The sequence below is a fragment of the Achromobacter sp. SD115 genome, assembly GCF_017355315.1.
Lineage (GTDB): Bacteria > Pseudomonadota > Gammaproteobacteria > Burkholderiales > Burkholderiaceae_B > Achromobacter > Achromobacter xylosoxidans_B.
Genome location: NZ_JADIJM010000003.1, coordinates 1 through 112,408 on the forward strand (window position 1 = coordinate 1; position 112,408 = coordinate 112,408).

The 112,408-nt window shown below is 66.0% G+C and carries 100 protein-coding genes, 2 tRNA genes and 1 other RNA gene (1 of these 103 cut by a window edge); 37 read left to right on the forward strand and 66 right to left on the reverse strand.

The window, feature by feature from the left end:
• Positions 1-46: 46 nt before the first annotated feature.
• Positions 47-1,291: a CaiB/BaiF CoA-transferase family protein gene (locus IPU70_RS04640; protein ID WP_207465361.1), complete on the reverse strand. Its 1,245-nt coding sequence runs from the start codon at positions 1,289-1,291 to the stop codon at positions 47-49.
• Positions 1,288-2,454: an acyl-CoA dehydrogenase family protein gene (locus IPU70_RS04645; protein WP_013395570.1), complete on the reverse strand. Its 1,167-nt coding sequence runs from the start codon at positions 2,452-2,454 to the stop codon at positions 1,288-1,290. The genes IPU70_RS04640 and IPU70_RS04645 overlap by 4 nt, the downstream gene beginning before the upstream one ends.
• Positions 2,455-2,674: 220 nt before the next feature.
• On the opposite strand from IPU70_RS04645, the gene IPU70_RS04650 reads away from it, so the two are divergent.
• The 3 genes from IPU70_RS04650 to IPU70_RS04660 all read left to right on the forward strand — a co-directional run bounded on the left by IPU70_RS04650 (position 2,675) and on the right by IPU70_RS04660 (position 5,655).
• Positions 2,675-3,742: a MaoC family dehydratase gene (locus tag IPU70_RS04650; protein ID WP_207465363.1), complete on the forward strand. Its 1,068-nt coding sequence runs from the start codon at positions 2,675-2,677 to the stop codon at positions 3,740-3,742.
• A gap of 48 nt (positions 3,743-3,790) precedes the next feature.
• A complete protein-coding gene (locus IPU70_RS04655) occupies positions 3,791-4,786 on the forward strand; it encodes a CoA ester lyase (RefSeq protein ID WP_207465366.1) in 996 nt (331 codons plus the stop codon).
• 83 nt (positions 4,787-4,869) lie between these two features.
• Complete coding sequence (locus IPU70_RS04660; protein ID WP_207465368.1) at positions 4,870-5,655, forward strand: GntR family transcriptional regulator; 786 nt, start codon at positions 4,870-4,872, stop codon at positions 5,653-5,655.
• Between the two features lie 11 nt (positions 5,656-5,666).
• On the opposite strand, the gene IPU70_RS04665 is transcribed toward IPU70_RS04660, so the two are convergent.
• Positions 5,667-6,827: an MFS transporter gene (locus tag IPU70_RS04665; protein ID WP_207465370.1), complete on the reverse strand. Its 1,161-nt coding sequence runs from the start codon at positions 6,825-6,827 to the stop codon at positions 5,667-5,669.
• A 31-nt stretch (positions 6,828-6,858) separates the two neighbouring features.
• Positions 6,859-7,830: a tripartite tricarboxylate transporter substrate binding protein gene (locus IPU70_RS04670; protein WP_207465372.1), complete on the reverse strand. Its 972-nt coding sequence runs from the start codon at positions 7,828-7,830 to the stop codon at positions 6,859-6,861.
• A gap of 299 nt (positions 7,831-8,129) precedes the next feature.
• On the opposite strand from IPU70_RS04670, the gene IPU70_RS04675 reads away from it, so the two are divergent.
• Entirely contained in the window at positions 8,130-8,366 is a 237-nt protein-coding gene (locus tag IPU70_RS04675) for a hypothetical protein (RefSeq protein WP_207465374.1), read from the forward strand.
• A gap of 82 nt (positions 8,367-8,448) precedes the next feature.
• Here IPU70_RS04675 and IPU70_RS04680 read toward each other — a convergent pair.
• A tRNA-Pro gene (locus IPU70_RS04680) sits at positions 8,449-8,525 on the reverse strand.
• A 256-nt stretch (positions 8,526-8,781) separates the two neighbouring features.
• Between IPU70_RS04680 and IPU70_RS04685 the strand changes: the two genes are divergently transcribed.
• Complete coding sequence (locus tag IPU70_RS04685) at positions 8,782-10,134, forward strand: aromatic acid/H+ symport family MFS transporter (RefSeq protein WP_207465376.1); 1,353 nt, start codon at positions 8,782-8,784, stop codon at positions 10,132-10,134.
• A 54-nt stretch (positions 10,135-10,188) separates the two neighbouring features.
• Here IPU70_RS04685 and pstB read toward each other — a convergent pair whose 3' ends face one another.
• The 5 genes from pstB to ppk1 form a co-directional block, all read right to left on the reverse strand.
• Positions 10,189-10,965: a phosphate ABC transporter ATP-binding protein PstB gene (gene pstB / locus IPU70_RS04690; RefSeq protein ID WP_013395581.1), complete on the reverse strand. Its 777-nt coding sequence runs from the start codon at positions 10,963-10,965 to the stop codon at positions 10,189-10,191.
• A 48-nt stretch (positions 10,966-11,013) separates the two neighbouring features.
• Positions 11,014-11,868 (reverse strand): phosphate ABC transporter permease PstA, encoded by an 855-nt coding sequence (gene pstA, locus IPU70_RS04695; RefSeq protein ID WP_013395582.1) that lies wholly within the window; start codon positions 11,866-11,868, stop codon positions 11,014-11,016.
• A 26-nt stretch (positions 11,869-11,894) separates the two neighbouring features.
• On the reverse strand, positions 11,895-12,911 hold the full coding sequence (gene pstC, locus IPU70_RS04700; protein ID WP_013395583.1) for a phosphate ABC transporter permease subunit PstC: 1,017 nt from the start codon (positions 12,909-12,911) through the stop codon (positions 11,895-11,897).
• Positions 12,912-13,069: 158 nt separating this feature from the next.
• Complete coding sequence (gene pstS, locus IPU70_RS04705) at positions 13,070-14,110, reverse strand: phosphate ABC transporter substrate-binding protein PstS (RefSeq protein WP_207465378.1); 1,041 nt, start codon at positions 14,108-14,110, stop codon at positions 13,070-13,072.
• Between the two features lie 362 nt (positions 14,111-14,472).
• Positions 14,473-16,548, reverse strand: a complete 2,076-nt coding sequence (ppk1, locus tag IPU70_RS04710; protein ID WP_207465379.1) for a polyphosphate kinase 1 — start codon at positions 16,546-16,548, stop codon at positions 14,473-14,475.
• A gap of 219 nt (positions 16,549-16,767) precedes the next feature.
• Here ppk1 and ppx point away from each other — a divergent pair, with 219 nt between their 5' ends.
• On the forward strand, positions 16,768-18,255 hold the full coding sequence (ppx, locus tag IPU70_RS04715) for an exopolyphosphatase (RefSeq protein ID WP_207465381.1): 1,488 nt from the start codon (positions 16,768-16,770) through the stop codon (positions 18,253-18,255).
• A 176-nt stretch (positions 18,256-18,431) separates the two neighbouring features.
• Here ppx and IPU70_RS04720 read toward each other — a convergent pair whose 3' ends face one another.
• The 5 genes from IPU70_RS04720 to IPU70_RS04740 all read right to left on the reverse strand — a co-directional run bounded on the left by IPU70_RS04720 (position 18,432) and on the right by IPU70_RS04740 (position 24,382).
• Positions 18,432-19,232: a GNAT family N-acetyltransferase gene (locus tag IPU70_RS04720; RefSeq protein ID WP_207465383.1), complete on the reverse strand. Its 801-nt coding sequence runs from the start codon at positions 19,230-19,232 to the stop codon at positions 18,432-18,434.
• A gap of 212 nt (positions 19,233-19,444) precedes the next feature.
• Positions 19,445-20,788 (reverse strand): phosphoglucosamine mutase, encoded by a 1,344-nt coding sequence (glmM, locus tag IPU70_RS04725; protein ID WP_207465385.1) that lies wholly within the window; start codon positions 20,786-20,788, stop codon positions 19,445-19,447.
• A complete protein-coding gene (gene folP / locus IPU70_RS04730; RefSeq protein ID WP_207465387.1) occupies positions 20,785-21,630 on the reverse strand; it encodes a dihydropteroate synthase in 846 nt (281 codons plus the stop codon). Before folP ends, glmM begins: the two co-directional genes overlap by 4 nt.
• Before the next feature lie 18 nt (positions 21,631-21,648).
• Complete coding sequence (ftsH, locus tag IPU70_RS04735) at positions 21,649-23,535, reverse strand: ATP-dependent zinc metalloprotease FtsH (protein WP_207465389.1); 1,887 nt, start codon at positions 23,533-23,535, stop codon at positions 21,649-21,651.
• A 214-nt stretch (positions 23,536-23,749) separates the two neighbouring features.
• Positions 23,750-24,382 carry an RlmE family RNA methyltransferase gene (locus IPU70_RS04740; RefSeq protein WP_175206205.1) on the reverse strand — a complete coding sequence of 211 codons (633 nt, stop codon included), beginning with the start codon at positions 24,380-24,382 and terminating at the stop codon, positions 23,750-23,752.
• 18 nt (positions 24,383-24,400) lie between these two features.
• Here IPU70_RS04740 and IPU70_RS04745 point away from each other — a divergent pair, with 18 nt between their 5' ends.
• Positions 24,401-25,000 carry a YhbY family RNA-binding protein gene (locus IPU70_RS04745; RefSeq protein ID WP_207465391.1) on the forward strand — a complete coding sequence of 200 codons (600 nt, stop codon included), beginning with the start codon at positions 24,401-24,403 and terminating at the stop codon, positions 24,998-25,000.
• A gap of 130 nt (positions 25,001-25,130) precedes the next feature.
• Here the strand turns inward: IPU70_RS04745 and greA are convergent, their stop codons facing one another.
• Positions 25,131-25,607 carry a transcription elongation factor GreA gene (gene greA, locus IPU70_RS04750; protein ID WP_041654241.1) on the reverse strand — a complete coding sequence of 159 codons (477 nt, stop codon included), beginning with the start codon at positions 25,605-25,607 and terminating at the stop codon, positions 25,131-25,133.
• A 652-nt stretch (positions 25,608-26,259) separates the two neighbouring features.
• On the opposite strand from greA, the gene IPU70_RS04755 reads away from it, so the two are divergent.
• Positions 26,260-27,876, forward strand: coding sequence for a methyl-accepting chemotaxis protein (locus tag IPU70_RS04755; protein ID WP_207465393.1), 1,617 nt, complete (start codon positions 26,260-26,262; stop codon positions 27,874-27,876).
• Positions 27,877-27,928: 52 nt separating this feature from the next.
• On the opposite strand, the gene IPU70_RS04760 is transcribed toward IPU70_RS04755, so the two are convergent.
• Complete coding sequence (locus tag IPU70_RS04760; RefSeq protein ID WP_207465395.1) at positions 27,929-29,239, reverse strand: solute carrier family 23 protein; 1,311 nt, start codon at positions 29,237-29,239, stop codon at positions 27,929-27,931.
• Positions 29,240-29,377: 138 nt separating this feature from the next.
• Here IPU70_RS04760 and IPU70_RS04765 point away from each other — a divergent pair, with 138 nt between their 5' ends.
• From IPU70_RS04765 to IPU70_RS04790, 6 genes are all read left to right on the forward strand, one after another.
• Entirely contained in the window at positions 29,378-29,806 is a 429-nt protein-coding gene (locus IPU70_RS04765) for a FlxA-like family protein (RefSeq protein ID WP_207465397.1), read from the forward strand.
• A 129-nt stretch (positions 29,807-29,935) separates the two neighbouring features.
• Positions 29,936-31,261 carry an ABC transporter substrate-binding protein gene (locus tag IPU70_RS04770; RefSeq protein ID WP_207465399.1) on the forward strand — a complete coding sequence of 442 codons (1,326 nt, stop codon included), beginning with the start codon at positions 29,936-29,938 and terminating at the stop codon, positions 31,259-31,261.
• A gap of 89 nt (positions 31,262-31,350) precedes the next feature.
• Positions 31,351-33,063 (forward strand): iron ABC transporter permease, encoded by a 1,713-nt coding sequence (locus IPU70_RS04775; RefSeq protein WP_013395598.1) that lies wholly within the window; start codon positions 31,351-31,353, stop codon positions 33,061-33,063.
• Positions 33,060-34,145 carry an ABC transporter ATP-binding protein gene (locus tag IPU70_RS04780; protein WP_207465401.1) on the forward strand — a complete coding sequence of 362 codons (1,086 nt, stop codon included), beginning with the start codon at positions 33,060-33,062 and terminating at the stop codon, positions 34,143-34,145. Before IPU70_RS04775 ends, IPU70_RS04780 begins: the two co-directional genes overlap by 4 nt.
• A gap of 10 nt (positions 34,146-34,155) precedes the next feature.
• The gene (locus IPU70_RS04785) at positions 34,156-35,064 is read left to right on the forward strand and encodes a LysR family transcriptional regulator (RefSeq protein WP_207465403.1); all 909 of its coding nucleotides are present in this window, start codon (positions 34,156-34,158) and stop codon (positions 35,062-35,064) included.
• A gap of 19 nt (positions 35,065-35,083) precedes the next feature.
• A complete protein-coding gene (locus IPU70_RS04790) occupies positions 35,084-35,728 on the forward strand; it encodes a histidine phosphatase family protein (RefSeq protein ID WP_207465405.1) in 645 nt (214 codons plus the stop codon).
• Between the two features lie 4 nt (positions 35,729-35,732).
• On the opposite strand, the gene IPU70_RS04795 is transcribed toward IPU70_RS04790, so the two are convergent.
• From IPU70_RS04795 to carA, 3 genes are all read right to left on the reverse strand, one after another.
• Positions 35,733-36,497 carry an SDR family oxidoreductase gene (locus IPU70_RS04795; protein ID WP_207465407.1) on the reverse strand — a complete coding sequence of 255 codons (765 nt, stop codon included), beginning with the start codon at positions 36,495-36,497 and terminating at the stop codon, positions 35,733-35,735.
• An 89-nt stretch (positions 36,498-36,586) separates the two neighbouring features.
• Positions 36,587-39,826: a carbamoyl-phosphate synthase large subunit gene (gene carB, locus IPU70_RS04800; protein ID WP_173146129.1), complete on the reverse strand. Its 3,240-nt coding sequence runs from the start codon at positions 39,824-39,826 to the stop codon at positions 36,587-36,589.
• Between the two features lie 10 nt (positions 39,827-39,836).
• Positions 39,837-40,991 carry a glutamine-hydrolyzing carbamoyl-phosphate synthase small subunit gene (gene carA, locus IPU70_RS04805; RefSeq protein WP_207465409.1) on the reverse strand — a complete coding sequence of 385 codons (1,155 nt, stop codon included), beginning with the start codon at positions 40,989-40,991 and terminating at the stop codon, positions 39,837-39,839.
• Between the two features lie 219 nt (positions 40,992-41,210).
• Here carA and tal point away from each other — a divergent pair, with 219 nt between their 5' ends.
• The gene (gene tal, locus IPU70_RS04810) at positions 41,211-42,164 is read left to right on the forward strand and encodes a transaldolase (protein ID WP_207465411.1); all 954 of its coding nucleotides are present in this window, start codon (positions 41,211-41,213) and stop codon (positions 42,162-42,164) included.
• Between the two features lie 71 nt (positions 42,165-42,235).
• Here the strand turns inward: tal and IPU70_RS04815 are convergent, their stop codons facing one another.
• The 17 genes from IPU70_RS04815 to IPU70_RS04895 form a co-directional block, all read right to left on the reverse strand.
• Entirely contained in the window at positions 42,236-42,763 is a 528-nt protein-coding gene (locus tag IPU70_RS04815) for a carboxymuconolactone decarboxylase family protein (RefSeq protein ID WP_207465413.1), read from the reverse strand.
• A gap of 10 nt (positions 42,764-42,773) precedes the next feature.
• Positions 42,774-43,568, reverse strand: coding sequence for an ABC transporter permease (locus tag IPU70_RS04820; protein ID WP_088142186.1), 795 nt, complete (start codon positions 43,566-43,568; stop codon positions 42,774-42,776).
• 3 nt (positions 43,569-43,571) lie between these two features.
• Positions 43,572-44,381 carry an ABC transporter ATP-binding protein gene (locus IPU70_RS04825; protein ID WP_013395608.1) on the reverse strand — a complete coding sequence of 270 codons (810 nt, stop codon included), beginning with the start codon at positions 44,379-44,381 and terminating at the stop codon, positions 43,572-43,574.
• Positions 44,374-45,414, reverse strand: a complete 1,041-nt coding sequence (locus tag IPU70_RS04830) for an ABC transporter substrate-binding protein (protein WP_207465415.1) — start codon at positions 45,412-45,414, stop codon at positions 44,374-44,376. The genes IPU70_RS04825 and IPU70_RS04830 overlap by 8 nt, the downstream gene beginning before the upstream one ends.
• An 11-nt stretch (positions 45,415-45,425) precedes the next feature.
• On the reverse strand, positions 45,426-46,685 hold the full coding sequence (locus tag IPU70_RS04835) for a CaiB/BaiF CoA-transferase family protein (protein ID WP_207465418.1): 1,260 nt from the start codon (positions 46,683-46,685) through the stop codon (positions 45,426-45,428).
• A gap of 67 nt (positions 46,686-46,752) precedes the next feature.
• A complete protein-coding gene (recR, locus tag IPU70_RS04840) occupies positions 46,753-47,361 on the reverse strand; it encodes a recombination mediator RecR (RefSeq protein WP_207465420.1) in 609 nt (202 codons plus the stop codon).
• A 19-nt stretch (positions 47,362-47,380) separates the two neighbouring features.
• Positions 47,381-47,707 (reverse strand): YbaB/EbfC family nucleoid-associated protein, encoded by a 327-nt coding sequence (locus tag IPU70_RS04845; protein WP_013395612.1) that lies wholly within the window; start codon positions 47,705-47,707, stop codon positions 47,381-47,383.
• A gap of 45 nt (positions 47,708-47,752) precedes the next feature.
• A complete protein-coding gene (locus tag IPU70_RS04850; protein WP_207465422.1) occupies positions 47,753-49,939 on the reverse strand; it encodes a DNA polymerase III subunit gamma/tau in 2,187 nt (728 codons plus the stop codon).
• A 151-nt stretch (positions 49,940-50,090) separates the two neighbouring features.
• Positions 50,091-50,188: signal recognition particle sRNA small type (ffs, locus tag IPU70_RS04855), an RNA gene on the reverse strand.
• Positions 50,189-50,397: 209 nt separating this feature from the next.
• Positions 50,398-50,766, reverse strand: coding sequence for a cupin domain-containing protein (locus tag IPU70_RS04860; protein WP_207465424.1), 369 nt, complete (start codon positions 50,764-50,766; stop codon positions 50,398-50,400).
• A gap of 29 nt (positions 50,767-50,795) precedes the next feature.
• Positions 50,796-52,082 (reverse strand): FAD-binding oxidoreductase, encoded by a 1,287-nt coding sequence (locus IPU70_RS04865; protein WP_207465426.1) that lies wholly within the window; start codon positions 52,080-52,082, stop codon positions 50,796-50,798.
• A gap of 8 nt (positions 52,083-52,090) precedes the next feature.
• Positions 52,091-54,331: a N,N-dimethylformamidase beta subunit family domain-containing protein gene (locus IPU70_RS04870; protein WP_207465428.1), complete on the reverse strand. Its 2,241-nt coding sequence runs from the start codon at positions 54,329-54,331 to the stop codon at positions 52,091-52,093.
• Between the two features lie 48 nt (positions 54,332-54,379).
• Positions 54,380-54,688, reverse strand: a complete 309-nt coding sequence (locus tag IPU70_RS04875) for a small subunit of N,N-dimethylformamidase (RefSeq protein WP_207465430.1) — start codon at positions 54,686-54,688, stop codon at positions 54,380-54,382.
• A 27-nt stretch (positions 54,689-54,715) separates the two neighbouring features.
• Complete coding sequence (locus IPU70_RS04880; protein WP_207465432.1) at positions 54,716-55,507, reverse strand: ABC transporter permease; 792 nt, start codon at positions 55,505-55,507, stop codon at positions 54,716-54,718.
• Position 55,508: 1 nt separating this feature from the next.
• Positions 55,509-56,345, reverse strand: a complete 837-nt coding sequence (locus tag IPU70_RS04885; protein ID WP_207465434.1) for an ABC transporter permease — start codon at positions 56,343-56,345, stop codon at positions 55,509-55,511.
• Positions 56,346-56,361: 16 nt separating this feature from the next.
• Positions 56,362-57,408, reverse strand: a complete 1,047-nt coding sequence (locus IPU70_RS04890) for an extracellular solute-binding protein (protein ID WP_207465435.1) — start codon at positions 57,406-57,408, stop codon at positions 56,362-56,364.
• Positions 57,409-57,436: 28 nt separating this feature from the next.
• The gene (locus IPU70_RS04895; RefSeq protein ID WP_207465437.1) at positions 57,437-58,516 is read right to left on the reverse strand and encodes an ABC transporter ATP-binding protein; all 1,080 of its coding nucleotides are present in this window, start codon (positions 58,514-58,516) and stop codon (positions 57,437-57,439) included.
• A gap of 147 nt (positions 58,517-58,663) precedes the next feature.
• Here IPU70_RS04895 and IPU70_RS04900 point away from each other — a divergent pair, with 147 nt between their 5' ends.
• Entirely contained in the window at positions 58,664-59,458 is a 795-nt protein-coding gene (locus IPU70_RS04900) for an IclR family transcriptional regulator (protein WP_013395622.1), read from the forward strand.
• 16 nt (positions 59,459-59,474) lie between these two features.
• Here the strand turns inward: IPU70_RS04900 and IPU70_RS04905 are convergent, their stop codons facing one another.
• The 4 genes from IPU70_RS04905 to IPU70_RS04920 all read right to left on the reverse strand — a co-directional run bounded on the left by IPU70_RS04905 (position 59,475) and on the right by IPU70_RS04920 (position 67,060).
• Positions 59,475-62,918 carry an exodeoxyribonuclease V subunit beta gene (locus tag IPU70_RS04905; protein WP_207465439.1) on the reverse strand — a complete coding sequence of 1,148 codons (3,444 nt, stop codon included), beginning with the start codon at positions 62,916-62,918 and terminating at the stop codon, positions 59,475-59,477.
• A gap of 3 nt (positions 62,919-62,921) precedes the next feature.
• The gene (locus IPU70_RS04910) at positions 62,922-65,585 is read right to left on the reverse strand and encodes a PD-(D/E)XK nuclease family protein (protein ID WP_207465441.1); all 2,664 of its coding nucleotides are present in this window, start codon (positions 65,583-65,585) and stop codon (positions 62,922-62,924) included.
• A gap of 87 nt (positions 65,586-65,672) precedes the next feature.
• A complete protein-coding gene (locus IPU70_RS04915) occupies positions 65,673-65,837 on the reverse strand; it encodes a hypothetical protein (RefSeq protein WP_207465443.1) in 165 nt (54 codons plus the stop codon).
• Positions 65,838-65,860: 23 nt separating this feature from the next.
• Positions 65,861-67,060 (reverse strand): MFS transporter, encoded by a 1,200-nt coding sequence (locus tag IPU70_RS04920; protein WP_207465445.1) that lies wholly within the window; start codon positions 67,058-67,060, stop codon positions 65,861-65,863.
• A gap of 310 nt (positions 67,061-67,370) precedes the next feature.
• Here IPU70_RS04920 and IPU70_RS04925 point away from each other — a divergent pair.
• Both IPU70_RS04925 and pbpG read left to right on the forward strand, forming a co-directional pair.
• Positions 67,371-67,445: transfer RNA gene (locus IPU70_RS04925), tRNA-Arg, on the forward strand.
• Positions 67,446-67,823: 378 nt separating this feature from the next.
• Positions 67,824-69,023 (forward strand): D-alanyl-D-alanine endopeptidase, encoded by a 1,200-nt coding sequence (gene pbpG / locus IPU70_RS04930; protein WP_242702328.1) that lies wholly within the window; start codon positions 67,824-67,826, stop codon positions 69,021-69,023.
• A gap of 91 nt (positions 69,024-69,114) precedes the next feature.
• On the opposite strand, the gene IPU70_RS04935 is transcribed toward pbpG, so the two are convergent.
• A complete protein-coding gene (locus tag IPU70_RS04935) occupies positions 69,115-69,501 on the reverse strand; it encodes a ribbon-helix-helix domain-containing protein (protein ID WP_013395628.1) in 387 nt (128 codons plus the stop codon).
• A gap of 246 nt (positions 69,502-69,747) precedes the next feature.
• On the opposite strand from IPU70_RS04935, the gene adhP reads away from it, so the two are divergent.
• Positions 69,748-70,773 (forward strand): alcohol dehydrogenase AdhP, encoded by a 1,026-nt coding sequence (gene adhP / locus IPU70_RS04940; protein ID WP_207465447.1) that lies wholly within the window; start codon positions 69,748-69,750, stop codon positions 70,771-70,773.
• A 72-nt stretch (positions 70,774-70,845) separates the two neighbouring features.
• On the opposite strand, the gene IPU70_RS04945 is transcribed toward adhP, so the two are convergent.
• The 4 genes from IPU70_RS04945 to IPU70_RS04960 all read right to left on the reverse strand — a co-directional run bounded on the left by IPU70_RS04945 (position 70,846) and on the right by IPU70_RS04960 (position 73,993).
• Complete coding sequence (locus IPU70_RS04945; protein ID WP_207465449.1) at positions 70,846-71,424, reverse strand: DJ-1/PfpI family protein; 579 nt, start codon at positions 71,422-71,424, stop codon at positions 70,846-70,848.
• Positions 71,425-71,558: 134 nt separating this feature from the next.
• Positions 71,559-72,047, reverse strand: coding sequence for a Cys-tRNA(Pro) deacylase (ybaK, locus tag IPU70_RS04950; protein WP_013395631.1), 489 nt, complete (start codon positions 72,045-72,047; stop codon positions 71,559-71,561).
• A 39-nt stretch (positions 72,048-72,086) separates the two neighbouring features.
• Positions 72,087-73,070 carry a site-specific tyrosine recombinase XerD gene (xerD, locus tag IPU70_RS04955; RefSeq protein WP_207465451.1) on the reverse strand — a complete coding sequence of 328 codons (984 nt, stop codon included), beginning with the start codon at positions 73,068-73,070 and terminating at the stop codon, positions 72,087-72,089.
• A gap of 17 nt (positions 73,071-73,087) precedes the next feature.
• Positions 73,088-73,993 carry a LysR substrate-binding domain-containing protein gene (locus tag IPU70_RS04960; protein WP_207465453.1) on the reverse strand — a complete coding sequence of 302 codons (906 nt, stop codon included), beginning with the start codon at positions 73,991-73,993 and terminating at the stop codon, positions 73,088-73,090.
• 184 nt (positions 73,994-74,177) lie between these two features.
• On the opposite strand from IPU70_RS04960, the gene IPU70_RS04965 reads away from it, so the two are divergent.
• The 4 genes from IPU70_RS04965 to IPU70_RS04980 all read left to right on the forward strand — a co-directional run bounded on the left by IPU70_RS04965 (position 74,178) and on the right by IPU70_RS04980 (position 78,844).
• Complete coding sequence (locus tag IPU70_RS04965; RefSeq protein ID WP_207465982.1) at positions 74,178-75,860, forward strand: thiamine pyrophosphate-binding protein; 1,683 nt, start codon at positions 74,178-74,180, stop codon at positions 75,858-75,860.
• A 113-nt stretch (positions 75,861-75,973) separates the two neighbouring features.
• Positions 75,974-77,167 (forward strand): acyl-CoA dehydrogenase, encoded by a 1,194-nt coding sequence (locus tag IPU70_RS04970; protein ID WP_013395635.1) that lies wholly within the window; start codon positions 75,974-75,976, stop codon positions 77,165-77,167.
• A gap of 168 nt (positions 77,168-77,335) precedes the next feature.
• The gene (locus IPU70_RS04975; RefSeq protein ID WP_207465455.1) at positions 77,336-77,689 is read left to right on the forward strand and encodes a nuclear transport factor 2 family protein; all 354 of its coding nucleotides are present in this window, start codon (positions 77,336-77,338) and stop codon (positions 77,687-77,689) included.
• Between the two features lie 168 nt (positions 77,690-77,857).
• A complete protein-coding gene (locus IPU70_RS04980; protein ID WP_207465457.1) occupies positions 77,858-78,844 on the forward strand; it encodes a TRAP transporter substrate-binding protein in 987 nt (328 codons plus the stop codon).
• A gap of 85 nt (positions 78,845-78,929) precedes the next feature.
• Here IPU70_RS04980 and IPU70_RS04985 read toward each other — a convergent pair whose 3' ends face one another.
• The 5 genes from IPU70_RS04985 to IPU70_RS05005 form a co-directional block, all read right to left on the reverse strand.
• Positions 78,930-79,373: a MaoC family dehydratase gene (locus IPU70_RS04985; protein ID WP_207465459.1), complete on the reverse strand. Its 444-nt coding sequence runs from the start codon at positions 79,371-79,373 to the stop codon at positions 78,930-78,932.
• 69 nt (positions 79,374-79,442) lie between these two features.
• Positions 79,443-80,684: a benzoyl-CoA 2,3-epoxidase subunit BoxA gene (gene boxA / locus IPU70_RS04990; protein ID WP_207465461.1), complete on the reverse strand. Its 1,242-nt coding sequence runs from the start codon at positions 80,682-80,684 to the stop codon at positions 79,443-79,445.
• 54 nt (positions 80,685-80,738) lie between these two features.
• Positions 80,739-82,166 (reverse strand): benzoyl-CoA 2,3-epoxidase subunit BoxB, encoded by a 1,428-nt coding sequence (boxB, locus tag IPU70_RS04995; protein ID WP_207465463.1) that lies wholly within the window; start codon positions 82,164-82,166, stop codon positions 80,739-80,741.
• Between the two features lie 57 nt (positions 82,167-82,223).
• Complete coding sequence (boxC, locus tag IPU70_RS05000) at positions 82,224-83,882, reverse strand: 2,3-epoxybenzoyl-CoA dihydrolase (protein ID WP_207465465.1); 1,659 nt, start codon at positions 83,880-83,882, stop codon at positions 82,224-82,226.
• A gap of 143 nt (positions 83,883-84,025) precedes the next feature.
• Positions 84,026-84,934, reverse strand: a complete 909-nt coding sequence (locus IPU70_RS05005) for a helix-turn-helix transcriptional regulator (RefSeq protein WP_006221123.1) — start codon at positions 84,932-84,934, stop codon at positions 84,026-84,028.
• A 180-nt stretch (positions 84,935-85,114) separates the two neighbouring features.
• On the opposite strand from IPU70_RS05005, the gene IPU70_RS05010 reads away from it, so the two are divergent.
• The 8 genes from IPU70_RS05010 (at position 85,115) to IPU70_RS05045 (ending at position 92,694) form a co-directional block, all read left to right on the forward strand.
• A complete protein-coding gene (locus IPU70_RS05010; RefSeq protein ID WP_207465467.1) occupies positions 85,115-85,585 on the forward strand; it encodes a DUF4863 family protein in 471 nt (156 codons plus the stop codon).
• Between the two features lie 66 nt (positions 85,586-85,651).
• Entirely contained in the window at positions 85,652-87,211 is a 1,560-nt protein-coding gene (locus IPU70_RS05015; RefSeq protein ID WP_207465469.1) for a benzoate-CoA ligase family protein, read from the forward strand.
• 56 nt (positions 87,212-87,267) lie between these two features.
• Positions 87,268-88,032, forward strand: a complete 765-nt coding sequence (locus tag IPU70_RS05020; RefSeq protein WP_242702343.1) for an alpha/beta fold hydrolase — start codon at positions 87,268-87,270, stop codon at positions 88,030-88,032.
• A 36-nt stretch (positions 88,033-88,068) separates the two neighbouring features.
• The gene (locus IPU70_RS05025) at positions 88,069-89,229 is read left to right on the forward strand and encodes an ABC transporter substrate-binding protein (protein ID WP_013395647.1); all 1,161 of its coding nucleotides are present in this window, start codon (positions 88,069-88,071) and stop codon (positions 89,227-89,229) included.
• A gap of 31 nt (positions 89,230-89,260) precedes the next feature.
• The gene (locus IPU70_RS05030; RefSeq protein WP_207465473.1) at positions 89,261-90,142 is read left to right on the forward strand and encodes a branched-chain amino acid ABC transporter permease; all 882 of its coding nucleotides are present in this window, start codon (positions 89,261-89,263) and stop codon (positions 90,140-90,142) included.
• A gap of 2 nt (positions 90,143-90,144) precedes the next feature.
• Entirely contained in the window at positions 90,145-91,230 is a 1,086-nt protein-coding gene (locus IPU70_RS05035; protein WP_207465475.1) for a branched-chain amino acid ABC transporter permease, read from the forward strand.
• Positions 91,223-91,987 (forward strand): ABC transporter ATP-binding protein, encoded by a 765-nt coding sequence (locus tag IPU70_RS05040; protein ID WP_207465477.1) that lies wholly within the window; start codon positions 91,223-91,225, stop codon positions 91,985-91,987. Before IPU70_RS05035 ends, IPU70_RS05040 begins: the two co-directional genes overlap by 8 nt.
• The gene (locus tag IPU70_RS05045) at positions 91,984-92,694 is read left to right on the forward strand and encodes an ABC transporter ATP-binding protein (protein ID WP_207465479.1); all 711 of its coding nucleotides are present in this window, start codon (positions 91,984-91,986) and stop codon (positions 92,692-92,694) included. Before IPU70_RS05040 ends, IPU70_RS05045 begins: the two co-directional genes overlap by 4 nt.
• Here IPU70_RS05045 and IPU70_RS05050 read toward each other — a convergent pair.
• The 7 genes from IPU70_RS05050 to IPU70_RS05080 all read right to left on the reverse strand — a co-directional run bounded on the left by IPU70_RS05050 (position 92,691) and on the right by IPU70_RS05080 (position 99,914).
• On the reverse strand, positions 92,691-94,247 hold the full coding sequence (locus IPU70_RS05050; protein ID WP_207465481.1) for an acetolactate synthase large subunit: 1,557 nt from the start codon (positions 94,245-94,247) through the stop codon (positions 92,691-92,693). The genes IPU70_RS05045 and IPU70_RS05050 overlap by 4 nt on opposite strands.
• Positions 94,248-94,407: 160 nt before the next feature.
• Positions 94,408-95,160, reverse strand: coding sequence for an amino acid ABC transporter ATP-binding protein (locus IPU70_RS05055; RefSeq protein WP_207465483.1), 753 nt, complete (start codon positions 95,158-95,160; stop codon positions 94,408-94,410).
• A gap of 4 nt (positions 95,161-95,164) precedes the next feature.
• Positions 95,165-95,857: an amino acid ABC transporter permease gene (locus tag IPU70_RS05060; protein ID WP_013395660.1), complete on the reverse strand. Its 693-nt coding sequence runs from the start codon at positions 95,855-95,857 to the stop codon at positions 95,165-95,167.
• 30 nt (positions 95,858-95,887) lie between these two features.
• Positions 95,888-96,676 carry an ABC transporter substrate-binding protein gene (locus IPU70_RS05065; protein WP_207465484.1) on the reverse strand — a complete coding sequence of 263 codons (789 nt, stop codon included), beginning with the start codon at positions 96,674-96,676 and terminating at the stop codon, positions 95,888-95,890.
• Positions 96,677-96,718: 42 nt separating this feature from the next.
• The gene (locus tag IPU70_RS05070) at positions 96,719-97,627 is read right to left on the reverse strand and encodes an arginase family protein (protein ID WP_207465984.1); all 909 of its coding nucleotides are present in this window, start codon (positions 97,625-97,627) and stop codon (positions 96,719-96,721) included.
• Positions 97,628-97,906: 279 nt separating this feature from the next.
• Positions 97,907-98,773, reverse strand: coding sequence for an IclR family transcriptional regulator (locus IPU70_RS05075; RefSeq protein WP_207465486.1), 867 nt, complete (start codon positions 98,771-98,773; stop codon positions 97,907-97,909).
• Between the two features lie 118 nt (positions 98,774-98,891).
• Positions 98,892-99,914 (reverse strand): amino acid ABC transporter substrate-binding protein, encoded by a 1,023-nt coding sequence (locus IPU70_RS05080; protein ID WP_207465492.1) that lies wholly within the window; start codon positions 99,912-99,914, stop codon positions 98,892-98,894.
• A 334-nt stretch (positions 99,915-100,248) separates the two neighbouring features.
• Here IPU70_RS05080 and IPU70_RS05085 point away from each other — a divergent pair, with 334 nt between their 5' ends.
• Genes IPU70_RS05085 through IPU70_RS05100 form a run of 4 tightly spaced genes read left to right on the forward strand, consistent with a single transcriptional unit; the run spans position 100,249 to position 103,439 of the window.
• The gene (locus IPU70_RS05085) at positions 100,249-101,247 is read left to right on the forward strand and encodes a tripartite tricarboxylate transporter substrate binding protein (protein WP_207465493.1); all 999 of its coding nucleotides are present in this window, start codon (positions 100,249-100,251) and stop codon (positions 101,245-101,247) included.
• A gap of 15 nt (positions 101,248-101,262) precedes the next feature.
• On the forward strand, positions 101,263-101,943 hold the full coding sequence (locus IPU70_RS05090) for a 3-oxoacid CoA-transferase subunit A (protein WP_207465495.1): 681 nt from the start codon (positions 101,263-101,265) through the stop codon (positions 101,941-101,943).
• Positions 101,944-101,970: 27 nt separating this feature from the next.
• Positions 101,971-102,612 carry a 3-oxoacid CoA-transferase subunit B gene (locus IPU70_RS05095; RefSeq protein ID WP_207465497.1) on the forward strand — a complete coding sequence of 214 codons (642 nt, stop codon included), beginning with the start codon at positions 101,971-101,973 and terminating at the stop codon, positions 102,610-102,612.
• Positions 102,612-103,439, forward strand: a complete 828-nt coding sequence (locus IPU70_RS05100; RefSeq protein WP_207465498.1) for an IclR family transcriptional regulator C-terminal domain-containing protein — start codon at positions 102,612-102,614, stop codon at positions 103,437-103,439. The genes IPU70_RS05095 and IPU70_RS05100 overlap by 1 nt, the downstream gene beginning before the upstream one ends.
• A gap of 10 nt (positions 103,440-103,449) precedes the next feature.
• On the opposite strand, the gene IPU70_RS05105 is transcribed toward IPU70_RS05100, so the two are convergent.
• The 6 genes from IPU70_RS05105 to IPU70_RS05130 form a co-directional block, all read right to left on the reverse strand.
• Positions 103,450-104,502, reverse strand: a complete 1,053-nt coding sequence (locus IPU70_RS05105; RefSeq protein ID WP_207465501.1) for an L-threonylcarbamoyladenylate synthase — start codon at positions 104,500-104,502, stop codon at positions 103,450-103,452.
• A 12-nt stretch (positions 104,503-104,514) separates the two neighbouring features.
• Positions 104,515-105,705 carry a 5-(carboxyamino)imidazole ribonucleotide synthase gene (locus tag IPU70_RS05110; RefSeq protein WP_207465502.1) on the reverse strand — a complete coding sequence of 397 codons (1,191 nt, stop codon included), beginning with the start codon at positions 105,703-105,705 and terminating at the stop codon, positions 104,515-104,517.
• 5 nt (positions 105,706-105,710) lie between these two features.
• Positions 105,711-106,232, reverse strand: coding sequence for a 5-(carboxyamino)imidazole ribonucleotide mutase (gene purE / locus IPU70_RS05115; protein ID WP_013395671.1), 522 nt, complete (start codon positions 106,230-106,232; stop codon positions 105,711-105,713).
• Between the two features lie 100 nt (positions 106,233-106,332).
• On the reverse strand, positions 106,333-106,905 hold the full coding sequence (locus tag IPU70_RS05120; protein ID WP_207465504.1) for a disulfide bond formation protein B: 573 nt from the start codon (positions 106,903-106,905) through the stop codon (positions 106,333-106,335).
• 10 nt (positions 106,906-106,915) lie between these two features.
• Complete coding sequence (locus IPU70_RS05125) at positions 106,916-107,074, reverse strand: DUF5993 family protein (protein ID WP_013395673.1); 159 nt, start codon at positions 107,072-107,074, stop codon at positions 106,916-106,918.
• A 1,097-nt stretch (positions 107,075-108,171) separates the two neighbouring features.
• Positions 108,172-109,053 carry a phosphoribosylaminoimidazolesuccinocarboxamide synthase gene (locus IPU70_RS05130; protein WP_207465505.1) on the reverse strand — a complete coding sequence of 294 codons (882 nt, stop codon included), beginning with the start codon at positions 109,051-109,053 and terminating at the stop codon, positions 108,172-108,174.
• Positions 109,054-109,315: 262 nt separating this feature from the next.
• Between IPU70_RS05130 and IPU70_RS05135 the strand changes: the two genes are divergently transcribed.
• A complete protein-coding gene (locus tag IPU70_RS05135; RefSeq protein ID WP_013395675.1) occupies positions 109,316-109,771 on the forward strand; it encodes a GFA family protein in 456 nt (151 codons plus the stop codon).
• A gap of 100 nt (positions 109,772-109,871) precedes the next feature.
• On the opposite strand, the gene fba is transcribed toward IPU70_RS05135, so the two are convergent.
• On the reverse strand, positions 109,872-110,936 hold the full coding sequence (gene fba, locus IPU70_RS05140; protein WP_013395676.1) for a class II fructose-bisphosphate aldolase: 1,065 nt from the start codon (positions 110,934-110,936) through the stop codon (positions 109,872-109,874).
• A gap of 210 nt (positions 110,937-111,146) precedes the next feature.
• A complete protein-coding gene (locus tag IPU70_RS05145) occupies positions 111,147-112,046 on the reverse strand; it encodes an SMP-30/gluconolactonase/LRE family protein (protein ID WP_207465507.1) in 900 nt (299 codons plus the stop codon).
• Between the two features lie 358 nt (positions 112,047-112,404).
• Between IPU70_RS05145 and IPU70_RS05150 the strand changes: the two genes are divergently transcribed.
• Positions 112,405-112,408, forward strand: partial view of a dicarboxylate/amino acid:cation symporter gene (locus IPU70_RS05150; RefSeq protein ID WP_207465508.1) — the start only. It continues 1,295 nt past the right edge of the window; 4 of the gene's 1,299 nt are visible here — the first part of the coding sequence; the start codon lies at positions 112,405-112,407; the stop codon falls past the right edge of the window.

Below are 112,408 nucleotides of genomic sequence, written 5' to 3' on the forward strand. Positions count from 1 at the left end.
CGGGCAATCTCCCATGGCTTGAATCCTTCATCTCGATGCAGGCGCATCAACGAACCGCCTGCGCCGCGCGCAACCGCGCCACGGCGTCCTCGTCGTAGCCGGCTGCCTGCAGGATTTCGTCCGTATGCTCGCCCAGCAGCGGCGCGCGGCGGCGCACCGCGCCCGGCGACTCGCTCAGCTTGACCGGAACCCCTACGATGCTTACCAGACGGTTAGCGCCAGGCTGCTCCACCTCCACCAGCATCTCCCGACGCGCATAGTGCTCATCCTGGAAAATCTCCGCAGCGGTGTAGACCGGCCCGAATGGCACTTTCCCGCCCAGCGCCGCGCCGATCTCGTCCTTGGTGTGCACGGCGGTGTACGCCTCCACCGCATCGATGACCTGCTGCTGATTCCGCACGCGCGCCGCGTTGGTGGCGAACGCCGGATCCTTGGCCATGTCCGGGCGGCCGATGAGGCCGGCCAGCGTCTCCCAGAACGCATCCGTCGCGCAGGCAATCGACACATGGCCGTCCAGCGACCGGAACAACCCGAACGGACACAGCAAGGGATGCCGGTTCCCCTCCGCCTTGGGCGCCTGGCCGGTATAGGAGTATTGATAGACGATGCGTTCGCACATGGCCAGCACGGCGTCGGTCATGGCCACATCGACGAATTGCCCCCGGCCGGTCCGTTGCACATGGCGGACCGCCGCCAGCACGCCCACGCACAGCATCAGCGCCGGCACTGTGTCGCCCACGCCCGGCCCCACTTTGGTCGGGGTATCCGCATTCGGCCCGGTGATGCCCATCATTCCCCCCATCGCTTGCGAAACCACGTCATAGGCGGGCCAATGCGCATAGGGACTCGCTCCGCTGCGCGGATCGCCAAAGCCGCGCACCGTGCCGTAAATAAGCCTGGGATTGGTCTGCCGCAGCGTTTCATACGCGAGCCCCAGCCGCTCCATCACGCCTGCCCGGAAGTTCTCGACGACGATATCCGCGCCATCGATCAGCTGGCGCAGGATGTCCCTGCCTGCCTCGCTCTTCAGATCGATGGCGATGGAACGCTTGTTCCGATTGATGCTCTGGAAGTACCCGCCGTAGTCCCGGGCCTCATCCTCGGCCAGGAATGGCCCCGTCACCCGGGTGCCGTCGCCGCCCATCCCTTCCACCTTGATGACGTCGGCGCCATGGTCCGCCAATATCTGGGTGCAGAAAGGTCCCGCCAGCATCTGTGTGAGATCGATCACCCGCAATCCGGCGAGCGCGCCCGCCGCTCCCGTGGAGTCCTGGGGGAACGTCCGGCTCATGCCTGCACCTTGCCTAGCAGCGCATCGGAGATGATGCGCATCTGGATTTCGGAAGTGCCTTCGAAGATCTTGGTCAGGCGCGCATCGCGCCAATAGCGCTCCGCGGCGCAATGCGTGGTGTAGCCGGCGCCGCCGTGGACCTGCAGGCCTTCGCTGGTCACCCGTTCGCTCATTTCGCTGGCCAGCAGTTTGACCATGGACGCTTCGGTGTCCGTGCGCACGCCGCGATCGATCTTCTCGCACACGGCGTAGAGCAAGGCGCGGGAGGCCTCGATCTGCGTCGCCATATCGGCGATCTTGAAGCGGATGGCCTGGAAGTCCGCTATCGGCCTGCCGAACTGGGCCCGTTGCTTGGCGTACTGGATCGAATCCTCCAGGCTGCCCTGCGCCAAGCCGATGGAACGCGCCGCGGTGTGCGCACGCGCGGTTTCCAGGCCGGCGCAGGCCAGATAGAACGCCTTGCCCTCGTCCCCTACCATGGCCGAGTGCGGCACGCGGCAGTTGTCGAATGCGAGCTCCCACGTCGTCCAGCCGTGATACCCGATCTTGGGGATGACGCTGCCCTGCACGCCCTCCGGCAGTTCGCCGCGCGGCTTTTCGATCATGAACGCGGACAGCCCTTTGTGGCGCGCCTGCGGATCGACCACGGGGTCGCTGCGGCAGATCACCAGAATAAAGTCCGCATCGTCGGCGAACGTGCACCAGTACTTGCTGCCCGTGATCAGCCAGTCGTCGCCGTCGCGCACGGCGCGGCAGGAGATGTTGGCCACATCCGAACCGGCGTTGGGCTCGGACAGGGAGAAAGCGCCGAGGAATTCGCCGCGCGCCATGCGTGGCAGGTACTCCGCCTTCTTCTGCGGCGTCAGGCCCTTGAGCGCGCCGATCAGCCCGTTGCCGCGCGCGATCAGGCTGCCCACGCTCATCCATCCGCGCGAAAGCTGTTCCGCCACCAGACAGTACTCGTAGGCGCCCAACCCCAACCCGCCGTACTCCTCGGGAATCAGGATGCCGAAAAAGCCTAGCTCGGCCATTTCATCGATCAGTTCGCGAGGGATCTTCCCTTTCTCCGGGTCCAGTCGATTGGCCACGGGAAGCACGCGTTCCATCGTGAATTGGCGCGCGGCCTCCTGGATCATGCGCCGCTCTTCGCTTTGTGCCTGCATTCTCTTCCTCGCCCAAAAATTGACACCCAAAATGTACGTACATATTATTTGTGAGAAAGCTGCCGTGCAACCCTTTTTGAAAAATAAAATTCGCCATATAAGCTTGTTTTTCTTGCTTTCCAGGATTTGACATGACGGTTTTTGATATGCAATATGTACGAACATTAAACAGCAACGCGGCCAGACCGGCGCCGCGCACCCCGGACGGGAGAATGGGCAGATGGGACTGAGCAATGACCGCAGGGGCAATTTCTTCGAGGACTTCCGGCTGGGCATGAAGATCCGCCACGCCACGCCGCGCACCCTCACCGACGGCGACCGCAGCCTCTATATCGGACTCACCGGCAGCCGCAGCGCGCTGCACACCGCCCACAGCAATGCCGAGCTGTTGGGTTGCGGCAACTGGCCTCTCGAGGATCTGCTGGTGTTCAACACCGCCTTCGGCAAGACCGTGCCGGACATTTCATTGAACGCGGCGGCAAACCTGGGCTACGCGGAAGTGCAGTTCACCGCGCCCATGTACCCGGGCGATACCCTCGCCGTCGAGTCCGAGATCATCGGCTTGAAGGAAAACTCCAGCCGCAAGACAGGCGTCGTCTATGTGCGTTCGATCGCGCGCAACCAGCGCCACCAGCAGATCCTGCAATGGGTGCGCTGGGTCATGGTGCACAAGAGGGACCCGCAGGCCGCATGCCCCGAAACCCTGGTGCCCTCAATGCAAGCGGCCATCGGCGCCGCGCAGCTAAGGCAGCACGGATACACGCCGCAAGCCCTGCGCATTACCGAAGTGACGGGCGCCGAGGAGCTCTGGGAAGACTACGACGAGGGCCAACGCATCGACCACCCTGGCGCAATGACCATCAATGACAGCGATCACAGCATCGCCACGCGCCTCTACCAGAACACCGCGCGGGCCCACTTCGACGGTCACGCCATGGCCGCGCAAGGCGGCCAACGGCTGGTCTACGGCGGGCATGTCATGTCGCTATGCCGCGCCCTGTCCTACGACGGACTGGAAAACGGCCTCTCCATCCTGGCCATCAATGGCGGCAGCCACGTGAACCCCAGCTACGCAGGCGACACCATCGCCTGCGCCACCACAGTGCTGCAACGCATCGACCTGGGACAGGCTCACATGGGCGCCCTGCGCCTGCGCACCATCGGCATCAAGAACGCCGGTGCCGCATCCATCGCCTTTCTCGATCCCGGCGCCGGCCGGCCCAGCCATCCGGCCCAAGTCGTGCTGGACATCGACTACACCATCGCCATGCCCAGGCGCCGAGTCTGACCGGCCAGAGCGAACCCGCCTTCAACCACATCCCTTGCGAGCACCGACATGACTACTGCCATCCATCCCCGCGATGCGCTCTTCGCTGGCGAAAGCCCCTTCCCTGTGCTGCCTGTCTGCGAACATTTCGCAGGCAGCGAAAAGCTGATCGGCAAGGCCATGGACCTGCAGGCCGAGTACGGTCCCGTCTTCGACATCACCTGCGATTGCGAGGACGGCGCCGCGGCCGGCCAGGAACGCGTTCATGCCGAGATGGTGGCAGGCATGATCAACTCGGCACGCAACAAGTTTGACCGGGCCGGCGCGCGCATCCATGATCCGTCCCATCCCGCCTGGCGCCAGGACGTGGACATCATCGTGAGCCAGGCAGGCGAACGTGTCGCCTACATCACCATCCCCAAGGCCACCAGCTGGCAGCAGGCCGCCGAGGTCATCGGCTATATCGGCGAGACCGCGCGCAAGGCCGGCCTGGAAAGACAGATCCCCGCCCATGTCCTGGTGGAGACCCACGGCGCCCTGCGCGATGCCTCCCCGATCGCCGCCCTGCCTACCGTCGAGGTGCTGGATTTCGGCCTGATGGATTTCGTCAGCGGCCACCATGGCGCCATCGCGGCCAGCGCCATGCGCAGCCCGGGCCAGTTCGAACACGCGCTGCTGGTGCGCGCCAAGGCCGAGGTGGTGGCCGCGGCGCTGGCCCATGGCGTCGTCCCAGCCCACAACGTATGCCTGAATCTCAAGGATCCCGGCATCATCGCCGACGACGCCGGGCGCGCGCGCCGGCAGTTCGGCTTTCTGCGCATGTGGAGCATCTACCCCGCGCAGATCCAACCCATTGTGCAGGCAATGCAGCCCGAATTCTCGGAAGTCGAGGATGCGGCCAATATTCTGCTGGCCGCCCAGGACAGCGATTGGGGCCCGATCCAGTACGAAGGCGAACTCCACGACCGCGCCACTTACCGCTACTTCTGGGAGATCTTGCGCAAGGCCAGGATTACCGGCATGGCGCTGCCGCCCGAGGCGCAACGCCGCTTCTTCGCCGATTGAACCGCGCGGGCGGTCCGAGGTCCGGAGGAAGGCAGGGGCCTTACAATGCTCCCGAAGCCCACGCCCCCTCTTCCAGGCACCTCATGACCGCCACCCGAAAGAACAACCCGACCGGATCCGCTGGCGGCCAGCCACGCTATGTGGAACTGGCCAATACGCTGTTGCGGGACATCCAGGAAGGCCGGCACGTGGTCGGCAGCCTGCTGCCCACGGAACACGAGCTGGCGGATCAGTATGGCGTCAGCCGGCATACGGTGCGCGCATCGCTGAAGAAGCTGGAAGACCTGGGCTATATCTCGCGCAAGAAGGCAGTGGGTACCCTGGTCGAAAGCGCGAATCCGGACACCGCTTTCGTGCAATCGTTCGGCACGCCCGAAGACCTGATACGCGTCGCGGCCACGGAAGTGCGTGCCATCGAGGACGTGCGCCACGTCACCCTGGACCGCAATAAGGCGCGGCGCCTGGAGGCGCCTGTGGGCAGTTCCTGGGTCCTGCTCAGCGGGACGCGCGAAGACGCGCGCAGGGCCGGCGCGCCCGTGGCGCAGGCGGACATCTATATCGACGCCACGCTGGCCGGCCTGGTCGACACGATCCGGCTCCAGCCCCAGACCCTGGTCAGTTCGCTGATCGAGCGCGAGTACGCGGTCGTCATCGACGAAATCCGGCAGATGGTCACCGCCACCCTGATCGAAGCCCCGCTGGCCGAGCGCCTGCGGGTCCAGGCCGGCAGCGCCGGCCTGCGCCTCATCCGGCACTACAAGGACGCGACTGGACGAATCCTCGAAATTACCGACACCACCTACCCGGCCGACCGGGTAACCGTGGCGTTCCAGCTTAAGCGCAGCCTCAAGCCCAGCCTCAATCCGTAGGCTGCGGCCGCTCAAGCCGCGCGCCAGCCGGACCTCGAACCAAGCAGAAACAGCGCCATCAGCGGCAGGACGGCCAGCGCCCCATATGCCACGCCCAGGCTGGAGCGCTCCGCCATGAAGCCGAACGCCGGCGGACCTATCACGACACCGATGTACGTGAAGAACATCGTCCCGCCGGTCACCGACGCCACCTTGCCGGCGGGAGCGAGACGCGCCAGTTCGCCAAGGAATACGCCATTCCAACCGATCGCCGTCGCGCCCAGCATCGCTGCCAGCAGACACAGCACGAGCAGGCTGGATTGCACAGGCGTGAACGCCAGCCCCAGGGCGCTGCCCGCCATCAACACTCCGATCAGCATCAGCACGCCACGCGGCGAACGCGTCCGATCGGCGATCCGCCCCCATGCCACGCGGCCCACGATGCCCGCGCCCTGGGCCACCGCGTAGACCAGCACGGCGCGCGCGACACCTAGTTGCAGATCCCGCTGCAGGAACACCATCAGGTAGCCGCTGACCGAAAGCTGGCACGCGGAGAACAACAGCGAAATGCCCGCCATGGTGCGCAGCTGCGCGCGTTGCAATACGTCCATGACGGGCCTGTGCCACTGCCCCGCCCCGGTTGCGCGCGGCGCAGCCGGCTCGTCCAATTGCGCGCGCAGCCAGTCTGAAGCCAGCGCCACCACGCAGGCCGCCCCCGCCAGGAAAAGCAAGGCCATGCGCCACGACGACCATGCCGCCAGCGCCGGCAGAATGGCCCCGGCCAGCAAGCCTCCCAGCGGCACGCCGGTCTGTTTCAGCGAAAAAACCGTGTACATCCGCTCTTGCGCCGTCGTGCGCGCAAGAATGTGCGAACTGGCGGGCGTGATGATGCCGTAACCCAGGCCGCACAGCAGCGCCGCAGCGTGCTGCGCCAACGGCGCCTCGATCGCCAGCACCGCCAGGCCCGCGGCCTGGAGAGTCAGGGCGGCCTGCGATACGCGCACCGCCCCCAGCCTTCCGACCAGCACGCTGCTCAATGCGCTGCTCATCATCGCCCCGCCATAGACCACGGCGAGAAACAGGCCCACCTCCGCGGTGCGCGCACCGGGAATCAACGGAACCAGTACGGCGAACGCCAGCGCGCCGGCGGTGCTGACGGCCTGGATCGCCAGCGTGCAAGCCAGTATCGCCACCTGCCGCCGCCCGTCCCGCTGGACGCCAGCGTCATTCCGCCTTGGCATTGGCCGCCTTCACCGCCTCGCCCCAGCGCTCGACTTCGGCGCCGATGAAAGTGCTGAATTGCGCCGGCCCCATCACCTGCGGAATGGCGCCCAGTTCGGCCATGCGCTTGGTCCATTGCGGCGCCTGCGCAATGCGGGTGATTTCGCCGGCCAGCCTGTCGACGACGGACTGCGGCATGTCCTTCGGTCCCACCACGCCTATCCAGGGATCGCCGCGGAACCCGGCATATCCCGATTCGGCGATGGTCGGCACCGATGCCAGCGTGGCGACACGCTGCTCGCTCGCCACGGCCAGCGCCTTCAACTTCCCGCTGCGCACCAGCGGTTCGGCAATCGACGCGACCTCGAACATGACATCCACCTGCCCGCCCACCACATCGGTCATGGCCGCCACGCCACCCTTGTAGGGAATGTGGTTCAGCTTCACCCCGGCGCGCTGCTGGAACATTTCCATCACCAGGTGATTGGTCACGCCATTGCCGCCCGATGCGTAGTTGATCGCGCCGGGATGCTTCCTGGCGTATTCGACCAGATCGGCAAGGCTCTTGAAACGGGATTCGGGATGGACGACCAGCACCAGCGGGAAGATGCCTATCATCGCCAGGGGCTGGAAATCCGTCTTGCTGTCATAGCGCAGGTTCTTGTAGATCCAGCCATTGACCGCCAGCGGGCCGCTGGACGTGGCAAGCAACGTGTAGCCGTCGGGCCGCGATCGCGCCACTTCCTCGGCGGCCAGCCCCGCCCCTACCCCTGGCTTGTTCTCGACAAAGAACGTCTGCCCCAAGTCACCCGTCAACTGCTGCGCCAGCATGCGCGCAATCACGTCGGTGGTCTGCCCGGCGGGAAACCCCACCAGCATCCGCACCGCTTTCTCGGGATACTCCGCGCACGCGGCGCCCGCCCATAGCGCGCACGCCGATAGCAAAGCGCGCGATGCAAATCTTGACCAGCCCATGTTGTCACCTCCGTGCCGACGCTGTAGCGCGTCTGGTCTTTTCGTACATGCCCTGACGGATACGCATCCGTCTGCACCCAGGCCCTTTCGTAGAACTAGGTACGTACATATTACGTTAAAACAAGAATTCAGCCGCTAGGGATTACGATAGTGACTAAATTACGGGCAAATTTGACTGGAGAGTTTTATTTCTGAGAATTTTCCAGCACCTATTTGTACGAACATATAAGAAAGCCAAATCTGCCCAACACGGGTCTACGGCTGGCGTTCCCCCACATCCGCCATCCCGTGCCGGCGGGATGACGGATGCCCGTGGCTATAACCACATCCATACCGTGTTCGTGCCAGCCCTGGCGCGCAAGATTCAGGCCAAGCCTGGCGAGGACGTCGAGTCGGAAATCCGCGACGCCATGCAGATGCTGATAGGGACGGTCTCGCTGATGATGCTGGCGGACCCGGGTCCGCTGCGCCTCGAAGAGGAGGCAGTCAAACCGAAGCTGACTGAGATGATGCGGCGGCTGCTGCGGCTGGCCTGAGGCTGGCGGCTTTCGACAGCCGAAAACCGCGCGCGCAAGCAAAAAGGCCGTCAGCGATATGTCGCTGACGGCCTTTCTTCATTGGTCGGGGCGGTGGGATTCGAACTCACGACCCTCTGCTCCCAAAGCAGATGCGCTACCAGGCTGCGCTACGCCCCGAAGGGTGGCAACTATACCAGATACCGGACGGACGGCCTATTCCCGCCCCCACCGAGCATCGCACGGGGTTCGCGCCAGGCCTCTCTGCTTGACACCTATATATTTCAAGCCTAAATTAAATGCGGCTTCCGACGCTGCGGTGGATGCCGCCAGAGGACGGGCCGCCAGGCCTGCCGCCCTGTGTTTTCGCGCCGGAATGCCTGCTGGAATCAGCAGGCACACTGGCACAACCCCATAAACATGCATCGGGAAACACATGGCAAACGCCTCAGCTCCAACCGCCTGGGCCACGCCCGCGCGGACCACCCATACCGTGCTTTTCGTCTGCTGGCTGGCCATTCTGTTCGAGGGCTACGACGTCGGCGTGATGGGCGCCGTGCTGCCGGCGCTGGCCGAGGACAAGAGTTGGGGACTGACCTCGCTGCAACTGGGCGTACTGGGCAGCTACGCGCTGGCGGGCATGTTCGTGGGTTCGTTCGCCGTGGGTACCCTGAGCGACCTGCTGGGCCGACGGCGCATGCTGCTGGGCTGCGTCACCCTGTTCTCGCTGACCATGATAGGCGCGGCCTGGGCGCCCACGCCGACCTGGTTCGCGGTGTTCCGCTTCATCGGCGGCCTGGGGCTGGGCGGGGTGATACCGGTGGCGGCGGCGCTGACCATCGAGTATTCACCGCCGGCCAAGCGCGGCTTCAACTATGGCGTGATGTACTCGGGTTATTCGTTGGGCATCCTGTGCTCGGCCGCCGTGGCCATGGCGCTGCTCAGCCACTGGGGCTGGCGGTCGGTAATCGTGGTGGGCGCCCTGCCCTTGCTGCTGGTGCCGGTGTTGGCGCGCCTGCTGCCCGAATCGCTGGAATACCTGTTGGCCAAGGGGGACGAAGCCGGCGCCCGCGCCCAGGCCCAGCGCCTGGGCATCACCTCGCTGGAATCCTTCCGGCCGCGCGAGGTGACGGGCGAAAAATCCACCTGGCGCGACGTCATGGCGGCGGTGTTCGCACCGCGCCATCTGCGCGCCACGCTGTGCTTCTGGGGCGCGCTGTTCCTGGGCATGATGCTGGTGTATGGCCTGAACACCTGGCTGCCGCAGATCATGCGCAAGAACGGCTATGACCTGGGCTCCAGCATTTCCTTCCTGCTGGTGTTCAGCCTGGCTTCGGCCATCGGCGGCCTGGTGCTGGGCCGCTTCGCCGACAAGACCGAACCGCGCAAGATCGTGGCGCTGTTCTACCTGGCGGGCGCGGTGGGCATCTACTGCCTGACCTACAACAACCCGTTGGCCGTGAATTACGTCTGGGTCGCCTTGGCCGGCGTGGGCAGCATTTCCTCGTCGTTGATCCTGACGGGCTATCTGGCGGGCTACTATCCGGCGCACGCCCGCGGCGCGGCCACGGGCTGGGCGCTGTCCTTCGCCCGCATCGGCGCCATGAGCGGCCCCATCGTGGGCGGCTACCTGGCCAGCCTGCAGTTGCCACTGGCCTGGAACTTCATTGCCTTCTCTTGCGCGGCGGTGCTGGCAGCGGTGTTCGTGGTGCTGATTCCCGGCCGCCATGCGGGCAACGTCCAGGAACAGCCCGCAGCAGGGACCAAGCAGGCCCTGCTGCAGCAGTAAAAAAGGCGCGCTTCGAAAAGCGCGCCTTTTTTTCGTAAGACCGAAACCCGGCGCTCAGCCGAAGCGGCCCGTGATGTAGTCTTCCGTTTCCTTGCGAGTAGGCTTCACGAAGATCTGGTCGGTCTGGCCGAATTCCATCAGCTCGCCCAGGTACATGTAGGCGGTGTAGTCCGAGCAGCGCGCGGCCTGCTGCATGTTGTGCGTCACGATGACGACGGTGTAGTCGTTCTTCAGTTCGGCGATCAATTCTTCGATCTTGGCGGTCGAAATCGGATCCAGCGCCGAACACGGCTCGTCCAGCAGCAGCACTTCGGGCTTGATGGCCACGCCGCGAGCGATGCACAGGCGCTGTTGCTGGCCGCCCGACAGGCTGTTGCCGCTCTGGTGCAGCTTGTCCTTCACTTCGTTCCACAGCGCGGCCTTGCTCAGCGCCCATTCCACGCGCTCGTCCATTTCACCCTTGGACAGGCGCTCGAACAGGCGCACGCCGAAGGCGATGTTGTCGTAGATGCTCATGGGGAACGGCGTGGGCTTCTGGAACACCATGCCGACCTTGGCGCGGATCAGCGAGATATCGGTCTTGGCCGTCAGCAGGTTTTCGCCGTCCAGGATGATCTCGCCCTCGGCGCGCTGGCCGGGATAGAGTTCAAACATGCGGTTGAAGGTGCGCAGCAGCGTGGACTTGCCGCAGCCCGACGGGCCGATGAAGGCGGTGACCTTCTTCTCCTGGATCGACATGTTCACATTGCGGATCGCATGGAACTTGCCGTAGTAGAAGTTCAGGTTCTTGACCTCGATCTTGTTCTTGACGGCGGTAGCGGTATTTTCCATTTGGTTTCCCTTGGCTCCGGCGCGCCCAGCGCGCCGGCAAAGCGATCTTTACTTGCGGAACATGTTGCGGGCAATGATGTTGATGCCCAGCACCAGCAGCGTAATCAGCGTGGCGCCGGCCCATGCCAGGTTGTTCCAGTCCTTGAAGGGGCTGGCGGCGTATTGATAGATCACGACCGGCAGGTTGGCCATCGGGCCATTCATGTTCAGGGACATGAACTGGTTCGACAGCGCAGTGAACAGCAGCGGCGCGGTTTCGCCGGAGATCCGGGCGATGGCCAGCAGCACGCCGGTGATGATGCCGGTCTTGGCGGCGCGATAGCACACCAGGGTAATCATGCGCCACTTGGGGCAGCCCAGCGCGGCCGCGGCTTCGCGCAGGCTGTTGGGCACCAGCAGCAGCATGTTGTCGGTGGTGCGCACCACGACCGGGATCACCAGGATGGACAGCGCGATGGCGCCGGCCCAGCCCGAGTAGTGCCCGACCTGGGCCACATACACGGCGTAGATGAACAGGCCGATGATGATGGACGGGGCCGACAGCAGCACGTCGTTGAGGAAGCGCGTGGCGGGCGCCAGCCAGCCGCGCTGGCCGTATTCGGCCAGGTAGGTGCCGGCCAGAATGCCCACGGGCGTGCCGATGAGCGTGCCCACGCCAGCCATCATCACGCTGCCGAAGATGGCGTTGATCAGGCCGCCAGTCTGCCCCGGCGGCGGCGTGATCTCGGTGAAGAGCGTGTACGAGAGCGCAGGAGCGCCTTTCATCAACAGCGTCAGAATGATCCAGAACAGCCAGAACAGCCCGAACATCAGCGTCCCCAGCGACACGGTCAGCATGATGCGGTTGATCACGCGGCGCCGGCGATAGGTGCCGTTCTGCATATTGAGTACGGATACAGCCATGATCTTTTCCTTGTGCTCGCGCCGCGTCAGGTTTTCTTGCCTTCGCCGGCGGACAGGCGAACCAGCAGCATCTTGGCCAGGGCCAGCACGATGGTCGTGATCAGGAACAGGATCAGGCCCAGTTCCAGCAGCGCCGACTTCTGTATGCCGCCCGCTTCATTGAATTCGTTGGCCAGCGCCGAGGCGATCGAGTTGCCCGGCGAGAACAGCGATCCGGACCACTTGAAGGCATTGCCGATGACGAAGGTCACGGCCATGGTCTCGCCGAGGGCGCGACCCAGGCCCAGCATGATGCCGCCGATGACGCCCGACTTGGTATAGGGCAGCACCACGCGCCACATCACTTCCCAGGTTGTGCTGCCCAGGCCGTAGGCGGATTCCTTCAACATCGCCGGCACCAGTTCGAACACGTCGCGCATGACGGCGGCGATGAACGGGATGATCATGATCGAGAGGATCAGGCCGGCGGTGAAGATGCCGATGCCGAAGGGCGGGCCTGCGAAGATGCCGCCGATCACGGGCAGGCTGCCCAGCGTGGCGATCATGAAGGGCTGCACATACTGCTGGAATACGGGGACGAAGACGAACAGGCCCCACATGCCGTAGATGATGGACGGAATGGCGGCCAGCATTTCGACCGCGGTGCCCAGCGGGCGGCGCAGCCAGGTGGGCGACAGTTCGGTCAGGAAGATGGCGATGCCGAAAGACACGGGCACGGCGATGATCAGGGCGATGGCCGAGGTCAGCAAGGTGCCGATGATAGGCACCACGGCGCCGTAGTTCGAATTGACCGGATCCCAATCGTTGAGCCAGAGGAACGACAGGCCGTACTTGGCCAGCGATTCGCGGCTGCCGTAGATCAGGGAAACAAGAATCGCCGCCAGCAGGATGAACACCAGGAAGGCGAACAGGCGGGTCAGATTCTTGAATAGCGCATCCATCAGCGCGTTTTTATTTTGCTTCATAGGCGAAGGCGTGCCGGTAGTCACGGAGTCCGCCACGCTGGGCGGAAGCGGCACACTATTATCCATTACCGCGCTCATGGATGGACTTTCCTTAGGAAACCTTGGGGGGAGAACTTCGAAGGTCTTGCTGCGGACCGTCCCTGTCGTTGCGCCATTGCGCAGCTCTGGGGACGGTCGCCGATGGAGTGCGCGGTGGAGGCTGGCATTGTTGCCGGGTCTCCCCCGCGCTCCATCACTTACTTCCAGACGGCCTTGCCGTCGGCGGCCTTGACTTCGCCCCAGGCGGCGCGGATTTCCTTGGTCACGGCTTCCGGCAGCGGCACGTAGTCCATGGCTTCAGCCGACTTGGCGCCGTTCTTGAAGGCCCAGTCGAAGAATTCCAGCACGGCCTTGCCCTGCGCCGGCTTGTCTTGCGACTTGTGGATCAGGATGAAGGTGGCGGCGGTGACGGGCCAGGAATCGGCGCCCGGCTCGTCGGTCAGGACCACGCCCATGCCCGGCGCGCTCTTCCAGTCGGCGTTGGCAGCCGCGGCGGCGAACGCCTTCTGCTCCGGCTGGACGAACTTGCCGTCCTTGTTCTGCAACTGCGTCCAGGCCAGCTTGTTCTGCTTGGCGTAGGCGTATTCGACGTAGCCGATCGAGTTCTTCAGCTGGCCGACGTAGGCGGCGACGCCTTCGTTGCCCTTGCCACCCTGACCCACGGGCCACTTCACGGCCTTGCCTTCGCCCACGGTCGACTTCCAGTCCGGCGACACCTTGGACAGGTAGTTGGTCCAGCCGAAGGTGGTGCCGGAGCCGTCCGAACGGTGCACGACGATGATGTCGGCCGACGGCAGCTTGAGGTCGGGGTTCAGCGCCTTGATGGCGGCGTCATCCCACTTCTTGACCTTGCCCAGGAAGATGTCGGCCAGGACCGGGCCCGACAGCTTCAGCTTGCCGGGTTCGATACCGTCGACGTTCACCACGGCAACCGTGCCGCCGATGACGGCCGGGAACTGCAGCAGGCCGTTCTTTTCCAGGTCGGCTGCCTTCATGGGATCGTCCGAGGCGCCGAAATCGACGGTCTTGGCGATGATCTGCTGCTGGCCGCCGCCCGAACCGATGGACTGGTAGTTGACGGCGCTGTTGGTGGCAGCCTTGTAGTCGGACGCCCACTTGGCGTAGATCGGGTACGGGAACGATGCGCCGGCGCCGGTCACGTCGGCGGCCTGGACGGCAAACACGGCGGCGCTCAGTGCGACGCCCAGGGAAACTTGTTTGAAGACACGTTTGAACATCAGGGTTCCTTCTGTGCTCGTTGGAGGAGTCTGGCAGGCTTTGGAAACTGCCTGTCTTTCAGCGACCCTCGAATATTAAAAGCCTCACATGACAGGATAGTGACAGTCATGTTGTCCCCCCGAGGCGCTGCGCGCCTCCCCCCAGGGGGCGCCGGTGGCGGACCGGCGGAGCCGGATCCGCACGGCCTGGATTGGGGGACGCACTGCCTCGAACGGCGCCGAGGGCGCGCGGGCAAGCCCGAGAGACGAGGGAGAGCGCGGGAATGAGAGAGCGGACGGGGGAACGGCGGTCTGCTTTGGAACACCGCCCCGCGGCCCTGCCCCCCCCCGGGACGGCGGCGGGGCTGTGGGACGGCGGGACGTTACACGCCCAGCTTCTGCATCAGGTACTGGTGCAGGTTGAAGGGTTCGCGGCGGCTCTTGACGCGGGCGTAGTCGCCGTCGGCCTGCTGCTGCCAGGCCAGCTGGTTGTCGCGTAGCGCATAGGTGAAGGCTTCGTCGATGACGCGCTTCTTCAGGGTCTTGTCGTAGATCGGGAAGGCGATCTCGACCCGGCGGAAGAAATTGCGGTCCATCCAGTCGGCCGACGACAGGTACACGGTCTCTTCGCCGTCGGCGTAGAAATAGAAGACCCGCGAATGCTCCAGGAAGCGGCCGACGATGGAACGCACCCGGATGTTCTCGGACAGCCCCGGCACGCCGGCGCGCAGCGCGCACACGCCGCGCACGATCAGGTCGATCTTCACGCCGGCCTGACCGGCCTTGTAGAGTTCCTCGATGATCTGCTCTTCCAGCAGCGAGTTCATCTTGGCCATGATGCGCGAACGCTTGCCGGCCTTGGCCGCGCGGGCCTCGGCGCGGATCAACGCCACCATGCCGTCGTGCATGGTGAAGGGCGACTGCATCAGCGCCTTGAGCGAGCGGCGCGCGCCCAGCCCGGTCAGTTGCGCGAACACCTTGTCCATGTCCTCGCACAGCTTCGGATCGGCGGTGAGCAGACCGAAGTCGGTGTACAGCCGCGCCGTGCGCGGATGGTAGTTGCCCGTGCCCAAGTGGGCATAGCGGCGCAAGCGCCCTTTTTCGCGGCGCAACACCACGGCCATCTTGGCATGCGTCTTGTGCGCCACCACGCCGTACACCACGTGCGCCCCCACCTCTTCCAGCTTGGAGGCCCAGTTGATGTTGGTCTGCTCGTCGAAGCGGGCCATCAGCTCCACCACCACCGTCACTTCCTTGCCGGCGCGCGCGGCGGCCAGCAGGATCTTCATCAGCTCGGAATCCTCGCCGGTGCGGTAGATGGTCTGCTTGATCGCCATGACGTCCGGATCCAGCGCGGCGGCGGTCAGGAAGTCGATGACTGGCTGGAAGGACTGGTAGGGATGGTGCAGCAGGCGGTCCTGCTCGGCCACGGCCTCGAACAGCTCGGCCGGCTTGTCGCCCACGCGGTCGAATGGCGCCGGCACGGGCGCCCGGTAATCCGGGAACAGCAGGTCCGGGCGCGAGTCCGAATTGCACAGCTGCATCAGGCGCGACAGGTTCACCGGTCCGGGCACGCGGTAGGTGTCCTCGGCCTTAAGCGAGAACTCGCGCTGCAGGAAGTGCTCCAGTTCGACCGGCGTCAGCTTGTCGATTTCCAGGCGCACCGCGGCGCCGAAGTTGCGCTGCGACAATTCGCCCTGCAAGGCGTGGCGCAGGTTGGTGACTTCTTCCTCGTCCACGAACAGGTCGCTGTTGCGCGTGACCCGCCACTGGTAGCAGCCCAGCATCTCGAGCCCCGGGAACAGCTCGCCCACGAAGGCGCGCAGCAGCGAGGTCAGCAGGATGTAGCCCTCGGGCTGGCCGGAGAGCTCCTGCGGCATCTTGATCAGGCGCGGCAAGGCGCGCGGCGCCTGCACCACGGCGATCGAGGCCTGGCGGCCGAAGGCGTCGGCGCCGGACAGCGACACGATGAAATTCAGGCTCTTGTTGTAGACGCGCGGAAACGGATGCGCCGGATCCAGCCCGATAGGCGTCAGGAGCGGCATCACGTCGCGGTTGAATACGTCCCGCGCCCATTCCTGCTGTTGCTGATTCCACTCGGACGCGTGGTGCAGCGAGATGCCCTCGGCATGCATGGCCGGCAGGATCTCGTCATTGAGCAGGTTGTACTGGCGGTTGACCAGTTCGTGCACCGCCTGCTGCACGTTCTCGAACGCCTGGTCCGGCGTCATACCATCCGGCCCCACCAGGTTCGGCGACTGGCGCTGTTGCTCCTTCAGGCTGGAAATCCGGATCTCGAAGAACTCGTCCAGGTTGGAACTGACGATGCACACGTAGCGCAGGCGTTCCAGCAAGGGAGTCTTGGGGCTCTCCGCCATCGCCAGCACGCGTTCGTTGAATTTCAGCAGCGACAGCTCGCGGTTCAGAAGCAAGGGCTCGGCAGGAGGGCGTGAGGGCATACCGGATTCCATACGTAGGGAGAGCGTGGAGTTTTACTGCAAAAAAGTGACGGTTCCATGACACTACGCCAAAAACGTAGCGTACGCTAAAAGCGGGACATATAGCGGGCCGGCTATGCGCCGCAAGCCCCTGTTCCGTAAGAAAAAAAGCGTAATCGGGAACGCTGTCACATGGGGTCTCTATAATCGGCCCACCTCTCAGCCAATATTACGAGCCGCATGGATCAACTTCTGGCCGCGGTGGACCTTGGGTCCAACAGCTTCCGCCTCTCCATCGGACGCATCGTTCAACAGGACGGTACGCCCCAGATCTATCAGATCGACCGCCTCAAGGAAACCGTCCGGCTCGCGGCCGGCCTGGACTCCGAAAAACGGCTGGGCGATGACGCCATCGACAGGGCCATCGCGGTGCTGGAACGCTTTGGCGACCGCCTGCGCAGCTTCCACCCCAACCGGGTCCGCGCCGTCGCCACCAACACCTTCCGCGTCGCCCGCAACACCCGCGACTTCCTGCCGCGCGCCGAAGCCGCGCTGGGCTTTCCCATCGAAGTCATCGCCGGCCGCGAAGAGGCCCGCCTGATCTTCTCGGGCGTGGTCCACACCCTGCCCCCCTCGCCCAACAAACGCCTGGTCATCGACATCGGCGGCGGCTCCACCGAAGTCATCATCGGCAAAGGCCATGAGCCCGGGCTGATGTCCTCGCTCTACATGGGCTGCGTCAGCTACAGCCGCCAGTTCTTCTCGGATGGCGTGGTCGACGCGCATCAGATGAAGCAGGCCGAACTGGCCGCGCGCCGCGAGATCGAAGTCATCGCCAAGCAATACCGCAAGATGGGCTGGAAGGAGGCCTACGGCTCCTCCGGCACGGCCAAGGCGCTGTTCGCCATCCTGACCGAATGCCGCTTCTCGGACCGCGGCATCACGCGCGCCGGTCTGAACAAGCTGAAGGAACGCATCATCCGCTCGGGCCGCGTGGTTCCATCCGAACTGCCCGGCATCAAGATCGAACGCTCGGACGTGCTGCCGGGCGGCCTGGCCATCATGAGCGCCCTGTTCGACGAACTGGGCATCGACGTCATGCATACCGGCGACGGCGCCCTGCGCCTGGGCGTGCTGTATGACCTGCTGGGCCGCGACGATGAGCACGACAAGCGCGACGAATCGGTGCGCCAGTTCATGAAGCGCTACCACGTCGACGTCAACCAGGCGCGCCGCGTGCACCACGCCGCGCTCACGCTGTTCGACGCGCTGTTCCCGGACGGCCCGGAACGCGCCGAGCTGCGCCCCGCGTTGGGCTGGGCGGCCGACCTGCATGAAGTGGGCCTGTCCATCGCGCACAACGCGTACCACAAGCACACCGCCTACGTGCTGGAAAACGCCGACATGCCGGGCTTCTCGCGCGCTGATCAGCAACTGCTGGCGCTGCTGGCACTCGGCCACCAGGGCAAGCTGACCAAGCTGGAACCGCTGGTGCGGTCGCGCGCGCAATGGAAGGCTATCCTCAGCCTGCGCCTGGCGGTGCTGCTATTCCGCCGCCGCAACGAAATCGAGCCGCTGCCGCTGACGGCCTCGGTGCGCGACAACTCCATCGTGGTGCGGGTCAACCGCGAATGGCTGGCGCAGCACCCCCTGAGCGACTTCACGCTGCGCGCCGAAGAGGCCGAGTGGAACAAGGTCGGGTTTTCGTTCGAACTGCTGGAGTTCTGAGGAACAGGCCGCACGCCGGCATCGTTTGCATCCGGCCCCGCACTGCGGGGCCGGCGTCATCTAGAACGGCGAAAGATCCGTTTCGCGATCGAGCCGCTTGAGCTCCATGCGCAAGGGCCGGGTGGCTCGCCGTATCAGCCTGATCTTCATGCGGCGGAGCAGGCGGCGCATGATGGTCAGCGCTGGGCAGTGGCGGGCTGGTCCAGCCCGAAGTGGCGGCGATAGCGCTCGTCCATGCGATCCATCTTGAGCAGCACCGGGAAATCCGCGGCATTGAAGTCCGGGTCCCAGGCGGGCTCGCCACAGACCTTGGCGCCCAGCTTCAAATAGCCCTTGATCAGCGGCGGCACGCGCGCCGGCAGGGTGCTGTTGAGCTTTTCCACCGGATAGCGGTGCAGCGGCGTCACGCGCGGTTCGTCGCCCTGCGGCAACTGCTTGGAAATGGTGCGCCACACTTCGGCGGCGGTCACGCCATCGTCGCGCAGGCTGACGCTGGCGCAGCCCAGCACGTATTGGTAGCCGCCGCGGCGCAGGTATTCGGCCAGCCCCGACCACAGCAGCATGATGACGCCGCCGCCACGGTAGTCGGCGTGGGTGCAGGAGCGGCCGACTTCGACCAGCTCGTCCTGAATGGCGCCCAGCCCGGACAGGTCGAACTCGGACTGCGAGTAGTATCCACCAGCCTCCCGCGCCTTTTCCGGCGTCAGGATGCGGTAGGTGCCGACCACGCGGCCCGTATCCAGCTCGCGGACCATCAGGTGTTCGCAGAACGGGTCGAAGCGGTCTTGCTCAATGCCGTCCTGGGCATCGGGGAACACCACGCCCATGTCCTCGGTGAAGACCTCGTAGCGCAGGCGTTGAATCTGCTCGATTTCTTCAGCGGTGCGCGCCAAGCCCACCACCAGCACCTTGGCGGCGGCGCCGGTCCAAGGTTCTGCGGCATTACGGCTCGGATTGATGCGTGCTAATTCCAGCATTGCGCGAAGCTCCTAGAGAGTCCAGCCAGTGTGGACGCCCTGTATGTCAAAGACTTGACCAATATGTTACGTGACTATGAAGTTTAGTTCGGGGCTGATAAATCAATCTTCCGCCGAAATCGACAAAACTTTACAAATCTATACAGCCCCTGAACAAACAAAGGCCACCCGTCACGCTTCGGGTGGCCTTGCTTGGAATCGGAAACCGGTGCTTATCCCAGGCTGGCCGCAAGCTTCTCGGCGCTGGAAACGGCCAGGGCTTCGTCTTCGGCCTCGACCATCAGGCGCAGCTTCGGCTCGGTGCCCGAGGCGCGGATCAGGATGCGGCCGCGGCCGTCCAGTTCCGCTTCGACCGCCTTGCGCGCAGCGCTCAGGCCGGCGTGCGTCTTCCAGTCCTGGCCCGGGGTCAACGGCACGTTGATCATCTTCTGCGGATACATGCGCAGATCGCTCACCCACTCCGACAGTCCGACCGAATTGCGGCCCAGCGCGGTCAGGACCTGCAGCGCGGCGACAATGCCGTCGCCGGTCGAATGGCAATCCAGGCACAGCAGGTGGCCAGAGCTTTCGCCGCCATACAGCCAGCCACGCGCCTGCATCTGCTCCAGCACGTAGCGGTCGCCCACGTTGGCGCGTTCGAAGCCCACGCCCAGGCGCTGCATTTCGCGCTCGAAGCCGAAGTTGGTCATCAGCGTGCCGACCACGCCCTCCACCTTGCCGCGCTGCATGCGTTCGCGGACGATGGCATACATGAGTTCGTCGCCGTTATAGATGCGGCCTTCGCCGTCCACCATCTGCAGGCGGTCGGCGTCGCCGTCCAGCGCGATGCCCAGTTGGGCGCCGCGAGCCTGCACTTCCTTGGCCAGCAACTCAGGGTGCATCGCGCCTACGCCCTTATTGATGTTGAAGCCGTCCGGATTGACGCCGATGGCATGCACCTCGGCGCCCAGTTCGCGGAACACATGGGGCGCGATGTTGTAGGCGGCGCCGTGGGCGGCGTCCACCACGATCGTCATGCCGTTCAGGTCCAGATCGTTGGGGAAAGTGCTTTTGCAGAACTCGATATAGCGGCCCTGCGCGTCGCCCATGCGGCGGGCGCGCCCCAGGGCTTCCGAAGCGACGCAGCCCAACGGTTCATCCAGGGCGGCTTCGATGTCGGCCTCGATCTCGTCGGGCAGCTTCATGCCTTGCGCCGAAAAGAACTTAATGCCGTTGTCCTGGTACGGATTGTGCGAAGCGCTGATGACAATGCCCGCCACCAGGCGCAGCGCCCGGGTCAGGTAGGCCACCGCGGGCGTGGGTACCGGGCCGGCCAGCAGCACGTCGATGCCCGCGGCCGACAGGCCAGCTTCCAGCGCCGACTCCAGCATGTAGCCGGAAATCCGCGTGTCCTTGCCGATCACGACCTGCGGGCGGCTGCCGCCGCGCACGGCGTGCTCGCGCGCCAGCACGCGGCCGGCCGCGTAGCCCAGGCGCAGGGCGAATTCGGCGTTGATCACCGGACCGCCGACTTCACCGCGGACACCGTCGGTACCGAAATATTTGCGTCGAATCATGAACTGATTGCTCCTTGTTCTGCCGCGTGCCATACCTTGAGCGCGTCAACCGTGGCCGCCACATCGTGCACACGCACGATGGAAGCGCCACGCGCCACGCAAGCAAGCGCCGCGGCGATGCTGCCGGGCAACCTGTCGCCCACGGACCGGCCGGTAGCCTGGCCGATCATGGATTTGCGCGACAGGCCGATCAGCAATGGATAGCCGGCGCTGCGCAAGCTGGACAGCCGGCGCAGCAGTTGGAAATTCTGGTCGCCCGTCTTGCCGAAGCCGAAGCCCGGGTCCAGCACGATGCGGCGAGGATCGATCCAGGCCGCGCGCAGCTTGTGCGCGCGAGCCCCCAGGAAGAGCCCGATTTCACCGATCAGGTCGGAGTATTCGGGTGGGGCGGCCTGCATGGTGCGGGGCTCGCCCTTCATATGCATCACGCATAGCCCGCAGCGCGAATGCGCCACCGCCTCGACGGCGCCGGGCTGCCTGAAGCCGTAGATGTCGTTGATCATGTCCGCGCCGGCGTCCAGCACCGCGCGCATGACTTCCGGCTTGAAGGTGTCGATGGACAGGGGTACGCCGCAATCGCGCAGCGCCTCCATCACCGGCAGCAGCCGGGCCAGTTCGTCGGCCACCGAGACCGGATCGGCCCCGGGGCGCGTCGACTCGCCGCCCAGATCCAGGATCTGGGCGCCTTCGGCGATCAATTGGCGCGCATGCGCCACCGCGGAATCCGTATCGTCGTGCTGGCCGCCGTCGGAAAAGGAATCCGGTGTGACGTTGACGATACCCATGACAAGCGGGCGCTCGAGATCAAACTCGAAGCGCCCGCAAAGGAAGTTATTTGCCATAACTCAGGATGAGCAGCCTCAGACAGCGGCAGCCGTATTGCCACCCGCCGCCAGGCCCGTGGGCGGCGTGTCGGACGTATCCGACGGACCCTGAGGCGTTTTCGGGGGACGCGGGGGGCGGCCCTCGACGATGTCATTGATCTGGTCCGCGTCGATGGTTTCCCATTCCAGCAGCGCGGCGGTCATCACTTCGACCTTGTCGCGATTGTCTTCCAGGATCTTGCGCGCGACGCTGTACTGCTCGTCGATGATGCGGCGGATCTCGGTGTCCACCTTCTGCATGGTGGCTTCCGACATGTGCGTGGTCTTGGTGACGCTGCGGCCCAGGAACACTTCGCCTTCGTTCTCGGCATAGACCATGGGACCCAGTTCGTCGGTCATGCCGTAGCGCGTGACGATGTCGCGGGCGATGGCGGTGGCGCGTTCGAAGTCGTTCGAAGCGCCCGTCGTCATCTGATCCATGAAGATTTCTTCGGCGATGCGGCCGCCGAACAGCACAGCGATGGTGGACAGCAGGCGGCCCTTGTCCATGCTGTAGCGGTCGGTCTCAGGCAGCTGCATGGTCACGCCCAGCGCACGGCCGCGCGGGATGATGGTGACCTTGTGGACCGGGTCGGTCTTGGGCAGCAGGCGGGCGACGATCGCGTGGCCGGACTCGTGGTACGCGGTGTTCTTGCGTTCTTCTTCGGGCATCACGATGGAGCGGCGTTCCGCGCCCATGATGATCTTGTCCTTGGCCTTTTCGAAGTCGGACATGTCGACCGTGCGGCCATTGCGGCGGGCGGCGAACAGCGCGGCTTCGTTGACCAGGTTGGCCAGATCGGCGCCGGAGAAGCCCGGGGTGCCGCGCGCCAAGACGGTCGCGTCGACGTTGGGCGACAGCGGGACCTTGCGCATGTGGACCTTCAGGATCTGCTCGCGGCCGCGGATATCGGGCAGCGGCACCACGACCTGGCGGTCGAAGCGGCCCGGACGCAGCAGCGCGGGATCCAGCACGTCGGGACGGTTGGTCGCGGCGATGACGATGACGCCCTGGCCGGACTCGAAGCCGTCCATTTCCACCAGCATCTGGTTCAGCGTCTGTTCGCGTTCGTCGTTGCCGCCGCCCAGGCCGGCGCCACGCTGACGGCCAACCGCATCGATTTCGTCGATGAAGATGATGCAGGGAGCATGCTTCTTGGCGTTTTCGAACATGTCGCGCACGCGGGCAGCGCCCACGCCGACGAACATTTCAACGAAGTCGGAACCCGAGATGCTGAAGAACGGCACCTTGGCTTCGCCCGCGATGGCCTTGGCCAGCAGCGTCTTGCCGGTACCCGGCGAGCCGACCATCAGCACGCCGCGCGGAATGCGTCCGCCCAGCTTCTGGAACTTGCTGGGGTCGCGCAGGAAATCGACCAGTTCCTGGACGTCTTCCTTGGCTTCATCGCAGCCGGCGACGTCGGCGAAGGTGATCTGGTTGGTGTTTTCGTCGAGCATGCGGGCGCGCGATTTACCGAAGCTGAATGCTCCGCCCTTGCCGCCGCCCTGCATCTGGCGCATGAAGAATACCCAGACGCCGATCAGCAACAGCATGGGGAACCACGACACGAAGATGCTCATCAGCAGCGACTGCTCTTCGCGCGGCTTGCCCGAAACCTGGACGCCGTACTTCAGCAGATCGGAGACCATCCAGAGGTCGCCCGGCGAAGTCAGCGTGTAGGCACGGCCCGCGTCAGGGGTGACGTACAGCACGTCGCCCTGGACGTCGACCTTGCGGATACGTCCCGCCTTGGCGTCGTCCATGAACTGCGTGTAAGTCACGCCGTCCTGGGTCTGAGCGCGTCCGTCGAACTGTTTGAAGACGGTGAACAGCACGAGGGCTATCACCATCCAGACAGCGACTTTCGAAAATGAATTATTCAAGGTCGATCTCCTGCTTTCGATTCCGACCGGCGACCGCGCACCCGCATATGGCACAGTCACAAGTATGTCAATAGCTCATTCTACCCTGTCAGACCAGATTGCGTCCCGGGATGGCTGAGCCCCTCTAAGTTTTGTCTGATTCGCGAATTTTCTGGTCGTTGTCCCGGCAGGCTGTGAGTTTTTCGGATTCAGGGCGAGGCGCCCCGGACCCGGGCTACTTCAGATCGCGCGCAACCAGAAAGGTTTCGGAGGATTTGTCCCGCGATGCCTTCGGCTTGCGTTCGACCACCCGCTTGAAGCGCTGCTTGAAGGACTCCACGATCTGCGAAAAGCCGCTGCCGTGGAAAGCCTTGACGATCAGCGCCCCGTTGGGCTTCAGGTGGGCGCAGGAGAATTCCATTGCCAATTCGCACACATGCTGGATGCGCGCCGAATCGGCAATACCCACCCCTGACAAGTTGGGGGCCATGTCGGAAATAACAAGGTCCACCGCGCGCGATCCGACCATGTCTTCCAATTGTTTCAAGACTTCATCATCGCGGAAGTCGCCCTGGATGAATTCGACGCCCGCCACGGGCTCCATGGGCAGCAGGTCGAGCGCGATGATGCGTCCGTCCACGATCCCGCCCGGCCCCGCCAGACGTTCGCGCGCCACTTGGGACCAACTGCCGGGCGCCGAGCCCAGGTCGACCACCAGGTCGCCCCGGCGCATCAGCTTCTCGGTATCCAGGATCTCGATCAGCTTGAAGGCGGCGCGGGCCCTGTAGCCCTTCTGTTGCGCCAGCTTCACATAGGGATCGTTGATGTGCTGGTGAATCCAGTCTTTGGAGAATTTATTCTTGGCCATTACCGTACAATTCCACGCATGCCTATATTAGAACTTACCTCTCGTGAGCGCAGCGACCTTCGGTCCGCCGCTCACCCTCTGCGCCCCGTCGTCCTGATTGGCGACAATGGCCTGACCGAAGCCGTGCTCAAGGAAATCGACCTGGCACTGGCTTCGCATGGCCTCATCAAGGTGCGCGCCGGCGGTGATGACCGCGAGGCCCGCGACGCAATGCTGTCGACCATCTGCGACACGCTTTCCTGCGCGCCCGTGCACCATCTGGGCAAGACGCTGATCCTGTTCCGCCCGCTGGCCGGCAATATCAAGCCCGCCGCGCTGGCCGCCATGGAGCCCGAACGCCCCGCCAAGCGCCGCGCCTCCGAGCCGCATACGCCCAAGAAGCTGGCCGCCGAAGGCAAGACCCTGGCCAAGCGTCCGCGCCGCAGCGAGTCCGAAGAGCCCAAGCCGAAGACGCGCTTCGTGCCCCAGGACCAGCTCAACAAGAACGGCAAGCCCATGCGTCCCGGCACCAAGAAGACCACCGCCAGCGGTCACGGCATTCCCCGCCGCGGCGGCAGCGCGCTCAGCCTGCGGGCCGGAGCACGCAGCGGCACCAGCCGCAAGTCGTCGAAAAGGTAAGCGCCGGGCACAAAAACGGGCGCTTTACGCGCCCGGTCCACCATAGCGATCCGCATTAAACCGCGGAATTCAGTCGAACGCACGGTTCGGACTATGGTGTTTTGACAACATCCAGCTTACTACGTTGGCGTCAGATGTAACGGACGCCCAGGACTTCATACTCGCGAACGCCAGCCGGGGCCACGACCTCGACCACGTCGCCTTCGCTCTTGCCGATCAACGCGCGCGCCACCGGGCTCGACACGGAAATCAGGTTCGACTTGATGTCGGCTTCAACGTCGCCGACGATCTGGTACGTCACGCGATCGCCCGAATCCAGGTCCTCGATGTCGACGGTAGCGCCAAACACGGCGCGGCCTTCGGCCTCAAGGGCGGTAGGGTCGATCAGATGGGCATTGGAAAGCGTGCCTTCAAGCTCGGCAATCCGGCCCTCGATAAAGCCTTGGCGCTCGCGAGCAGCGTCATATTCGGCATTTTCCGACAGATCACCCTGCGCACGCGCTTCAGCGATCGCGTTGATAACGGCAGGACGTTCCACGGTTTTCAGCCGCTGGAGCTCTTCTTGCAAGCGCTCGGCCCCGCGCACGGTCAAAGGAATGGCAGACATGTCGTTTCCCAAACAAAAGTAGAAAACGCCCCGGACGGAGCGTTCTCGGTGAAGGTCGCAACCCTGGCGCGCGCTGTCGATCGGGGTATCGAGTGACGAGCGGCGCGGACGACCAAAACAAAACCCCGGCTCGGGTCGGAACCGGGGCAATCAAGGTCATATTGTGGTCAAAGTCCACGGGAATTGCAAGCCGCCGGAGAAACCGCCGTTTTCGCCGCATTTCGCCGCTGTAACCCGCTAAAACCCGTCATTTCTTCCAAGTTTTCCCGATTCAACCGGCAACCGGACGGCTCAGGCCCACCGCTGCGCGTCCGCCACGCATATGTTGCATAAAAACTACTTTTCGATAGTTTTTTGCGAAACAGCCAAAGCGCAACTCTCAAAAACGCCAGAAAAACTTGGCTGACGCAGTATAAAACAACAAATTGTGTCATTAATAACAATTAAATACATATTGCATTAAGAGAACTATCGTCTGGCCAGGTCTGGCAGACCGCAAGCACGAGCCAGGCGCAAGAGTCTTATTTGCGGGTGTTTGCAGTGGTGGCGGACGCATCGCAGCCATCCGGCGCGACGTTCGCCGTTCCGTCACGCGGCGGGCGGCCTGGGCCGTACGCACGCGGCGGATCGCGTTCAAGAACGAGGAGCTCTCATGCTGGAAAAACTGAAAGTCCGTACGGGAATGCTGCTGGTCCTGGGCTGCTTTGTGGTCGCCCTGACGCTGGCTTGCGGCTTGAGCTGGATGAACGCCGAGAAAAGCGTGACCGAGATCAAGGACCTGAACAATGTCGCGGTCCATCAGGTCGACCCGCTCTACGAAGCCAACGCCGCCCTGCTGCGCGCGCGGCTGGCGCTCGGTACAGGCATGGCTGCCATGCAGGCGGGCGGCATGGACCAGGCCGGACTGGCTGGCGAGGAAGCCGCCAGCCATCTGAAGCAGGCGCGCGAGCGTTTCGCCCGCTACATGGCCGTACCCAAGAGCGCGCGGGGTGAGCAGTTGGCCCAGACGTTGCAGGGGCGCTTCACCGAATACGCCGCCATCCTGGACACACTGGAATCCAACATCAAGGCACGCTCGCCAGCCAAGTATCGCCAGGACGAGGGGCGGCTGCCGCAGGCCGACGCCTACTTCATGAAAGACATGCAAGCCTTCCTGGGCCGGGTCCAGGAGCGCAGCGACGGCGTGCTGGCAAGCTCCGAGCAGACCTACGCCACCGCCCGGATCTCGGCGGTCGCGCTGATATCGGTCGCCCTGCTCCTGACCGCGCTGTGCTGGGCCTTCATCCGGCGCGCCGTGCTCCGTCCGCTGCAGGAGGCCGGCCGGCACTTCGATCGCATCGCGGCCGGCGACCTGACCAACCGCGTGGAGACCCGCTCCAACAATGAGATCGGCGTGCTGTTCGCCTCGCTCAAGCGCATGCAGGAAGGCCTCACCCGCACGGTCACGTCCGTGCGCCAGGGGGTGGACGAGATCAACGTGGGCGCGGCTGAAATCGCGGCCGGCAACGCCAACCTGTCGGTGCGCACCGAAGAGCAGGCCGCGGCGCTGGAAGAGACCGCGTCCACCATGGAAGAACTGGCCGTCACCGTCAAGCAGAACGCCGAAAACGCCGCCCAGGCCAATCAGTTGGCCGCGGTCAGCATGGACGTGGCGCAGCGCGGCGGCCAGAACGTGGAACAGGTGGTGGCCACCATGCACGGCATCTCGGACAGCTCGCGGCGCATCTCGGACATCGTGTCGGTAATCGACGGCATCGCTTTCCAGACCAATATCCTCGCGCTGAACGCCGCAGTCGAGGCCGCGCGCGCCGGCGAACAGGGCAAGGGCTTTGCCGTGGTAGCGGGCGAAGTCCGTACGCTGGCCCAACGCGCCGCACAGGCCGCCAAGGAGATCAAGACGCTGATCGAGGCCTCGGTGGACACGGTCGCCGCCGGATCGGCCCAGGTCGCTGCCACCGGGCAGACCATGCAGGAAATCGTGGATTCGGTGCAACGGGTCGCCGCGATCATGGCTGAAATTTCAGCAGCATCGGCCCAGCAAGCCGGCGGCATCGACCAGGTCAGCCTGGCGATCACGCAGATGGACGAAGTAACGCAACAGAATGCCGCGCTGGTCGAGGAAGCCTCCGCCGCCGCGGCCGCGATGGAGGAACAGGCGCGGCGCCTGGCAGAGGCCACCTCCGTGTTCAAGACGCAGTCGGGACAGGTGATCGAGGCAGCGCCGGTGGCGCTGACGGGCGCCGCGGCCTCGAGATTGTCGCGCACCTAAGCGCTCTGGCCGGCCATGCGCGGGACCTCTGGCCCGTGCATGGCCGCGCCGCTTACTTCCTGCGGCGCAGCAGGGCGTACAGGATGATGGCACCGAAGGTGGCGGTGCCGATGCCACCCAGCGTGAAATTGCCCAGCTTGACCGTGAAGTCGCCCGCGCCCAGCACCAGCGTGACCGCGGCCACGATCAGGTTGCGGTTGTCGCTGAAGTCCACCTGGTTCACCACCCAGATGCGGGCGCCGGCGATGGCGATCAAGCCGAACACCACCACCGACATGCCGCCCAGCACGGGCGCGGGGATCATCTGGATCAGCGCGCCGAACTTGGGCGAGAAGCCCAGCACGATGGCGATCAGGGCCGCCACCACGAACACCAGGGTGGAATAGATGCGCGTGACCGCCATCACCCCGATGTTCTCGGCATAGGTGGTGACGCCCGTGCCGCCCACCGCACCGGACACCATGGTGGCGACCCCGTCGCCGACGAAGGCGCGGCCCAGGTAGCGGTCCAGGTCCTGGCCAGTCATGGCGCTGACCGCCTTCACGTGGCCCAGGTTCTCGGCCACCAGGATGATGGCGACGGGCACGATCAGGCCCATGGCCTCGGCCTTGAACACCGGCGCGGCGAAGTGCGGCAGGCCGAACCAGGCCGCGGCGGCCACGCCGGAGAAATCGATGGGCTTGCCCAGCCCCATGCCGTTGGCGAGGATGCCGTACAGCACGCAGGCCAGGATCATGCCGACCAGGATCAGCAGGCGCTGCACCATGCCCTTGGTGAACACGGCGATGCCGCCCACGCAAAGGATGGTGACCATGGACATGACACTGTCGAAGCCCGACGCGCCCATCGCGCCCTTGGCGGCGATGGGGGCCAGGTTCAGGCCGATGACCGCGACCACCGCGCCGGTGACCACGGGCGGCATCAGGGTGTCGATCCAGTTCGCGCCGCCGCCCGCGCGCGCGTTGACGAACCAGACGATCAGGCCGATCAAGGTATAGGCCAGGCCGCAGGCGATGATGGCGCCCAGTGCCACGCCGATATTGGCGTTGCCGCCGCCGCCGGCATAGCCGGTCACCGCGATCACGCCGCCGATGAAGGCGAAGCTGGAGCCCAGGTAGCTGGGAACGCGGCCGCCGACGAACAGGAAGAAGATCAGGGTGCCGATCCCTGACATCAGGATGGCGACGTTCGGGTCAAAACCCATCAGCAGCGGCGCCAGCACGGTGGAGCCGAACATGGCGACCACGTGCTGCGCGCCCATGGCCACGTTCTTGGGCCAGGACAGTCTTTCATCGGGCGCGATGATGACGCCAGGCTCGGTGTCGTCGGCCAGGCGCCAGCGCGGAAAGTAGGAATTGGACATGGATATCCCAAAGTAGGTGTTGGGTGTGAGCGGGCGCCAGTGTAAAGGGGGCCGCAAACGGGCGGCAATGCTTAAGTTCACCGTCAGAATGCCGTACTAGTGAAAACCCCGAAACCCCCATAGGCGGCAGGAGCAATCATGGCGATCGATCCCATCAGCGGCAGTTCCCGAATCAACAGCCTGGCCGACCTCTGGGCCCAGAAGATCCAGGCCAACAAGGAAGCCAAGAGCGCCTCGGACGCGGAAGCGAGCACGGTGTCCGCGGACGGCAAGATCCGTGTCGACAACCCCGGCGGCCTGAAAATGGGCAACGTGCAAGAAACCAAGGAAACCGAGGACTCCAGCAACGACGACGCATACACGCGCCAGATCAAGGAACTGCAGAAGCAGCTCAAGCGCGTGATGGACCAGATCGCCAAGGTCAAGGCCAGCGGCATGCCGGCCGAAATGAAGGCCCAGCAACTGATGGCGCTCAATGCCCAGGCGATGCAGATCCAGCAGCAGATCACAGCAGTGATGGACAAGCAGGCCCGGGCCATGCAAGGCGGCGTATCCGCCACCGCCTAGCGGGCAAGGCACGGCGCCCCGCGCGGCCGGGGCGCCCGCATTGATGGCGCGCATCAAAATTTCTGATTGGACGCTGCCCAGGCCTGCCAGTACTGTCTCCGGACAAATCTAAAACCACGGAGACAAACCATGCATGCAATGCGCACAGCCCTTGCAGGTGCGGTGCTGGCCGTTTGCGCGGCCCCTGCCCTCGCAGGCACCGTCACGGTGATCACGTCGTTCCCCAAAGACCTGACCCAGGCCTACAAGACGGCCTTCGAAAAGGCCAATCCCGGCATCACGCTGGAAATCCTGAACAAGAACACGGTGTCGGGCATCGCCTATGTGCGCGAAACGCCCGCCGGCCAGCGTCCCGAGGTGTTCTGGGCCAGCGCGCCCGACGCCTTCGAGGTGCTGGGCCGCGACAAGCTGCTGGCGAGCTCCGCCGACGTGGCCAACAAGCAGGTGCCGGACAAGATCGGCAACTACCCCATCAACGATCCGGGCGGCATGTACCTGGGCCAGGCCCTGGCCGGCTACGGCATCATCTACAACACCCGCTACATCGCGGCGCACAAGATCCCCGCGCCGGTGGAATGGAAGGACCTGCTGTCGCCGCAATGGTTCGGCCACGTCGGCATCACTTCGCCGTCGCGCTCGGGCACCATGCACCTGACCGTGGAAACCATCCTCCAGGGCGAGGGCTGGGACGAAGGTTGGAGCACGCTGCTGCGCATGTCAGGCAACAGCAGCGCGGTCACCGAGCGCTCGTTCGGCGTGCCGGACGGCGTCAACAACGGCCAGTTCGGCGCCGGACCGGTGATCGACTTCTTCGGCCTGTCCAGCAAGTATTCCAAGTTCCCGGTGGAATTCGTCTACCCCTCCGAAACCGCCATCGTGCCGGCCAACATCGCGCTGATCCAGGGCGCGAAGAACACCGAGGAAGGCAAGAAGTTCATCGCCTTCACGCTCAGCCAGGCCGGGCAGGAGTTGCTGCTGGAGCCCAAGATCTCGCGCCTGCCGGTGCTGCCCTACACGGCGCTGGCCGGCAAGATTCCCCAGGGCTACCCCGACCCCGCCGAGATCGCCAAGCGCAGCAAGGTGCAGTTCAACGCCGACCTGTCGCAGTCGCGCTACTACGTGGTGCAGTCGCTGTATGACCAGACGGTCACGTTCCGCCTGAAGGAACTGCAGGCCGCCACCAAGGCCATCTACGAAGCCGAAGCCAAGCTGGGCGACAAGGCCAAGAGCGGCAAGGCCGCCGAGTTGCTGGCGCAGGCCCGCAAGCTGACCTGGGCGCCCCTCGTGGACGGCAAGAAGGCCGCGGATCCGGCCTTCCTGGCGATCTTCGCCGGCAACAAGAAGGACGCCGCCGTGAACCAGCAGATCACCCAGCTGGAAGGCGAGTGGAACGGCCGTTCCAAGGCGAACTACGAAGAAGCCGTGAAGCTCGCCAAGCAGGCTGCCGCGCTCTAGGCCGCAACACCCGCAGGACGCGCGAGCCGGACGGGACCCATCCCGTCCGCCGCCGCGGTTTTCCCCTGGCAACGATTTCGGGAATCTCGATGAATTCTTCGGGCCACTCGCGCCTGCCCGTCGGCCCCTTGCTGACGGCGCTCTTGGTGTTCGGTTTTCTGCTGCTGTTTTTGGCCGTGCCGGTGGGCACGGTGTTCTACAGCGCCTTCGTGAACGCCGACGGCAGCTTCACCATGGGCCACTTCGGCGCCTTCTTCAACCAACCGCTGATGAAGGAAGCCTTCTTCAACAGCCTCTACGTGGCGGGCTGGTCGGCATTGCTGGCGTCCCTGATCGCCGTGCCGCTGGCGTACTTCACCGTGCGCTTCGATTTCCGCGGCGCGCTGCTGATCCAGACCTTGGGCGTGCTGCCGCTGATCATGCCGCCCTTCGTGGGCGCGGTCGCGATGCAGCTGATCTTCGGCCGCTCGGGCAGCGTGAACCTGCTGCTCAACGACTGGTTCGGCTTCACCATCCCGTTCATGGAAGGCTTGAACGGCGTCATCTTCGTGGAGTCGCTGCACTACTTCCCGTTCATCCTGATGAACCTGGTGGTGGCGCTGCGCAATATCGATGGCGCCATGGAGGAAGCGGCCTTCAACCTGGGCTCGCGGGGTTTCCGCCTGTTCCGCCGCGTGATCTTTCCGCTGGCCCTGCCCGGCTACGTGGCCGGCGCATCGCTGGTGTTCGTCAAGGTGTTCGACGACCTGGGCACGCCGCTCGTGCTGGGTACCACCAACATGCTGGCGCCGCAAGCCTATCTGCGCATCACGCAGGTCGGCCTGGAGGATCCGCTGGGCTATGTAATCAGCGTCATCATGGTCGGGTTCTCGATCCTGGCCCTGTGGCTGTCGGCGCGCGTGCTCAAGGGCCGCGATTACTCGACCCTGCAAAAGGGCGGCAGCTCCATCCAGAAGCGCAAGCTGCGGCCGATGGAAAGCGTGCTGGCCTATGGCTGGATCATCCTGGTACTGCTGCTGGTGCTGTCGCCGCACATGGGCGTGCTGCTGCTGTCGCTGGCCAGCGTCTGGAGCTTCGCACCGCTGCCGGACGGCTACACGCTGGCGCATTACTCCGCGGTGTTCTCCGAATCGCAGGGCATGATCGCCAACACCCTGCTCTATTGCGGCCTGGCGGCGGGCGTCGACGTAATCCTCGGCACCGCCATTGCGTACCTGATGCTGCGCACCCGGCTGCCCGCGCGCCAGTGGCTGGATTTCCTGGCATCCGCCGCGCTGGCGATCCCGGGCATCGTGCTGGCTATCGGTTTTCTGCGCACCTTCCGCGGCATCGAACTGCCGGGCACCGGCACCCTGCTGACCTCGTCGTGGATCATCATCATGATCGCGTACTCGGTAAGGCGGCTGCCTTACGCGCTACGTTCCTGCGTGGCGTCGCTGCAGCAGATCAATATCTCGCTGGAAGAGGCCGCGCAATCGCTGGGCGCCACGCGCATGAGCACGATACGCCGCGTGGTGGTGCCGCTGATGGCGGGCGGCATGCTGGCGGGCTTCGTCACCAGCTTCGTGACGGCGGCGGTGGAGCTGTCGGCCACCATCATGCTGGTGACCAAGGACAGCCAGGCGCCCATGAGTTACGGCATCTATCTGTACATGCAGAGCGCGGCGGGCCGGGGCCCGGGCGCCGCGCTCGGCGTCCTGGCGGTGGCCGCGGTGGCCATCGGCACGTATGTATCGCACCTGCTGGTGGAGCGCGCCCAGTCGCGCCAGCGGCCGGCTCGCAATGAAGGGGAATCCGCATGAAGAAAGTCAGCGTCGAATGCCGCAACATCCGGCTGTCCTACGGCAAGACGGAGGTGCTCAAGGACGTCAACATCAGCATCGAACCCGGCGAGTTCTTCGCGCTGCTGGGACCCTCGGGCTCGGGCAAATCCACGCTGCTGCGCCTGATCGCCGGCTTCAACCGGCACAGCGCCGGGCAACTGCTGGTGGACGGCAAGGACATCAGCGGCACGCCGCCCTGGAACCGGAATATCGGCATGGTGTTCCAGAACTACGCGCTGTGGCCGCACATGACCGTATGGGACAACGTGGCCTTCGGCCTGGTCGAACGCAAGCTGCCGCGCGCCGAGATCCGCGCCAAGGTGGAAGCCGCGCTGGAACTGGTTGGCCTGTCCCAGTATGGCAAGCGCCGTCCCAACCAGCTGTCCGGCGGGCAGCAGCAGCGCGTGGCCCTGGCCCGCACCATCGTCATCGAACCCCAGGTGCTGCTGCTGGACGAGCCGCTGTCCAACCTTGACAAGAAGTTGCGCGTGCAGATGCGCCAGGACTTGCTCAGCCTGCAGCGCCGGCTTGGCATCACCACCATCTTCGTCACCCACGACCAGGAAGAGGCCATGACCACCGCCGACCGCATGGCGGTGCTGGACCATGGCGTGGTCCAGCAGATCGGCGCGCCCAGCACCTTGTTCGACTATCCGGTGAACCGCTTCGTGGCCAACTTCGTGGGCACGATGAACGTGCTGGAGGGCGATGTGCGCGAACGCACCAGCGGCAGCGTGGTGCTGGCGGTGGAAGGCGTGGGCGACCTGCACCTGCCGCTCGCTGGCGAAGCGCCCGCCGCGTCTCGGCTGGCGGCCAGCTTCCGTCCGCATACCGTGCAGATCGAAATGGCGGACGGGCTGGGCGACGCGCGCTATGTCTGGCTGCCGGGCATCGTGGAAAGCAGCGAGTTCCTGGGCGAATTCACGCGCTATCAGGTGCAAATCGGCGAACAGCGGCTGACGGCAGACCAGTCGCATCTGGCGGGGCTGTCGCCCTTCCCGGTCGGCGCCCCGGTCTCCATCGGGCTGGAACCCACCCAAGTGCGGCTGCTGGCGGCCTAAACTCGGGCCCATGGAAATCTATCAGATCCGCGCCTTCGTCACGGTCGCCCGGCTGGGCAACCTGACGAAGGCGGCCGAGGCGCTGTCGCTGACCCAGCCAGCCGTCACCGCGCAGATCAAGGCGCTGGAGCAAAGCCTGGGCGTGGCGCTGTTCGACCGCAGCGGCGGCCGACTGGCCCTGGCCAAGGCCGGCGAGGTGTTGCTGCCCACCGCCGAATCGCTGCTGGTGCTGGGCGCGCAGTTCAAGTCCGAGGCCCAGCAGCTGCAGGGCAGCCTGCATGGCGCGGTCGAACTGGGCGTGCCCAGCGAAAAGCCGGACTTCCTGCGCCTGGGCGAACTGGCCTCGGCCGTCACCCAACGCCTGCCGCTGGTCGAACTCAAGACCCAGACCCTGCCCGCCGCTGCGCTGGCCGAGCAGGTCAGCACCGGCCGCCTGCCGGCGGCGCTGATCATCGCCGCCAATCCGCCGCGTGGCGTGCTCTGGCAGCCGCTGCGCAGCGTGCGCTACCGCATCGCCATGCCCAAGGAGCACGCCGCGGTGCTCAAGCGCGGCGGCTGGCGCGAAGTGGCGCAATTGCCCTGGCTGGACGGCCCTTCCGGCAGCCACACGCATCTGCTGCTGCGCGATATGTTCGAACGCCATGGCCTGTCGCCGCGCGTCGTGATGCAAAATGACGACCAGGCCAATCTGGACGCGCTGGTGCGCGCCGGCGCAGGCTGCGCACTGTTGCGCGAGGAAACCGCCCTGGCGGGCGCGGCCTCCAATGACTTCATCGTCTGGGGCCTGGCGCGCGTCGACGCCATGCTGGGCTTCATCCTGCCCTACGAGCGCGCTAGCGAGCCCGCGCTGGTCGCGTTAAGCTCGATCATTCAAACCATCTGGAAACCGCGCGCGCCCATTGCGCCCGGCCAGCTCTAATCCCCGCATCAAGACCGTAATGACTGAAATCTGGTTCATCCGCCACGGCGAAACCGACTGGAACCGCCAGCGGCGCCTGCAAGGCTGGCAAGACATCCCCCTGAACGAATTCGGCGTCAACCAGGCCAGCCTGCTGGCCGCGCGCATGCGCGAGGAAGCCCGCCGCACGCCCATTCACGCCATCTACAGCAGCGATCTGCAGCGCGCCCATGCCACCGCCGTGCCCGTATCCGAGCAGCTCGGCCTGCGCGTGCGGGTGGAGCCGGGCATCCGCGAGCGCGGCTTCGGCGTGCTGGAAGGCCTGGATCACGAACGCATCGACGTGCTGGCCCCCGAGGCCGCAGCGGCCTGGAAAAGCCGCGATCCGCTGCGCCCGCTGGACGGCGGCGAAACGCTGGGCCAGTTCCAATCCCGCGTCATCTCCACCGTGGACGACATCGCCAGCCGCCATGACGACGAGCGCATCCTGATGTTCACGCACGGCGGCGTGCTGGACATCATCTGGCGCCATGCCTCGGGCGTGCCGCTGAACGGGCCGCGCGACGCCTCGCTGCTGAACGTCAGCATCAACCGCGTCGGCGTGCAAGGCCGCAAGTGGCAGGTGCTGGACTGGGGCGACGTGGGTCACGTGACCGACGAAGTCGGCAACGACGTGGTGCCTTGAGGGTTCAGCGCGCGCGGCGCGGCTTGCGCGGCGCGTTGCGCGCCAGCCTGTCGTAGACGGCGTTGGGCAACAGGCGCATCAGCTTGGCCACGATGCCCATCTGCCACGGAATCACCACATAGGACGCGCCCCGCCCGATCGCGCTGCGCGCGCGGCGGGCGAAGGCATCCGCCTCCATCAGGAACGGCATGGAATACGGATTGTGCGCCGTCATTGCCGTCTTGATGTAACCGGGCGCTATGGTCACCACGTCCACGCCTTCGGCGGCCAGTTCCAGCCGCAGGCTTTCGCAGTAGGTCGCCACCGCCGATTTGGACGCGCTGTAGGCGCCCGCTCCCGGCAGCCCCCTCACCCCCGCCACGCTGGCGATGCCCACCAGCCGGCCCGATCCTGCCGCCCGCATGGACGCGATGAAGGGTTCGAAGGTCGCCACGGTGGCCAGCAGATTGGTGTCGACGATGGCCTTGAAGACGTCGTAGTCCTCGCCATGCTCGGTCAAGGTGCCTGCGCTGATGCCGGCGCTGGCGATGACCACGTCCACCCGCCCCTGGCAGAACGCAATGAAATCCTGGGCCGCGGCATGCAGGGCCTGGCGGTCGCGCACGTCCAACGCATAGCAGCGGTGCTCGCCCGGCAGGCTGTCGGCCAATTCCCGCAAGGCGTCCTCGCGCCGGCCCAAGAGGCCCAGGGTGGCGCCGGTAGAGGCGTACTGCTGCGCCAGGGCGCGTCCCAGGCCGCTGCTGGCGCCGGTGATGAAAACTCTTTCCATGTGTGCCTGATGCCTGTAGTGGCGTTGCGGAATCGCGTTGCAAAAAAATAGGGCACGCTTACGCGTGCCCTATTGTGTCGTTTGCCAGCTTAGCCTTGCAAGGAAGCGTGCAGCTCCTGCAGCGGATACACCTGCAGGCCCAGGCCTTGGCGCAGGTATTGCATGCCTTCGACCGCGGCGCGGGCGCCGGCGATGGTCGTGAAGAAGGTCACGCGGGCGGCCAGCGCCTGGGTGCGGATGGTGCGCGAGTCAGCGATGGCGTTGCGGCGCTCTTCGACGGTGTTGATGACCAGCGCGATCTCGCCGTTCTTCACCATGTCGACGATGTGCGGACGGCCTTCGTTGACCTTGTTCACCAGTTGCACGGGGATGCCGGCAGCTTCGATCTCGGCAGCGGTGCCGCGCGTGGCGACCAGCTTGAAGCCGAGCGCGTGCAGGCCGCGCGCCACTTCCACCGCCAGGGGCTTGTCCTGGTTCTTGACGCTGATGAACACCGTGCCGGATTCCGGCAGGCGCACGCCCGCGGCCAATTGCGACTTGACGAAGGCTTCGCCGAAGCTCGTGCCCACGCCCATCACTTCGCCGGTCGACTTCATTTCCGGGCCCAGGATGGTGTCCACGCCCGGGAACTTCACGAACGGGAACACGGCTTCCTTGACCGAGAAGTAAGGCGGCACGACTTCCTTGGTGATGCCCTGGGCGGCCAGGGTCTGGCCTGCCATGGCGCGCGCGGCGATCTTGGCCAACTGCAGGCCGGTGGCCTTGGAAACGTAAGGCACCGTGCGCGAAGCGCGCGGGTTCACTTCCAGCACGTAAACGTCCCCGCCCTGGATCGCGAACTGCACGTTCATCAGGCCGCTGACGTTCAGAGCCTTGGCCATCATCGTGGTCTGGCGCTTGATCTCGGCGATGACTTCCGCCGACAGCGAGTACGGCGGCAGGCTGCAAGCCGAGTCGCCCGAGTGCACGCCAGCCTGCTCGATGTGTTCCATGACGCCGCCGATAAAGACGGTTTCGCCGTCGGCCAGGCAATCCACGTCGACTTCGGTGGCGTTATTCAGGAAGCGGTCCAGCAGCACGGGCGAGTCATTGCTGACCTTCACGGCCTCGCGCATGTAGCGCTCGAGGTCTTGCTGCTCGTGCACGATTTCCATGGCACGGCCGCCCAGCACATAGCTGGGGCGCACGACCAAGGGATAGCCGATTTCGGCGGCGTGGGCCAGGGCCTCGCCTTCGGTGCGCGCGGTGCGGTTGGGCGGCTGGCGCAGGCCGAGCTTGTTGAGCAGCTTCTGGAAGCGCTCGCGGTCTTCGGCCACGTCGATGGATTCCGGGCTGGTGCCGATGATGGGCACGCCGTTCGCTTCCAGGGCGCGCGCCAGCTTCAACGGAGTCTGGCCGCCGTACTGGACGATCATGCCGACCGGGTTTTCCTTGTGGACGATTTCCAGCACGTCTTCGAGCGTCAGCGGCTCGAAGTACAGGCGGTCCGAGGTGTCGTAGTCGGTGGACACGGTTTCCGGGTTGCAGTTGACCATGATGGTCTCGTACCCGTCGTCGCGCAGCGCCAGCGCGGCGTGCACGCAGCAGTAATCGAATTCAATGCCCTGGCCGATGCGGTTCGGACCGCCGCCCAGCACCACGATCTTCTTGCGGTCGGTGGGCGCGGCTTCGCACTCTTCCTCGTAGGTCGAGTACATGTAGGCCGTGCGGGTGGCGAATTCAGCGGCGCAGGTGTCGACGCGCTTGTAGACCGGACGCACGTTCAGTTGATGACGCAGCTTGCGCACTTCGGATTCCGAGGAATCCAGCAGGAAAGCCAGGCGGCGGTCGGAGAAACCGCGGCGCTTGAGTTCCCACAGCGTGGCGTAGTCCAGGTCGGCCAGCGTCTTCTGTTCCAGCGCCAGTTCGATGTCGACGATTTCCTTGATCTGCGACAGGAACCACGGGTCGATGTGCGTGATGTTGTGCACTTCGTCCAGCGTGAAGCCCTGCGCGAAGGCGTCGCCCACGTACCAGATGCGTTCCGGACCGGGTTCGCCCAGTTCGACCTGCAGTTTTTCGCGGTCGGTGGTCTTCTGGTTCAGGCCGTCGACGCCCACTTCCAGGCCGCGCAGCGCCTTCTGGAACGATTCCTGGAAGGTGCGGCCAATGGCCATGACTTCACCCACGGACTTCATCTGGGTGGTCAGGCGTGCGTCGGCGGTCGGGAATTTCTCGAAGGCGAAACGCGGCACCTTGGTGACGACGTAGTCGATCGAGGGTTCGAACGAGGCGGGCGTGGCGCCGCCGGTGATTTCGTTCTTGAGTTCGTCCAGCGTGTAGCCCACGGCCAGGCGCGCGGCGACCTTGGCGATGGGGAAGCCGGTGGCCTTGGAAGCCAGCGCCGACGAACGCGACACGCGCGGGTTCATCTCGATGACGATCATGCGGCCGTCGCGGGGGTTGACCGCGAACTGCACGTTCGAGCCGCCCGTATCCACGCCGATCTCGCGCAATACCGCGATCGATGCGTTACGCATGATCTGGTATTCCTTGTCGGTCAGCGTCTGGGCCGGCGCCACGGTGATGGAGTCGCCTGTGTGCACGCCCATCGGGTCGAGGTTTTCGATGGAGCAGACGATGATGCAGTTGTCCGCCTTGTCGCGGACCACTTCCATCTCGAATTCCTTCCAGCCCAGCAGCGACTCTTCGATCAGCAGTTCGCTGGTGGGCGAAGCTTCCAGGCCACGGCGGCAGATGGTTTCGAATTCTTCGGCGTTGTAGGCGATGCCGCCGCCCGAACCGCCCATGGTGAAGCTGGGGCGGATAACGGCCGGGAAACCAGAGGTGCCGACTTCGGCCGCGATGCGGCGCTGCACTTCCCAGGCTTCGTCCATGCTGTGAGCCACGCCCGACTTGGCCGATTCCAGGCCGATGTCAGTCATGGCCTGCTTGAACTTCTGGCGGTCCTCGGCCTTTTCGATGGCGTGCTCGTTGGCGCCGATCAGTTCCACGCTGTGCTTCTTCAGCACGCCGTGGTGGGCCAGGTCCAGCGCGCAGTTCAGCGCGGTCTGGCCGCCCATCGTGGGCAGCAGCGCATCGGGCTTTTCACGCTCGATGATCTTTTCGACGGCTTGCCAGGTGATGGGCTCGATGTAGGTGACGTCGGCCGTTTCCGGGTCCGTCATGATCGTGGCCGGGTTGCTGTTCACCAGGATGGTGCGGTAGCCCTCGGCCTTGAGCGCCTTGCACGCCTGTGCGCCGGAATAGTCGAATTCGCAGGCCTGCCCGATGATGATGGGGCCGGCGCCGATGATGAGTATGCTTTTTAGGTCTGTACGCTTGGGCATGATGCAATCTTTACTTTTGGCCGGACATCAGGGCGATGAACTTGTCGAACAGTTCAAGGATGTCGTGCGGACCCGGGCTGGCTTCGGGGTGACCCTGGAAGCAGAAGGCCGGGCGGTCGGTGAGCTCGAAGCCCTGCAGCGTGCCGTCGAACAGCGAGACGTGCGTCACGCGCGCGGTGGCCGGCAGGCTGGCCGCGTCGACCGCGAAGCCATGGTTCTGGCTGGTGATGAACACGCGCTTGGACTGGAGGTCCTGCACGGGGTGGTTGGCGCCGTGGTGGCCGGTCTTCATCTTGAGCGTCTTGCCGCCCACCGCCAGGCCCATGATCTGGTGGCCCAGGCAGATGCCGAACACCGGCAGCTTCTTGTCCAGGAAGGCGCGCGTGGCCTCGATGGCGTAGTCGCAGGGCTCGGGGTCGCCGGGGCCGTTGGACAGGAACACGCCGTCGGGGTTGAGCTTGAAGACTTCCTCGGCGCTGGTCTGGGCCGGCACCACCGTCAGGCGGCAGCCGCGATCAGCCAGCAGGCGCAGGATGTTGGTCTTGATGCCGAAGTCGTAGGCCACGACGTGGAACTTGGACTGGTCGGGCTTGGAGAAGCCCTTGCCCAATTGCCAGGTGCCTTCGGTCCATTCGGCGCTGTCCTTGATCGACACCACCTTGGCCAGGTCCTGGCCGGCCATGCCGGCAAAGCCGCGGGCCAGTTCGACGGCGCGCTCGGCGTCGGCGCCGACGAAGATGCAGGCGCCCTGGGCGCCCTTTTCGCGGAGGATGCGGGTGAGCTTGCGGGTGTCGATGCCGGAAATGGCGACGACGCCTTGCTCGGCGAGGTACTCAGGCAACGATTGCGTGGAACGGAAGTTCGACACGCGGGCGGGACAGTCACGGACCACCAGGCCGGCGGCGAAGACGCGCTTGGCTTCCACGTCTTCGGCGTTGACGCCGGTATTGCCGATATGCGGATAGGTCAGCGTAACGATCTGGCCGCTATAGCTGGGATCGGTGAGAATTTCCTGGTACCCGGTCATCGCGGTGTTGAACACCACTTCGGCAACGGTATGCCCAGGCGCACCGATCGACACGCCTCGAAAAATGGTACCGTCCGCCAGAGCCAGAATTGCAGGAGGGAAGCGGTTGATCCCCTCGGGAAAGAGTTGCGGCAGCACAGTAAACCCCGGTTTTAGAATCGATAATCAAACCTTCGGATTATACCCTGAGCGGGCGTTTTCCCTGGCGAACCGCGCCAAATAAGGCCGGAAACGGCGTTTTGGCCTGTCTTTCCGCGTCCCGCCGTCCCCCTCCCTCATCCAGCCGACAGCGGCCTGGCGGCCTCGGTGATACGCTAGGACACCTTCAACCCTAGCCTGCCGCGAGCCGTACCGTCCATGTCCAGCCAACTTGACGCCCTGCGCAACCACACCACCGTCGTCGCCGACACGGGGGATTTCGAAGCCATGAAGGCGCTGCGTCCCACCGACGCCACGACCAACCCGTCCCTTATTCTCAAGGCCGTCCAACAGGACGCCTACCGCCCCCTGCTGGAAAAGACCGCGCGCGAACACCGCGGCGCGCCCACCGCCGAGCTCATGGATCGCCTGCTGGTCGCCTTCGGCCGCGCCATCCTGGACATCGTGCCCGGCCGCGTCTCGACCGAGGTCGATGCCCGCCTGTCGTTCGACACCCGCGCCACCATCGAGCGCGCCCGCAGCCTGATCGCCCTGTACGAAGCCGCCGGCGTGCCGCGCGAGCGCGTGCTGATCAAGATCGCCTCGACCTGGGAAGGCATCCAGGCCGCCCGCGCCCTGCAATCGGAAGGCGTGCGCTGCAACCTGACCCTGCTGTTCTCGCTGCCGCAGGCCGTGGCCTGCGCCGACGCCCACGTGCAGCTGATCTCGCCCTTCGTCGGCCGCATCTACGACTGGCACAAGAAATCCGCCGGCGCCAATTGGGTCGAAGCGGACAACGCCGGCGCGCGCGATCCTGGCGTGCTGTCCGTGACCCGGATCTACCAGTACTACAAACACTTCGACATCCCGACCGAAATCATGGGCGCGAGCTTCCGCAACGTGGGCCAGATCCTGGCGCTGTCGGGCTGCGACCTGCTGACCATCAGCCCGGAGCTGCTGACCAAGCTGGCCGGTACCGAGGGCGACGTGCCGGCGCAATTGCGCGCGGACGACGTCCCGGCCGACATCGCCCGCATCGGGGCGGACGAAGTCACGTTCCGCACACTGCTCAATGAAGACGCGATGGGCAGCGAGAAGTTGTCGGAAGGCATCCGCCTGTTCGTGGCGGACGCGGTCAAGCTGGATGCGCTGATCGAGGCGCAGCGGACCTGAACCGGGCGGGCGCCGCAGCGCCCGTCGCTACGCAGGCGAAAGGATGCGCGGCCGGCGGCCGCGCGCCTGCGTCAGCGGTGATCGTGCGAATGCACCTGCAACGCCTCCAGGAAGCGCGACACCATGTTGTACGCGGCCACTGTCGCAGTCAGTTCCACGATGAGTTTCTCCGAACCCATCGCCGCCCGGGCGGCCTGGAATACGGTCTCCGGCACCTGCACCTGCCGCGTCATCGCGTCGGTGTAAGCCAGCACTGCCTTTTCGCGTGAATCGAACAGGTCCGAGCCTTCCCAGTTGTCCAGCGCGTCCAGCTGCGCCTGCGACACCCCTTCCTTCAGCGCGATCGGCGCATGCTGGTCGGCCTCGTAAGGCGCGCCGTTGATGGCAGCCACGCGCATGATCACCAGTTCCCGCAGGTCGCCGGGCAAGGTGCTGAGCTGACGGATCGAGGTCAGATAATTGAGCCAGCCGCCCGCCACTGCGGGGCTGTGCAGCAGCATCTGGTACAGGTGCAGCACGCTGCCGCGCTCGGCGACGATGCGGTCGACCAGCGGCTTGGCTTCGGGATGGGTCAGGTCGGCGTAGGGTAGACGGGCCATGGGAACTCCTTCAGATCTTTTCGGTTTCGCCGGACCGGGGCTGCCATTTCATCAGGCGCTTTTCGCCCATGCCGACGACAGCGTCCAGCACCAGCGCGAACGCCGTCAGCACGATGATGCCCGCGAACACGGTGTTCACATCGAAGGTGCCTTCGGCCTGCAGGATCAGGTAGCCCACGCCGCTGGCGGAGCCCAGGTACTCGCCCACCACCGCGCCCACGAAGGCCAGGCCCACCGACGTATGCAGGCTGGAGAACACCCAGCTGGTGGCCGACGGCAGGTACACGTGCCGCAACAGCTGGCGCCGGCGCGCGCCCAGCATGCGGGCATTGTCGAGCAGAGTCGGGCTGACTTCGCGCACGCCCTGGTAGACGTTGAAGAACACGATGAAGAACACCAGCGTCACGGCCAGCGCCACCTTGGACCAGATGCCCAGGCCGAACCACATGCCGAAGATGGGCGCCAGGATGACGCGCGGCATCGAGTTGGCGGCCTTGATGTAGGGATCGAGGATCGCGCTGGCGCCCGGCGACAGCCCCAGCCATAGACCGAAGGCCAGGCCGGCGATGGTGCCGATAAAAAAGGCCAGCACGGTCTCGGTCAGCGTCACGCCCAGATGGGTGTAGATATCCGCGTTGGTGACAAACCAAGCCCAGATGCGGCCCCACACCTTCAGCGGTTCGCCGAAGAAGAAGGCCACCTTGGGATCGCGCGAGGCGAAATGCCAGACCAGCAAAATGATGACGAGCAACAACAACTGCCAGAAGCGCAGGCTGGCCGAACCGGGTTTGATCAGCTTGGGCATGGCCTAGGCTCGCTTCTGTTGGGCGTAGCCCTTTAGTACTTCCTCGCGCAGCACGCCCCAAATGGCGGCGTGCAGTTCCACGAAGCGTGGATGCGTGCGCACTTCGGCCACGTCGCGCGGACGCGGCAAGTCGATGACGAATTCGCCGATGGGGTGCGTGCCCGGCCCCGCCGACAGCACCACCACGCGGTCGCTCATGGCGATGGCCTCGTCCAGGTCGTGCGTGATGAAGAGCACGGCCTTGCGCTTGGCCATCCAGAGATCCAGGACCTCGTTCTCCATGAGCTGGCGGGTCTGGATGTCCAGCGCCGAGAACGGCTCGTCCATCAGGATGATGTCGGGATCGCGGATCAGCGTCTGCGCCAGCATCGCGCGTTTGCGCATGCCGCCCGACATCTGGTGCGGATAGCGGCTTTCAAAACCGCCCAGGCCGACGCGGCGCATCCATTCGCGGCCGCGTTCCAGCGCCTGCGAACGCGGCACGCCGGCGAAGTCCAGCCCGGCCACCACGTTATCCAGCGCGCTGCGCCAGGGCAGCAAGGCCTCGCCCTGGAACATGTAGCCGGCGCGCTCATTGATGCCGGACAGAGGCTGCCCGAACACCTTCACGCTGCCCGACGACGGCGCCAGCAGGCCGGCGCCGACGTTGAGCAAGGTGGACTTGCCGCAGCCGGTCGGGCCCACCACCGACACGAACTCGCCCGGCTCGATGGCCAGGGTGGTGTCGCTGACAGCGGTGTAGCGCTGCGACCGGTCGTCGCGGGAGACAAAGGTGCAGCTGATGTTTTCCAGCGACAGCGCGGCTTCAGCCATTGGGGTACTTCTCGTTGGCGCGGCGGGCGTAGTCGTTGGTCCAGACCTTGGACGGGTCGATCTTGGCGCCATCGAAGTCCGCCTGGTAGGCAGCCAGCGCCTTGAGCGCGGTGGCGGCGCCATCCTCGGGGATCATGCCGTCCGGCGACAGGCCTTCCAGGCTCTTGGCGATGGCGGCCTTGTAGACGGCCGGATCGCCCAGCAGATAGGTTTCCGGCACGACCTTGGCGATCTCGTCGGCGCCGGCCTTCTGGATCCACTTGTCGGCGCGCACCAGGGCGTTGGCCAGGGCCTGGGTGGTATTAGGGTTGGCGTCGATGAAGGCTTGCGGCGCATACAGGCAGCCCGCCGGCATATTGCCGCCGAAGATTTCCTTGGTGTCCTTGAGCGTGCGAGTGTCGACGATGATCTGGATGTCGCCCGGCATTTCCAGCATCGACACCACGGGGTCGGTATTGGAGATGGCGTCGATCTGGCCGCTGCGCAGCGCGGTCACCGCGCCGGCGCCGGCGCCCACGCCGATGATGGACACGTCCGAGGCCTTCAGGCCGTGCTTGGCCAGGAAGAAGCTGACTACCATGTTGGTGGACGAACCCGGCGCGGTCACGCCGATCTTCTTGCCCTTCAGGTCGGCGGGGCCCTTGTAGTTGGGCAGGTTCTTCTTGGACACGCCCACGCCTATCATGGGCGCGCGGCCCTGCAGCACGAAGGCGCGATAGGCCTGGCCCTTGGACTGCATGGACAAGGTGTGCTCGAACGCGCCCGACACGATGTCGGCGCTGCCGCCCACCACGGCCTGCAAGGCCTTGGAGCCACCCGCGAAGTCCGCGATGCTGACGTCCAGCCCTTCGTCCTTGAAGTAGCCGCGGGCTTCCGCGATGGACAGGGGGAGATAGTAGATCAGCGGCTTGCCGCCGACTGCGATCTGGACCTTGGTCTTCTCCAGCTTCTGCGCGCGCACGATGGCGGGCGCCATGCCCATGACGCCGGCGGCGCCGGCCATCTTGAGCAGATCACGGCGAGTGACTGACATGTGCTTGTCTCCTAGTTGTCGGGCAGACCGATAGCGCCGGTCTTTGCCAGCTCTTCTATAGCCGCTGAATCATACCCCAGCGATTTCAGGACTTCCTCGGTATGTTCCCCTAATACCGGGCCCACCCAACGCGTCTCGCCAGGCGTCTCCGACAGCTTGGGCACCACGGCGGGCAGCTTGACCGGCGTGCCGTCGGGGAAGCGATGCTGCTCTATCATGCGGCGCGCCAGGAACTGCGGATCGCTGAACATGTCGGCCACGCTGTAGATCTTGCCCACCGGCACGTCGGCGCCCTTCAGGACGCCCAGCGCCTCTTCGATGCCGCGCGCGCCGCACCACTGCTGGATAGCGCCGTCGATCTCTTCCACGCGTTTGGCGCGGCCGTCGTTGCGCACCAGGCCAGGGTCCGTGGCCAGGTCGTCGCGGCCGATGGCGCGCATCAGCCGGTGGAAGATCGCGTCGCCGTTGCCGGCGATGACGATGTTCTGGCCGTCGCGGGTGGTATAGGTATTCGATGGCACGATGCCGGGCAGCGCACCGCCCGTGCGCTCGCGCACCACGCCGGCCACGTCATATTCCGGCACCAGGCTTTCCATCATGTTGAACACGGCCTCGTACAGCGCCACGTCCACCATCTGCCCCTGCCCCGCCTGGCAATCCACGCCCTGCTTGCCGTTCCAGCGTCCGCCGGTGGCATCGCGGTGGCGCAGCGCCATCATCGCGCCGATCACGCCGTGCAGCGCGGCGATCGAATCGCCGATGGAGATGCCGACGCGCAAGGGCGGCCGGTCTGGGTGGCCCGACACATAGCGCAGCCCGCCCATGGATTCGCCGATGGCGCCGAAGCCCGGCTGGTCCTTCATGGGACCGGTCTGCCCATAGCCGGACAGGCGCACCATGATGAGCGCCGGATTGATCGCGCGCAGTTGCTCGTAGCCCAGGCCCCACTTCTCCAGCACGCCTGGCCGGTAGTTCTCGACCACCACGTCGGCGTCCAGCGCCAGCTTGCGGGCGATCTCCCGCGCGCGCGGATCTTTCAGGTTGAGTGCGATGGATTGCTTGTTGCGGGCCTGCACCGTCCACCAGAGGGAGTTGCCCTCGTGCAGATGGCGCCAGCTGCGGATGGGATCGCCGCCGCCCGTGCCGTCAGGCCCGTGGGGCGTTTCCACCTTGATGACGTCGGCGCCGAATTCGCCGAAGATGCGCGCGGCGAACGGGCCGGCAATGAGCGTGCCGAGTTCCAGGACCTTCAGTCCGGTCAGCGCTGACATGGTTTGTCTACCTCACTGTTTTGCCGTTGCCGATACATTGCCGGCAAGGCGTTCTGGTACTGCGGAATCAGGTGGTCTTGCGCTCCATCAGCGCCCACGCGATGGTGCCGGCGTCTACGTATTCCAGCTCGCTGCCGGCAGGCACGCCGCGCGCCAGCCGCGTGACGCGCAGCCCGCGTTCGCCCAACGCTTCGCCCAGGAAATGGGCGGTGGTTTCGCCTTCGGCGGTGAAGTTGGTGGCCAGGATGACTTCCTGCACCACGCCGTCGGTCGCGCGCTTGATCACCCGCTCGAAATCCAGTTCGCGCGGACCGATTCCTTCGAGCGGCGCGACGCGACCCATCAGCACGTAGTACAGGCCACGGTAGCCGTGGCTGGACTCGATCATGTTCTGGTCGGCCGGCGTCTCGACGATGCACAGCAACGAGGGATCGCGTTTGGGGTTGGTACAGGTGCCGCAGACTTCTTCTTCCGAAAAGCTGTTGCAGCGGGCGCAATGTTTCAGATCCCGCACCGCGCCCGCCAGCGCCCGCCCCAGCATGTCCGCGCCTTGCGGGTCATGCTGCAGCAGGTGATAGGCCATGCGCCGGGCAGAACGCACGCCCACGCCGGGCAGGCGCCGCAGCGCCTCGATCAGCGAGACGAGCGGCTCGGGTTCGGGCAGTAGGGGATCCATTGCGGCCTTGGGACTGCGCTCAGAACGGCAGCTTCATGCCCGGGGGCAGCGGCATGCCGGCGGTCACCGACGCCATCTTTTCCTGCGAGGTGGCTTCGGCCTTGCGCAGCGCGTCGTTGAACGCGGCGGCAACCAGGTCTTCCAGCATGTCCTTGTCGTCGCCCAGCAGCGACGGATCGATGGCCACGCGCTTGACGTCGTGGCGGCAGGTCATGGTGACCTTGACCAGGCCGCCGCCGGAGGCGCCTTCGACCTGGATGTCGGCCAGCGCGTCCTGCGCCTTCTTCATGTTTTCCTGCATTTGCTGCGCCTGGCGCATCAGGCCGGCCAGTTGTCCTTTCATCATGATCGATGCTTCCTTGAATGAGGGGAATGAGAGATGGCCGCCGCTTCAGGCAGCGGCGGCGGGGGAATCGACGTGGCGGATCGAGCCGGGCACGACCTGGCCGCCGAAATCGGCGACGAGCGCCTGTACAAAAGGATCGACGGCGACCGCGTCTTCAGCGGCCTGCTGACGGGCGGCGCGTTCGGCCTGGGCCACGGCATGCGCCGTCGCCTCGCCCGTTACGCCGACCTCGACGTCCAGCCGTATGCCCTGGCCGAAATGTTCGCACAACACGGTCTGCAGACGGACGCGGCTTTCGCTTTCGGCCAGTGTCTTGACGGCCACGCGCAGGATGATCGCATCGCCCTGCACGCCGGCCCATGCGCTCTGGCGCGCCAACTCCGCCGCCAGGCCGGTGACCGGCAGGCGCGCGGCCAGTTCGGGCCAGGTTTCGGAAGTCATGTCTGCCATGCGGGCGCGCGACGATTGCCGCTTGCGCGCGGGCGCAGGGCCTTCGCGCCGGACCGGCGCGGCGGCGGGCGGCGCAGCCGAAGGCGCGCTGGCCAGGGTTTCGAAATCATCGTCGTCCGGGTCCGACGTAAAGCCATTGTCGGGCGCGAAGCCGCCTTCGGCCTCGAACGGAATTTCTTCGTCGACCCAGGAAGGCGGGCCATCGCCATGGTCGGCTTGGGGCCCGGGCACGGGCGCAACGGCCGCGGCGGTAGCCGGCGTGACCGCCAGCGCCGCCGAGCCAGCGGCTTTGCCGGCCTCGGTCTCGGGCGCCGCCAGCGCTCCGGCAGGCAGGTCTTCCCAAGGAGGCACACTGCCAGCCTGGGTAGATTGCGTCACTTGCGCTGCGACGACGGGTTCGGCTGCGGGTTCTACAGCGACGGGTTCGGGTTCTGCGGCAACCGGTGCCGGCTCGGGAGCCTGTTCGGCGCGAGCGGAGGACTCGGCGGGTACGGACGCCTGCGGAGCCGCAACCGGCAACTGGACCGCGGGTTCCGGGGCTATTGCAGCAGCCACCGGCGCGGCAACGGCCGCGACCGGAGCAGGAGCGGGCTGGGCTTGCGGTTGCACAGGCGCGGCAACCGGCGCGGGCGCCCCGGCCGCATCGGCCGTCTGGCGGGCCGGCGCGGCAGGCGCTTCGAGCGCGGTCTGGGGGCCAGCGTCGCCATTGAGTGCCAGCATGCGCAGGCAGGCCATGATGAAGCCCGCGTACTCATCGGGCGCCAGCGTCAGTTCGCTGCGGCTATGCACCGCCACCGAATAGAACAGCTGCACCGCATCGGGGTGCAACACCTGCGCCAGCCGGGCGATATCGCCGGCCAGGGGATCTTCGGCCGGCGTCACGCCGCGCACGCGCTGCTCGATGGCCACGCGCGACAAGAGCACGGCCAAATCGGCCAGGGCGCCGGCATAGGACAGCCCGCGGATCGCCAATTCATCCGCCACCGCCAGCACGCTCTTGGCGTCACCAGCGGACAAGGCGTCCAGCAGGCGCACCAGGTGCCGCTGGTCGATGGTCCCGAGCATGCCGCGCACGGCATCCTCGGTCAGGTTGCCGGCGCTATAGGCAATGGCCTGGTCGGTCAGCGACAGGGCGTCGCGCATGGAGCCCGAAGCCGCCTGCCCGATCAGCCGCAGGGCAGGCACCTCGAAGCCCACGTCTTCCTGGCCGAGCACGGCCTGCAGATGGCCGACGATGGAGTCGGCCGGCATCTGCTTCAAGTTGAACTGCAGACAGCGCGACAGCACCGTCACCGGAATCTTCTGCGGGTCGGTGGTGGCGAGTATGAATTTGACGTGGGGCGGCGGCTCTTCCAGCGTCTTGAGCATGGCGTTGAACGCGTGCCCGGTCAGCATGTGGACTTCGTCGATCATGTAGACCTTGAAGCGCCCCGCGCCCGGCGCGTACACCGCCTGCTCCAGCAGTTGCGTCATTTCCTCGACGCCGCGGTTCGAGGCCGCGTCCAGTTCGAGGTAGTCGACGAAACGCCCGGAATCGATTTCCGTACACGCGCGGCACACGCCGCAAGGCTTGGAAGTGATGCCCGTTTCGCAGTTGAGCGACTTGGCCAGGATGCGCGAAAGCGTGGTCTTGCCCACGCCCCGGGTTCCTGTGAACAGCCAGGCGTGGTGCAGGCGTTGGGTGTCGAGCGCATGCGTCAGCGCGCGCACCACGTGATCCTGTCCCACGAGGGTATCGAACGATCGCGGCCGCCACTTGCGGGCCAGTACCAGATAAGTCATGGGTGGATTGTAGAGCCTGTTTCGGAAGCTGGCCTGAAACGCAAAGGGGACGGGTTTATTCCCGTGGAAGATATCCTTGGAAAATAACCCCGTCCCCCTTGAAAACAAACGCGTCATGGGTTTGGCATGACGCGTTGCTTTGAAGAATCCGGTTGGCGAGCCTTACTCCGGCACTGACCCTAAACGACTATGGCTGCTTCGTTCCCGACCTGACCAGGTTCACCGCCGAACCATGCGGAGGGGCCCGCCAGCCGAGATTCTAGCAGAGCTGCGCTTCGCTTGCTTGCTAGAACCTCGGCCGGCGGGCCCCAGGGGGCAGTATGTGGGCCCCCTCCCCAGCCCTCCCCCCGAGGGGGAGGGAGTTTGGGACTTCGCTTCGCTGGTCCTTTCGGCTCGCTTCGCTTTGCCTTGCGGGGTCTTCAGAACTTTGCTTGCTCGGGGCGTCGTTGGCTAGACGCTTAGTTTTCCGCCTGACTGGGGGGAGCCAGGACGTAGAGTTTTCGGACGGTGCTGCGGATATCCCAGACGCCTTGGGTATGGGGGGGCATGGCCAGGGTGTCGCCTGCGCGGAATTGCAGCGGGGGCTGGCCGTCGGGGGTGAAGGAGCCTTCGCCGGCCAGGATGTGCATGATTTCGCCGTCCTGGACCTGGCGGCGGAATTGGCCGGGGGAGCATTCCCAGATGCCGGCGCTGGTGGCTTCGGCGCCGGGGATCACTATTTTCCTGGCGCGCAATGCGCAGGCGGGTTCGCTGAGCGGGATGCCGACCGGGCCGAGGTCGTCCAGCTGGGCAGTGTCGCGGGTCTGGGGGATGTGTTGGATGGTCATGGTGTACTCAGGAGGATGGAGGCGCGCTTCTACGAGAGCTTGTCGCACAGGCCGTAGTAGGCGACGCCGAGCGCGATGTAGAAACGCTTAAGGCCGTGGAACGGCAGCGGCCTGATGGGGGTGACGGGGTATGGCATGGGCTCGCCCGCGGCGATGGTCCGGGCGAGGTAGCGGCCCATCTGCGTGGCGAGGGCGACTCCGCGGCCGTTGTAGCCCAGCAGGATATGCAGGTTGGGCGATGGCTGATGGACATGCGGCACGAAATCGCGTGTCAAAGCGATCCGGCCGGCCCAGCGATAGGTGAAGGGGATCCGGGCCAGTTCCGGAAACAGCATGCGCGCGCCGCGCACCAGGTGGTCCCAATCCTGTTCCGATGCGGGGTCGGCAAAATGGCCCCGGCCTCCCAGCACGAAACGGCCCTCGTGGTCGCGGCGGAAGTACAGCAGAAGGCGGCGGGAGTCCGAGGCCACCACGCCGCCGGGCATGATGTGGCCGCAGGCTTTTGCGTCCAGCGGTCCGGTGGCGACGATGAAGCTGTTGGCGGCGATGACGCTGCGCTGCAGACCGGGCCATAGCCCGTTGGTGTAGCCATTGGTCGCGATCAGCGCGTGCTCGGCGCGGACAGTGGCGCCCTGCTCCGTGCGCGCCAGCCATTGCTGGCCCGATCGTTCCAGCGCCGTGACGCGGGTATGGCCATGCACCGACGCGCCAGCCGCTTGCGCCGCCGCCACCAGCCCGCAAGTGTAGGACAGGGGCTGGATGCTGCCGGCGCGCCGGTCGATCCAGCCGCCCAGGAACCGGTCCGTGCCCAGCCTCGCGCTGACGGCGTCCTGGTTCAGCATTTCCACGGCTGCGCCACGATCCAGCCACTGCTGCGCGCGGTCCGACACGGCTTCCAATGCGCGAGCAGAGTGGGCCGGCTGTATCCAGCCAGCCCGCATGGCATGGCAGGCGATGGCATGCTTTTCGATAAGCTCGAATACCGCCTCGGAGGCAGACCCCACCATCTGCAACAGCGGCTCTCCCAGCGCTTTGCCGTAGCGCGCCAGGATCGCCTTCGGATCGTGCTTGATGCCCGGAATGACCTGCCCACCGTTGCGGCCGGAGGCGCCCCAGCCCGGTTCCTGGGCATCCAGCACGCAAACGCGCAGTCCGAGTTCGCTCAGATGCAAGGCGGTCGACAAGCCGGTAATGCCGGCGCCGACGATGACGACGTCGCATTGGTGGGAAGCCGCCAAGGCGGGCGCGGCGGGCGCCTGCCCCGCGGTCTGCTGCCACAAGGAGTGCCGGGCATCGGCCGAGTCTGGTGCGCGCATGGTGTATCTCAGCGTCCGCAGGCCTGGGGGAACACGAAGGGGGTGGCCTCGGCGAACCGGGTCAGCACGTTCGCCGTGATGCGCGACACGTTGTTGTCGTAGCCGTTCCAGGCCAGCGACGCGCCCCACGTGATCGAGCCCGTGGAAAAAACCGCGCCGCCATTCAGGCACTCGTAGAACACCAAATCGGCGTAGCAGTGCTTGGCTTCCTCACCGTTGATGGTGGGATGGTGGTAGGTCGTCTCCTCGGGCACCACGTTGTAGTAGCGCGTGTGCTTTTCCGAGCGGGCGACGATCAACGTATGCGGCGGCGTGCCCAGCCGGTAGTCGACGCGATCGATCTCGTCGCCTGCCGCGCCGCCTCCGCTGCTGCCGAAATCGCCAATGATTTCATCCGCCACGCCTTCGAACATGAACGCCACGCGCGGGTCGCGGCTTTCGGGCCGCCGGCGATAGTAGGACGAGGCATCGAACCCGGTCGCGGTCGTCCCGATGCCGGTCAGCGTCTGCGGCGCCTGCCCGATGCGGCGCCAGGTGCCGCCATATTCGCCGGTATAGCTGTGGTAGCTTTCCCCGGCCGGCGTCTCGCTGTAGCGGGCGCCGGTCTCGGTGCGACGCAGCTCCATCAACCAGGGCTTTTCGGGATGGTAGGCGCAGCGCCAGTAGAAGCCGTTGCCTCCCATGTACATGAGGCGGCCTCCCTGCCCCTGGTACGCCACCATTGCCTGCCACATGCGCGTGGTCCAGTACTCGGGATGCGCCCCGGTCATGACCACGCTGTAGCCCTCCAGGGCCTGCAGGCCTTCGGCATGCAGCATGTCGTCCGTGATGACGTCGTAGTCGAAGCCCTTTTCGTCCAGCCAGTCCAGGAAGTGGGTGTCGCCGTTCAGCGACCAGGTGCGGCATTGCAGATGCATGCTGAAGACCGGCCGCAAGCGCGAGGCGTAGTAGACGCCATAGCCGTCCGAATGCGTGTCATACATGGAGAGGCTCAACTCGCGGTGTTCGCCCAGGTAAGTCTCCCAGGGATACAGGACCATGAAGTTGCCGGACTTCATTTCCATGCCTTCTTCATCCAGGCGGTAGTGCGAGTTCGAGTACGCCATATAGGTGGCCGTCGACGCGAGGAATGCGATCTGCTTGCGCGGCCCGCCCGCCTTCGGCCGCACGATGAAGGTGATGCGTTCCTGCTCTCCCGCTGCGCCGGTCAGGCGCGCCGCATACAGGCCGCTGGGCAGGTCGTCAGGCACGGTCAGGCTGAAATCGGTCTCCCAGCGCGCGTCCTCCAGGGTGTCATCATGGAAGTGCAACGCGGCGAAATGGTCGGGACGTTCGCGCCAGAACATGACGCTGGAATCCCAGCGCAGGCCGGGCACGCCGCGCGCGGGCAGGTTCTCGATGCGCCCCTCCGCCCAGGGCCTGGCCGTGTCGACGAGCACATCGCTGTCGATGCGCTGCGAGAAATCCCAGGCCTGCAGCGGCGGCGCGGCATGGCGGCGGCCTTGGGCCTCGACGCGCAATTGCGCCAGGTCTGCATCCCCGGCGCCATACGGCAGCAGCGTGGGCGAATCCAGGCGGCCGTTGAAGTGCTTGGCGTATTGTGGGCGCGGCAGGCCTGTGGCGGCCGCGCCCATCGTCAGCGGAAGCCGCGCCAGCGCGACCGGATCGATCGCCGGCAGCCGGCTGCTCGCCTGCGCATGCGAATTCACGGCCAACAAGGGATTGGCGGGCATCTGCCGCAGATCGACCGCCCCCGAGTCCAGGTCCAGCGTCACTGCCACCAGATACCACTGGCGCACCGTCATGGGCAAACCCAGCGTGACGCGCTCGCTCTTGCCGCCGCTGCCCTGCTGCCAGAACAGACAGCCTTCGCGATCCAGGCCCAGCAGATATCCGACGCGCGCGGTGTCGTCCCAGCGCGACAGGATCGCCTGATCGTCACCGTTGCAGGGCAAGGTCGGCATCACCGCCAGGATCCAGCTCTTGCAGCCCGCGGCTGGCTCGCTGAAGGCGGGGGCCACCGCGCGCGAACCGGTTTCGGTGGTTTGGGGACGCCCGGCGATGGCGGTGGCGATGCCCTGCATCACCACGGTTTCTTTCAAGCCGGGAGCGCCGGGCGTAACGTCGCCGCTGCGGATACGCACCAGGTCGGCGTCATAGCGCAGCGCTTGCGCGCAGCTCACTTTGAATTCTATGGTCTCTCCCGGCGCGATCGTCCAGGTGCTGGGGTACCCCAGGATCTCGTACATACAAGCTCCGTCAGTTTGGTTCGAGCGACACGGTGTTGCGGCCTGCGTTCAGTCCAGGTCGGCCGGCCAGGGATAAGGAGAATGGATGGCCCAGCGGATCTTCAGCAGCGCCCACTGGGCATCGGCCAGCTTGGCGTAGCGTTGCGGCGCCAGTTCGACCGGATCGCCCCGCCCCGCGCCGAGCGTGCCGATGGCGTACTCCGAGTAAGGCTGGGTGCAGACGATGACCTGCTTGCCGGCCATGGGCTCCATCCGCAACCGGTTGAGCAGGCGGTTCAGCTTCAGCGGCCGGTTCTTGGTGGTCGTCGTCCTGAAGTGTTTGAGAAGTTCCGCATCTTCGGGCTGGATCTCGTACATATCGCGCTCCGGGCATGAAAAATCGATTCAGTGGTCGCGCTCTGGCGCGGCGAACATCTCCAGGCCGACCGTGCGCTCCAGCAGCAGCACCAGCGCAAGCGTGAAGACAATCAGGAATGTGGCGATGGCGGCAATCACGGGACTGGCGCTTTCCTGTATCTGCGTGAGGATGCGCACAGGCAAGGTGTTGACGTCCGGCGCGACCAGGAAGACGGTGATCGTCGCCTCGTCGAACGACACGATGAAGCAGAACAGGAAGGCGGTAATCAGCCCCGGCTTGAGCATGGGCAAGGTCACGGTGCGCAAGACCTGCGCGGGCCGCGCGCCCAGGCTCATGCTGGCCTCTCCCAGCGCGGGGTCCAGCTTGCGCAGGGAATTCAGGATGGGGCGGTAAGCGAACGGCAGCGTGATGATGCAATGCGCCAGCACGATGCCCAGGTACGAGCCGCTGACGCCAAGCAGGCCGAGCAGGCCCAGGAACGCCACGCCCAGCGCCGCATTGGGAAACACCAACGGCAGCATGATCAGCGCTTCAATAATGCCGCTACCCCTGATCCGGCTGCGGTCCAGCACGAGCGCGGCCAGCAGAGCCACCGATGTGCTGATGAACGCCACCAGCAAGGCGATGCCGGCGCTGACCGCCAACAGGCCCAACCATTGCGGATCGGTGAAGAACTCCAGATACCAACGCCAGGAGAGCGACGCCAGCGGCAAGGTGAAGTACCCGGTGGACGTGAACGACGACACCGCCACCACCAGAATGGGCAAGGGCAGGAAGCCAAACAGCAGAACCAGCAGCAAGCGGTATAGCCAGCGCATATCAGGCTCCCGTTCCGGACACGCGCGCCGCGACGCGACGTTCGAGCAGTTGCAAGGGAATGACCAGCGAGAACGCCGCGAGCAACAGCACGATCGCCATGCTGGCTGCCTTCGGATAGTCGAAAACCTGCAGCACGTCCTGGTAGATCTGCGTGGCCAACATGCCGTCACGCACGCCACCCAGCAACAGCGGCGTAACGATGGCCCCGGTCGACAGCAGATAGACCAGCATGGCGCCGGTGATGACGCCCGGCAGGCTCAGCGGCAGGGTGACATGCAAAAAGGTCTTGAGCGGGCCGGCCGCCAGCGTCTGTGAGGCCTCGTCCAGGGCGCGATCCAGATGCAGCAGCACCGCCAGCACCGAGACGATGAAAAACGGACTGAAGACATGCACCAGGCCTATCACCACCCCGGTCATGTTGAATATCAGGCGCATGGGCGTATCGATGACACCCAGCGACAGCAGCAGCGAATTCAGCGTGCCCTTTGGGCCCAGTATCACCACCCAGCCGTAGGTGCGCACCACCACGCTGACCAGCCACGGCGTGATGACCAGCATCATCAGGAAATTTCGGTTGCCGCGATAGCGCGAAATCGCATAAGCGATGGGATAGCCGACCAGCACGGAAAAGAACGTGACGACCAGCGCGACCCCTATCGTGCGCAGCAGTACCGCAACGTAATCGGCCCGCTCGAAGAAGCGCACGAAATTGTCCAGGCCAAAGCCGTCCGCGGTGCGCAGCGATTCCACGCCGAGATAGGCGATCCCCGTCAGGAACATCAGGATCAGGATCGCCGGGGGAAGCAGCAGGATCAGCGGCGGCCGGGTCGATTTCATTGCGGCTTCTCCGGGCTTACCGGCCGGCGCCCGCCATCGCGCGCTCGACCAGCTCGATGCGCGACTTGCGGGATTCGGCGATGTAATTCCAGTCCGGCTGATAGAGCTGGTCGCGCAGGGCGGTCAGCGGCTGGCCCAGTTCCTTTTCTGTCGCGGGAGACAGTTTGGCCATGCTGTTCAGCGGCAGGTAGCCGGCAATATCGGCAATGCGCGACTGGCCTTCCGGCTGGGCCACATAGTTCAGCCACTTCAGGTAGCTGGCGCGGCCCTGCGCCTTCTTGGGCACGACCACGATGTACGGCAGGATCAGCGCGCCCTCCTTCGGAATCACCATCTCGATGTTGGTCTGCCCGTCGCGCTTCATCTGCCAGACGCGGGTCGAGTAGTAGGGCGCAGCCGTCACCTCTCCGCGCTGCAGCAGCTGGTTCATCTGCGCCATCGAGCTATACATTGCCAACGAGTTCTTGCCCAAGGCGGTCAGCAGCGCCAGGCCCTTGGCGGTGTCGCGCTCGTTGCCGCCTTCGGCTACGGACATGATGGTCAGGTCGTAGGCCGAGCTGTAGACCGGACGGGTGACCGACAATTTTCCCGCCCACTTGGAATCCCCCAGCGCCTTCCACGAAGAGAAATCGGAAGGTTTCGCAAGATCCTTGTTGACCGCGATGCCGTAGTACGCGAAGTAGGTGCTGACGCCTATAAGGCGTCCGGAAGGCGCCTTGAGCAGGTATTTCTCCGGCACGTTCTTCAGCGCGGGCACCTCGCTCATGTCGAAATCTTCGAGCAGTCCGTCGCTGTACATCTGCGAGGCCTCGAAGAACGACGAAAGCGCCGCATTGAACTTGGGCGCGTCCTTCTGCGCGCGCACCTGGGCCTCGGGAGTGGGGACTTCGACGATCTTCACGCCGATTCCCGTTTCCTTCGTAAAGGGTTCCGCGTAAGCCTCGCGCCACGCCGCTCCCACGCCGCCGCCCCAGGTGGCCATGGTGATTTCCTGCGCGCTGGCGGTGCCGCAGACGGCCATGACCGCCGCGGCGGTCCAGTGGGCAAATCGATAGGTGCTCATTGTGCGACTCCTGTGAGAGTGAACAGCGCTAGAGGGAGACGACCGAAATGCGGCTGTCGTCCCAGGTCAGTCCGACGGCTTCGCCCTGCGCCGGCAACGGTTGTCCGTCCTGCGCCGGCCAATCGGCGATCAGGGTCCGGGCGCCGGCCCGCAGCCAGAGGCGCGTGTTCTGTCCGGCGTAGACGCGGCGCTCCACGCGGGCCTGCAAGCGGGCGCTGCCGGCAGGCGCCAGCTTCAGGTGTTGCGGCCGCAGCGATATGCCCACGGCGCTGCCTGCCGCGAAGCGCGGGTCCGGCAGATCGAATTCGCAGCCGAGTTCCGCGCAGTCGAGACGTGCCGCGCCGGCTTGCACCACGCCTTCGAAGAAATTCGTGTCGCCCACGAATTCAGCGACAAAGCGGGTCTGCGGCTTTTCGTAGATGGCGGCGGGGTCGCTGACTTGGTCGATCAGGCCGTTGCGGAACACGGCGACGCGATCGGACATGGTCAACGCCTCTTCCTGGTCGTGCGTCACGAAGATGAAAGTGGTGCCGAGTTTTTCCTGGATCAGCTTCAACTCAGTCTGCATCTGGCGGCGGATCTTCATGTCCAGGGCGCCGAGCGGCTCGTCCAGCAGCAGCACCCGGGGCTCCATGACGATGGCGCGCGCCAACGCTACGCGCTGCTTCTGTCCGCCCGAGATCTGGCCGATATAGCGCGCGCCGTAGCCCTCCAGGCCGACCATCGCCAGCGACTGCTCCACCTTGCCGCGGATGGCGGCGGGCGGCTCGCGCCGCATCCTCAGGCCGTAGCCGATGTTCTCGGCGACGGTGAGATGCGGAAACAGGGCAAGGTTCTGGAACACCATTCCGAGCGGACGGCGATACGGCGGCGATGACAGGATCGACTGTCCGTCTATCTTCACCTCGCCCGAGGTAGGCGTTTCAAAGCCGGCAATGATCCGGATCAGCGTGGTCTTGCCACAGCCGCTGGGGCCCAGCAGCGTCAGAAACTCGCCTTCGCGCACGTCCAGGCTCACGCCCTTCAACGCCATCGATGCGCCGAACGTCTTGGTGACGTCCTGGATCTGGAGGATCGGCGTCCCCGCTGTTTTCTGACCCTGCCCCATGCTCACACACTCCGGCAAAACCGATGAATGAGCGCAGGATATTGGAGCTGGCATCCTTTCAGCAATAGTAAAATCCCGCAATGAGGTTTATTATTATCGCTAGGCGGTAATTAATACCCAAAATACGGGAAAACGAGGAGCCGAAAAATGCTGGAACAGGCTGAACTGGAAGTCGACGAAGGCATGTTCAATCACTCGTTCGCGAGGGGACTGAAAGTCCTGTTCGCGTTCCGTGGCGCGCAGAGCGCCATGTCCCTGTCGGAAGTGGCGCAAGCCGTGGGCACGAGCGTCAGCACAGCCCAGCGCACCGTGTACACGCTGGAAAAGCTGGGGCTCATCAGCAAGTCGCCCAAGACGCGCAAGTTCAGCCCCACCCTGCGGGTCCTGGAGCTGGGCTACAACTACATCGCGGCCGATCCGTTGGTCGAGGCCGCGAATCCCTTCCTGGCCGAGCTGTCCAATATCACCGGGGAAACGGTCAACCTGACCGAACCCCTGGACCACGAGATGGTGTATGTGTCGCGGGTCGTGGCGGCGAAGTTCATTCCCATCCACATGCCCATCGGCAGCCGCATCCCCATGTACTGCACGGCCAGCGGCCGCGCCTACCTGGGCGCGCTGCCGGAGGAACAGGCGCAGGCCATCCTGGACGCCTCTGCGCTGCAGCGCCATACGCAATGGACCGAGACCGATCCGGCGAAGCTGATGGAGATCGTCCGGCAGGCGCGGCGCGAAGGCATCGCGCACAACAAGGAAGAACTGTTCCTGGGCGACATGACGATCGCCGCGCCCATCATGGGCCAGCGCGGCACGCCCGTTGCGTCCGTGCATATCGTGGCGCCGACCAGCCGCTGGACCCTCGAAGAGGCCTTGGCGCGCCTGGGACCGCTGGTGTTCGATTGCGCCCGCGGCATCAACAACTCGGTGCGCTCGTTCACCTGAGGGCCGGCGGCCCAAGCTACAGATCGATCCAGGCGCGAGCGCGCGGGAAGTAGAGGGCGGCGCGGGCGCTGCGGCCGTCCAGGGCGGTGACCTGGGCGCAGTAGCGCAGCAGTTGGTCGCCGTGACGTTGGCGCATGCGGGCGGCGAAGGCGTCGGGGGTTTCGCCCGGATGCGGCCGGCCGGTTTTGTAGTCGACGATGAGCCAGCCGTCTTCGGTGCTGAGGGCCAGGTCGATGACAGATACCTTGCCGGCGGCGTCGATCAGGGGCCATTCGCGACGCGCGCCGGATTGCGACAGCAGCCACAGGCCGCGTTCGTCGGCTAGCGTGGCTTGCAGCGTTTCCAGCACGGCTTCGGATGCGGCGTCGGCCTGGCTGGCGGGGATGCCTGCGCGCGTCAGTTGGCGGCGCATGGCGGGCAGGCGCTGCGCCAGCGCGTCGGCGGACCAGGCATGCACGCCCTCCTGGCCAATGCGTGCCAGCCAGGCGTGCGACAAGGTGCCGATGGCGGCGTCGTAGCCGGCTTCGAGTTGCCACGCGGGATGTTCGCCGCCATCGCCCCAGGCGCCGCGCGCCGCAGCGCCGAAACCGGGGCTGACTGCCACATCCGCCATGCGCGCCAGTTGAGCCAGGCCAGCGCGGTCCACGCGCCGCAGGGGCTCGCCCTGCCACTCGGGGCCGTCGGCCTCGGGCGCGATTGCTTCGCCATCGAGCGACGGCGGCACAGGCGCCGCCAGGCAAGGCCACAAGCGTCCCAGCAGGCTGGCGGACGATGGCGTCTTGACCTGGCCGCTGGCCTCATCCACGGACACGTGACCCACCAGGTGCAGTCGCTTGCGCGCCCGCGTCGCCGCCACGTACAGCAGGCGGTCGATTTCGTAGGACGCGCGGCGCGCCTCGCGTGCGCCCAGGTAGCGCGACAAGGGGTCGGCCTCGGTTTCGGCGCGCGGCTTGACCGGGCCGAACAGCACGCGGCCGCTGCTTTGCTCGAAGCGCACCAGTGGCGCCTGGTCGCCGCGGGGCGCGCGATGCAGGCCGTACAGGATGACGGTTTCGAACTGCAGGCCCTTGGACTTGTGCATGGTCATGATTTCGACCGCGCCCGTGTCTTCGTCCGCCGCGTCCGGCGCGGCGAACAGCCGCGCGATGCCGGTATCCAGCGCGGCGACGTCGATGGCGCCATGCGGCGCCAGGCGCTCGATCAGCTGGAACAGGCTTTCCGCGTCGTTGGCCACGGACAGGCCGGCATACAGCGCCGGGCCGCCCAGGCGCCGCCACAGCGACTCGACCCAGGCCGCAAAGGGCATGGCGCCGGCGGCGTTGCGCTTGTCGAGCAAGATGGCCGCCACCTGGCGCAAGCGCTCGAACTCGTCGGCGCCGAGCACGTTCTGTGCCGCTGGCGTTTCCGGCGCTACGGGCGCCGCGTCGAACAATGAGCCCTGCGGCGCGCTACTGGCCGCCATGGGCGCAGTTTGCGGCGCGATGCGCAACGCGCGCTCCAGCAGCACCGGCACTGGCGTGATGTGATCGTCGCCGAACAGGCGTTGCAAGGAAGTCAGCGTCAGGCCGCAGTACGGCGCGCGCAACACGGACAGCCAGGCAAGGCGGTCGCCGGGATGCGACAAGGCCCGCACCAGTTGCACCAAGTCCGCCACCACCGGCCGCAAGGCCAGCGGCACCAGATCCACCGCCCGGCAGCGTATGCCTTCCTGCGCCAGGCGGCGGGTCAGATTGCCCAGGTGGCTGCGCGCCCGCACCAGCACCGCGACGGGATGCTTGGCGCCCTTGTGGTCGATCAACGCCTGACGCACCAAGGCCACCGCTATATCCTCGGCCTGCGTTTCGGCCGGGGCCGCGCCTTCGCGCGACCAGGCCGGGTGGAAGCGCACCGCCGGTTCCGGCAACGCTTCGTGGAAAGCAGTGGACGGACTGTAGGCGATGGCTCCTGCCGCCGCATCGCTGCGCCGGGGCAGCAGTTGCGCGAACGACTGGTTGACCCATTCGACGATGCCCGCCTGCGAGCGGAAATTGTCGGTGAGATTGAGGAAATCCGGCTGCAGTTCGCCCACGCCGATGTCGGCCACCTCAAGGAACAGACCCACTTCCGCCTTGCGGAAACGGTAGATGGACTGCATCGGGTCGCCCACCAGGAACAGGCTGCGGCCATCGCCCTGCTGCCAGCCCGAGGTCAAGGTGCGCAGCAGGTCCAGCTGGGTCTGGCTGGTGTCCTGGAATTCGTCGATGAGCAGATGGCGGATCGAGGCGTCCAGCTTCAGCAGTAGTTCCCCCGGATCGTCGGCGCTGCCCAGCGCGGCCGCGGCGCGCTGCGCGATCTCGATGAAATCCACCTCGCCGGTATCGGCAAAGCGCAGCCGCAACTGCGCCACCGCCAGCGCCAGGGTCATCAGCTGCGCGCCCAACACTTCCCATTGCGCATCGGTGAAATGCGGCGCGGGCACGTCACGCACCGCATGCAGGCGGCGCACCCAGGCCGCATCCGCGTCGGCGGCTTCCAGCCACGCCACGAACGGCTCCTTGTGCGCGCACTTGGCCGGAAAGCCCAGGTTCTTGTTGACGGTCTTGCGCAAGGTACCGGTGCCGGTCAGCAACAGGTGCGCCACGGCTTGCCATTGCTCCAAGGCTTCGGCGTCCGGGGGCAATTCTTCCGTCCAGTCCAGCAAGGGCAGCAGCTTGTTTTCCCCTTCACCATCCTGCAGGCTGGTGGCCGCCAGCCGCGCCGGGCCGCACAGCGCTTCGGCCCAACCATAGGGCATGGCCTCGCTGAGCGCGTCCAGGTCTTCTCCTATGGCCTCGGCCAGCATGGCCTCCATACCCTCGCGATCAGACCCGTGGCGCAGCAGCGGCAGCCATTGGTCGCGCTGCCCCAACATGTCGGCGATGGCCTCCTTGGCCGCCTGCACGTCCACGTCCAGGTGTTTGAGCAGAATGCGCACGGCCTCATAGTCGTCGGCGAGGTCCAAGGTGGCGCGCGCGGCGGCCTCGTAGTGCGCGCGCGCGTCGTCGGTGATCTCGGGCATGCCGCCCAGCTCAGACAACCAGGGCATGCTGCGCACCAGGCCCGCACAGAAGGAATCGATGGTGCGGATGGCCAGCCGCGCCGGATGGTCCAGCAGATGCCAGCCCTGCACCTCGTTGCGCGCCAGTGCGGCGCGGGCCAGCTCCCAGCTGCGGCGTTCGTGCATGGCCTCGGGCGGCTCGTCCCGTCCGCGGCGCAGCTTGCTGAGCACGCGCGCATGCATTTCGGACGCGGCTTTGCGCGTGAAGGTGATGGCGACGATTTCTTCCGGGCGGTTCACGGTCGCCAGCAGCGCCAGGATGCGGTCCGTCAGCAACTCGGTCTTGCCGGAGCCGGCCGGCGCCTGCACCAGGAACGAGCGGGTCGGATCCAGCGCGTCGGCGCGCGCGGCGTGGTCGTGCGGCAAGCGTTCTTGTTCAGCCATGGCTCATGCGTCCTCGTCGTCCAGATGCAAACGCAAGAACGGCAATGCATCGCAGTATTTCAAATCATCGCGGCGATAGGCCACGTTGGCCGCGTAGCCCGCGGCATACTCGTCGGCCAGCGCTTCGATGGCCGTGCGCCAGCGCTGTCGGATTTCGGGCCAGGACAAGCCGTCGAAGTACTTGCTGTCGCTGGCAAGCGTGACGCCAGGCACGCCCAGGTCTTCGTCGGCCAGGCCCTGCGCAGCGACCTGCCGCGCGTGGATCTGCGCCAGCACCAGGCCCGCCACTTCGCCGCCCGCGGCGTCCGCCAGCACCGATGCGTAGAACGGCAATTGCACGTTCACGGGGCGGCTGCGAGACCAGTCCGGTTCCGGCTTGGCCGCCGCCACGCCGGTCTTGTAGTCCACGATGACGTTGCGCCCATCGCCCAAGGTGTCGATGCGGTCCAGCCGCAGCTTCAGGTTGAGCGCGCCGCGCTGCCATTGATGGCTCTTTTCCACCTGCGCCACCGCGAAGGGCAGACGCTGCGCCTCCATGTCCAGCCAGGACGCCAGCACGGCCTGGGCGCGCTGGCATTCCAGCGTGCGCAAGGCGGGCGCGTAGTCTTTCAGTTCCTCGTCCGCGGCCTGCGCCACCGCCTGCTCCAGCAAGGCGGGCAGGCGGCCCGTGGCCATGACCTCGTGCAGCGTATCCTGATCGGGCATCATGCCCCACACCAGTTCCAGCGCCTTGTGCAGGAACTGGCCGCGCACGTTGACGGTGGCCGCGTCGGCATAAGGCGCCATTTCGCGCCCGCCCAGACGATGCCGCACGAAGGCCCACAGCGGATTGCGGGCCTGCGTATCCAGCACGTCCAGGCCGCCGCCACCGCGGTTGCCCGCCGCCAGCGCCGGCCCCTGCGCGTCATCCAGCGATTCCTGCGGCAAGGCCGGCAGCGCTTGCGTTGCGGCCGGCGCCCAGTCGGTCAGTGCCGCGGCCGCGATCAGCGGCGACGGGCGCAGCTCGCGCTCGCCGTCCATGTGCGCATGACTGACGATGATCTCGGGCGCGCAGCGGCACAGTGCGGCGTACATGCCTTCGGCCCATTCGCGTTCGCGTTCGGGCGTGGCGCGCGGCGCCTTGGCCTGGCGCAGCACGGCCAGCGGCAACAGCGGATTGGGCTTGGGCGACGCAGGCAGCACGTCGTCAGTCAGGCCCAGCATCCAGACGCCGTCCCAATAGCCGCCCTCGGCCTCCAGTAGCCCCAGCACGTCCAGGCGCGCCAACGGGTCGCGCTGCGGCTGGAACGACGCGGAGCGCGCCACGCTTTCCAGCAGGTTCACGGCGGCCACGCCGCCCAGGCGGCCAGCGGCAGGCGCCAGCGACGAAAAGCTGCCGAGCGCATCACCCAGCGCCCCCATCACCTGATAGCCGACGCTGTCCAGCACGCCTTCGCCGGGAAAGCCCAGCGCCATCAAAGCGGCCTTCATGCGCAGCATCCACACGTCGCAGGTGGCCTGGCGGCCGCCCTGCGTCCAGATCTCCATGGCCTGGTTCCAGGCCTGCGCCAGCAGTGGCAGGTCCGCCAGCAGCTTGCGCCAATCCTGCGGACCGACGTGCATTTGCGCCTGGCGCCGCCAGCGCGCATCGATCGAGGCCAGCCGCGCGCGGTCGCGCACATCGCCCGCGCAATGTCCGCCCAACAGGGCCGCGCCCAGCACCTCGACGCTGCACCCCTTGCCCGGCGCGCATTCGGCCAGGGCGCGCAACCATGCGAGGGCGGCACGCGCCATGGGCCATTCGTTCAAGGGCCGGCCCACCGCTACGTTGAAGGCGTACGCGGCTTCGCCGCCGCGCCCGGCCAGGGCCTGGCTCAGCACCCGCCGCGCGAAAGGCGATTCCGCCTCCAGCTGGGGCGAGACGATGGCATAGCGGCCATGCGGATGCGCCTTCAGGCGCTCGGCCGCCCAGGCCGCGGCGGCGCGCCATTCCGCGCCTTGGTCCGCCGCCTCGTACCGGCTGGCCGCGGTTTCGACCCGCTGCGCATCGCGCCACTGCGCGACGGCGGCGCCCTGCTCCTCGAAGGCGCGCAGCAGCCGGCGAAAGCGCGGCGATATGTCCGTGAATCCCGCCAACACCAGTTGCTGCGGGATGGGCAGGCGCCCGTCCTCCAGCGCCCGCAGCACGCGCGCGTAACCCTGGTTGGCATCCTCGGCATCGATACCGGCCAGCGCCTGGCGATAGCGTGCGCGCCACTTCGCGAAGCCGCGGTACTCGTCGGTATCCGCGCCCGATGGCACTTGCAGCGCCCATTCGTCCATCAGCAGGTCCGCGTCCATCGACAGGCGCGCGGCCTGACTTGCGTCCAGCAGCACGCGCTCGGCCTCTTCAGTACGGATCGCCTCGGTCCACACCAATTGTGTCGCGAAGCTGTCCAGCCGGTAGGCGGGTACATCATCGTCGGTCTCGAACGCGAGCTCATTGGCGGCATCGGCCAGCCAGGCGGACAGCGGCAGGATGCGCGGCAATTCGCTGACCTGGCGCTCCTGGCGCAGCAGCCCAGCCAGCTCCAGCGTGAGACGGCGCGACAGGCGGTTGTTCACCGTGAGCACCAGCGTGTCGGTGGCGGGCATGCCGCCGATGTCCGGCAGCGATAGATCGGAATAGGAAGGCGAAGAGTCCTGCATGGGTATCCGGAGCGCCCGCCGGAAGCGGCGCGCGATGAGGGAAGAAATACCGCCGTAGGATACCGCGAGGCCGGACGGAAAATGCGCCTAGAAGCCGCAGAGCGCGGCCAGGTTTTCCCAGTGGATCTGCATTTCCGGCGTGGTGTAGCCCCAGAACGCCAGGCCCATGACCGCAACCAGGGCCAGCGCGCCCGCAATGCGCCAGCCGCGATGGCGGCGGGCGGCAGGTGCGAAATGCGTCGAGGGCGTCATTGGCGTTCCTGGCGAGCCCGGTGTCAGGCCGGGGCCGGCTGGGCCACCGGCTGTTCGCGCACCGGCAGGCACAGCAATGCGGCGAGGATGGCCAGCGCCACGCCCAGCCACCAGACAGCATCGTAGTTGCCGGTCTTGGCGTAGGCGTATCCGCCCAGCCATACCCCGATGAAACTGCCTAGTTGATGGCCCAGGAAGACGATGCCGGACAAGGTGGCCGCGTAGCGCAGGCCGTAGATCTGGCCGATCAGCCCCTGCGTGAGCGGCACGGTCCCCAGCCAGAACAGCCCCATCCACGCGCCGAAGGCGTACAGCACCCATGGCGACAAGGGCATCCACAACAGCAGCAGGATGCCAAAGGCGCGCATGCCGTACACCACGGCCAAAAGGCGCTTCTTGCTGTACTTGCCGCCCAGCTTGCCGGCATAGAACGAGCCCAGCACATTGAACAAGCCGATCAGCGCGATGGCGGTTGCGCCCTGCCCCGCGCTCAGGCCGCCATCGCTGACGTAGGCCGGCAGGTGCAGCGTGATGAAGGCGGTATGGAAGCCGCAGACGAAGTAGCTCCAGAACAGGAAGTGGAACGAGGGGTGGCGCACCGCCTGCTTGACCGCCGAGGCCAGCGATTGCTGCGGCCCGGTGTGGGCCTGCGGACGACCGCGCAGGAAGTAGGCCAGCGGCGCGCCGCAGGCGACGAACAGCGACAACACCCACAATGCGCCCGGCCAATCCAGGCCGCTGATCAGCACCTGGCCCGTGGGTACCACGGCGAACTGGCCCAGGGAGCCGCCGGCGCTGGCGATACCCATGGCCGTGCTGCGGTAGGCGGGCGGCACCGCGCGGGCCACCACCGGCAGGATCACCGGAAAGGTCGTGCCGGCCTGGCCCAGCCCGACCAGCACGCCGGCCGTCAGGTAGAGCGTGGCTTCATCGGTGGCGAAGCGCGTGCCTATCATGCCCAGCATGTACAGCAACGCGCCCAGGGCGATGGTGCGGCCCGAACCGTAGCGGTCGGCCATGATGCCCATGAAGATACAGGCCACGCCCCACACCAGGTTCTGCAGCGCAAAGGCCATGGAGAACACTTCGCGGCCCCAGCCCTGCGCCAAGCCCATCGGCTGCATGAAGAGGCCAAAGGTGGCGCGCACCCCCATGGCGAGCAGCACGACCAGCGTGCCCACGATCAGGGTACGGGTGAATTTCGTATCGGTTTGGCTAGACATGAAACCTGTTCTTCGTTGTTTTGGTTCGCCACCCCCTCCTCGGGGCGGTCCGGCGCGCAGCGCGGGACTCGGACATCATATACAAATAGCTTCCGGGCCCAGGCAATAGCCACGTCGAGCGCCGGGTCCGCGGCGCGAGGCTGCGGGTCGCGGATTTGGGGCTTGCGCCGCCTGCTGATAGACTTGCGTCCTGCGCCGAAGCCCGTGTCCCCGGTGATAAACTCAGGACCGGAAGAATCGTAGCGATATCAAGGCCTTAGTGAGCAAGCACGGTCCCTTCGACCGGCCCTGCCGCCTGATCAGAAATAGTCTCGCCGTAGTTAAATGGATATAACCGGCCCCTCCTAAGGGTCAATTGGTGGTTCGATTCCACCCGGCGAGGCCAACTTTGGCGTCGGTTCCGACGCCTTCCTTCCCCAGCATGTTCCCTGTCCGCCTGATGCGACAGCTCTCTTTTGAGCACGTATCGCGCTGCGCCGGCCAGAGACAAAAACCGCACATTCAGCCAGATGAGGGTTAATCCGGGCTACGCTCACGCGCCGCCTGCCGTTAGCTTCTCGGACTTGTCTTGTGACGAATTGAAGCGATCGTCAATACGTCACTATTATTTTTTTCAACGATGATAGCGAATCGTCTTGCGCGCAACTTGAAATTGCTGTTTAAATTCGACGCGTAAGCCTCTAATTCATCTGGACTTTTTCTGACCCGACGAAACGCCGGCTTAAGAAATATTTACTCACAGACTGACAAGCCAGCTCAAACCATGGCATTTTCCTGGAAACGTGCGATTGCGAACGCGATAGCGCCTGTGGCGCTGGCGGTGTGCGCGCTCCTGCCCCCCGCCGCGCAAGCCGCGAAGAATACGGACCCTTGCAAGACCAACGCCAAGTCGTCGGCCTGCAAGGCGCAACAAGCGAAGAAGGCCCCGGCCCCCAAGGCCAGCTCCGGCAAGAGCGCCTCAGGCAAACAGGCCGCCTCCTCCGCCAAGAAAGCTCCTCCCAAATCCTCCTCCGGCAAGAAGGCCGCCGCCCCCAAGGGCGGCAAGCAGGTCGCCGCCAAGGGCACGCCGCCCAAGAAGGGCGCTGCCGCCGGCAAGAACGGCAAGCCGAACAAGCCCTCGCGCGCGCAACGCGCCGCCGCGGCCGCCGCGCTGGGTTCTGCCGCCATGCCGCCGCCCGCCTCCTCGGTACGCGCCGAAGCCGCCGCCCTGCGCTCCACCACCGCTTACGTGCAGGACCTGGAAACGTCCACGGTCATCTTCGCCAAGAACGAAAACGTGGTGCGCCCCATCGCTTCCATCTCGAAGCTGATGACCGCCGTCGTCGTGGTCGACGCCAACCTGCCCATGGATGAAATGCTGGAGATCACCGACGAAGACGTCGACGGCCTCAAGCACACTACCTCGCGCCTGCGCGTGGGCACCAAGCTGACGCGCGGCGACATGCTGCACCTGGCGCTGATGTCGTCCGAAAACCGCGCCGCCAACGCGCTGGGCCGCCACTATCCGGGCGGCCTGCCCGCGTTCGTGGCCGCCATGAACGCCAAGGCGCAGGCGCTGGGCATGGCCAGCACCCGCTTCATCGAGCCCACCGGCCTGTCCAGCGACAACGTCTCGTCGCCGCACGACTTGGCCCGCCTGCTGCGCGCCGCCTCCCAGCGCCCGCTGATCCACCGCTATTCCACCGACACCGAGTACGACGTCGAGGTCAACAACCGCACGCAGACCTTCCGCAATACCAACCTGCTGGTGCGCAAGCCCGACTGGGACATCAAGGTGTCGAAGACGGGCTACATCAACGAAGCCGGCGAATGCCTGGTCATGCTGGCCCGCATCAACGGCCGCGACCTGGCCATCGTGCTGCTGGATTCGCAAGGCAAGCTCTCGCGCATCGGCGATGCGGTCCGCATCCGCCGCATCGTGCAGAACGAAGTGGCGATGGCGTCGATCCAACCCGGCGGCTGAACGCCAGCACCGTTACGCAGCAATAAGACAAAGGGCCCGAAAATTCGGGCCCTTGTTTTTTTGGCGCTGCAGCAGCGCCACCGCGGATGCGTTACGCGGCCTTGCGTTTGGGGCGCAGGGGCTGGGCGTCGTACAGCGTGGGCGGCAGGCCTTCCAATACGGCTTGGGGGTTGAGCGAGCCGATCGGCACGGCCGCGTCCAGCGGAATGCGGCCCTCGGCCTGCAGCAGTTGGTAGCGCAGGCAGCACACGCGCAGGAATGAGGTGAAGTTGGCGGCCTCGCCCCGGTACTCGATCAGCTCGTCGTACAAACGTTCGATCAGCTGCGTCACGCGCATGCCGTCGCGGCCGGCGATTTCTTCCAATACCCGCCAGAACAGTTGTTCCAGCCGCAGGCTGGTGGCCACGCCATGCAGCCGCAGCGAACGGGTTTCGGGCGCGTAGGACTGCTCGCTGGCGCGGATGAAGATTTCACACATGGGAACTCCTGGTACTCGGGTCTGGGCCTTGGGCCTGGGCCGGGATGCCTACGGCTGACTGTACGCCGTTTGCCGCGGCGGCGGCAAGACGCGGCCGCGGGTCGGATTCGTCCCCAGACACCGGCCTCTTTCTGCAACCACACGTTTCCTGCATCGGCGGGCAGCCGCCTCGGTTGATATAAATCATGGTCGGGAAAGCGTCCACGTTCGAGCATAAGGAATCTTGATCAGACTTCGGAGGCAGTGATGGATAAAACCATGAAAGCAGCGGTTGCACGAGCATTCGGCAAGCCCCTGGCAATCGAAGAAGTCGCGGTGCCGCGCCCGGGTCCGGGCGAATTGCTGGTAAAGATCGAAGCCTGCGGCGTATGCCATACCGACCTGCACGCGGTCGAAGGCGACTGGCCCGTCAAGCCCAACCCGCCCTTCATTCCCGGCCACGAAGGCGTGGGCCACGTGGTGGCGGTGGGCGCCGGCGTGACCCATGTGAAGGAAGGCGACCGCGTCGGCATTCCCTGGCTGTACTCTGCCTGCGGGCATTGCGAGCATTGCCTGGGCGGCTGGGAAACCCTGTGCGAACAACAGCAGAACGCCGGCTACTCGGTGAACGGCGGCTTCGCCGAATATGCGCTGGCCGCGGCCGACTATGTGGGCCTGCTGCCCAAGAACGTCAGTTTCGTGGACATCGCGCCCGTGCTGTGCGCCGGCGTCACGGTCTACAAGGGCCTGAAGATGACGGATACCCGTCCGGGCAACTGGGTGGTCATTTCCGGCATAGGCGGGCTGGGCCACATGGCGGTGCAATACGCCAAGGCCATGGGGTTGAACGTGGCCGCGGTGGACATCGACGACGCCAAGCTGGACTTCGCCCGCCGCCTGGGCGCCGAAGTCACGGTCAACGCCCAGACCACCGATCCCGCCGCCTACCTGAAGCGCGAGATCGGCGGCGCGCATGGCGCATTGATCACGGCGGTGTCGCCCAAGGCCTTCGAGCAGGCGCTGGGCATGGTGCGCCGCGGCGGCACCGTGGCGCTCAACGGACTGCCGCCGGGCGACTTCCCGCTGTCGATCTTCGACATGGTGCTCAATGGCGTCACCGTGCGCGGGTCCATCGTGGGTTCGCGCCTGGACCTGCAGGAATCGCTGCAATTCGCCGAAGAGGGCAAGGTGCACGCCACCGTGGCCACTGAAAGCCTGGAGAACATCAACAACGTGTTCGACCGCATGCGCCGCGGCCAGATCGAAGGCCGCATCGTGCTCGATTTCGCCTGACCGGCGCGCAGTAACGTAAAAACGCCAGGGGCGGCAACCTTGCCGCCCCTGGCGCTTTTTTGCTGCCGGAGGTCAGGGCGTGATCTTCGTGCCCAGCACCGCCAGGAATTGCGACATCCAGGCCGGATGCGCGGGCCAGGCCGGCGCGGTCACCAGGTTGCCGTCGGTGTAGGCCTGGTCGATGCCGATCTCGGCGTAGGTGCCGCCCGCCAGACGCACTTCCGGTGCGCACGCGGGATAGGCGGAGCAGGTGCGGCCCTTCAGGATGCCCGCGGCCGCCAGCAGTTGCGCGCCATGGCAGACCGCCGCGATGGGCTTGCCGGCCTGGTCGAAGGCGCGCACGATGTCCAGCACCTTTTCGTTCAGGCGCAGGTATTCCGGTGCGCGGCCGCCCGGGATCACCAGGCCGTCGTAGGAGGCAGGCTCGACGCGGTCGAAGTCGTAGTTCAGCGCGAAATTGTGGCCGCGCTTTTCGGTGTAGGTCTGTGCGCCCTCGAAATCATGGATGGCGGTGGCGATGGTGTCGCCCGCTTTCTTGTCCGGGCATACCGCGTGCACCGTGTGCCCCACCGTCAGCAGGGTCTGGTACGGCACCATGGTTTCATAGTCCTCGGCGTAGTCGCCGACCAGCATCAACAGTCGCTTGCTCATGTTTGTCTCCTAGGGATGGCGTAATGCCGGTTCAGCGCCCGTGGCCGGGCTCCGGTTCTTGATCTACGCCCTATTGTGGCGCGGCCGCCGGCCCAGGAGGTGGTATGGGAATACCACGTCCGAACAAGGGCGCCCTACTCCAGCGCGACGGACACGCCCTTGGCGCCCAGCAGCGCGACCAACACCTTGGGATCGATGCCGATCAGATACCCACGCCGCCCGCCGTTGATGTAGACCACGGGGTAGTCCAGCACTTCCGCTTCGACCCACACCGGCATCTTCTTGCGCGTGCCGAAGGGCGAGGTGCCGCCCACCTGGTAGCCCGAATGGCGCTGCGCCACCTCGGGCTTGCAGGGCTCGACCCGCTTGAGGCCCGCCTGGCGCGCCAGGTTCTTGGTGGAGACCTCGCGGTCGCCGTGCATGACGACGATCAGGGGCTTGGCGGACTCGTCCTCCATCACCAGGGTCTTGACCACCGCATGCGGATCCAGGCCCAACTGGCGCGCGGCTTCGCCCGCGCCGCCATGATCGACGTAGTCGTAGGTGTGTTCCGTGTAGGCGACCTTGTTCTGCTTGAGGAACTGGGTGGCGGGCGTTTCCGAAACGTGGCGGGCTTTGCTCATGGGAATGCGTGAGGGAAGAGATAGGGAAACCGCGTCAGGCTAGCCGCGCGGATGGTGCGCCGCGTGCAGCGCCTTCAGGCGTTCGCGCGCGACGTGCGTGTAGATCTGCGTGGTGGAAATGTCGGCGTGGCCCAGCAGCATCTGCACCACGCGCAGGTCGGCGCCATGGTTCAGCAAGTGCGTGGCGAAGGCGTGCCGCAACACGTGCGGCGACAGCGGCGCGCGCACGTCGGCCAGCAGGGCGTACTTCTTCACCAGTTGCCAGAAGGCCTGGCGCGACATCGCTTCGGCCCGGCCGGTGATGAAGAGCGCATCGCTCACGCGTCCGGCAGCCAGTTCCGGGCGTCCGGACTTCAGATAGAGGTCGATCCAATGCGCGGCCTCGGCGCCCAGCGGCACCAACCGGTCCTTACCGCCCTTGCCCAGCACCACCCGCACCACGCCTTCATTCAGGCTCACGTCGAGCGCGCGCACGCCCACCAGCTCGGACACGCGCAAGCCCGTGGCGTACAGCGTTTCCAGCATGGCGCGGTCGCGCAGGCCGCGGGCCTGCTCCAGGTCGGGCGCGCGCAGCAAGGCGTCCACCTGCTGCTCGGACAAGGTCTTGGGCATGCGCGGCGGCTGCTTGGCGGCGATCAGCGTCAGGCAGGGGTCGCGTTCGGCGCGGTGTTCGCGCAAAGCCCAGGCGTAGAAGCGGCGCAACGCGGCCAGCCTGCGGTTGGCGGTGGTTGCACGGGTTTCCTCGTGGCGGAAAGCGAACCAGGCCTCGATGTCGGCCTTGCCGGCATCGCGCAGCGGCTTGGCGGGACCCGCAGGCAGCGCGTGGGCCTGCGCGGCATCACCATGGCGGTCGGCCATTTCGCGGGCATAGGCCTCGGGGTCTTCGAGCCAGCGGGCGAAGCCGGTCAAGTCGCGCCGATAGGCGGCCAGGGTATTGGCCGACAGGCCGTCCTCGAGCCATACGGCATCGATGAAGGCGTCGATATCGGCCTGGGATTCAAGCGGCGGACGAGATGCGGACATAGCTGGAATTCTACGGCTCAGCGGCCGCCCACGCCGGCAGCGGCAGTCTTCAGCCAGTTCTCGAAGAGCTTGAGCGCCTCGGAGCGTTCGCTGCGCTGCGGATAGCCGAAGTAGTAGCCCTGGCTGACCGCCAGCGATTGCGGCACGGGCATCGCGAGCGTGCCCTGGTCCAGCGCGGGCTGGGCCAGGAAGCGCGGCATCAGGCCGACTCCCAGGCCAGCCTGCACCGCCGCCATCACCATGGTGAAGAGCTCGTAGCGCGGCCCGCCGGCGGCGTGGGGGCCATAAAGATGGTTGTTGGCCGCATACCATTGGCGCCAGGCGTCGGGGCGCGACGCCAGATGCAGATGGGTCATGCCGGACAAGGCGCTGGCGCCCGGCTCCGCCGCCCGCGCCGCCAGTTCCGGCGCACACACCGGCACCAGCTCGCGTTCGAGGAACAGCAGCACGCCCTGGGTGCCCGGCCACAACCCGTCCCCGTGGTACAGCGCGCCATCGAAAGGCTGATCCTTGAACTGGAACGGCAGCGTGCGGACGGACAGGCTGACCGTGATGTCGCCATGTTCGCGCTGGAAGTCCGCCAGGCGCGGTATCAGCCAGGTCGTCGCCAGCGTGGGCACCACGGCGATATGGATGCTGCGGCCCATGCCGGTGCGGCTGACCAGGCCGAAAGTGTCTTTTTCGATCTGGTCCAGGTGATGGCGGATGCGGCCGGCGTACTCCGCCCCGTGATCGGTCAGCACGATGCGCCGCCGCACCCGCGTGAACAGCTGCACGCCCAGGCGCGACTCCAGGCTGGCCACCTGCCGGTAGACCGCGCTGTGCGTCAGGGACAGTTCCTCGGCGGCGCGGGAGAAGCTGCCCAGGCGGGCCGACGCTTCGAACGCCTGCAGGGCGCTCAGATTGGGAATGCCGTTTCTCATGTCACGGGAATCGCCTGGTGCCGGCGGACGCCGCCGCGCCAGCATGCGCGCATCTTGTCGCGGCGCAGCATGGCAGGTCGTGCCGGTGGGTCAATAGATTGTGCAATTTTATCAATTGCCTTGTGCGATCAAGGAACATTATGCTCGGATGTCCTAACCTCGGCTCATCATGACTACCACCCCCATGTCCCAGCAAGAATCCCGCCTTGGCGGTCACATCCTGGTCGACCAGCTGGTTGCACAGGGCGTCAAACATGTTTTCTGTGTTCCCGGCGAAAGCTATCTGGCGGTGCTGGACGGCCTGCACGATGCGGACATCAAGGTCACGGTGTGCCGCCAGGAAGGCGGCGCGGCCATGATGGCCGATGCCCACGGCAAGCTGACCGGCGAACCCGGCATCTGCATGGTGACCCGCGGCCCCGGCGCGTCCAACGCGCTGGCCGGCGTGCACATCGCCAAGCAGGACTCCACCCCCCTGATCCTCTTCGTCGGCCAGATCGAGCGCGGCATGCGCGAACGCGAGGCCTTCCAGGAAATGGACTACCGCGCCGTGTTCGGCACCCAGGCCAAGTGGGTCACCGAGATCGACCAGGTCGAACGCATCCCCGAACTGGTGTCGCGCGCCTTCCATATCGCCACCTCGGGCCGTCCCGGCCCGGTGGTGATCGCGCTGCCGGAAGACATGCTGGTCGAAGCCGCCAAGGTCGCCGACGCACCGCGCTACGAAGTCATCGATTCCGCGCCCACGGCCGGCCAACTGGCCGACCTGGAGAAGCTGCTGGCCGAGGCCAAGAACCCGGTCGCGATCCTGGGCGGCACGCGCTGGGACGCCCGCGCGGTACAGCAGTTCGCCGATTTCGCGCAGCGCCACGCGCTGCCCACGGCGGTGTCGTTCCGCCGCCAGATGCTGTTCCCGGCCGATCACCCCTGCTTCATCGGCGACGTGGGCCTGGGCATCAACCCGGCGCTGCTCAAGCGCGTCGCCGACGCGGACCTGATCCTGCTGGTGGGCGGCCGCATGTCGGAAAACCCCAGCCAGGCCTACACCCTGCTGGACATTCCGGTACCCAAGCAGAAGCTGGTGCACGTGCATCCCGATACCGCCGAACTGGGACGCGTCTACCGCGCCAACCTGGCCATCAACACCTCGCCCGCCGCCTTCGCGCAGGCGCTGGCCGGCCTGAAGGCTCCGGCCCAGCCCGCCTGGGCCGCCGGCACGCAAGCCATGCGCGAGTCGTACCTGAAATGGAGCGACCCCAGCGCCATTACCACGCCCGGCGCGCTGCAAATGGGCCAGGTCATGGCCTACCTGGAAAAGACGCTGCCGGCCGACGCCATCATGACCAACGGCGCCGGCAACTACGCCACCTGGCTGCACCGCTTCCACCGTTTCACGCGCTTCGGCACGCAACTGGCGCCCACCTCGGGCTCCATGGGCTACGGCCTGCCCGCGGCCGTCGGCGCCAAGCGCGTATCGCCCGACAAGACCGTGGTCTGCTTCGCGGGCGACGGCTGCTTCCTGATGCACGGCCAGGAATTCGCGACGGCCGTCCAGTACGACCTGCCCATTGTCGTGGTACTGGTGGACAACGGCATGTACGGCACGATCCGCATGCACCAGGAAAAACACTACCCCGGCCGCATTTCCGCGACCGAGCTGAAGAATCCGGACTTCGCCGACTACGCGCGCGCCTTCGGCGGGCACGGCGAACGCGTCGAGGCCACCGAACAGTTCGGTCCGGCCTTCGAACGCGCCCTGGCCAGCGGCAAGCCGGCCATCCTGCACTGCTTCATCGATCCGGAAACCATCACCCCGGGCACGACCCTGGAAAAGATCCGCGACGCGGCGCTCAAGGCGCAGCACTAAAGGCGGGACGGAACGGCGGCGCCGCGCGCCGGCCGTTCCAATCGCTGCTTGCCGCCCGAATTATTTTAGGTTTAAACTTTCTAGCATTCCGAAATCCATAGCGGAGACCCAGCATGTCCTCGAATCCTTCCTTTCACTGGCAAGACCCCCTGTTGCTGGACCAGCAACTGACCGACGAAGAACGCATGGTGCGCGATGCCGCCCTGGCCTATTCGCAGGACAAGCTCGCCCCGCGCGTGCTGAACGCATTCCGCAATGAACAGACCGACCCGGCCATCTTCTCCGAAATGGGCGAATTGGGCCTGCTGGGCGCCACCATCCCCGTCGAATACGGCGGCGCCGGCCTGAACTACGTCAGCTACGGCCTGATCGCCCGCGAAGTCGAACGCATCGACTCCGGCTACCGCTCCATGATGAGCGTGCAGTCGTCGCTGGTGATGGTGCCTATCAATGAATTCGGCAGCGAAGCGCAAAAGCAGAAGTACCTGCCCAAGCTGGCCCGCGGCGAATGGATCGGCTGCTTCGGCCTGACCGAACCCAACCACGGTTCCGACCCCGGCGGCATGGAAACCCGCGCCGTCAAGACGGCCGACGGCTACAAGGTTTCCGGCAACAAGATGTGGATCACCAACTCCCCCATCGCCGATGTCTTCGTGGTGTGGGCCAAGTGCGTCGGCGGCGACTTCGACGGCAAGATCCGCGGCTTCATCCTGGAAAAGGGCATGAAGGGCCTGTCGGCTCCGGCCATCCACGGCAAGGTCGGCCTGCGCGCCTCGATCACCGGCGAAATCGTCATGGACGAAGTGGAGATTTCCGCTGACCAGATGATGCCCGGCGTGTCCGGCCTGAAGGGTCCGTTCACCTGCCTGAACTCCGCCCGCTACGGCATCGCCTGGGGCGCCATCGGCGCCGCCGAAGCCTGCTGGCACACCGCCCGCCAGTACACGCTGGACCGCAAACAGTTCGGCCGTCCGCTGGCCGCCAACCAGTTGATCCAGAAGAAGCTGGCCGACATGCAGACCGACATCACGCTGGCCCTGCAAGGCTGCCTGCGCCTGGGCCGCATGAAGGACGAAGGCACCGCCGCCGTCGAAATCACCTCCATCATGAAGCGCAATTCCTGCGGCAAGGCGCTGGACATCGCCCGCCTGGCGCGCGACATGCTCGGCGGCAACGGCATCTCCGACGAATTCGGCGTGGCCCGCCACCTGGTGAACCTGGAAGTGGTCAACACCTACGAAGGCACCCACGACGTGCACGCCCTGATCCTGGGCCGCGCGCAGACCGGTATCCAGGCGTTCTATTGATAGTCTGATTGGCCAAAGCGACCAAGCCACCCTTCGGGGTGGCTTTTTTTCGTCATGCCCCACCGATCTTGCTTACCGCCATCTCCTCGGCCGCATCCACCGCGCCAAGCGCCATTGCCTGCATTTCGTTTACAACGTAGATCCACCCACTCCCAAAAGGAAACACCCATGACTCCGCGGCAGCTAGTCGAAGAATGGGTCGCACGGTTCAATGCCGCCGATGCCGGCGGCCTGGCCGAGCTTTACGACGACGAGGCGGTGAACCACCAGGTCACCCAGCAGCCCATCGTCGGACGCGAGGCCATACGCGCGATGTTCGAAAGGGAGTTCGCGCAGGCCGATATGACCTGCATCGTGGAGACGATCCATGAAGCCGGCGAGGTCGCGGCCCTGGAATGGCGAGATCCTCTGGGCCTGCGTGGCTGCGGATTCTTTACGGTACGTGGCGGCAGGATCGTCTTCCAACGGGGTTACTGGGACAAGCTGTCCTTCTTGAGGATGCACGGTCTGCCCATCGAGTAATTCCCGCGCCGGCGCTGTCCACCAAAAACCCGCGCATTGCCGAAAGCCCGTATAGGCGAGCCCTTGCGCAAGCCGTACGCTTTGCGGCATCGTCCAGGCACAAGCCCCGGCGCTTGCGCGCCGTCCCGCGTGTCCGGACCAGGTTTCCCACCCGACCAGGAGCCGCGCATGCAAGGCTGTCCTTCTTTCCGCCTGATGACGGGCATCGCCATGGCGTTTCTCGCCCATGGCGCCTATGCCACCACCACCCTCACCATGACCACCGAATACCCGGCCACATCCATGCCCGGACAAGGCGTCTCCACCTTTGCCGAGCTGGTCCGCGCCAAGACGGCGGGCAACGTGGTCATCGACGCCAGCTATGACGCGTCCAAAGGGATCAAGTCGGCCGACATGATCGATGCGGTGCAGGCGCGCAAGGTGGATGCAGGCGATGCCTTCGCCGGCGCGCTCGCATCCAAGTACCCCTTGTTCGGCGTGTCGTCCCTGCCCTTTCTGGCGGACTCCCTGTCCAAGGCCCGCAATCTGAACAAGGCCGCCAGGCCCGCGTATGAAAAACTGCTGGCGGCGCATGGGCAGAAGCTGCTCTACACCACGCCGTGGCCGGCGTCGGGCATCTGGTCCAAGCAGAAGCTGGACAGCGTGGCGTCGTTGAAAAAACTGAGCATCCGCACCTACGACGCCACCTCGCAGGACGTCATGCAAAAGGCCGGAGCCCAGGCGCGCAATGTCTCCTTTGCGGATGCGATGCCGCTGATCTCCTCGGGCGAAGTGAACGCGGTGCTGTCGTCGGGCGACGGCGGCGCGGGCCGCAAGCTGTGGGAATACCTGCCCAACTTCGCCGAGATCAACTACGCCATGCCGATCTCGGTGGCGACGATGAACCTGCAGGCGTATCAGGCCCTGGATGCGCGCACGCGCCGCGCCATCGACCAGGCGGCGGCGCAGACAGAAACCGAGCAATGGAAGCGCATCGACGGGCGCCTGCAGCAGAACTACGCCAACATGCGCAAGAATGGCGTGGCGATCAATACGTCGGTGCCCTTGCCCGTGCGCAAAGCGCTGAAGGATGCGGCTGCGGACTCGGTAACTGCATGGAAGGCCTCAGCCGGTCCGGACGCGGCCGCCATTCTCAAGCAGGCGGCCAAACGCTAGCGCGGCGGGTTGGTGGCCGCGACTGCGGACATGGGTCCGCCGCGGCCCCCGGCCCCTGAAGCCCCAAGGTCTCAGGGCGCAATGCTCAGTTCTCGCCGGAAAGGTCGAACAGGCTGGTCGCGTCCAGTTCCAGCACGCCTTCGTCGTGCTGGTTCAGGACCGTCCAGGCCCAGGTGATGATGCCCAGGTCCGGGCGCGACGACGAGGTGCGCACACCCTGCACGCGCGCTTCCAGGCGTAGCGTGTCGCCGGGACGCACCGGCGTGCGCCAGCGCACTTCGCCCAGGCCGGGCGAGCCGAAGGATTCGGAATCGTGCAGCGCCGCGTCCACCGCCATGCGCATGGCCAGCGCGCAGGTGTGCCAGCCGCTGGCGATCAGCCCGCCCCAGCGGCCTTCCGAGGCGCGCTTGGGATCGGTGTGGAACCACTGGGGATCGAACTTGCGTGCGAACTCCAGGATCTCGGGCTCCGTCACTGTGACCGGACCGCCCTTGATGATCATGCCGTCCTTGAACTCGGCGAACTTCATTTTGTGGTTTCCCCCCGCAAATGCAATCGGCGCGCCACGGCGCGCCGATTGCCACGCATGTTTGTGGATTCAGTACGTTTCGAAATGCAGGCGCCCTTCGCGGCGCAACGCATCATGCAGGATAGACCAATCCTGGCCCGCTTGCATCGTCACCTCGCGCAGGGCGTCCAGCACGCCCAGCTCCATGCCCTTCAGCCCGCACACGTAGATGCAGGTGTTGCGGTCCGCCAGCAGTTCGCGCACCGCGCCTGCGCGGTCGCGGATCAGGTCCTGCACATAGCGCTTGGGCTGTCCGGCCTCGCGCGACAGCGCCAGATTGATATCGATGAAGTCGCGCGGCAGCTTCATCAGCGGCCCGAAGTACGGCAGTTCGCGCTCGGTGCGCGCGCCGAAGAACAGCAGCAGCCTGCCGTTTTCGCCGCTCTCGATGCGGCGCCGGTAGCGCTCCGTCATGGCGCGCATGGGCGCCGACCCCGTGCCGGTGCAGATCATGATGAGATTGGCGCGGGGGTGGTTGGGCATCAGGAAGGTGTGGCCGAACGGCCCGATCACCTGCACCTTGTCGTTCTTGGCCAGGTCGCACAGATAGTTCGAGCATACGCCGTGGGCGGCAGCGCCCGCATGGTCCTCGGTGACGCGCTTCACCGTCAGCGAAAGATTGTTGTAGCCCGCCCGCTCGCCGTCACGCGGGCTGGCCAGCGAGTACTGACGTGCGTGATGCGCCCGCCCCTGCGCGTCCACGCCCGGCGGCAGGATGCCGATGGACTGCCCTTCAAGCACCGGAAACGGCAGCTCGCCGAAGTCGAGCACGATATGGTGGATGTCGCTTTCCGTATCGGCGCCCGTCACGCGGTAGTTGCCGACCACGGTGGCCGTCATCGGCGCCTTGTGCGTGTAGAGATTGACGTAGGGATGGGCCGCGGACCAGGGCGGAACGGTGGCGCCGGAAACGGCGGACGGCGGCGGTGCAATGGCTGCCTCGGCCTCATCATCCGGCTCGTCGCTTGCCGGCGCGGCGGCCATGGCATCAGGCAGCGCTTTCTCGCCCGGCAGTTCTTCCCAGCCCAGTTGTTCCTGCAGGCCATAGGCTTCGGTGCGCACCATCAGCCGCCAATTGTCGATGGCCCCCGTGGGGCAAGGCGGCACGCAGGCCATGCAGCCGTTGCAAATCTCGGGATCCACCACGTAGTTGTTCGAGTCGTGAGTGATCGCCTTGATCGGACAGGTTTCTTCGCAGGTATTGCAGCGGATGCAGATCTCGGGATCGATCAGATGCTGCTTCAGGACTTCTGCTGGTAAGGGAGCGTTCATCTCGGTCTTCCCCATGCTCCGGTAGGCGGCCGCGGGCGCAGCCGCCGCCCCGCTTTAGTTGAAACGGACGTAGTCGAAATTCACCGGCTGGCGGTTGATGCCCATGACGGGCGGCGCGATCCAGTTGGCGAACTTGCCCGGCTCGGTGACGCGGCCCATCAGCGATGCGACGAAGGCGCGGTCCTCGGGCGTGGGCAGCCACTTGTGGCTGTTGGCCTGCCATTGCGATTCGGAAAGGATCTCGCCTTCGGGCGACATGCGTATGCCGGCCAGCGTGCCGATCTGGCGGTTGAAAGCCTTGTGCGGCACTTGCAGCCGGAACGGCACGCCGCTCTTTTCGATGACCTTGTTCCAGCGGCCGATGCCGGCGACCGAATCGCGGATGAAGTCGTCGCGCAGCACTTCATTCAAGGCGTTAAGCATCGGCACCTCGGTCTCGCGCAGCTGGCCGTTTTCCACGGTCAGCACGCGGTAGGTGTCGTTCTTCAGCTGGTGGTCGTCGGTGCGCTTGCTCTCTTCGTAGCGGCCCTTCAGGCCCGAGCCGTAGAAGATGGCGGCATTGGACGACTGGTCCGCGCCAAACAGGTCGATGGTGACGCTGTAATGGAAGTTCAGGTAGCGCTGGATGGTGGGCAGGTCGATCACGCCAGCCGCGCGCACGCTGGCCGGATCGTCGGTCTTGAGCTGGTTCATAACCTCGCAGGTACGCTGGATGACGCGCGAGATGCCGGACTCGCCCACGAACATATGGTGCGCTTCCTCGGTCAGCATGAACTTGGTGGTGCGCGCCAGCGGATCGAAACTGGACTCCGCCAGCGCGCACAGCTGGAACTTGCCGTCGCGGTCGGTAAAGTAGGTGAACATGTAGAAGGCCAGCCAGTCGGGCGTCTTCTCGTTGAACGCGCCCAGGATGCGCGGATTGTCGGAATCCCCCGAGCTGCGCTGCAACAGCGCGTCGGCTTCTTCGCGGCCGTCGCGGCCGAAGTAGCGATGCAGCAGGTAGACCATGGCCCACAGGTGGCGGCCTTCCTCGACGTTGATCTGGAACAGGTTGCGCAGGTCGTACTGTGATGGCGCGGTCAGGCCCAGGTGGCGCTGCTGCTCGATCGAAGCCGGCTCGGTGTCGCCCTGCGTGACGATGATGCGGCGCAGGTTGGCGCGGTGCTCGCCGGGCACGTCCTGCCAGACGTCGCGGCCCATGTTCTCGCCGAAATGGATCTTGCGCTGGCCGTCCTGCGGCGCCAGGAAAATGCCCCAGCGGTAGTCCGGCATCTTGACGTGGTTGAAGTGCGCCCAGCCGTCCGGCTGCACGCTGACCGCCGTGCGCAGATAGACGTCGAAGCCATGGGAGCCGTCGGGACCCATGTCTTGCCACCATTGCAGGTAATTGGGCTGCCAATGCTCCAGCGCGCGCTGCAGGGTGCGGTCGCCGGACAGATTGACGTTGTTGGGGATCTTATCGCTGTAGTTGATTCCAGACATGTCTCGCTCCTGTTCCTTGGGGTGGCCGCGGTCACGCGGCGCGGTGTCGCGGGGCCGTCAGACCCGGTTCCAGTCGAATGCGGCTTGCTCGCCCTTGCCATAGAGCTTGAGCGCGCCCTTGTCGCCGGCGGCGTTGGGGCGGTTGAAGATCCAGTTCTGCCAGGCGGTGAGGCGGCCGAAAATGCGGGTCTCCATCGTTTCCTGGCCGCCGAAGCGCAGATTGGCTTCCAGGCCCGTCAGGGCGTCGGGCGAGAGCGCGCGGCGCTCTTCCAGCATCATCCGCACCTCGTCGTCCCAGTCGATGTTGTCGGGCGCGTAGGTGACCAGGCCCAGCTCCAGCGCTTCCGTGGCCGACAGCCGCTGGTCCGCTCGCGCGCGCACCGCTTCCAAGGGGCTTTCCTCTTCGTAAAAGCGGCGCTGCAGCCGGCTCTGGCCGTTGACCATGGGATAGGCGCCGAAATTGCGCGCACCCACCACGATCTGCGCGGGCGCGGATTCGTCTTCGTTGTCCAGCATGTAGCTGCGGTCGGCAGCCAGCGTCAGTTCGAGCAAGGTGCCGGCAAAGCAGGAGCCCGGCTCGATCAGCGCGAACAGGCTGCGCGAGGTGACGTCCAGGCGCGCCAGCGTGCGGCGCAGCATGCCGGCCGTTTCGCGCACGAACCAGTGGTCGGCATGCTGTTGCAGGGCGGCATCGGCAGCCAGCACCAACGCGGCGTCGCCCTCGGTCTTGAGGATCCAGGTGCCGATGTCCAGCTCATTGGTGCGCATGGTCAGGATGGCGTCGTCCAGTTCGCGCGCCATCTGCAAGGGCCACCAGGCGGCGCCCGCGGCGACGATATCCGGCAGCTCGGTTTCCACCGCGCCTTCGGGCGCGCGCACCGTCCAGGTGGCCTGGCGCTTCTCGCGATCCAGTTGGATATCCACATAGCGGTAGGACAGGCCGTCGGCGCTTTCGGTACGCTGCACCGGCGTCAGCGCGATGCCTTGCTCACTGGCCGGGCGGTCGCTGCCCTGCGCCAGCGCCTGCGCGCGTTCGCGCACGGCCTCCTCGAAGCGGGCCGGCTTGACCACCTCGTCCACCAGGCGCCAGTCCTTGGCGCGCTGGCCGCGCACGCCTTCGACCAGGGTGCAGAAGATGTCGGCGTGGTCGTGGCGCACGCGGCGCTTGTCCGTCACTCGGGTCAGGCCCCCCGTGCCAGGCAGCACGCCCAGTAGCGGTACCTCGGGCAGGGCGACGGCGGACGAGCGGTCGTCGATCAGCATGATCTCGTCGCAGGCCAGCGCCAGCTCATAACCGCCCCCGGCGCAGGCGCCGTTGAGTGCCGCAATGAACTTCAGCCCGCTGTGGCGGCTGGAGTCTTCGATGCCGTTGCGGGTTTCGTTGGTGAACTTGCAGAAGTTCACCTTCCAGGCGTGCGAGGACAAGCCCAGCATGAAGATATTGGCGCCGGAACAGAAAATGCGGTCCTTCATGCTGGTCACGACCACGGTGCGCACTTCCGGATGTTCGAAACGGATGCGCTGCAAGGCGTCGTGCAGTTCGATGTCCACGCCCAGGTCGTAGGAATTCAGCTTGAGCTTGTAGCCCGGACGCAAACCGCCATCCTCGGCGACATCCATGGCCAGCGTGGCAACCGGACCGTCGAAGCTCAGGCGCCAGTGGCGGTACTGCTCGGGATCGGTACGGAAATCGACCCGGTTGAGGGTGCTGCTCATAGTGTGTCTCCTCGTACGCCTGCCAAAACAGGAAAAATACTGCATCACATGAATTATTATGCAGATTAGAGGACAAAAAAAGCCCCGTCAAGCGGGGCATGCACAAAAATGCATATTGCCGGCCAGGCCGGCATCGAGCCCGCCTATAGCGGCAGGCCGCAGGCTTTGCGCACCTGGGTACGCAGGCCGGCAAAGCTCTCCTGCACCTCCAGATTGCTGGTGACCCAGGTCAGGTCGGCCTTGGCGTAGAAGGCCTCGCGCCCGGCCAGGATGCGCTTCAGGTCGGCCATGGCCTCGTTGTTGCCCGACATGGGCCGGAAGTCGCCCTGCGCCATGACCCGGCCCATGTGCTCCTCGGGCGTGGCGCGCAGCCACACCGTATAGCAATGCGCCAGCAGCAGGTTCAGGGTGGCCGGCTCGGACACCAGCCCGCCGGGCGTGGCCAGCACCATTTCCGGGTAGATCTGCACGGCCTCTTCCAGCGCCCGCCGTTCGTAGCGGCGGTAGGCGTTGGGGCCGTACAGATTGTGGATCTCCAGGATGCTGCAGCCGGCCACGCGCTCGATCTCGCGGTTCAGCTCCACGAAGGGGTAGCCGAGGTCGTCGGCCAGCATCTGGCCCAAGGTGGACTTGCCTGCGCCGCGCAGGCCGATCAGCGCCACGCGCTGGGTGCGGTTGGGGCGCTGCGCGCCCGCTCCCACCCCGAACAGCTGGGTCAGGGCCTCGCGCGCGCGCTGCAGGTCGGATTCCGTGCGGCCGCTGAGCAGTTCGCGGATCAACAGCCAATCGGGCGATTCGGTGGTGACGTCGCCCACCAGCTCGGCCAACGCGCAGTTGAAGGCCCGGGCGATCTGGAGCAGCACCAGGATGGAGGCGTTGCCCACCCCGTGCTCCAGGTTGGCGAGGTGGCGCTCCGATACGCCGGTCACCTGCGACAGGCTCTTGCGGGTCATGCCGCGTATGGCCCGCAGGCGCCGCACCCGCTCGCCCAATGCCACCAGGAACGCTTCCCGCCTGGGTTCGGATGGCGCCGCGTCTAGCGCTTGATTCATGTTTACGTGACTCCGCAAAAACCCTGATTACCACGTTTTATGCACTATAATGCTTGACCCTAATCAATGGAAGCACTATTTTTCCTCCATCGAGTCCAAAGCGGCTCGGCTCATGCGCAAAAAAACAGCAGTCGATTTCATCTCGATTCTGAAGCGCCGACAGTGTAAAGGAGGAGCCCGGTGAGTACGCCTGACCAATTCCATACCCTGATGCGCGAGGTAGCGCGCCTGACGCAAGGCCAGCCGCTGGACGCCGCGCTGCAGGAAAGCCTGAACCGCGAGGCCGGCCCCCAAAGCGCCCTGTTCCAGGAGATTTACGCCACCTGTAGGCAGGGCGTGGCCGAGGGCTGGATGTGCAGCCGGGAAGGCGGCGGCATCCGCTACGGCCGCGTCATCAAGCCGGCGCCGGACCTGGCGGACTGCTCGGTGGACGTCGTGGACATGAACGATCTTGCCGGCCCGCATCACGCGCACCCCAATGGCGAGATCGACATGATCATGCCGCTGACCGAGGGCGCCCGTTTCGACGGCCACGGCGCCGGCTGGCTGGTTTACAGCCCCGGCAGCGCGCACAGCCCGACCGTAAGCGGCGGCCGCGCCCTGGTGCTGTATCTGCTGCCGGGCGGTGCCATCGAATTCACGCGGTCCTAGCGCCGCCTCGCCGCCAGAAAAACACACACAGCGCGGCCCCCACCCACAGGACATCAGGAGACAACCGTGAACGCCTGTCCCGCCGAACTCAACTTCGCCAGCCACCTGGCGGCGCTCAACGCGCCGCGCGCGGCCAAGCCAGCCTACATCGACGACACGCGCCAGATCAGCTACGGCGAACTGGCGGAGCGGGTGGCGCGCATGGCCGGCGCGCTGCGCCAGCTGGGCCTGCGGCGCGAGGAGCGCATCCTGCTGCTGATGCAGGACAGCGTAGACTGGCCGGTGGTATTCCTGGGCGCGCTGCATGCAGGCGTGGTGCCGGTGGCCGTGAACACCCTGCTCACCGCCGACGACTACGCCTACATCATCGGCCACAGCCGCGTGAGCGCCGTGTTCGCGTCGGGCGCCTTGCTGCCCGTGGTGCAGGCGGCGCTGGCGCAGGCTTCGGCCGACGTCGAACATCTGGTGGTCTCGCAGCCCGCTGGCCCCCTGCCCGAGGCCGCGCGCGAATTCGAATCCCTGCTGGCGGCGGCGCCGCTTGCGCCCGCGGCGCGCACCCTGTCCGACGAAATCGCCTTCTGGCTGTATTCGTCAGGCTCCACCGGCAAGCCCAAGGGCGTGGTCCACACCCACGGCAACCTGTGGCACACGGCCGAACTCTATGCCAAGCCCGTGCTCGGCATCCGCGAGGACGACGTAGTGTTCTCGGCCGCCAAGCTGTTCTTCGCCTATGGCCTGGGCAACGGACTGACCTTTCCCCTATCGGTCGGCGCGACCGTCATCCTGATGGGCGAACGGCCCACGCCGCAGGCGGTGTTCCAGCGCCTGACCCGGCACCGGCCCACGGTGTTCTACGGCGTACCCACGCTGTACGCCAGCATGCTGGCCTCGCCCGACCTGCCCGCGCGCGAACAGGTGGCCATGCGCATCTGCACGTCCGCCGGCGAAGCCCTGCCGCGCGACATCGGCGAACGCTACACGCGCCACTTCGGCTGCGAGATCCTGGACGGCATCGGCTCCACCGAGATGCTGCACATCTTCATCTCCAACCAGACCGGTCAGCTGCGCTACGGCACCACGGGCAAGCCGGTGCCCGGCTACGAAGTGCAGCTGCGCGACGACAGCGGCGCCCTGGTGCCGGCCGGCGCCATCGGCGACCTCTACATCAAAGGCCCGAGCGCGGCCCTGATGTACTGGAACAACCGCGACAAGACCCGCCAGTGCTTCCTGGGCGACTGGCTCAAGAGCGGCGACAAGTACACCTGCGACGCGGACGGCTACTACACCTATGCCGGCCGCAGCGACGACATGATCAAGGTCAGCGGCCAGTACGTGTCGCCGGTCGAGGTCGAGAACATCCTGGTGCAGCACGAAGCCGTGCTGGAAGCCGCCGTGATCGGCGTGCCGGACCATGACGGCCTGGTCAAGACCAAGGCCTACGTGGTGCTGCGCCCCGGCTTCGAGCCCGACGCCCAAACCGGAGCCGCCTTGCAAAACTACGTGAAGCAGCACCTGGCGCCATTCAAGTATCCGCGCCAGATCAACTTCACCGAAGAACTGCCCAAGACCGCCACTGGCAAGATACAGCGCTTCCGCCTGCGCCAGCTTGAAGAGGCCACGCTGTGAGCGCGTGCGACGTGGCCGAGACCGTCTTTGCCGAGTTCCATGCCGGCGGGCGCGACCTGCGCCTGGAATGCCAGTGGCTCGAGTCCGATCGCGCCAGCGCCCCGCTGCTGGTGTTCCTGCACGAAGGGCTGGGCTCGGTGTCCATGTGGAAGGACTGGCCCCGGAGCGCCTGCGAGGCTGCCGGCTGCCGTGGGCTGGTGTACTCGCGCTACGGCTATGGACAATCAACGCCACGTCCACCCGAAGAAAAACGGCCGGTGGATTTCATGCACACCGAGGCGCGCGAGGTGCTGCCCGCCTTGCTGCGCGCCCTGGACGTGGACGCCACACAGGACCAGCCGGTGCTGTTCGGCCACAGCGACGGCGGCTCCATCGCCCTGCTGTACGCCGCGATGCATCCCGATGCCGTCGCCGGCGTGGTGGCCGCGGCCCCGCACATCCTGGTCGAAGACGTGTCGGTCGCCAGCATCGCGCAAGCGCGCCAGGCCTATCTGGAAACCGACCTGCGCGCCCGGCTGGGCCGCTATCACGCGGACCCGGATTCGGCATTCTGGGGCTGGAACGACATCTGGCTGGACCCTGCGTTCCGCCGCTGGAACCTGGACGAATACCTGTCCCGCATCGCCTGTCCGGTGCTTGCCATCCAGGGCGTGGACGACGAATACGGCACCTTGGCGCAAATCCGCGGCATACGCCGGTTGGCGCCCCAGACCGAACTGCTGGAGATTCCCGACTGCGGCCACGCTGCGCACAAGGACCAGCCGGCCCGCGTTATCCAGGCCATCGCCGGCTTTGTCGGCGGCCTGGAACCACCCCGCTGACCTCGCGTCGGCCCATAACAAGCACGGAGACTAACCATGAACCACGCCCTGACCCGGGCTGCGCTCGCCGCGGCTCTGACGCTCGCCGCCACCGGCGCCCAGGCTGCCGACAAGATCAAGGTCGGCTTCATGCTGCCCTACAGCGGCACCTATGCCGCGCTGGGCAACGCCATCGAGAACGGCTTCAAGCTCTATGTCGCCGAACAGGGCGGCAAGCTGGGTGGACGCGAGATCGAGTACTTCAAAGTAGACGACGAGTCCAATCCCGCCAAGGCCGCCGAAAATGCCAATCGCCTGATCAAGCGCGATCAGGTCGACGTGCTGATCGGCACCGTGCACTCGGGCGTGGCGATGGCGCTGGCCAAGGCCGCCAAGGATGCCGACACCACCTTGATCGTGACCAATGCGGGCGCCAATGCCATCACCGGCCCGCTGTGCAGCCCGGGTATCTTCCGCACGTCGTTCACCAACTGGCAACCCGCGTACGCCATGGGCCCGGTGGCCTTTGCCAAGGGCCACAAGACGGCCGTCACCATCACCTGGAAGTACGCAGCCGGCGATGAAGCCATCGGCGGCTTCAAGGAAGGCTTCGAAAAGGCCGGCGGCAAGGTCGTGAAGGAACTGAGCCTGCCGTTTCCCAACGTGGAATTCCAGCCGCTGCTGACCGAGATCGCGGCGCTCAAGCCCGACATGGTGTTCACGTTCTTCGCCGGTGGCGGGGCCGTGAAGTTCGTGCAGGACTACCATGCGGCGGGCCTGGGCAAGACCATCCCGCTGTACGGCTCGGGCTTCCTCACTGACGGCACGCTGGAAGCCCAGGGCGCTTCCGCGCAAGGCCTGCTGACCACCTTGCACTATGCCGACGGCCTGAACACGCCGCGCGACAACGCCTTCCGCGCCGACTACAGCAAGGCCTACAAGGCGCAGCCCGACGTGTACGCGGTGCAGGGCTATGACGCCGCGCAGCTGATGCAGTCGGGCCTGGCCGCAGTCAAGGGCGATTTTGCCAAGAAGGAAGACTTCCGCAAGGCCATGCGCGGCGCGACGGTGGACAGCCCGCGCGGCCCCTTCACGCTGTCCAGCGCCGGCAACCCGGTACAGGACATCTATCTGCGCCGCGTCGATGGACTGGAGAACAAGGTCGTCGATGTCGCGGTGAAAAAGCTGGCCGATCCGGCCCGCGGCTGCAAGCTCTGACGCTGACCGCAATCCGCCACAGGGAGGCCCCATGGACATCAGCATCCTGCTCATCCAAAGCCTGAACGCATTCCAGTACGGCTTGCTGCTGTTCCTGGTGGCCAGCGGACTCACGCTGATCTTCGGCATCATGGGCATCATCAATCTGGCCCACGGCAGTTTCTACATGATAGGCGCGTACATGGCGTTCGCCCTGGGCCCGGTCGTCGACCGCTGGCTGGGCGGCGGCTTCCTGGCCACGCTGGCGGTCTGCGTGCTGGCCGCCGGCGCGCTGGGCTATCTGCTGGAAGCCGCATTCTTCAGCTACCTGTACAAGCGCAACCACCTGCAGCAGGTATTGATGACCTACGGCCTGATCCTGGTCTTCGAAGAGCTGCGCAGCATCCTGGTGGGCAACGACGTGCACGGCGTGCCCCTGCCCGCCTGGCTGCAAGGCAGCATCGCGCTGGGCGACGTCATGACCTATCCGGTCTACCGGCTGTTCATCTCGGCCGTCGGCATCGCGGTGGCGTTGCTGCTGTACTGGGTCATCACGCGCACGCGGCTGGGCATGATGCTGCGTGCCGGCGCCAGCAACCGCGAGATGATCGGATCGCTGGGCATAGACATCAACAAGCTCTACCGCCTGGTGTTCGCGGCCGGCGTGGCGCTGGCGGCCCTGGCGGGCAGCATCGCCGCACCGGTGTCCTCGGTCTACCCTGGCATGGGCAACGGCGTGCTGATCATCTGCTTCGTGGTAGTCGTGATCGGCGGCATAGGCTCGATCCGCGGCGCCTTCCTGGCCGCGATGCTGGTGGGCGTGGTGGAAACCTTCGGCCAGGTGCTGTTTCCGTCCGCGGCAGGCGTGCTGGTGTATCTGCTGATGGCCTTCATACTTCTTTGCAAGCCCGAAGGGCTGTTCAAGCAGGGCTGACCATGTTGAACCGACTATTGCCCATTGCGGCGCTGCTGGCCCTGGCCGCCTTTGCCTGGAACGGCAGCGATTACTACACCGGCCTGGCGATCAAGATCATGATCTACGCGATCTTCGCGCTCAGCCTGCAACTGCTGGTGGGCGGCGCCGGGCTGGTCAGCCTGGGCCATGCCGCCTTCTTCGGCATCGGCGCCTACGTCGCGGCGCTGCTGTCGCCGGAATCCGAGGCCGCGGGCCTGTGGTGGCTGCTGCCGGCCGCGCTGCTCGCCGCCGCGGCCTATGCGCTCGTGACCGGCGCGCTGGCGCTGCGCACCCGCGGCGTCTACTTCATCATGGTCACGCTGGCTTTCTCGCAGATGGCGTACTACGTATTCCACGATACCAAGATCGGCGGCGGCAGCGACGGCATCTATCTGTACTTCCGGCCCGAGCTGTCCGTGGGCGGCTGGATGCCGTTCGACCTGGGCGACGCGCGGACCTTCTACTTCTTCGTGCTGGCCTGCCTGGCGCTGGCCTGGGGCTTCCTGGCGCTACTGCGGCGTTCACCCTTCGGCGCTGCGCTGGCCGGCATCCGCATCAACGAACAGCGCATGCGTGCGGCCGGCTACTCGACCTATCCGTACAAGCTGGCTGCCTACGTGGTGGGCGCCACGCTGGCCAGCCTGGCGGGCTTTCTGTTCGCGCTGAAGGACGGCTTCGTCACGCCCGAACTGCTGGCCTGGGAACAATCCGGCCTGGTGCTGCTGATGGTGATCCTGGGCGGCATGGGCAGCCTGGGCGGCGCGGTGCTGGGCACCGTGGCGCTGGTGCTGCTGCAGGAACTTTTCCAGTCGCAGGAACTGTTCGGCGACTACGCGCGCCATTGGCACCTGCCCTTGGGCATCGCCATCATCGCGCTGGTGGCCTTGCTGCCCAATGGCCTGGCCGGATTGCCGGCTCAGTTACGCCAGCGCCGCGCGGCGCGCAACGCTGCGCCCGGCCCGGGCCACGACGCCAACCGCAATACCGCGTCCAAGCCGGACACGGCCCCTTCCGGCCGTCTGCCGGCCCCCGCCCGCCTGCCCATCCAGGGAGAGCCTCATGTCTGACGTTCTGCTTGCCGCCAGCGCGGTCACGCGCCGCTTCGGCGGCCTGACGGCGGTGAATGGTGTGTCGCTGGCATTGCAGCGCGGCCAGGTGCACGCCGTCATCGGCACCAACGGCGCGGGCAAGTCCACGCTGATCAACATCCTGTCGGGCGAACTCGCGCCCAGCAGCGGCCAGGTGATGCTGGGCGGCCGCGACATCACCGCCTGGCGCCAGCCCGACCGCGCCCGCGCCGGCCTGGGCCGCAGCTACCAGCGCTCCACCATCTTTCCCGAACTGAGCGTGTTCGAAAATTGCAGGCTGGCCGCCCAGGCGCGCCGCCAACGCTTCTGGCACTGGTGGCGCTCGGCCGCGGAATGCCGCCACAGCGCGGACCTTGCGCGCCACGCGCTGGAGCGCACCGGCCTGGCCGACGAGGCCGCGCGCGAGGCCGGGCTGCTGCCGCATGGCCGCAAGCGCCAGCTTGAAATCGCCATGTGCCTGGCGGGCGAGCCGCAGGTGCTGCTGCTGGACGAGCCCCTGGCCGGCATGGGACCGGAGGAAACCGACCGCATCCTGGAACTGCTGGAAGCGCTCAAGCCCGGCCACGCCATCCTGCTGGTGGAACACGACATGGACGCGGTCTTCCGCGTCGCCGAAACCATCACCGTCATGGTCAATGGCGCCGCCATCGCCAGCGGCACGCCGGACAACATCCGCGCCAACCCCGACGTGCGCACCGCGTACCTCGGCGAAGACTCGCATGGAGCCCCGCTATGACAGCCTTGATCGAAGCAGGCGGCCTGCACGTCTATTACGGCGCCAGCCACGTGCTGCGCGGCATCGACATGCATATCGCGCCGGCAGAATCCGTCGGCCTGGTGGGCCGCAACGGCATGGGCAAGACCACGCTGATCCGCAGCCTGATGGGCCATGTCAAAAGCGCCCAGGGCAGCGTGCGCGTGGACGGCCGCGACTGCACCCGCGCGCAGCCGCATGCCATCGCCCGCATGGGCGTGGCCTATGTGCCCGAAGGACGCGGCATCTTTCCCAACCTGAATGTGCGCGAGAACCTGCAGGTGGCGGCGCGCGCGGGCCGGGACGGCCGCCAGGAATGGACCTACGCCCGCGTGCTGGAGGTGTTTCCGCGCCTGCAGGAACGCCTGGGCCACGGCGGCCAGCAGTTGTCGGGCGGCGAACAGCAGATGCTGGCCATAGGCCGGGCGCTGATGACCAACCCCGAACTGCTGATCCTGGACGAGGCCACCGAGGGCCTCGCGCCGCTGATCGTGGCCGAGATCTGGAAGATCATCCGGCAGATCCGCGCCAGCGGCATGTCCACCCTGATCGTGGACCGCAACTACCGCGCGGTGCTGGAACACACCGACCGCTGCCTGGTGATGGAGAAAGGCCAGATCGTGCAGGATGGCGAGAGCGCGTCGCTGGCCCGGCAGCCGGAGCAGCTGACGCGCTATCTGGGGGTTTAGATCACCGCTTCGATCAGGAACGGGCCGCGGCGCTTCAGGCCTTCCTGCAGCGCGCGCGCGAATCCTTCCACCGTATCCACGCTGACCGCTTCCACGCCCATGCCGCGCGCCAGATGCGTCCAGTCCAGGTACGGTTCCTCCAGATCCAGCATGCGGCGGGCGTTGCGGCCCGGCTCCAGCACGCCCACGTTCTTCATCTCGCCGTGCAGCGTGGCATAGGAACGGTTGGCCAGGATCACCGTCAGGCAGTCCAGGTTCTCGCGCGCCTGCGTCCACAATGCCTGCAAGGTGTACATGCCGCTGCCGTCGGCCTGCAGGGTGATGACCTTGCGGTCGGGGCAGGCGACCGCGGCGCCGGTTGCCATGGGCAGGCCGATGCCGATGGCGCCGCCGGTCAGCATCAGCCAGTCGTGCGGCGCGCTGCTGGCGCTATAGATGGGAAATTCGCGGCCCTGGGTAATGGACTCGTCGCAGACAATGGCCTGCTCGGGCAGATGATGCGCGACCAGCACGTTGACGGCGGCGCCGGTCAGCTTGCCGGACTGCGGCACCTCGTAGTTGGCCGGAGCCGCGGCCAGGCGCGGCGCGTCCCGGGCGATGCCCAGTTCATCGGCCAGCCACTCCAGCGCATGCGCCAGGTCCTGCTCGGGCGTGCCCAGCACCACCTGCTTGCAATCGGGCGGCGCCAACAGGCTGGGCTTGCCGGGATACGCGAAAAAGCCGACCGGCGCCTTCGCGCCCACCAGCACCAGGTGGCGCACGTCCTTCAGCTTGGCCACCGCCAGGTCGATGGGATACGGCAGGCGGTCGACGGGCGTGCGCGCGCCGCCGCGCTCGATGCGGCGGTTCGAGGTTTCCGACACCAGGCGCACGCCCGTGGCGCGCGCGATGCGGCCGGCGGCGTTCAGCGCGCGTTCGCGCAGCGCGGTGCCGCCCAGCATCAGGGTCGTGACTTCGCCCGAGCGGATCGCGGCGGCCGCGGCGCGCACCGCCTCGGCCGAGGTCTGGGCCAAGGCCTCGCTCTTAGCCAATACCGGCGCGGTGTTTTCCGGGAGATCCGTCCAGGCCGCGTCGGCCGGCAGGATCAGCGTGGCGATATTGCCCGGCGAACGACGCGCCACGCCCACGGCCTCGGCGGCATCGGCGGACAGGTCGGCGGCCTTCATGGTGCGCTTGACCCAATGCGACATCGGGCGCGCGACGCCCTCGACGTCGCTGGTCAGCGGCGCGTCGTACTGAACGTGATAGGTGGCGTGGTCGCCCACGATGTTGACCATGGGCGTGCGGGCGCGCTTGGCGTTGTGCAGGTTGGCCAGGCCGTTGCCCAGCCCGGGGCCCAGATGCAGCAGGGTGGCGGCAGGCTTGTCGGCCATGCGCGCGTAGCCGTCGGCCGCGCCCGTCACCACGCCTTCGAACAAGCCCAGCACGCAACGCATCTTCGGCTTGCGATCCAACGCCGCGACAAAGTGCATTTCGGATGTGCCCGGGTTCGCGAAGCAAACATCCACATCGTTGGCCAGCAAGGTATCGCAAAGACTATCAGCGCCGTTCATCGTTTTTCCCTGATCATTTTCCATGGGCGGTGCATGGGCGCGTACGCGCCCGCGTGACATGCATGATAGGTAGCGTAGCCGAAACCGGCTAGAGCCATTTCAGGCCGCCGTCATGGAACCATTCCGCAGGTTCCGCACTACGGAATTTGCTTGGACGTCCTCAGCCCAGTATCTGCCCCAGGAAAGCCTGCGCGCGCTCGGTGCGCGGCGCGCGGAAGAAATTGTCCGGCGTGTCCGCTTCGACGATCGCCCCCTGGTCCATGAAAACCACGCGGTCGCCGACCTCGCGCGCGAATCCCATCTCGTGCGTGACGCAGACCATGGTCATGCCGTCGCGGGCCAGCGCCACCATGGTGTCCAGCACCTCCTTGACCATCTCCGGATCCAGCGCGGAAGTGGGCTCATCGAACAGCATGATCTTGGGCCGCATGCACAGGGCGCGCGCGATCGCCACGCGCTGCTTCTGGCCGCCGGACAGCTGGCCCGGGTACTTGGACGCATGCTGCGGGATCTTCACCCGCTCCAGGTATTCCATGGCGCGCGCTTCGGCCTCCTCCCGCGGCACGCCTTTCACCAGCATCGGCGCCAGCGTGCAGTTATCCAATACAGTCAGATGCGGGAACAGGTTGAAGTGCTGGAACACCATGCCGACCTCGGCGCGGATGCGCTCGATGTTCTTCAGATCGTCGTTCAGCTCGATGCCGTCGACCACGATGCGGCCCTTCTGGTGTTCCTCCAGGCGGTTCATCAGCCTGATGGTGGTGGACTTGCCGGAACCGGACGGCCCGCACAGGATCAGTTTCTCTCCGGGCAGCACCTCCAGCGCCAGATCGTCCAGCACCTTGAAGTCGCCATACCATTTGCATACGCCCTGCATGGTGATGATAGGGGCGGCGTAGTTCAATCCATCCATCGCATCAGGCCTTGGAAATGTCGTGGTTTTCGCCCGCGCCGCTCCAGTACCCCGGCACGGTCAAGCGCTTTTCGGAACGGCGGAACAGGTACGCCAGCACGCTGCACATGGCGAAGTAGATGACGCCCACCATGGTGTAGACGGTCAGCGCCTGGAAGGTGGCGCCCGCCAGCATTTCGCCCGCGCGCATCAGCTCGTAAACGCTGATGACGGCTACCAGCGAGGTTTCCTTGATCAGCACCAGCGCGTAGTTGCCCAGCGCCGGGAACACGGTGCGCAGCGCCTGCGGCAGCACGATGCGGCGCAGCCGCTGCACCTTGCCCAGGCCCAGCGCGCGCGCTGCCTCGTACTGGCCGCTGTCGACCGACTGGATGCCGCTGCGGAACAGCTCCGCCAGATAGGCGCCGAAGTTCAGCGTCAGCCCCAACACGCCGGCGACGAAGCCGTTGATGACCACGCCCATCTCGGGCAGGCCGTAGTAGATATAGAACAGCTGCAGCAGCAGCGGCGTGCCGCGTATCACGTCGATGTAAAAACGCGCGCCGCGGCTGAGCAGCCGCGATGGCGACAGGCGGCACAGACAGACGAGCAGGCCCAGGGCCACCGCCAGGAATGCCGAACAGAAAAACAGCGCCAGGGTCCAGACCGTCCCCTCGGCAAGGGGGGCCAGGTACATGCGCAGGGTCGCGAGATCCAAGTCGTGCTCCTTATCCGTGCCGGTGCGGCGTTACTTGCTCATCAGGTCGGCCACGCCCCACTTCTGCCCGATGGCGGCGAGCTCGCCGTTCTGCTTCATCTGCGCCAGCGCGCCGTTGACGGCCTCCAGCAGCGCGGCATTGCCCTTCTGCACGGCCATGCCCACCTGCCACTTGCGCTGCGGCTGATAGCCCGTATCCAGCTTCACGCCCGGGATGTTCTTGGTCTTGATCTGGTAGATGATGCTGGGCGGGTCCACGATACCCAGGTCGATGCGGCCGGCGCGCACATCGGCCAGCAGGGTGGAGTAGTCCTGATACGTGGATACCTTGGTACCGGGCATGTCCTTGATCATGTTGAACTGCACCGAGTCCACCAGCACGCCGACGCGCTGGCCTTTCATGTCCTCGAATTTGGCGTACTTTTTGTCGGCCTTGTCGCTGACCACGATGCCCTCGCCCCATTCATAGACCGGCGCCGAGAAATCGATGGCGCGGGCGCGTTCCTCGGTGATGAAGAGCGGCGCGGACATGACGTCGGCGCGGCCCGAGGTCAGCGTGGGAATCAGGCCGGAGAATGGCACGTCGGACAGCTTGCCCGATACCTTGAGGTGCTTGGCCACGCCCGCGGCCACGTCCACCATGATGCCCTCCAGCTGGTTCGACTTGGGATTCTTGAAGCCGTGCGGCGGCGCGGACGCCGTAGTGACGACGTTCAGGCTCTGGTCCGCGCGGACCTCGTCCAGGGTGCGCGCCTGCGCGCCGGCATGGACCAGCAGGCTGGCAGCGGCCAGGCTCAACAGGATGGATTTGAGTTTCATCGTTTTCCCCTTGAATGAAGTTATCGGCGTGGCGGTGCCGGCTCAGGCCGGACGCCCCTGCGGATACTGCTGCACCGCTACCGCCGCCAACGCGCAGAATTCCTGCATGACGGTGGCGGCCAGGAAGGCCGTGGCCCCCTGCACGTCTTGCGGCGGCGACACGGTGTTCACGTCGAACGCCACGAAGTTCAAGCCCGCGAGTTGGCGCAGCAGCGCCAGCCCTTCCTTGGCCGTCAATCCGCCCCACTCCGGCGTGCACACGCCCGGCGCGCAGGAGGGGTCGAAGATGTCCATGTCGAAGCACAGGTACACCGGACGCTGGCCGATGCGCTGCTTGATCTGTTCCAGCGCGCCCTTCTGGTCCTGATCGAAATCGTCGTAAGGCAGGATCGTGTAGCCGACCTCGCGCCCGAACTCCAATACGCCTGGCATGAAGGAACTGCCGCGCGTGCCGACATGGAAGCTGGACGCCACGTCCAGCAGCCCCTCTTCGGCGGCGCGCGTGAACGTGGTGGCCGTGTTGTAGCCAGGGATGGGGTAGGTGTCGGTGTGCGAATCGAAATGCAGCACCACGAAATCCGGATGGCGGCGCGCCACGGCGCGCAGCTGCGGCAAGGTGACCGCGCCGTCCCCTCCCATGGAAATCGGGATGGCGCCCGCGTCCAGGATGGCGCCGATGCCAGCCTCGATCAGGGGATAGGAGGCATCCGGATCGCCCGGATGGCAGGCCACATTGCCCACGTCGATGGCGCGCAGGAACTCCGGCGGGTTATCGATGCCGTGGCGCCGGAAGATGTCGATGGGCCGCAGCAGCCTGGATTGCTCGCGGATCGCGTCCGGCCCCTGGCGCGAGCCGACCCGGAACGGATGCGTGCCGCAATCAAAGGGAATGCCCACCACGCAGGCCCGCGCCGCGCCCGTGCCGGCGGCGCGAACGGAAGGCAGGCCCATGAACCCGGCGACGGGATGAAAACAGACTTCGGCTGGCTGCTGCACAACTCGGCTCCTGTGTGACGACGCGTACCCCTGATCACGATCGGGATCACTATTTAGATTCAATCAAATCGCTGTGCGATATGATCGTGTCGAAATAAGAGTAGCGCGCATACAAGCACCCAGCCAATTAGGGATTTTCCCCTAATCGTTATTTTTTATATCCGACTAAATCAGTATGAATAAAACGCGCAGGCGCATCCGCGCGCGAGCGCTGGCGCGGGGCTTGCGCAGGACTCAGGCGTCGTCGCTGGCTAACGGCATCGCGTCACGCAAGGCGCCGCCTGGCGGCTCCATTTCATAGTAGGGACGCGACCGTCCCAATGTGCGCGACGCGCTGATGGCGTGCGCCGTTTCCACCACTTGCGGGCCGAACACCGCCTGCGCCTGTTCGAACGACCAACGGCTGGACGGCACGGACACGTTGACCGCCCCTATCGGCGTGCCGCCCGCGTCCAACACCGCGGCGCTGATCGTGATGTCCCCCGGATAGAACTCGCCGTTGGAACGCGCATAGCCATGGCGCCGGGCAAACTCCAGCTCAGCCAGGAGCGCGTCCATGTCGGTGATGGTAGCGGCCGTGTATGGCTTGCGGTCGCAGCGCTCCAGGAGGCTGCGTGCGACTACGGGATCCAGCCGGGCCAGCACCGCCCTGCCCGCCGCCGTGCAATACAGCGGCAGCCGCATGCCGACCGGCATGTTCACGAACATTTCCTTGTGGGTGGCAAAGCGCGCCACGTAGACCATGTCCAGGCCATCGGGCTCGGCCAGGCTGCAGGTTTCCTGGCTGTTGCGGTTCAGCGTGTGCAAGAAGGGATTGCCGCCCAGTACCAGCGGGCTGGTCTGCACATACTTCATGCCCAACTCCAACGACCAGGGCCCCAGCGAGAACTTCTTGCTCAAGGGATCCTTGCGCAAGTAGCCCAAGGTCCACAGGGTGTGGGTGAAGCGCTGCACCGAACTCTTGCTCAGGCCCGTCGCTTCCGCCAATTCCGGCAGGGTCATGGCCGGCTGCCCCTCGCTGAAGGCCCGCAGGACGGAGACGCCGCGTGCCAGCGCGGCGATGAACAATGGGGAATCCTCGGCGTTTCGGATCTGCGTCATGGCGCGTGGGCGTCCAGTGGAAAGCGCATAGCGTACCGCATTACGGTGCGAACGTATCGCATGGCGATGCCACAAAAAAACGGCCCGGAATACCGGGCCGTCTTGACGGGCGCGAACCTTAGCGGATCGGCCAGGGATACATGGCGCCGCCCTTGTTCCACAGCGCATTGGTGCCGCGTTGCAGGCCGAGCTTGCTGTCCTTGCCCACGTTGCGCTCGAACACTTCGCTGTAGTTGCCCACCGCCTTGATGGCGTTGTAGGCCCACTTTTCATCCAGCCCCATGTTCTTGCCCGCGCCCGGCGTCGCGCCCAGGATGCGCGCAATGTTGGGGTTGTTGCTCTTGAGCATTTCGTCCACGTTCTTCTGCGTGATGCCGTATTCCTCGGCCTCCATCAGCGCGAACAGCGTCCAGCGCACGATGCCCAGCCAGTTCTCATCGCCCTGGCGCACCATGGGGCCCAGCGGCTCCTTGGAGAAGCGCTCCGGCAGGATCTCGTAGTCGTCCGGCTTGGCGACCTGCGTGGCGCGCACCGCGGCCAGTTGCGAGGAATCGTCGGTGAAGGCATCGCAGCGGCCCGACTCGAAGGCGCGCACGACCTCGGTCACCTTGTCGATCACCACCGGCTTGAACTCGATGTTGTTGGTGCGGAACCAGTCGGCCAGGTTGAGTTCGGTAGTGGTGCCCGGCTGCACGCAGACCGTGGCGCCGTTGAGCTCCTTGGCGCTTTTGACGCCCAGCTTCTTGTTCACCAGGATGCCCTGGCCATCGTAGAAGCTGGCGGCCACCGCCGCCAGGCCCAGCGAGGTGTCGCGGGTCTGCGTCAGCGTGACGGTACGCAGCAGCACGTCCACTTCGCCCGATTGCAGCGCCGTGAAGCGTTGCTGGGTGGACAGCGGCGTGCCCTTGAATTTGGTCGGATCACCGAACACGGCCGCCGCAACCGCGCGGCAGATGTCCACGTCCATGCCTTCCCATTCGCCCTTGCTGTTGGTGGCCGAAAAGCCGGATACGCCGTCGGTCAGGCCGCACTGCACGAATCCTTTTTTCTTCACGGCATCGAGGGTGGGTCCTGCCACCGCTGCCTGGGATGCGCAGGCCAGGGCAAGAGCGCCGGCTGCAAACAAGATGGACCGCTTCATGATCGCTTCTCCTGAGAGGGATGCCGCGCCGGCTTGTAAGCCGGCTGCGTTTGAAACCAAGCCCTGCCTTACTGGGCCGGCCGCCAGATTAAGCGATGTCCACGGCGTGAACAACGCAAGCGCACCTAGTGGAAACCCGCAGAACAGGCCGCTGTTCCAGAAGGTTGCCGAGCTGTCCGGTGAACGAACTTTATCCGTCCGCCGGGTCGCGATCGGCGCTTGCCTTGGTGCCATACTTTTTTCGCGTCCCGGGCCCGCCGCTGCCGGCGCCGCGATCTCTCAAAAATAACGGCCGCGCTTCCGATAGCGGCCGATTCATGGAGGAGACCAACCCATGCCCCATGCAAGCACCTTGCAGTCCCGCCGCAGCACCCTCAAGACCCTGCTGGGCACGGCCCTGGCGGCCGCCGGCCTGGCCGCCGGCGCCGTCCATGCGGCCGATGATTGGCCCAGCAAGCCCATCAAGGTCATCGTGCCGTACACGCCCGGCGGCTCGACCGACATCGTTACCCGCATCGTGATGGACAAGCTCGGCCCGCGCTTGAAGCAGACCATCATCATCGAAAACCGCCCCGGCGCCAACAGCAGCGTGGGCTCAGCCATCGCCGCCAAGGCGGAGGCGGATGGCTACACCTTTCTTTCCATCCTTCCGGCCTACATCATCAACTTCCATCTCTACAAACTGGGCTACAAGCCCGCCGACCTGACGCCGGTGGTGCAGATGGCGGACCTGCCTCTGTTCCTGTTCGTGGCGGAGGAAATACCGGTCAAGACGGTGGCCGAGCTGGTCGAATACGCCCGCAAGAACCCGGACAAGCTCACCTATGCCTCCAGCGGCAACGGTTCCAGCGCGCACCTGACCGGCGCCGACTTCGCGCTGCAAAGCAAGATCACGATGACGCACGTGGCCTACAAGGGTAGCGCCCCCATCCTGGCCGACCTGCTGGGTGGCCGGGTCTCGATGGTGTTCGACCCCATTCTCGTACCCATGCAGTACGTCAAGCAGAACCGGCTGAAGGCGCTGGCGTTCACCGGCAAACAACGCTGGCCCACCGAACCCTCGATTCCCACCATGGAGGAAGCCGGCCTGCCCGGATTCGTCACCGGGTCCTGGGCCGGGCTGATGGCGCCCGCCGGCACGCCCGCGCCCATCATTGAGCGCATGGCGCGCGAGATCAGCGAAATCGTCACGGAACCCGACGTCAAGCAGAAGTTCCTGGACGCGGGCTTCCTGCCGGCCAGCGGTACCACCGCGCAATTCGCGGAACTGATGAAGACGGACTCGACGCGCTACGCCGGGATCATCAAGCAGGCGCGCATCACCGTGGACTGAAGGCGGAACCCCACCATGATCGACAAGTTCTACGACACGCCCGCGTCCGCCGTCGCGGACATCCACGACGGCGCCACCGTGCTGATCAGCGGCTTCGGTGGCGCCGGCATGCCCACGGAACTGATCCATGCGCTGATCGCGCAGGGCGCGCGCGATCTCACCGTGGTCAGCAACAACGCCGGCAACCACGAGACCGGCCTGGCCGCGCTGATCAAGGCCGGGCGCGTGCGCAAGGTGATCTGCTCGTTTCCCAAGGCCTCGCACTCCTGGGTCTTCGACGAGCTCTACCGCCAAGGCCGCATCGAGCTGGAATGCGTGCCGCAAGGCACCATCGCCGAACGCCTGCGGGCGGCCGGCGCCGGCCTGGGCGGGTTCTATACGCCCACGGCCTATGGCACCGAACTGGCACGCGGCAAGGAAACGCGCATGATCGACGGCCGCGGCCACGTCTTCGAGCTTCCCCTGCATGGCGATTTCGCGCTGGTGAAGGCCGATCTGGGCGACCGCTGGGGCAATCTCACCTACAACAAGAGCGCGCGCAACTTCGGCCCCGTCATGTGCATGGCGGCCAAGACCGCCATCGTGCAGGTGCGCGCCAAAGTCGCGTTGGGCGAATTGCCGCCCGAGGCGGTGGTGACGCCGGGCATCTTCGTCCACCGCGTCACCCAGGTGGCCAACGCCGCCTTCTCCAGCTAGGGCCTGTTCACTCCAGAAGGAATCCGCATGTTCCAACCCCTGACCCGCGAGGCCATGGCGCGCCGCCTGACCCAGGACATCCCCGACGGCAGCTACGTGAATCTCGGCATCGGCATGCCCGTGCTGGTGGCCGCGCACCTGCCCGCCGGCCGCGAGATCGTGCTGCACAGCGAAAACGGCATCCTGGGCATGGGGCCGCCGCCCGCCGAGGCCGACGTCAACCTGGACCTGATCAACGCCGGCAAGCAGCCCGTGACCCTGCTCGCAGGCGGCGCCTACTTCCATCACGCGGATTCGTTCGCGATGATGCGCGGCGGCCACCTGGACATCTGCGTCATGGGCGGCATGCAGGTCGCCGCCAACGGCGACCTGGCCAACTGGTCGCTGGCCAAGCCGGGCGAAGCGCCGGCCGTGGGCGGCGCGATGGACCTGGCGGTGGGCGCACGCAGCGTCTACATCATGATGGAACACAACAGCAAGAGCGGCGAACCCAAGATCGTCGAGCGCTGCACCTATCCGCTGACGGGCGCCGGCGTGGTGGATCGCATCTATACCGACCTGGCCGTCATCGAGGTCACGCCGGACGGGCTGCTGGTTCGGGATATGATCGACGGCATGACCCTCTCAGCCCTCCAGGCGCGCACCGGCGCGCCACTGCGCGCAGCCTGATGCGGCCCAATCTTCCCCCGCCCGGCTATGCCGCGCCGCTCGCGGCGGAAGATCATCCCGACCAGTTGCGCGGCGATCCGGACTACATGCTGACGCTGGCGCGCGGCCTGCATGTGATCCGCGCCTTCGGCACGCGCCGCCATCCGCAGACCGCGGCCGAACTGAGCCGCCGCGCCGGCCTGCCGCGCGCCGTGGTGCAACGCTGCCTGCACACCCTGATCCTGCTAGGCATCGCCGAGCAGCACGGCAGGCTCTACGTGCTGACTCCGCGCATCCTGGGCCTGGGCTACGCCTATTTCTCGTCCACGCCCTTCGTCTCGCTGGCGCAGCCGGTGCTGGAAGAACTCAGCGCCACCATCAACGAGACCTGCGCCCTGGCCATCATGGAAGGCCACGAAATGCTGTATCTGGCGCGCTCCGAAGTCACGCGCCTGCTGGCCACCTCGATGGGGCTGGGCAGCAGACTGCCGGCTTATTGCACGTCCATCGGGCGGGTGCTGCTGGCGCAGTTGCCGGAACCGGCGCTGGCCCGCTACTTCGCCGCGACGGAGCTGCAGCCCTACACCGAATTCACGATCATCTCCGAAGACGGGCTGCGCGCGGAACTTGCCCACATCCGCGAGCAGGACTATGCGGTCGTCGACCAGGAGCTGGAACTGAATGTGCGCGCCATTTCCGTGGCCGTGCGCTCGGCCAGCGGCAAGGCCTGCGGCGCAGTCAACGTCAGCGTCAAGGCTGCGCGGGTGCCGCTGAACCGGCTGACGGAGGAATTCCTGCCGCCGTTGCGGCAGGCGGTGGAGCGCATCGGGGAGTTTCTCGCGGCCTGAGGCGCAAGCCTCACAGATCCGTCGTATCCAGCGTGAAGGCAGCGGCGGCGCGACCGATGCGGTCGTTGACGGCGTGCCAGTCGTCGGTGGCGGGCGGCGCCTGCACGATGATGCGGGCGTAGCCCTGCTGGTCCAGGTCGCGCAGCAGGCCGTAGAGCGCCTGCGCATAGCGCGCCGGGTCGGCGGGCACGGCTTGCCATTGCACCCGGGCATCGAGCGCAGCGGGACGATCGCCGTAAGCGACTACCACCACCTTGCCCTCTGGCAGGCCCTGCCCCTGCACCACGTCGCGCAGACGCGCGTCGGTGGCCAGCTCCAGCGCCGTGCGCGGCGCGTAGTGCGCCTTCAGCGTGCCCGAGGCGCGCGGCGCGGCGGCGTCGGGCGCGAACACCTGCACGCCCAGCACGGCTTCGATCTGCGCGGCGCTGATGTGGCCAGGACGCAGCAGCACGGGGCCAGCGCCACGGTCCAGGCGCGACAGATCCAGAATGGTGGATTCGATGCCGACTTCCGAAGCGCCGCCTTCCAGCACCGGCATGCCGGCCGCGACTTCCTCGGGAAATTCGCTACGCACGTGCTCGGCGCGCGTGGGCGACACCTGGCCAAACTTGTTGGCCGAGGGCGCCGCGACCCCGCCCTGCCCGTTGGGCTTGCCGGCGGCAAAGACCGCCAGCAACGCCTGGGCCACGGGATGCGAGGGACAGCGGATGCCGATGCTGTCCTGGCCGCCGCTGACTGTGTCGACAATGTGCGATGCACGCTTGAGAATCAGCGTCAACGGACCGGGCCAGAAGGCGTCGATCAGCAGGCGCGCCTCTTGCGGCACCTCCGCCGCCCAGTACGACAGATCGCCTTGCGGCGCGATGTGCACGATGACGGGATGATTGGAAGGCCGGCCCTTGGCCGCGTAGATCTTGGCGACCGCTTGCGGGTTCTCCGCGTCCGCGCCCAGGCCGTACACGGTCTCGGTGGGAAACGCGGCCAGCTCGCCGTCCAGCATGCGCTGCGCGGCGTGGGCGATCTCCGCGGCGCTGGCGGAAGCGGTCGGGGACGAGGAAGTCATGGAATCGGCGCTTTACTCGGGAGCCTGCATGCCCAGTGCCGCCGCCACGCGGGCGGCGTCGTCGCGGGCCTGCTGCAGGGTGGGCGCCACGATCGTGACGTGGCCCATCTTGCGGCCGCGGCGCGCTTCGCGCTTGCCATACAGGTGCAGTTTGGCCGTGGGCACGGCCAGCGCGGCAGCCCAGTCGGGCTCGCGTTGCGCGGTGGCGGTGGCCGACGGATACCAGATGTCGCCCAGGATGTTCAGCATGACGGCAGGCGCCAGCAGGTCGGAACCGCCCAGAGGCAGGCCGGCCATGGCGCGCGCCTGCTGCTCGAACTGGCTCGTCAGGCAGGCATCCATGGTGTAGTGGCCGCTATTGTGCGGACGCGGCGCGATCTCGTTGACGATCAGGCTGCCGTCCTTGAGCACGAAGAATTCCACGCACAGCACGCCGTGATAGCCCAGGCCCTGGGCGATGGCTTGCGCGGCCTGCGTGGCGCGGGCCTGCCGTTCGGCGTGGGCCGCGTCCTGCTGCACGGGGGCGGCGGTCGACACTGCCAGGATGCCGTCGCGGTGCACGTTGCGCGCCACGGGAAACACCACGCTCGCGCCGTCGAAGCCGCGCGCCAGCACCACCGAGATTTCGTAGTCCAGCGGCATCAGCGCTTCCAGCACGCAGGCCACGCCACCGAATTCGGCGAAGGCGGCCAGCGCTTCCTCGCGCGTGTCGATGCGGGCCTGGCCCTTGCCGTCGTAGCCCAGGCGGGCGACTTTCAGGATGCCGGGAAACAGGCCTTGCGGCGCGGCACGCAGGTCGGCTTCGCTGCGGATGGCGGCGTGCGGCGCAACAGCGATGCCCTGCGAAGCGATGAAGGTCTTTTCCGCGATACGGTCCTGCACGATGGCCACGGCATCGCCGGCCGGGCTGACACGGCAGCGCGTGGCCAGCGTGCGCAGGCTGGCCGCAGGCACGTTCTCGAATTCCGTGGTGACGGCCTGACAGGTCTGCGCCAGGCGCTCGAGGCCGGCCTCGTCGTCATAGGCCGCCTGGATGTGCAGGTCGGCCACCATGCCCGCCGGGCATTCGGCGGCCGGATCCAGCACTGCAACCCGGTAGCCCAGGCTCTGGGCCGCGTGGCAGAACATGCGGCCCAGTTGGCCGCCGCCCAGCAATCCCAGCCAGCCGCCGGGAGCAATCATGAAAGCAGTCGATTGAGTCATTCTGATCAGGCCTCGGGCGGAACCTTCATGTCGCGCGCGGCTTGCGTCTGGCGGGCGCGGAACGCCACCAGCTTCTTGTGCAAGCCGGCATCCGTGCCCGCCAGGGTGGCGATCAGGTGCAGCGCCGCATTGGCGGCGCCGGCTTCGCCGATCGCGAACGTGGCCACCGGCACGCCCTTGGGCATCTGCACGATGGACAGCAGCGAATCCTCGCCGCGCAGGTACTTGGACGGGACCGGCACGCCGAACACCGGCACTTCGGTCAACGCCGCCATCATGCCCGGCAGGTGCGCCGCGCCGCCGGCGCCGGCAATGATGCCGCGCAGGCCGCGCGCATGCGCCTCGGCGCCGTACTCGGCCATGTCCTGCGGCATGCGATGCGCGGAGATCACGCGGGCCTCATGGGGCACGCCGAAGTCCTCCAGCATGGTGACCGCGTGCTTCATGACCTCCCAATCGCTGGAAGAACCCATAATCACGCCCACCACGGGGGTGGCCTCTGCCGCTGCGGAAGTCTTGGCTGTCATAACCGGTGTCGTAGAAGACCGCGGCGCAGGGCCGCGGAGAGTCAAAGGACCGCGGACGGATGCCGCGAAACCCGGTATTTTACCCGGCGCTGGCGCTGGGCTATGTGGCGGAGGGGGAATTCAGCCACTGGTAGCTGGTGGGGTTGTCCGGGCAAGGCCCGAAACCGCACTCGAGCGTGGTGCTGCCGACGTTGGCCAGCGCCATCAGGAAAAACAGGGCCATGACCAGCACGCCCAGCACCGATACCGGCTTGCGCAGCATGTTGTCGCCCCACTTGCGGTCGCCCGCCAGCATCACCGTGCAAAACACGATGATGGCGATGAAGGCAATGAACGCCCAGGTGTAAAAGTGCAGACCGAGCAGCGGCGAACCGTAGCCCGGATCGCCAGGAGCAATGTGCAGCAGCACCTGCCGGCCCGAGGCCAGCAGGCCGCCCAGCGCGCCCGCAATGCTCATTGCGTAGTGCAGCGGCGACGGACCCAGGCGCATATTCAACAGAAAGCCCATGCCGGCCAGCATCAGCGCCACGCGCTGCAACAGGCATAGCGGGCAAGGCAACTCGTCGTAAGCGAGTTGCCAGAAGAAGGCCATGCCCAGGGCGCCGGTAACGCCCAGCAGCGCCAGGCCGTTGAGGATGCGCGAGCCGCGCGCGGGATTACGGGAGAAGATCATCGCCCCGCCCTCAGAACGACAAGGCCAGCGGGCTGGTCATGTGGTACTGGCACCAGGCGGCGAACAGCGCCAGCGTCAGCAGCCAGAAGGTCACGCAGGGGCGGCGTCTGCCCAGCATGCCGAACCACACCGCGATCAGGCCAGTCAGGAAAGGCAACATCATTACCATGCTGGGAGCTCCTTTCTGGGGAACGTCCCCATGCAAGCAGCCGGGAATTATAACGTCACAATTCGCAATAAATCCTATCGAAAGCCCTGATAACACTTGCAGGGCAGGCGCTTTCGGGGCGAAAAAACCCGCTCCATCTGAACCGCCCCCCCGGGAAGTTGGACGTCAATCCAACTTCCAGGGAGCGAAGCGGCAGGGCTTCGAGCTTACGGATGTCAGGGTTCTTTAGCCGCCGAGGCTGCCCTGCGCCATTCCGATGCTCGCCCCGGTGGGGCTGCGCTTCGGATGGCTCCGGGGTCCTCGGCTGGCAGTCGCCTAATGCGTTGGTTCTGGACCCCGTTCATGGGCGGATGTCCTGAGCCGGTGGCCGGGCGGAGGGATCCGAAGCGCAGCCCCACCGGGGCGAGCATCGGAATCCCGCAGTCCGGACGCCGGCGGCTCAAGAACCCCGCCTCACAAAACCGAAGTGCGGGGCGGTAGGGCTCAGAGCTTGCGGATGTCAGGGTTCTTTAGCCGCCGAGGCTGCCCTGCGCCATTCCGATGCTCGCCCCGGTGGGGCTGCGCTTCGGATGGCTCCGGGGTCCTCGGCTGGCAATCGCCCAATGCGTTGGTTTCGGACCCCGTTCATGGGCAGATGCCGTGAGCCGGTGGCCGGGCGGAGGGATCCGAAGCGCAGCCCCACTGGGGCGAGCATCGGAATCCCGCAGTCCGGACGCCGGCGACTCAAGAACCCTACCTCACAGAACCGAAGTGAGGAGCGGCAGCGCTTTGAGCTTGCGGATGTCAGGGTTCTTTAGCCGCCGAGGCTGCCCTGCGCCATTCCGATGCTCGCCCCGGTGGGGCTGCGCTTCGGATGACTCCGGGGTCCTCGGCTGGCAATTGCCCAATGCGTTGGTTTTGGATCCCGCTCATGGGCAGATGCCGTGAGCCGGGGGCCGGGCGGAGGGATCCGAAGCGCAGCCCCACTGGGGCGAGCATCGGAATCCCGCAGTCCGGACGCCGGCGACTCAAGAACCCTACCTCACAAAACCGAAGTGCGATCCGGATTTTCCAAATCCGGATCGCACTAGGAGCGGGCTTTCCTTGGCCGGCAGCGTTCAGGCGACCAGGCGGTCCAGGGCTTCGCGGTACTTGGCGGCGGTCTTTTCCAGCACGTCCTGCGGCAGGCGCGGCGCGGGCGGGGTCTTGTCCCAGGCCTGGGTTTCCAGCCAGTCGCGCACGAACTGCTTGTCGAACGAGGGCGGGCTGATGCCCACGCGGTAGCCGTCGGCCGGCCAGAAACGCGAGGAATCGGGCGTCAGCACTTCGTCCATCAGGTACAGCGTGCCATCGTCGTCCAGGCCGAATTCGAACTTGGTATCGGCGATGATGATGCCCTTGGTGGCCGCGAACCTGGCGGCTTCGGCGTACAGCTTGAGGGTCACGTCGCGGATGCGCTCGGCCATTTCCTGGCCGACTTCCTTGACCACGTGGGCGAAGTCCACGTTCTCGTCGTGCATGCCGAATTCTGCCTTGGCGGCGGGCGTGAAGATGGGTTCGGGCAACTGGCTGGCCTGCTGCAGGCCGGCGGGCAGCTTGATGCCGCAAACGGAGCCGGTGGCCTGGTAGTCCTTCCAGCCGGAGCCGATCAGGTAGCCCCGGGCCACCGCTTCCACCAGGATGGGCTTCAAGCGCTTGACCACCACGGCGCGGCCGCGCACCTGGTCGACTTCATCCGGCGCGACCACGTCTTCGGCCTTGATGCCGGTGGAGTGGTTCGGCAGGATGTGGGCCAGCTTCTGCAGCCAGAACTCGGTCAGTTCGGTCAGCACCTGCCCCTTGCCGGGGATGGGGTCGTCAAGAATCACGTCGAAAGCGGAGATACGATCCGACGCGACGATCAGCAACTTGTCGTCGCCCACCGCGTACATGTCGCGCACCTTACCGCGGCCCAGCAGCGGCAAGGACTTGATGCTGGATTGATGCAAAGCAGAAGTCACGGGAATGGCCTATGGCAATAATGAAGATTCCCGCCACGGGCAGGCGCCAGGGCGGGAAGTAGAACGGAATCCGGGAACTGCGGGCAAGGCCGGCGACGCGCGCGGGTCTTGCGAAGGGCATAGGTTACTGCAAATGGACAGGTTTTGCCGGGCCTCCCCTCGACGCCGCCCGGTGGCCGGGTTAGGCTCTGGCCTCCTATATGATGCGCGCCGGCCGCCTCTGGCGTCACGGCGCTGACCCCAAGCCCGGAGACAGAGTCGTATGCAGGATGCTTCCCCCAAACGCAGCGCCCACGCCGACGCGCAAGTGCACCTGACAGGCGGTTGCCAGTGCGGCGCCGTCCGCTACGCCATCACCGATGAACCCATCACGGCGGCGACCTGTCATTGCCGGGACTGCCAGTATTCCAGCGGCGGCGCCCCGGCCCATGCATTGATCTTCCCGACCGGCTCCATCACGCTGTTGCGCGGCAGTCCCAAGGAGCACCGCTACCGCGGCGAATCCGGCCATACCGTCATGCGCAGCTTCTGTACGGACTGCGGCACCCCGCTATTCGGCAATTCGGCGGGCATGGGCTATGACATCGTGCGGGCCGGCTCGCTCGACGATCCGGAAGCGTTCCACGCCCGCGCCAGCCTCTGGACCGACTCGGCCCCGTCCTGGCATCACGTGGACCGCAGCGTGCCGCACTTCCCCCGCAATTCGCCTGCGCCATAGCCCGCGGCGCAGAAAAAAAGAGCGGTCCGCCTGGGCGGACCGCTCTTTTTTTGCACGCGGGCGCCGGACGCCTTTGGCGTCACGCGCCTGCCGCGGATGCTTACTGAACCACTTGAGCCAGCTTGCCCGACGCGTATTGCGCGGCGATCTCGGTCAGCGGCAGCGCCTTGATCTTGCTGGCGTTGCCGGCGGTGCCGAACTCGGTGTAGCGAGCCACACAGATCGCCTTGGCGGCGGCGCGGGCCGGCTTCAGGTATTCGCGCGGATCGAACTTTTCCGGGTTTTCGGCGAAGAAGCGGCGGATCGCGCCGGTCATGGCCAGACGGATATCGGTGTCGATATTGATCTTGCGCACGCCGTACTTGATGGCTTCCTGGATTTCCTCGACGGGCACGCCGTAGGTTTCCTTCATGTTGCCGCCGAATTCGCGGATCTCGGCCAGCAGTTCCTGCGGCACGCTGGAGCTGCCATGCATCACCAGGTGGGTGTTCGGCAGGCGGGCGTGGATTTCCTTGATGCGGGAGATCGACAGGATGTCGCCAGTGGGCTTGCGCGTGAACTTGTAGGCGCCGTGGCTGGTGCCGATGGCGATGGCCAGGGCGTCCAGCTGGGTGCGGCGCACGAAGTCGGCGGCTTGTTCCGGGTCGGTCAGCAGCTGGTCCATGGTCAGCTTGCCGTCGGCGCCGTGGCCGTCTTCCTTGTCGCCTTCCATGGTTTCCAGGGAACCCAGGCAGCCCAGTTCGCCTTCGACCGTCACGCCCAGCTTGTGGGCGGTGTCCACGACCTTCTTGGTTACTTCCACGTTGTAGTCGTAGTCGGCGATGGTCTTGCCGTCTTCCTTGAGCGAACCGTCCATCATGACGCTGGAGAAGCCCAGGTCGATGGCGCCTTGGCAGATCTTGGGCGACTGGCCGTGGTCCTGGTGCATGACCACGGGGATGTGCGGATAGGTTTCCACAGCGGCCTGGATCAGGTACTTCAGGAAGCCTTCGCCCGCGTACTTGCGCGCGCCGGCCGAGGCTTGCATGATCACCGGGCTGTCGGTCTCCGCAGCGGCTTCCATGATGGCCTGGACCTGTTCCAGGTTGTTGACGTTGAAAGCGGGAATGCCGTAACCGTGCTCGGCGGCGTGGTCGAGCAACTGGCGCATGGAGACTAGGGCCATGAGTGGTCCTCCTAAGTACTGTCTATTGAAAGATGGTTGAAGCCTTGCTGAATGGCGTGATTTTACGGGGGATTCGACGAAAGGTCTTGCAACCGCCCGTATCCGGTCCATTCAGATGAGCACGAAAGGCTCAGGCCGGCCTGCAACTCCCCCGAAGGACCGAGGGCGCGGCGGAGCCGCCAGGGCTCCGCGGCGAGGCGCTGGCCTATTTCAAGGCCGCCCGGCGTGGGGGACGTCCACCCGCGTCATCAGGATCCGGCCTTCGTGCCTGGCGCGCCGGTTGGCTTCGATGAAATCGGGCGCGGCGGCCATGAACAGGGTCCGGCCGTCCGCTCCGCCCAGGGCGGCGGCGAAAATGCCGAATTCTCCGGTGTCGATCTGCTCCAGGATCTTGCCGCCGCGCGCCACCCGCACGATGCGCTTGCCGATGGCGTCGGCCACCCACAAGGCCCCTTCCGCGTCCAGCGCGCCGCCGTCGGGCCCGATGGCGGAAGCGGCGATCAGCACGCCCAGGTCGCCGCTGGCCGGCAAGGGGCCGAAATCGGCCCAGTCGCGACGCGGACCCAGGCCGCCGTCGGCCAGGATGTCGAACTCGGAAATGCGGTTGCCGAAGGTTTCGTTGACGATCATGGTCTTGCCGTCGGGCGTGATGAACGAGCCGTTGGGAAAGCACAGGCCATCGGCCACCTTCCGCACGGAACCGTCGGGATCGACGCGCACGATGCCGGTATTGCGGACCGGTTCGCCGGCCATCAGGTCAAAGCCGAAATTGCCCACATAGGCCCTGCCCTGCGCGTCCACGACCATGTCGTTGACCGGCCCGCCCGTCAGCGCCGACAGGTCGGCGTGCACGGCCAGCGTGCCGTCGGCCTCGCGGCGCAGAAGCTTGCGGTCCTTCATGGACGCGATCAGCAGGCGGCCGTCCGGCAGCCAGCCCAACCCGGACGGCTGTTGCGGCACCTTGCAGATCTGCTCGACCTTGCCGTCCAGGTCCACGGCGATGACCTGCTCGGTGTAGAAGTCCGACGCCCACAAGCGGTGCTCGTGCCAGCGCAGCCCCTCCAGGTAGGTATATCCGGACGTCAGCACGGAAAGTTCGCGTTTCGGCATTGCCTGGTCTCCTCTTGCGGCCCCGCGCAGGGGCCTGTTGTTCGCGTCGCCCGGCTGCGCTCTCGCGGGCGCCGGGGCTGGACCATTCTGGCACGGTGGCGGGCAATAGTGCAGCGGTGCCAAATTGATACAACTTCGGTATCGCCCGCCTTGCGCCGCCGACCCAAGAAAACCGCCTCATCCGTCCCCGATCTGACAACTGCGCGTCAGGTGCGCGGCGTTAAGATCGCGCCCCAAGGGTAAACCCGAGCCTCGCGGCCAGCCCTGGCATTCCGTCTCCGGATCCTCTTGCCCGCCTCCATGCCGGCGCGCCCGCCTTCCCGGGCCAGGCAAACGATCGCCGTTTTCCGTTTTGATCATGA

Excerpts from the sequence above, each read along its gene's own strand:
- IPU70_RS04670 (WP_207465372.1), bottom strand. The coding sequence starts at position 7,830 with ATGGGCTGGTCAAGATTTGCATCGCGCGCTTTGCTATCGGCGTGCGCG.
- IPU70_RS04960 (WP_207465453.1), bottom strand. The coding sequence starts at position 73,993 with ATGAGAAACGGCATTCCCAATCTGAGCGCCCTGCAGGCGTTCGAAGCG.
- IPU70_RS04845 (WP_013395612.1), bottom strand. The coding sequence starts at position 47,707 with ATGATGAAAGGACAACTGGCCGGCCTGATGCGCCAGGCGCAGCAAATG.
- pstS (WP_207465378.1), bottom strand. The coding sequence starts at position 14,110 with ATGTTCAAACGTGTCTTCAAACAAGTTTCCCTGGGCGTCGCACTGAGC.
- IPU70_RS04770 (WP_207465399.1), top strand. The coding sequence starts at position 29,936 with ATGCATGCAATGCGCACAGCCCTTGCAGGTGCGGTGCTGGCCGTTTGC.
- IPU70_RS04645 (WP_013395570.1), bottom strand. The coding sequence starts at position 2,454 with ATGCAGGCACAAAGCGAAGAGCGGCGCATGATCCAGGAGGCCGCGCGC.
- IPU70_RS05105 (WP_207465501.1), bottom strand. The coding sequence starts at position 104,502 with ATGACTTCCTCGTCCCCGACCGCTTCCGCCAGCGCCGCGGAGATCGCC.
- IPU70_RS05070 (WP_207465984.1), bottom strand. The coding sequence starts at position 97,627 with ATGGGCCTGCCTTCCGTTCGCGCCGCCGGCACGGGCGCGGCGCGGGCC.
- IPU70_RS04890 (WP_207465435.1), bottom strand. The coding sequence starts at position 57,408 with ATGAGCACCTATCGATTTGCCCACTGGACCGCCGCGGCGGTCATGGCC.
- IPU70_RS04850 (WP_207465422.1), bottom strand. The coding sequence starts at position 49,939 with ATGACTTATCTGGTACTGGCCCGCAAGTGGCGGCCGCGATCGTTCGAT.
- carB (WP_173146129.1), bottom strand. The coding sequence starts at position 39,826 with ATGCCCAAGCGTACAGACCTAAAAAGCATACTCATCATCGGCGCCGGC.
- IPU70_RS05080 (WP_207465492.1), bottom strand. The coding sequence starts at position 99,914 with ATGAAGCGGTCCATCTTGTTTGCAGCCGGCGCTCTTGCCCTGGCCTGC.
- IPU70_RS04965 (WP_207465982.1), top strand. The coding sequence starts at position 74,178 with ATGTCCCAGCAAGAATCCCGCCTTGGCGGTCACATCCTGGTCGACCAG.
- IPU70_RS04660 (WP_207465368.1), top strand. The coding sequence starts at position 4,870 with ATGACCGCCACCCGAAAGAACAACCCGACCGGATCCGCTGGCGGCCAG.
- pstC (WP_013395583.1), bottom strand. The coding sequence starts at position 12,911 with ATGAGCGCGGTAATGGATAATAGTGTGCCGCTTCCGCCCAGCGTGGCG.
- IPU70_RS05085 (WP_207465493.1), top strand. The coding sequence starts at position 100,249 with ATGCCCCATGCAAGCACCTTGCAGTCCCGCCGCAGCACCCTCAAGACC.
- IPU70_RS05055 (WP_207465483.1), bottom strand. The coding sequence starts at position 95,160 with ATGGATGGATTGAACTACGCCGCCCCTATCATCACCATGCAGGGCGTA.
- boxB (WP_207465463.1), bottom strand. The coding sequence starts at position 82,166 with ATGTCTGGAATCAACTACAGCGATAAGATCCCCAACAACGTCAATCTG.
- purE (WP_013395671.1), bottom strand. The coding sequence starts at position 106,232 with ATGACAGCCAAGACTTCCGCAGCGGCAGAGGCCACCCCCGTGGTGGGC.
- IPU70_RS05145 (WP_207465507.1), bottom strand. The coding sequence starts at position 112,046 with ATGCCGAAACGCGAACTTTCCGTGCTGACGTCCGGATATACCTACCTG.
- IPU70_RS05050 (WP_207465481.1), bottom strand. The coding sequence starts at position 94,247 with ATGAACGGCGCTGATAGTCTTTGCGATACCTTGCTGGCCAACGATGTG.
- recR (WP_207465420.1), bottom strand. The coding sequence starts at position 47,361 with ATGGATCCCCTACTGCCCGAACCCGAGCCGCTCGTCTCGCTGATCGAG.
- IPU70_RS04880 (WP_207465432.1), bottom strand. The coding sequence starts at position 55,507 with ATGCGCTGGCTATACCGCTTGCTGCTGGTTCTGCTGTTTGGCTTCCTG.
- IPU70_RS04775 (WP_013395598.1), top strand. The coding sequence starts at position 31,351 with ATGAATTCTTCGGGCCACTCGCGCCTGCCCGTCGGCCCCTTGCTGACG.
- IPU70_RS04835 (WP_207465418.1), bottom strand. The coding sequence starts at position 46,685 with ATGTCAGCGCTGACCGGACTGAAGGTCCTGGAACTCGGCACGCTCATT.
- boxC (WP_207465465.1), bottom strand. The coding sequence starts at position 83,882 with ATGAGCAGCACCCTCAACCGGGTCGATTTCCGTACCGATCCCGAGCAG.
- IPU70_RS04860 (WP_207465424.1), bottom strand. The coding sequence starts at position 50,766 with ATGACCATCCAACACATCCCCCAGACCCGCGACACTGCCCAGCTGGAC.
- IPU70_RS05045 (WP_207465479.1), top strand. The coding sequence starts at position 91,984 with ATGACAGCCTTGATCGAAGCAGGCGGCCTGCACGTCTATTACGGCGCC.
- IPU70_RS04740 (WP_175206205.1), bottom strand. The coding sequence starts at position 24,382 with ATGGCCAAGAATAAATTCTCCAAAGACTGGATTCACCAGCACATCAAC.
- IPU70_RS05110 (WP_207465502.1), bottom strand. The coding sequence starts at position 105,705 with ATGACTCAATCGACTGCTTTCATGATTGCTCCCGGCGGCTGGCTGGGA.
- pbpG (WP_242702328.1), top strand. The coding sequence starts at position 67,824 with ATGGCATTTTCCTGGAAACGTGCGATTGCGAACGCGATAGCGCCTGTG.
- IPU70_RS05075 (WP_207465486.1), bottom strand. The coding sequence starts at position 98,773 with ATGACGCAGATCCGAAACGCCGAGGATTCCCCATTGTTCATCGCCGCG.
- IPU70_RS05100 (WP_207465498.1), top strand. The coding sequence starts at position 102,612 with ATGCGGCCCAATCTTCCCCCGCCCGGCTATGCCGCGCCGCTCGCGGCG.
- IPU70_RS04910 (WP_207465441.1), bottom strand. The coding sequence starts at position 65,585 with ATGCAGGACTCTTCGCCTTCCTATTCCGATCTATCGCTGCCGGACATC.
- IPU70_RS05035 (WP_207465475.1), top strand. The coding sequence starts at position 90,145 with ATGTTGAACCGACTATTGCCCATTGCGGCGCTGCTGGCCCTGGCCGCC.
- IPU70_RS04655 (WP_207465366.1), top strand. The coding sequence starts at position 3,791 with ATGACTACTGCCATCCATCCCCGCGATGCGCTCTTCGCTGGCGAAAGC.
- IPU70_RS04920 (WP_207465445.1), bottom strand. The coding sequence starts at position 67,060 with ATGTCTAGCCAAACCGATACGAAATTCACCCGTACCCTGATCGTGGGC.
- ybaK (WP_013395631.1), bottom strand. The coding sequence starts at position 72,047 with ATGAGCAAAGCCCGCCACGTTTCGGAAACGCCCGCCACCCAGTTCCTC.
- IPU70_RS04870 (WP_207465428.1), bottom strand. The coding sequence starts at position 54,331 with ATGTACGAGATCCTGGGGTACCCCAGCACCTGGACGATCGCGCCGGGA.
- IPU70_RS04980 (WP_207465457.1), top strand. The coding sequence starts at position 77,858 with ATGCAAGGCTGTCCTTCTTTCCGCCTGATGACGGGCATCGCCATGGCG.
- pstA (WP_013395582.1), bottom strand. The coding sequence starts at position 11,868 with ATGGCTGTATCCGTACTCAATATGCAGAACGGCACCTATCGCCGGCGC.
- pstB (WP_013395581.1), bottom strand. The coding sequence starts at position 10,965 with ATGGAAAATACCGCTACCGCCGTCAAGAACAAGATCGAGGTCAAGAAC.
- IPU70_RS05090 (WP_207465495.1), top strand. The coding sequence starts at position 101,263 with ATGATCGACAAGTTCTACGACACGCCCGCGTCCGCCGTCGCGGACATC.
- IPU70_RS05040 (WP_207465477.1), top strand. The coding sequence starts at position 91,223 with ATGTCTGACGTTCTGCTTGCCGCCAGCGCGGTCACGCGCCGCTTCGGC.
- IPU70_RS04650 (WP_207465363.1), top strand. The coding sequence starts at position 2,675 with ATGGGACTGAGCAATGACCGCAGGGGCAATTTCTTCGAGGACTTCCGG.
- IPU70_RS04970 (WP_013395635.1), top strand. The coding sequence starts at position 75,974 with ATGTCCTCGAATCCTTCCTTTCACTGGCAAGACCCCCTGTTGCTGGAC.
- IPU70_RS04795 (WP_207465407.1), bottom strand. The coding sequence starts at position 36,497 with ATGGAAAGAGTTTTCATCACCGGCGCCAGCAGCGGCCTGGGACGCGCC.
- IPU70_RS05030 (WP_207465473.1), top strand. The coding sequence starts at position 89,261 with ATGGACATCAGCATCCTGCTCATCCAAAGCCTGAACGCATTCCAGTAC.
- IPU70_RS04985 (WP_207465459.1), bottom strand. The coding sequence starts at position 79,373 with ATGAAGTTCGCCGAGTTCAAGGACGGCATGATCATCAAGGGCGGTCCG.
- IPU70_RS04905 (WP_207465439.1), bottom strand. The coding sequence starts at position 62,918 with ATGGCTGAACAAGAACGCTTGCCGCACGACCACGCCGCGCGCGCCGAC.
- folP (WP_207465387.1), bottom strand. The coding sequence starts at position 21,630 with ATGGCAAATAACTTCCTTTGCGGGCGCTTCGAGTTTGATCTCGAGCGC.
- IPU70_RS05120 (WP_207465504.1), bottom strand. The coding sequence starts at position 106,905 with ATGATCTTCTCCCGTAATCCCGCGCGCGGCTCGCGCATCCTCAACGGC.
- IPU70_RS04685 (WP_207465376.1), top strand. The coding sequence starts at position 8,782 with ATGGCAAACGCCTCAGCTCCAACCGCCTGGGCCACGCCCGCGCGGACC.
- IPU70_RS04790 (WP_207465405.1), top strand. The coding sequence starts at position 35,084 with ATGACTGAAATCTGGTTCATCCGCCACGGCGAAACCGACTGGAACCGC.
- IPU70_RS04765 (WP_207465397.1), top strand. The coding sequence starts at position 29,378 with ATGGCGATCGATCCCATCAGCGGCAGTTCCCGAATCAACAGCCTGGCC.
- IPU70_RS04885 (WP_207465434.1), bottom strand. The coding sequence starts at position 56,345 with ATGAAATCGACCCGGCCGCCGCTGATCCTGCTGCTTCCCCCGGCGATC.
- IPU70_RS04935 (WP_013395628.1), bottom strand. The coding sequence starts at position 69,501 with ATGTGTGAAATCTTCATCCGCGCCAGCGAGCAGTCCTACGCGCCCGAA.
- IPU70_RS04825 (WP_013395608.1), bottom strand. The coding sequence starts at position 44,381 with ATGGCTGAAGCCGCGCTGTCGCTGGAAAACATCAGCTGCACCTTTGTC.
- IPU70_RS04675 (WP_207465374.1), top strand. The coding sequence starts at position 8,130 with ATGACGGATGCCCGTGGCTATAACCACATCCATACCGTGTTCGTGCCA.
- IPU70_RS04815 (WP_207465413.1), bottom strand. The coding sequence starts at position 42,763 with ATGGCCCGTCTACCCTACGCCGACCTGACCCATCCCGAAGCCAAGCCG.
- IPU70_RS04900 (WP_013395622.1), top strand. The coding sequence starts at position 58,664 with ATGCTGGAACAGGCTGAACTGGAAGTCGACGAAGGCATGTTCAATCAC.
- IPU70_RS04640 (WP_207465361.1), bottom strand. The coding sequence starts at position 1,291 with ATGAGCCGGACGTTCCCCCAGGACTCCACGGGAGCGGCGGGCGCGCTC.
- IPU70_RS04830 (WP_207465415.1), bottom strand. The coding sequence starts at position 45,414 with ATGTCAGTCACTCGCCGTGATCTGCTCAAGATGGCCGGCGCCGCCGGC.
- IPU70_RS04785 (WP_207465403.1), top strand. The coding sequence starts at position 34,156 with ATGGAAATCTATCAGATCCGCGCCTTCGTCACGGTCGCCCGGCTGGGC.
- IPU70_RS04945 (WP_207465449.1), bottom strand. The coding sequence starts at position 71,424 with ATGAGCAAGCGACTGTTGATGCTGGTCGGCGACTACGCCGAGGACTAT.
- IPU70_RS04820 (WP_088142186.1), bottom strand. The coding sequence starts at position 43,568 with ATGCCCAAGCTGATCAAACCCGGTTCGGCCAGCCTGCGCTTCTGGCAG.
- xerD (WP_207465451.1), bottom strand. The coding sequence starts at position 73,070 with ATGTCCGCATCTCGTCCGCCGCTTGAATCCCAGGCCGATATCGACGCC.
- adhP (WP_207465447.1), top strand. The coding sequence starts at position 69,748 with ATGGATAAAACCATGAAAGCAGCGGTTGCACGAGCATTCGGCAAGCCC.
- boxA (WP_207465461.1), bottom strand. The coding sequence starts at position 80,684 with ATGAACGCTCCCTTACCAGCAGAAGTCCTGAAGCAGCATCTGATCGAT.
- IPU70_RS04895 (WP_207465437.1), bottom strand. The coding sequence starts at position 58,516 with ATGGGGCAGGGTCAGAAAACAGCGGGGACGCCGATCCTCCAGATCCAG.
- IPU70_RS04975 (WP_207465455.1), top strand. The coding sequence starts at position 77,336 with ATGACTCCGCGGCAGCTAGTCGAAGAATGGGTCGCACGGTTCAATGCC.
- ppk1 (WP_207465379.1), bottom strand. The coding sequence starts at position 16,548 with ATGCCCTCACGCCCTCCTGCCGAGCCCTTGCTTCTGAACCGCGAGCTG.
- IPU70_RS05005 (WP_006221123.1), bottom strand. The coding sequence starts at position 84,934 with ATGAATCAAGCGCTAGACGCGGCGCCATCCGAACCCAGGCGGGAAGCG.
- IPU70_RS04760 (WP_207465395.1), bottom strand. The coding sequence starts at position 29,239 with ATGTCCAATTCCTACTTTCCGCGCTGGCGCCTGGCCGACGACACCGAG.
- IPU70_RS05095 (WP_207465497.1), top strand. The coding sequence starts at position 101,971 with ATGTTCCAACCCCTGACCCGCGAGGCCATGGCGCGCCGCCTGACCCAG.
- IPU70_RS05025 (WP_013395647.1), top strand. The coding sequence starts at position 88,069 with ATGAACCACGCCCTGACCCGGGCTGCGCTCGCCGCGGCTCTGACGCTC.
- greA (WP_041654241.1), bottom strand. The coding sequence starts at position 25,607 with ATGTCTGCCATTCCTTTGACCGTGCGCGGGGCCGAGCGCTTGCAAGAA.
- IPU70_RS04755 (WP_207465393.1), top strand. The coding sequence starts at position 26,260 with ATGCTGGAAAAACTGAAAGTCCGTACGGGAATGCTGCTGGTCCTGGGC.
- IPU70_RS05135 (WP_013395675.1), top strand. The coding sequence starts at position 109,316 with ATGCAGGATGCTTCCCCCAAACGCAGCGCCCACGCCGACGCGCAAGTG.
- glmM (WP_207465385.1), bottom strand. The coding sequence starts at position 20,788 with ATGATTCGACGCAAATATTTCGGTACCGACGGTGTCCGCGGTGAAGTC.
- ppx (WP_207465381.1), top strand. The coding sequence starts at position 16,768 with ATGGATCAACTTCTGGCCGCGGTGGACCTTGGGTCCAACAGCTTCCGC.
- IPU70_RS05125 (WP_013395673.1), bottom strand. The coding sequence starts at position 107,074 with ATGGTAATGATGTTGCCTTTCCTGACTGGCCTGATCGCGGTGTGGTTC.
- IPU70_RS04780 (WP_207465401.1), top strand. The coding sequence starts at position 33,060 with ATGAAGAAAGTCAGCGTCGAATGCCGCAACATCCGGCTGTCCTACGGC.
- IPU70_RS04915 (WP_207465443.1), bottom strand. The coding sequence starts at position 65,837 with ATGACGCCCTCGACGCATTTCGCACCTGCCGCCCGCCGCCATCGCGGC.
- IPU70_RS04720 (WP_207465383.1), bottom strand. The coding sequence starts at position 19,232 with ATGCTGGAATTAGCACGCATCAATCCGAGCCGTAATGCCGCAGAACCT.
- IPU70_RS05065 (WP_207465484.1), bottom strand. The coding sequence starts at position 96,676 with ATGAAACTCAAATCCATCCTGTTGAGCCTGGCCGCTGCCAGCCTGCTG.
- IPU70_RS04865 (WP_207465426.1), bottom strand. The coding sequence starts at position 52,082 with ATGCGCGCACCAGACTCGGCCGATGCCCGGCACTCCTTGTGGCAGCAG.
- tal (WP_207465411.1), top strand. The coding sequence starts at position 41,211 with ATGTCCAGCCAACTTGACGCCCTGCGCAACCACACCACCGTCGTCGCC.
- IPU70_RS04875 (WP_207465430.1), bottom strand. The coding sequence starts at position 54,688 with ATGTACGAGATCCAGCCCGAAGATGCGGAACTTCTCAAACACTTCAGG.
- IPU70_RS04745 (WP_207465391.1), top strand. The coding sequence starts at position 24,401 with ATGCCTATATTAGAACTTACCTCTCGTGAGCGCAGCGACCTTCGGTCC.
- fba (WP_013395676.1), bottom strand. The coding sequence starts at position 110,936 with ATGGCCCTAGTCTCCATGCGCCAGTTGCTCGACCACGCCGCCGAGCAC.